At 68.5% G+C, this 112,462-nt stretch carries 112 protein-coding genes and 1 pseudogene; 59 read left to right on the forward strand and 54 right to left on the reverse strand.

Features of this window, described 5'->3' with window-relative positions; translation table 11 throughout:
• Positions 1-188: 188 nt before the first annotated feature.
• Positions 189-1,835: a DNA repair helicase XPB gene (locus ACZ54P_RS24375; protein ID WP_465464058.1), complete on the reverse strand. Its 1,647-nt coding sequence runs from the start codon at positions 1,833-1,835 to the stop codon at positions 189-191.
• Positions 1,836-1,921: 86 nt separating this feature from the next.
• On the opposite strand from ACZ54P_RS24375, the gene ACZ54P_RS24380 reads away from it, so the two are divergent.
• Positions 1,922-2,560 carry an LppU/SCO3897 family protein gene (locus ACZ54P_RS24380; protein ID WP_465463873.1) on the forward strand — a complete coding sequence of 213 codons (639 nt, stop codon included), beginning with the start codon at positions 1,922-1,924 and terminating at the stop codon, positions 2,558-2,560.
• Between the two features lie 348 nt (positions 2,561-2,908).
• On the opposite strand, the gene ACZ54P_RS24385 is transcribed toward ACZ54P_RS24380, so the two are convergent.
• Positions 2,909-3,865: an ABC transporter substrate-binding protein gene (locus ACZ54P_RS24385; protein WP_465463874.1), complete on the reverse strand. Its 957-nt coding sequence runs from the start codon at positions 3,863-3,865 to the stop codon at positions 2,909-2,911.
• 191 nt (positions 3,866-4,056) lie between these two features.
• Here ACZ54P_RS24385 and ACZ54P_RS24390 point away from each other — a divergent pair, with 191 nt between their 5' ends.
• The 3 genes from ACZ54P_RS24390 to mdlC all read left to right on the forward strand — a co-directional run bounded on the left by ACZ54P_RS24390 (position 4,057) and on the right by mdlC (position 9,121).
• Complete coding sequence (locus ACZ54P_RS24390) at positions 4,057-6,753, forward strand: sensor histidine kinase (protein ID WP_465463875.1); 2,697 nt, start codon at positions 4,057-4,059, stop codon at positions 6,751-6,753.
• A gap of 16 nt (positions 6,754-6,769) precedes the next feature.
• Positions 6,770-7,447: a copper homeostasis protein CutC gene (locus ACZ54P_RS24395; protein WP_465463876.1), complete on the forward strand. Its 678-nt coding sequence runs from the start codon at positions 6,770-6,772 to the stop codon at positions 7,445-7,447.
• A 90-nt stretch (positions 7,448-7,537) separates the two neighbouring features.
• Positions 7,538-9,121, forward strand: a complete 1,584-nt coding sequence (gene mdlC / locus ACZ54P_RS24400; protein ID WP_465463877.1) for a benzoylformate decarboxylase — start codon at positions 7,538-7,540, stop codon at positions 9,119-9,121.
• 271 nt (positions 9,122-9,392) lie between these two features.
• Here the strand turns inward: mdlC and ACZ54P_RS24405 are convergent, their stop codons facing one another.
• From ACZ54P_RS24405 to ACZ54P_RS24425, 5 genes are all read right to left on the reverse strand, one after another.
• Positions 9,393-10,268 carry an ABC transporter ATP-binding protein gene (locus ACZ54P_RS24405; protein ID WP_465463878.1) on the reverse strand — a complete coding sequence of 292 codons (876 nt, stop codon included), beginning with the start codon at positions 10,266-10,268 and terminating at the stop codon, positions 9,393-9,395.
• 21 nt (positions 10,269-10,289) lie between these two features.
• Positions 10,290-11,123 carry an ABC transporter permease gene (locus tag ACZ54P_RS24410; protein WP_465463879.1) on the reverse strand — a complete coding sequence of 278 codons (834 nt, stop codon included), beginning with the start codon at positions 11,121-11,123 and terminating at the stop codon, positions 10,290-10,292.
• Positions 11,120-11,890, reverse strand: coding sequence for an ABC transporter permease (locus ACZ54P_RS24415; RefSeq protein WP_465463880.1), 771 nt, complete (start codon positions 11,888-11,890; stop codon positions 11,120-11,122). The genes ACZ54P_RS24410 and ACZ54P_RS24415 overlap by 4 nt, the downstream gene beginning before the upstream one ends.
• Positions 11,891-11,898: 8 nt before the next feature.
• A complete protein-coding gene (locus ACZ54P_RS24420) occupies positions 11,899-12,843 on the reverse strand; it encodes an ABC transporter substrate-binding protein (RefSeq protein ID WP_465464059.1) in 945 nt (314 codons plus the stop codon).
• A 307-nt stretch (positions 12,844-13,150) separates the two neighbouring features.
• Complete coding sequence (locus ACZ54P_RS24425; protein ID WP_465463881.1) at positions 13,151-14,107, reverse strand: ABC transporter substrate-binding protein; 957 nt, start codon at positions 14,105-14,107, stop codon at positions 13,151-13,153.
• 723 nt (positions 14,108-14,830) lie between these two features.
• Here ACZ54P_RS24425 and ACZ54P_RS24430 point away from each other — a divergent pair.
• The 6 genes from ACZ54P_RS24430 to ACZ54P_RS24455 all read left to right on the forward strand — a co-directional run bounded on the left by ACZ54P_RS24430 (position 14,831) and on the right by ACZ54P_RS24455 (position 21,281).
• Positions 14,831-17,947 carry a sensor histidine kinase gene (locus tag ACZ54P_RS24430; RefSeq protein WP_465464060.1) on the forward strand — a complete coding sequence of 1,039 codons (3,117 nt, stop codon included), beginning with the start codon at positions 14,831-14,833 and terminating at the stop codon, positions 17,945-17,947.
• Between the two features lie 20 nt (positions 17,948-17,967).
• Positions 17,968-18,426, forward strand: a complete 459-nt coding sequence (locus tag ACZ54P_RS24435; protein WP_085939650.1) for a roadblock/LC7 domain-containing protein — start codon at positions 17,968-17,970, stop codon at positions 18,424-18,426.
• 25 nt (positions 18,427-18,451) lie between these two features.
• Entirely contained in the window at positions 18,452-19,231 is a 780-nt protein-coding gene (locus tag ACZ54P_RS24440) for a DUF742 domain-containing protein (RefSeq protein WP_465463882.1), read from the forward strand.
• Positions 19,212-19,820 (forward strand): GTP-binding protein, encoded by a 609-nt coding sequence (locus ACZ54P_RS24445; protein WP_061985000.1) that lies wholly within the window; start codon positions 19,212-19,214, stop codon positions 19,818-19,820. The genes ACZ54P_RS24440 and ACZ54P_RS24445 overlap by 20 nt, the downstream gene beginning before the upstream one ends.
• 426 nt (positions 19,821-20,246) lie before the next feature.
• Positions 20,247-20,669: a roadblock/LC7 domain-containing protein gene (locus tag ACZ54P_RS24450; protein ID WP_465463883.1), complete on the forward strand. Its 423-nt coding sequence runs from the start codon at positions 20,247-20,249 to the stop codon at positions 20,667-20,669.
• Between the two features lie 6 nt (positions 20,670-20,675).
• A complete protein-coding gene (locus ACZ54P_RS24455; protein WP_465463884.1) occupies positions 20,676-21,281 on the forward strand; it encodes a DUF742 domain-containing protein in 606 nt (201 codons plus the stop codon).
• A 92-nt stretch (positions 21,282-21,373) separates the two neighbouring features.
• Here the strand turns inward: ACZ54P_RS24455 and ACZ54P_RS24460 are convergent, their stop codons facing one another.
• On the reverse strand, positions 21,374-23,617 hold the full coding sequence (locus tag ACZ54P_RS24460; RefSeq protein ID WP_465463885.1) for a helicase-associated domain-containing protein: 2,244 nt from the start codon (positions 23,615-23,617) through the stop codon (positions 21,374-21,376).
• Positions 23,618-23,710: 93 nt separating this feature from the next.
• Here ACZ54P_RS24460 and ACZ54P_RS24465 point away from each other — a divergent pair, with 93 nt between their 5' ends.
• The 5 genes and pseudogenes from ACZ54P_RS24465 to ACZ54P_RS24485 all read left to right on the forward strand — a co-directional run bounded on the left by ACZ54P_RS24465 (position 23,711) and on the right by ACZ54P_RS24485 (position 28,584).
• A complete protein-coding gene (locus ACZ54P_RS24465; protein WP_037318042.1) occupies positions 23,711-23,893 on the forward strand; it encodes a hypothetical protein in 183 nt (60 codons plus the stop codon).
• 192 nt (positions 23,894-24,085) lie between these two features.
• Positions 24,086-25,486 carry an NAD-dependent malic enzyme gene (locus ACZ54P_RS24470; protein WP_465463886.1) on the forward strand — a complete coding sequence of 467 codons (1,401 nt, stop codon included), beginning with the start codon at positions 24,086-24,088 and terminating at the stop codon, positions 25,484-25,486.
• 149 nt (positions 25,487-25,635) lie between these two features.
• Complete coding sequence (locus tag ACZ54P_RS24475) at positions 25,636-27,183, forward strand: alpha/beta hydrolase (RefSeq protein WP_465463887.1); 1,548 nt, start codon at positions 25,636-25,638, stop codon at positions 27,181-27,183.
• 17 nt (positions 27,184-27,200) lie between these two features.
• Positions 27,201-27,671, forward strand: a complete 471-nt coding sequence (moaC, locus tag ACZ54P_RS24480; protein WP_465463888.1) for a cyclic pyranopterin monophosphate synthase MoaC — start codon at positions 27,201-27,203, stop codon at positions 27,669-27,671.
• A pseudogene (locus ACZ54P_RS24485) lies at positions 27,668-28,584 on the forward strand (molybdenum cofactor biosynthesis protein MoaE). The gene moaC and the pseudogene ACZ54P_RS24485 overlap by 4 nt, the downstream one beginning before the upstream one ends.
• A gap of 600 nt (positions 28,585-29,184) precedes the next feature.
• Here the strand turns inward: ACZ54P_RS24485 and ACZ54P_RS24490 are convergent.
• The 4 genes from ACZ54P_RS24490 to moaA all read right to left on the reverse strand — a co-directional run bounded on the left by ACZ54P_RS24490 (position 29,185) and on the right by moaA (position 32,590).
• On the reverse strand, positions 29,185-29,832 hold the full coding sequence (locus ACZ54P_RS24490) for a transglycosylase family protein (protein WP_465463889.1): 648 nt from the start codon (positions 29,830-29,832) through the stop codon (positions 29,185-29,187).
• 455 nt (positions 29,833-30,287) lie between these two features.
• Positions 30,288-31,145 carry a phosphatidylinositol-specific phospholipase C/glycerophosphodiester phosphodiesterase family protein gene (locus ACZ54P_RS24495; RefSeq protein ID WP_465463890.1) on the reverse strand — a complete coding sequence of 286 codons (858 nt, stop codon included), beginning with the start codon at positions 31,143-31,145 and terminating at the stop codon, positions 30,288-30,290.
• 124 nt (positions 31,146-31,269) lie between these two features.
• A complete protein-coding gene (locus ACZ54P_RS24500; RefSeq protein WP_465463891.1) occupies positions 31,270-31,524 on the reverse strand; it encodes a MoaD/ThiS family protein in 255 nt (84 codons plus the stop codon).
• 1 nt (position 31,525) lies between these two features.
• Positions 31,526-32,590: a GTP 3',8-cyclase MoaA gene (moaA, locus tag ACZ54P_RS24505; protein WP_465463892.1), complete on the reverse strand. Its 1,065-nt coding sequence runs from the start codon at positions 32,588-32,590 to the stop codon at positions 31,526-31,528.
• Between the two features lie 247 nt (positions 32,591-32,837).
• On the opposite strand from moaA, the gene ACZ54P_RS24510 reads away from it, so the two are divergent.
• The 6 genes from ACZ54P_RS24510 to ACZ54P_RS24535 are packed head-to-tail and all read left to right on the forward strand — an operon-like array spanning position 32,838 to position 37,533.
• Positions 32,838-33,242, forward strand: coding sequence for a TOBE domain-containing protein (locus ACZ54P_RS24510; protein WP_465463893.1), 405 nt, complete (start codon positions 32,838-32,840; stop codon positions 33,240-33,242).
• Complete coding sequence (gene modA, locus ACZ54P_RS24515) at positions 33,239-33,991, forward strand: molybdate ABC transporter substrate-binding protein (protein ID WP_465463894.1); 753 nt, start codon at positions 33,239-33,241, stop codon at positions 33,989-33,991. Before ACZ54P_RS24510 ends, modA begins: the two co-directional genes overlap by 4 nt.
• A gap of 43 nt (positions 33,992-34,034) precedes the next feature.
• Positions 34,035-34,811 carry an ABC transporter permease gene (locus ACZ54P_RS24520; protein ID WP_465463895.1) on the forward strand — a complete coding sequence of 259 codons (777 nt, stop codon included), beginning with the start codon at positions 34,035-34,037 and terminating at the stop codon, positions 34,809-34,811.
• Positions 34,808-35,875, forward strand: a complete 1,068-nt coding sequence (locus ACZ54P_RS24525; RefSeq protein WP_465463896.1) for a sulfate/molybdate ABC transporter ATP-binding protein — start codon at positions 34,808-34,810, stop codon at positions 35,873-35,875. The genes ACZ54P_RS24520 and ACZ54P_RS24525 overlap by 4 nt, the downstream gene beginning before the upstream one ends.
• A 10-nt stretch (positions 35,876-35,885) precedes the next feature.
• A complete protein-coding gene (locus tag ACZ54P_RS24530; protein ID WP_037318851.1) occupies positions 35,886-36,680 on the forward strand; it encodes an HAD-IIA family hydrolase in 795 nt (264 codons plus the stop codon).
• Positions 36,681-36,717: 37 nt separating this feature from the next.
• The gene (locus ACZ54P_RS24535) at positions 36,718-37,533 is read left to right on the forward strand and encodes a metallophosphoesterase family protein (RefSeq protein WP_465463897.1); all 816 of its coding nucleotides are present in this window, start codon (positions 36,718-36,720) and stop codon (positions 37,531-37,533) included.
• Between the two features lie 87 nt (positions 37,534-37,620).
• On the opposite strand, the gene ACZ54P_RS24540 is transcribed toward ACZ54P_RS24535, so the two are convergent.
• The 3 genes from ACZ54P_RS24540 to ACZ54P_RS24550 all read right to left on the reverse strand — a co-directional run bounded on the left by ACZ54P_RS24540 (position 37,621) and on the right by ACZ54P_RS24550 (position 39,101).
• Entirely contained in the window at positions 37,621-37,995 is a 375-nt protein-coding gene (locus ACZ54P_RS24540; RefSeq protein ID WP_465463898.1) for a YccF domain-containing protein, read from the reverse strand.
• Complete coding sequence (locus ACZ54P_RS24545; RefSeq protein WP_465463899.1) at positions 37,995-38,756, reverse strand: PhzF family phenazine biosynthesis protein; 762 nt, start codon at positions 38,754-38,756, stop codon at positions 37,995-37,997. Before ACZ54P_RS24545 ends, ACZ54P_RS24540 begins: the two co-directional genes overlap by 1 nt.
• Before the next feature lie 84 nt (positions 38,757-38,840).
• The gene (locus ACZ54P_RS24550; protein WP_465463900.1) at positions 38,841-39,101 is read right to left on the reverse strand and encodes a hypothetical protein; all 261 of its coding nucleotides are present in this window, start codon (positions 39,099-39,101) and stop codon (positions 38,841-38,843) included.
• A gap of 167 nt (positions 39,102-39,268) precedes the next feature.
• Between ACZ54P_RS24550 and ACZ54P_RS24555 the strand changes: the two genes are divergently transcribed.
• Complete coding sequence (locus ACZ54P_RS24555) at positions 39,269-40,966, forward strand: AMP-binding protein (protein ID WP_465463901.1); 1,698 nt, start codon at positions 39,269-39,271, stop codon at positions 40,964-40,966.
• A gap of 104 nt (positions 40,967-41,070) precedes the next feature.
• Positions 41,071-42,228, forward strand: a complete 1,158-nt coding sequence (locus ACZ54P_RS24560; RefSeq protein ID WP_465463902.1) for a hypothetical protein — start codon at positions 41,071-41,073, stop codon at positions 42,226-42,228.
• A 77-nt stretch (positions 42,229-42,305) separates the two neighbouring features.
• Here the strand turns inward: ACZ54P_RS24560 and ACZ54P_RS24565 are convergent, their stop codons facing one another.
• Positions 42,306-43,277, reverse strand: coding sequence for a R2-like ligand-binding oxidase (locus tag ACZ54P_RS24565; protein ID WP_465463903.1), 972 nt, complete (start codon positions 43,275-43,277; stop codon positions 42,306-42,308).
• A gap of 16 nt (positions 43,278-43,293) precedes the next feature.
• Positions 43,294-43,905 (reverse strand): TetR/AcrR family transcriptional regulator, encoded by a 612-nt coding sequence (locus ACZ54P_RS24570; RefSeq protein WP_465463904.1) that lies wholly within the window; start codon positions 43,903-43,905, stop codon positions 43,294-43,296.
• 94 nt (positions 43,906-43,999) lie between these two features.
• On the opposite strand from ACZ54P_RS24570, the gene ACZ54P_RS24575 reads away from it, so the two are divergent.
• Complete coding sequence (locus ACZ54P_RS24575) at positions 44,000-44,653, forward strand: HAD family hydrolase (protein WP_465463905.1); 654 nt, start codon at positions 44,000-44,002, stop codon at positions 44,651-44,653.
• Here the strand turns inward: ACZ54P_RS24575 and ACZ54P_RS24580 are convergent.
• On the reverse strand, positions 44,589-44,834 hold the full coding sequence (locus ACZ54P_RS24580) for a hypothetical protein (protein ID WP_465463906.1): 246 nt from the start codon (positions 44,832-44,834) through the stop codon (positions 44,589-44,591). The genes ACZ54P_RS24575 and ACZ54P_RS24580 overlap by 65 nt on opposite strands.
• A 133-nt stretch (positions 44,835-44,967) precedes the next feature.
• Here ACZ54P_RS24580 and ACZ54P_RS24585 point away from each other — a divergent pair, with 133 nt between their 5' ends.
• Entirely contained in the window at positions 44,968-45,354 is a 387-nt protein-coding gene (locus tag ACZ54P_RS24585; protein WP_101610878.1) for a cold-shock protein, read from the forward strand.
• Between the two features lie 103 nt (positions 45,355-45,457).
• On the opposite strand, the gene ACZ54P_RS24590 is transcribed toward ACZ54P_RS24585, so the two are convergent.
• The 3 genes from ACZ54P_RS24590 to ACZ54P_RS24600 are packed head-to-tail and all read right to left on the reverse strand — an operon-like array spanning position 45,458 to position 48,713.
• Positions 45,458-45,922 carry a DUF2771 family protein gene (locus ACZ54P_RS24590; RefSeq protein ID WP_465464061.1) on the reverse strand — a complete coding sequence of 155 codons (465 nt, stop codon included), beginning with the start codon at positions 45,920-45,922 and terminating at the stop codon, positions 45,458-45,460.
• 28 nt (positions 45,923-45,950) lie between these two features.
• Positions 45,951-47,891: an MFS transporter gene (locus ACZ54P_RS24595; protein ID WP_465463907.1), complete on the reverse strand. Its 1,941-nt coding sequence runs from the start codon at positions 47,889-47,891 to the stop codon at positions 45,951-45,953.
• Positions 47,892-47,942: 51 nt separating this feature from the next.
• A complete protein-coding gene (locus ACZ54P_RS24600; protein WP_465463908.1) occupies positions 47,943-48,713 on the reverse strand; it encodes a glutaminyl-peptide cyclotransferase in 771 nt (256 codons plus the stop codon).
• Positions 48,714-48,762: 49 nt separating this feature from the next.
• On the opposite strand from ACZ54P_RS24600, the gene ACZ54P_RS24605 reads away from it, so the two are divergent.
• Entirely contained in the window at positions 48,763-49,719 is a 957-nt protein-coding gene (locus ACZ54P_RS24605; RefSeq protein ID WP_465463909.1) for a DUF3027 domain-containing protein, read from the forward strand.
• On the forward strand, positions 49,709-52,522 hold the full coding sequence (locus ACZ54P_RS24610; RefSeq protein ID WP_465463910.1) for a sacsin N-terminal ATP-binding-like domain-containing protein: 2,814 nt from the start codon (positions 49,709-49,711) through the stop codon (positions 52,520-52,522). Before ACZ54P_RS24605 ends, ACZ54P_RS24610 begins: the two co-directional genes overlap by 11 nt.
• 77 nt (positions 52,523-52,599) lie before the next feature.
• On the opposite strand, the gene ACZ54P_RS24615 is transcribed toward ACZ54P_RS24610, so the two are convergent.
• A complete protein-coding gene (locus tag ACZ54P_RS24615) occupies positions 52,600-52,827 on the reverse strand; it encodes a DUF2530 domain-containing protein (RefSeq protein ID WP_465464062.1) in 228 nt (75 codons plus the stop codon).
• An 80-nt stretch (positions 52,828-52,907) separates the two neighbouring features.
• Here ACZ54P_RS24615 and ACZ54P_RS24620 point away from each other — a divergent pair, with 80 nt between their 5' ends.
• The 4 genes from ACZ54P_RS24620 to ACZ54P_RS24635 all read left to right on the forward strand — a co-directional run bounded on the left by ACZ54P_RS24620 (position 52,908) and on the right by ACZ54P_RS24635 (position 56,668).
• Positions 52,908-54,365, forward strand: coding sequence for an NCS2 family permease (locus tag ACZ54P_RS24620; RefSeq protein ID WP_465463911.1), 1,458 nt, complete (start codon positions 52,908-52,910; stop codon positions 54,363-54,365).
• 67 nt (positions 54,366-54,432) lie between these two features.
• Complete coding sequence (locus ACZ54P_RS24625) at positions 54,433-54,864, forward strand: MarR family winged helix-turn-helix transcriptional regulator (protein WP_061984941.1); 432 nt, start codon at positions 54,433-54,435, stop codon at positions 54,862-54,864.
• 110 nt (positions 54,865-54,974) lie between these two features.
• Positions 54,975-56,234 (forward strand): MFS transporter, encoded by a 1,260-nt coding sequence (locus ACZ54P_RS24630; RefSeq protein ID WP_465464063.1) that lies wholly within the window; start codon positions 54,975-54,977, stop codon positions 56,232-56,234.
• The gene (locus tag ACZ54P_RS24635; RefSeq protein WP_465463912.1) at positions 56,231-56,668 is read left to right on the forward strand and encodes a hypothetical protein; all 438 of its coding nucleotides are present in this window, start codon (positions 56,231-56,233) and stop codon (positions 56,666-56,668) included. The genes ACZ54P_RS24630 and ACZ54P_RS24635 overlap by 4 nt, the downstream gene beginning before the upstream one ends.
• Here the strand turns inward: ACZ54P_RS24635 and ACZ54P_RS24640 are convergent.
• The 8 genes from ACZ54P_RS24640 to ACZ54P_RS24675 all read right to left on the reverse strand — a co-directional run bounded on the left by ACZ54P_RS24640 (position 56,665) and on the right by ACZ54P_RS24675 (position 64,424).
• The gene (locus ACZ54P_RS24640; protein ID WP_465463913.1) at positions 56,665-57,678 is read right to left on the reverse strand and encodes a hypothetical protein; all 1,014 of its coding nucleotides are present in this window, start codon (positions 57,676-57,678) and stop codon (positions 56,665-56,667) included. The genes ACZ54P_RS24635 and ACZ54P_RS24640 overlap by 4 nt on opposite strands.
• An 89-nt stretch (positions 57,679-57,767) precedes the next feature.
• Complete coding sequence (locus tag ACZ54P_RS24645; protein ID WP_465463914.1) at positions 57,768-58,757, reverse strand: hypothetical protein; 990 nt, start codon at positions 58,755-58,757, stop codon at positions 57,768-57,770.
• A gap of 44 nt (positions 58,758-58,801) precedes the next feature.
• Complete coding sequence (locus ACZ54P_RS24650) at positions 58,802-59,641, reverse strand: SDR family NAD(P)-dependent oxidoreductase (protein ID WP_465463915.1); 840 nt, start codon at positions 59,639-59,641, stop codon at positions 58,802-58,804.
• A 216-nt stretch (positions 59,642-59,857) separates the two neighbouring features.
• Positions 59,858-60,616: an arylamine N-acetyltransferase family protein gene (locus ACZ54P_RS24655; RefSeq protein WP_465463916.1), complete on the reverse strand. Its 759-nt coding sequence runs from the start codon at positions 60,614-60,616 to the stop codon at positions 59,858-59,860.
• Between the two features lie 101 nt (positions 60,617-60,717).
• A complete protein-coding gene (locus tag ACZ54P_RS24660) occupies positions 60,718-61,341 on the reverse strand; it encodes a superoxide dismutase (RefSeq protein ID WP_061984929.1) in 624 nt (207 codons plus the stop codon).
• A 213-nt stretch (positions 61,342-61,554) separates the two neighbouring features.
• Complete coding sequence (locus tag ACZ54P_RS24665; protein WP_465463917.1) at positions 61,555-62,223, reverse strand: biliverdin-producing heme oxygenase; 669 nt, start codon at positions 62,221-62,223, stop codon at positions 61,555-61,557.
• A gap of 95 nt (positions 62,224-62,318) precedes the next feature.
• Complete coding sequence (locus ACZ54P_RS24670; protein WP_465463918.1) at positions 62,319-62,900, reverse strand: TetR/AcrR family transcriptional regulator; 582 nt, start codon at positions 62,898-62,900, stop codon at positions 62,319-62,321.
• A gap of 24 nt (positions 62,901-62,924) precedes the next feature.
• A complete protein-coding gene (locus ACZ54P_RS24675; RefSeq protein WP_061984923.1) occupies positions 62,925-64,424 on the reverse strand; it encodes a glutamate-cysteine ligase family protein in 1,500 nt (499 codons plus the stop codon).
• A gap of 217 nt (positions 64,425-64,641) precedes the next feature.
• On the opposite strand from ACZ54P_RS24675, the gene ACZ54P_RS24680 reads away from it, so the two are divergent.
• Positions 64,642-65,457, forward strand: coding sequence for a TrmH family RNA methyltransferase (locus tag ACZ54P_RS24680; RefSeq protein WP_465463919.1), 816 nt, complete (start codon positions 64,642-64,644; stop codon positions 65,455-65,457).
• Positions 65,458-65,484: 27 nt separating this feature from the next.
• Positions 65,485-66,105: a DUF2537 domain-containing protein gene (locus ACZ54P_RS24685; RefSeq protein WP_465463920.1), complete on the forward strand. Its 621-nt coding sequence runs from the start codon at positions 65,485-65,487 to the stop codon at positions 66,103-66,105.
• Positions 66,106-66,172: 67 nt separating this feature from the next.
• Here ACZ54P_RS24685 and ACZ54P_RS24690 read toward each other — a convergent pair whose 3' ends face one another.
• A complete protein-coding gene (locus ACZ54P_RS24690; protein ID WP_465463921.1) occupies positions 66,173-66,994 on the reverse strand; it encodes a hypothetical protein in 822 nt (273 codons plus the stop codon).
• Positions 66,995-67,025: 31 nt separating this feature from the next.
• On the opposite strand from ACZ54P_RS24690, the gene ACZ54P_RS24695 reads away from it, so the two are divergent.
• A complete protein-coding gene (locus tag ACZ54P_RS24695) occupies positions 67,026-67,238 on the forward strand; it encodes a hypothetical protein (RefSeq protein ID WP_465463922.1) in 213 nt (70 codons plus the stop codon).
• Positions 67,239-67,325: 87 nt separating this feature from the next.
• Here ACZ54P_RS24695 and sepH read toward each other — a convergent pair whose 3' ends face one another.
• From sepH to ACZ54P_RS24710, 3 genes are all read right to left on the reverse strand, one after another.
• Entirely contained in the window at positions 67,326-68,171 is an 846-nt protein-coding gene (gene sepH, locus ACZ54P_RS24700) for a septation protein SepH (protein ID WP_465463923.1), read from the reverse strand.
• Positions 68,172-68,360: 189 nt separating this feature from the next.
• On the reverse strand, positions 68,361-69,518 hold the full coding sequence (locus tag ACZ54P_RS24705) for an ATP-binding protein (RefSeq protein WP_465463924.1): 1,158 nt from the start codon (positions 69,516-69,518) through the stop codon (positions 68,361-68,363).
• A complete protein-coding gene (locus ACZ54P_RS24710) occupies positions 69,515-70,174 on the reverse strand; it encodes a response regulator transcription factor (protein WP_465463925.1) in 660 nt (219 codons plus the stop codon). Before ACZ54P_RS24710 ends, ACZ54P_RS24705 begins: the two co-directional genes overlap by 4 nt.
• A 289-nt stretch (positions 70,175-70,463) precedes the next feature.
• On the opposite strand from ACZ54P_RS24710, the gene ACZ54P_RS24715 reads away from it, so the two are divergent.
• From ACZ54P_RS24715 to ACZ54P_RS24735, 5 genes are all read left to right on the forward strand, one after another.
• Positions 70,464-71,012: a hypothetical protein gene (locus ACZ54P_RS24715; RefSeq protein WP_465463926.1), complete on the forward strand. Its 549-nt coding sequence runs from the start codon at positions 70,464-70,466 to the stop codon at positions 71,010-71,012.
• Positions 71,009-72,109 (forward strand): peptidoglycan-binding protein, encoded by a 1,101-nt coding sequence (locus ACZ54P_RS24720; protein ID WP_465463927.1) that lies wholly within the window; start codon positions 71,009-71,011, stop codon positions 72,107-72,109. Before ACZ54P_RS24715 ends, ACZ54P_RS24720 begins: the two co-directional genes overlap by 4 nt.
• Complete coding sequence (locus ACZ54P_RS24725; RefSeq protein ID WP_465463928.1) at positions 72,106-72,792, forward strand: ABC transporter ATP-binding protein; 687 nt, start codon at positions 72,106-72,108, stop codon at positions 72,790-72,792. The genes ACZ54P_RS24720 and ACZ54P_RS24725 overlap by 4 nt, the downstream gene beginning before the upstream one ends.
• On the forward strand, positions 72,789-74,003 hold the full coding sequence (locus ACZ54P_RS24730) for an ABC transporter permease (RefSeq protein ID WP_465463929.1): 1,215 nt from the start codon (positions 72,789-72,791) through the stop codon (positions 74,001-74,003). The genes ACZ54P_RS24725 and ACZ54P_RS24730 overlap by 4 nt, the downstream gene beginning before the upstream one ends.
• Positions 74,004-74,095: 92 nt before the next feature.
• Complete coding sequence (locus ACZ54P_RS24735) at positions 74,096-75,265, forward strand: glycosyltransferase 87 family protein (protein WP_465463930.1); 1,170 nt, start codon at positions 74,096-74,098, stop codon at positions 75,263-75,265.
• Between the two features lie 52 nt (positions 75,266-75,317).
• Here ACZ54P_RS24735 and serC read toward each other — a convergent pair whose 3' ends face one another.
• A complete protein-coding gene (gene serC / locus ACZ54P_RS24740) occupies positions 75,318-76,445 on the reverse strand; it encodes a phosphoserine transaminase (protein WP_061984594.1) in 1,128 nt (375 codons plus the stop codon).
• A 115-nt stretch (positions 76,446-76,560) separates the two neighbouring features.
• Between serC and ACZ54P_RS24745 the strand changes: the two genes are divergently transcribed.
• Together ACZ54P_RS24745 and ACZ54P_RS24750 are read left to right on the forward strand one after the other, a co-directional pair.
• Positions 76,561-76,878 (forward strand): hypothetical protein, encoded by a 318-nt coding sequence (locus ACZ54P_RS24745; RefSeq protein WP_465463931.1) that lies wholly within the window; start codon positions 76,561-76,563, stop codon positions 76,876-76,878.
• On the forward strand, positions 76,878-77,387 hold the full coding sequence (locus ACZ54P_RS24750) for a hypothetical protein (protein ID WP_465463932.1): 510 nt from the start codon (positions 76,878-76,880) through the stop codon (positions 77,385-77,387). Before ACZ54P_RS24745 ends, ACZ54P_RS24750 begins: the two co-directional genes overlap by 1 nt.
• On the opposite strand, the gene ACZ54P_RS24755 is transcribed toward ACZ54P_RS24750, so the two are convergent.
• From ACZ54P_RS24755 to ACZ54P_RS24775, 5 genes are read right to left on the reverse strand one after another with little or no spacing between them, the layout of a single operon-like run.
• A complete protein-coding gene (locus ACZ54P_RS24755) occupies positions 77,384-78,730 on the reverse strand; it encodes a serine hydrolase domain-containing protein (protein ID WP_465463933.1) in 1,347 nt (448 codons plus the stop codon). The two genes, ACZ54P_RS24750 and ACZ54P_RS24755, sit on opposite strands and share 4 nt — an antisense overlap.
• Before the next feature lie 14 nt (positions 78,731-78,744).
• Positions 78,745-79,365, reverse strand: coding sequence for a response regulator (locus tag ACZ54P_RS24760; RefSeq protein ID WP_465463934.1), 621 nt, complete (start codon positions 79,363-79,365; stop codon positions 78,745-78,747).
• Positions 79,362-80,522, reverse strand: a complete 1,161-nt coding sequence (locus tag ACZ54P_RS24765) for a sensor histidine kinase (RefSeq protein ID WP_465463935.1) — start codon at positions 80,520-80,522, stop codon at positions 79,362-79,364. The genes ACZ54P_RS24760 and ACZ54P_RS24765 overlap by 4 nt, the downstream gene beginning before the upstream one ends.
• On the reverse strand, positions 80,519-81,343 hold the full coding sequence (locus ACZ54P_RS24770; protein ID WP_465463936.1) for an ABC transporter permease: 825 nt from the start codon (positions 81,341-81,343) through the stop codon (positions 80,519-80,521). The genes ACZ54P_RS24765 and ACZ54P_RS24770 overlap by 4 nt, the downstream gene beginning before the upstream one ends.
• Positions 81,340-82,179: an ABC transporter ATP-binding protein gene (locus ACZ54P_RS24775; RefSeq protein ID WP_465463937.1), complete on the reverse strand. Its 840-nt coding sequence runs from the start codon at positions 82,177-82,179 to the stop codon at positions 81,340-81,342. The genes ACZ54P_RS24770 and ACZ54P_RS24775 overlap by 4 nt, the downstream gene beginning before the upstream one ends.
• 263 nt (positions 82,180-82,442) lie before the next feature.
• Between ACZ54P_RS24775 and ACZ54P_RS24780 the strand changes: the two genes are divergently transcribed.
• Both ACZ54P_RS24780 and ACZ54P_RS24785 read left to right on the forward strand, forming a co-directional pair.
• Positions 82,443-83,228 carry a hypothetical protein gene (locus ACZ54P_RS24780; RefSeq protein WP_465464073.1) on the forward strand — a complete coding sequence of 262 codons (786 nt, stop codon included), beginning with the start codon at positions 82,443-82,445 and terminating at the stop codon, positions 83,226-83,228.
• Complete coding sequence (locus ACZ54P_RS24785) at positions 83,159-83,335, forward strand: hypothetical protein (protein WP_465464064.1); 177 nt, start codon at positions 83,159-83,161, stop codon at positions 83,333-83,335. The genes ACZ54P_RS24780 and ACZ54P_RS24785 overlap by 70 nt, the downstream gene beginning before the upstream one ends.
• 46 nt (positions 83,336-83,381) lie before the next feature.
• Here ACZ54P_RS24785 and ACZ54P_RS24790 read toward each other — a convergent pair whose 3' ends face one another.
• Complete coding sequence (locus ACZ54P_RS24790) at positions 83,382-83,981, reverse strand: TetR/AcrR family transcriptional regulator (protein ID WP_465463938.1); 600 nt, start codon at positions 83,979-83,981, stop codon at positions 83,382-83,384.
• Between the two features lie 81 nt (positions 83,982-84,062).
• Here ACZ54P_RS24790 and ACZ54P_RS24795 point away from each other — a divergent pair, with 81 nt between their 5' ends.
• From ACZ54P_RS24795 to ACZ54P_RS24805, 3 genes are read left to right on the forward strand one after another with little or no spacing between them, the layout of a single operon-like run.
• Complete coding sequence (locus ACZ54P_RS24795) at positions 84,063-85,562, forward strand: MFS transporter (protein ID WP_465463939.1); 1,500 nt, start codon at positions 84,063-84,065, stop codon at positions 85,560-85,562.
• A gap of 36 nt (positions 85,563-85,598) precedes the next feature.
• On the forward strand, positions 85,599-87,290 hold the full coding sequence (locus tag ACZ54P_RS24800) for an SDR family oxidoreductase (RefSeq protein WP_465463940.1): 1,692 nt from the start codon (positions 85,599-85,601) through the stop codon (positions 87,288-87,290).
• 23 nt (positions 87,291-87,313) lie between these two features.
• Complete coding sequence (locus tag ACZ54P_RS24805; RefSeq protein ID WP_465463941.1) at positions 87,314-87,904, forward strand: TetR/AcrR family transcriptional regulator; 591 nt, start codon at positions 87,314-87,316, stop codon at positions 87,902-87,904.
• A 54-nt stretch (positions 87,905-87,958) separates the two neighbouring features.
• On the opposite strand, the gene ACZ54P_RS24810 is transcribed toward ACZ54P_RS24805, so the two are convergent.
• Positions 87,959-89,110, reverse strand: a complete 1,152-nt coding sequence (locus ACZ54P_RS24810) for a citrate synthase 2 (protein ID WP_465463942.1) — start codon at positions 89,108-89,110, stop codon at positions 87,959-87,961.
• A 291-nt stretch (positions 89,111-89,401) separates the two neighbouring features.
• On the opposite strand from ACZ54P_RS24810, the gene ACZ54P_RS24815 reads away from it, so the two are divergent.
• The 6 genes from ACZ54P_RS24815 to ACZ54P_RS24840 are packed head-to-tail and all read left to right on the forward strand — an operon-like array spanning position 89,402 to position 93,802.
• On the forward strand, positions 89,402-89,704 hold the full coding sequence (locus ACZ54P_RS24815) for an urease subunit gamma (protein ID WP_465463943.1): 303 nt from the start codon (positions 89,402-89,404) through the stop codon (positions 89,702-89,704).
• A gap of 11 nt (positions 89,705-89,715) precedes the next feature.
• A complete protein-coding gene (locus ACZ54P_RS24820; protein ID WP_465463944.1) occupies positions 89,716-90,009 on the forward strand; it encodes an urease subunit beta in 294 nt (97 codons plus the stop codon).
• On the forward strand, positions 90,009-91,730 hold the full coding sequence (locus ACZ54P_RS24825; protein ID WP_465463945.1) for an urease subunit alpha: 1,722 nt from the start codon (positions 90,009-90,011) through the stop codon (positions 91,728-91,730). The genes ACZ54P_RS24820 and ACZ54P_RS24825 overlap by 1 nt, the downstream gene beginning before the upstream one ends.
• Positions 91,730-92,404, forward strand: a complete 675-nt coding sequence (locus tag ACZ54P_RS24830) for an urease accessory protein UreF (RefSeq protein ID WP_465463946.1) — start codon at positions 91,730-91,732, stop codon at positions 92,402-92,404. Before ACZ54P_RS24825 ends, ACZ54P_RS24830 begins: the two co-directional genes overlap by 1 nt.
• Positions 92,394-93,101 carry an urease accessory protein UreG gene (gene ureG, locus ACZ54P_RS24835; RefSeq protein WP_465463947.1) on the forward strand — a complete coding sequence of 236 codons (708 nt, stop codon included), beginning with the start codon at positions 92,394-92,396 and terminating at the stop codon, positions 93,099-93,101. Before ACZ54P_RS24830 ends, ureG begins: the two co-directional genes overlap by 11 nt.
• The gene (locus ACZ54P_RS24840) at positions 93,098-93,802 is read left to right on the forward strand and encodes an urease accessory protein UreD (protein WP_465463948.1); all 705 of its coding nucleotides are present in this window, start codon (positions 93,098-93,100) and stop codon (positions 93,800-93,802) included. The genes ureG and ACZ54P_RS24840 overlap by 4 nt, the downstream gene beginning before the upstream one ends.
• Before the next feature lie 53 nt (positions 93,803-93,855).
• Here ACZ54P_RS24840 and ACZ54P_RS24845 read toward each other — a convergent pair whose 3' ends face one another.
• Positions 93,856-94,947, reverse strand: a complete 1,092-nt coding sequence (locus ACZ54P_RS24845) for a lipase family protein (protein WP_465463949.1) — start codon at positions 94,945-94,947, stop codon at positions 93,856-93,858.
• Positions 94,948-95,038: 91 nt separating this feature from the next.
• Between ACZ54P_RS24845 and ACZ54P_RS24850 the strand changes: the two genes are divergently transcribed.
• Positions 95,039-95,659 carry a TetR/AcrR family transcriptional regulator gene (locus ACZ54P_RS24850; protein ID WP_465463950.1) on the forward strand — a complete coding sequence of 207 codons (621 nt, stop codon included), beginning with the start codon at positions 95,039-95,041 and terminating at the stop codon, positions 95,657-95,659.
• Between the two features lie 73 nt (positions 95,660-95,732).
• Here ACZ54P_RS24850 and ACZ54P_RS24855 read toward each other — a convergent pair whose 3' ends face one another.
• From ACZ54P_RS24855 to ACZ54P_RS24885, 7 genes are read right to left on the reverse strand one after another with little or no spacing between them, the layout of a single operon-like run.
• Positions 95,733-96,326, reverse strand: a complete 594-nt coding sequence (locus ACZ54P_RS24855; protein WP_465463951.1) for a GTP-binding protein — start codon at positions 96,324-96,326, stop codon at positions 95,733-95,735.
• The gene (locus ACZ54P_RS24860) at positions 96,304-96,684 is read right to left on the reverse strand and encodes a DUF742 domain-containing protein (RefSeq protein ID WP_465463952.1); all 381 of its coding nucleotides are present in this window, start codon (positions 96,682-96,684) and stop codon (positions 96,304-96,306) included. The genes ACZ54P_RS24855 and ACZ54P_RS24860 overlap by 23 nt, the downstream gene beginning before the upstream one ends.
• A gap of 20 nt (positions 96,685-96,704) precedes the next feature.
• Positions 96,705-97,130 (reverse strand): roadblock/LC7 domain-containing protein, encoded by a 426-nt coding sequence (locus ACZ54P_RS24865; protein ID WP_005156032.1) that lies wholly within the window; start codon positions 97,128-97,130, stop codon positions 96,705-96,707.
• Positions 97,127-99,793, reverse strand: a complete 2,667-nt coding sequence (locus ACZ54P_RS24870) for a sensor histidine kinase (RefSeq protein WP_465463953.1) — start codon at positions 99,791-99,793, stop codon at positions 97,127-97,129. Before ACZ54P_RS24870 ends, ACZ54P_RS24865 begins: the two co-directional genes overlap by 4 nt.
• A 2-nt stretch (positions 99,794-99,795) precedes the next feature.
• Entirely contained in the window at positions 99,796-100,584 is a 789-nt protein-coding gene (locus ACZ54P_RS24875) for an ABC transporter ATP-binding protein (RefSeq protein ID WP_465463954.1), read from the reverse strand.
• Positions 100,581-101,540 (reverse strand): ABC transporter permease, encoded by a 960-nt coding sequence (locus ACZ54P_RS24880; protein ID WP_465463955.1) that lies wholly within the window; start codon positions 101,538-101,540, stop codon positions 100,581-100,583. The genes ACZ54P_RS24875 and ACZ54P_RS24880 overlap by 4 nt, the downstream gene beginning before the upstream one ends.
• A complete protein-coding gene (locus ACZ54P_RS24885; protein WP_465463956.1) occupies positions 101,537-102,544 on the reverse strand; it encodes an ABC transporter substrate-binding protein in 1,008 nt (335 codons plus the stop codon). Before ACZ54P_RS24885 ends, ACZ54P_RS24880 begins: the two co-directional genes overlap by 4 nt.
• Positions 102,545-102,938: 394 nt before the next feature.
• Between ACZ54P_RS24885 and ACZ54P_RS24890 the strand changes: the two genes are divergently transcribed.
• The gene (locus ACZ54P_RS24890; RefSeq protein ID WP_465463957.1) at positions 102,939-103,310 is read left to right on the forward strand and encodes a hypothetical protein; all 372 of its coding nucleotides are present in this window, start codon (positions 102,939-102,941) and stop codon (positions 103,308-103,310) included.
• Between the two features lie 62 nt (positions 103,311-103,372).
• On the opposite strand, the gene ACZ54P_RS24895 is transcribed toward ACZ54P_RS24890, so the two are convergent.
• Positions 103,373-105,046, reverse strand: coding sequence for a purine-cytosine permease family protein (locus ACZ54P_RS24895; protein WP_465463958.1), 1,674 nt, complete (start codon positions 105,044-105,046; stop codon positions 103,373-103,375).
• 241 nt (positions 105,047-105,287) lie between these two features.
• Between ACZ54P_RS24895 and pdxH the strand changes: the two genes are divergently transcribed.
• From pdxH to ACZ54P_RS24915, 4 genes are all read left to right on the forward strand, one after another.
• Positions 105,288-105,968 (forward strand): pyridoxamine 5'-phosphate oxidase, encoded by a 681-nt coding sequence (pdxH, locus tag ACZ54P_RS24900; protein ID WP_465463959.1) that lies wholly within the window; start codon positions 105,288-105,290, stop codon positions 105,966-105,968.
• Positions 105,969-106,125: 157 nt separating this feature from the next.
• On the forward strand, positions 106,126-107,409 hold the full coding sequence (locus ACZ54P_RS24905; protein WP_465463960.1) for an MFS transporter: 1,284 nt from the start codon (positions 106,126-106,128) through the stop codon (positions 107,407-107,409).
• Positions 107,410-107,433: 24 nt separating this feature from the next.
• Positions 107,434-108,024, forward strand: coding sequence for a DUF3558 domain-containing protein (locus tag ACZ54P_RS24910; RefSeq protein WP_465463961.1), 591 nt, complete (start codon positions 107,434-107,436; stop codon positions 108,022-108,024).
• A gap of 95 nt (positions 108,025-108,119) precedes the next feature.
• Positions 108,120-109,502 (forward strand): APC family permease, encoded by a 1,383-nt coding sequence (locus ACZ54P_RS24915; protein WP_465463962.1) that lies wholly within the window; start codon positions 108,120-108,122, stop codon positions 109,500-109,502.
• A gap of 248 nt (positions 109,503-109,750) precedes the next feature.
• Here the strand turns inward: ACZ54P_RS24915 and ACZ54P_RS24920 are convergent, their stop codons facing one another.
• The 3 genes from ACZ54P_RS24920 to ACZ54P_RS24930 are packed head-to-tail and all read right to left on the reverse strand — an operon-like array spanning position 109,751 to position 111,971.
• Positions 109,751-110,581, reverse strand: a complete 831-nt coding sequence (locus ACZ54P_RS24920; RefSeq protein ID WP_465463963.1) for an MBL fold metallo-hydrolase — start codon at positions 110,579-110,581, stop codon at positions 109,751-109,753.
• Positions 110,578-111,408, reverse strand: a complete 831-nt coding sequence (locus tag ACZ54P_RS24925; RefSeq protein WP_465463964.1) for an MBL fold metallo-hydrolase — start codon at positions 111,406-111,408, stop codon at positions 110,578-110,580. The genes ACZ54P_RS24920 and ACZ54P_RS24925 overlap by 4 nt, the downstream gene beginning before the upstream one ends.
• Positions 111,408-111,971, reverse strand: coding sequence for a TetR/AcrR family transcriptional regulator (locus ACZ54P_RS24930; protein ID WP_465463965.1), 564 nt, complete (start codon positions 111,969-111,971; stop codon positions 111,408-111,410). Before ACZ54P_RS24930 ends, ACZ54P_RS24925 begins: the two co-directional genes overlap by 1 nt.
• 78 nt (positions 111,972-112,049) lie before the next feature.
• On the opposite strand from ACZ54P_RS24930, the gene ACZ54P_RS24935 reads away from it, so the two are divergent.
• On the forward strand, positions 112,050-112,268 hold the full coding sequence (locus ACZ54P_RS24935; protein ID WP_465463966.1) for a hypothetical protein: 219 nt from the start codon (positions 112,050-112,052) through the stop codon (positions 112,266-112,268).
• Positions 112,269-112,462: the final 194 nt, after the last annotated feature.

Here is a 112,462-nt window from a genome sequence, read left to right on the forward strand (position 1 = left end):
GTCCTTCCGTGGGGGGGTGGGGGGGGGTGTTTGGGGGTGTTGTTTTGGTTCCCAACCCGACTCCCCACTCACGACCACCTGTACCGAACGGCCGCCGCCGCCCTCTCGTTCAGTACATGATGGCCCCCTTCCTTGCGCCTGGCGCAAGGAAGGGGGCCATCATGTACTAGGGAAGCTAGTAAAGGTTCCTACATCGGGCGCAGCAGGTCGTCGGCGTCCATGATGCGGTACGCGTAGCCCTGTTCGGCCAGGAATCGCTGTCGGTGCGCCGCGTACTCCGTGTCCACGGTGTCCCGCGAGACGACCGAGTAGAAGTGCGCCTGCCGTCCGTCGCCCTTCGGCCGCAGCAGCCGTCCGAGGCGCTGCGCCTCTTCCTGCCGCGAGCCGAACGTGCCGGAGATCTGGATCGCCACCGAAGCCTCCGGCAAGTCGATCGAGAAGTTCGCGACCTTCGAAACGACCAGTGTCTTGATCTCCCCGCGCCGGAACGCGTCGAACAGCTCCTCGCGCTCCTTGTTTCGCGTCGCGCCCTGGATCACCGGCGCGTCCAGTTCGTCGCCGATCATCTCCAGCTGGTCGAGGTAGGCGCCGATGACCAGCGTCGGCTCGCCTGGATGCCGGTCGACCAGGGTCTTGATCACCTTGGTCTTGGTGTCCGCGGTCGCCGCCAGCTTGTACCGCTCTTCGGCCTCGGCCGTCGCGTACGCGAGCCTCTCGGCGTCGGTCAGCGTCACCCGGACCTCGGTGCATTCCGCCGGCGCGATCCAGCCTTGCGCCTCGATGTCGCGCCAGGGGACGTCGTACCGCTTCGGGCCGATCAGGGAGAACACGTCGCCTTCGCGTCCGTCTTCGCGCACCAGGGTCGCGGTCAGCCCGAGCCGTCGCCGCGACTGCAGATCCGCGGTCATCCGGAAGACCGGCGCGGGCAGCAGGTGGACCTCGTCGTAGACCACCAGGCCCCAGTCGCGGGAGTCGAACAGGTCGAGATGCCGGTACTCGCCCTTGGTCTTGCGCGTGACCACCTGGTACGTCGCGATGGTGACCGGCCGGATCTCCTTCTTCTCGCCGGAGTACTCGCCGATCTCCTCCTCGGTCAGCGAGGTCCGCGCGATCAGTTCCCGCTTCCATTGCCGCCCGGCGACGGTGTTCGTCACCAGGATCAGCGTCGTCGCCTTCGCGTGCGCCATGGCCGCGGCGCCGACCAGCGTCTTGCCCGCGCCGCAGGGCAGCACCACGACGCCCGACCCACCGGCCCAGAACGCCTCGGCGGCCTTGCGCTGGTAGTCCCGCAGCTCCCAGTCGGCCTCGTCGAGTTCGATCGGGTGGGCCTCACCGTCGACGTAACCGGCGAGGTCCTCCGCGGGCCAGCCGACCTTCAGCAGCGCCTGCTTGAGCCGTCCGCGTTCGGACGGATGCACGATGACGGTGTCCTCGTCGATCCGCGCGCCCAGCATCGGGCTGATCTTCTTGTGCCGGAGGATCTCCTCCAGCACCGCGCGGTCGATGGTCGACATGACCAGGCCGTGCGCCGGGTGGTTGGCGATCTGCAGCCGCCCGAACCGGCCCATCGTGTCCACGATGTCGATGAGCAGGGGCTGCGGCACGGGGAACCGCGAGTACGTCGTCAGCGCGTCGACGACCTGCTCGGCGTCGTGGCCGGCCGCACGGGCGTTCCACAACGCCAGCGGCGTGATCCGGTAGGTGTGGACGTGCTCGGGCGCGCGTTCCAGTTCGGCAAACGGCGCGATGGCGATCCGCGCGTCGTCGGCCTGGCTGTTGTCGACCTCGAGGAGCACGGTCTTGTCGGACTGGACGATCAGCGGGCCATCGGTCACCTCCCCTTTATACGTTCCGGCCACACCGGCTCCCGTCGCGGCACCGCTGGTGTAAGGATGTACCGCAGGTGACTGGGGAGGGGACCTTGACGACTACACCGACCGGCGGCGCGCCCGAATACGACCCGTTCAGCGCGCCGGCCCTGCCGCAGGCGCCCTCGATGCCGGAGGTGGGGCCGCCGACGCCGTTCCCCAAGCCGCCGCCGATCAGCGTCCTGGCCAAGGTCTCGATCGTGCTGGGCGTCGTCGCCGCGCTGGGCCTGGGGAGCCTGGCCGCATGGGGGATCTCACAGGTGGGCAGGAACTCCTCGGTGGAGGCGGGCAAATGCCTGTACCTGACCGACGAGGCCGGCGGCGCCCAGAGCTACACGACGGCCAGCTGTTCGTCGAGCCGCGCGACCTTCCGCATCGACGATGTCCGCACCGGCTCGTCCGATTGCCGCGACGAGGACTACATCCAGTTCGAGCTATACCGGAGTTCGTCCGGCAAGAAGGCCGAGAAGACCCTCTGCCTCGCGCTGAACGTCGAGACCGGGGACTGCCTGCGTGACGTCGTGCACGAGACGCGGATCGCGAAGGTCCGCTGCACGGACATCGGTGCGGAGGTGCGAGCGACCGTGATCATGGGATCGTCGGGCGTCTGCCAGTCGGAGGACACCGAGCTGCGCTACACCGGGCCGCCCGTACGCACCATCTGCTTGCGGCCCACCGGGGAGAACATCTAGCACCGGACCGCTCGCCGGTCGTGAGTGACAAAGAGGGTTAGAACGGGGTAAGGCAAGCATGGCGTGACGCTCACCGGGGGATTCAGCGGCGTCCCCAGTACATGATGGCCCCCTTCCTTGCGCCTAGCGCAAGGAAGGGGGCCATCATGTACTTCGAGGGTTCGCGCCGGGCATGGCTCGCTGCCGTGGCGGCTGGCGCGGGGAGTAGCTGACTGCAACCAGTAGCGAAGGCCTCCTTCGCTACCTTCAGGGTAAGCAAGGGGACCTTCACGGCACCGAGCCGATCACGCCATATTTGCCTTGCCTCAGGGTTAGAACGACCCGAATCACTCACGACCGCCAGGACGTTCAGCGCGGCACCATCGCCTGGACGTCGAGCCGCGCTCCGATCATCCCGGAGTTGTGCATCAGGTCGGCGACGCGTTGCAGCCGGATGCCGTTGAGGGAGACCGGGTACGACCCGAGTGAGATCAGTGACGCCGTGGTCCGGTCGATGTCGGAGAACGTCGGCAGCGCGTCGCGGACGACGGCCGGGTCGGCCGCCCGTACCTGCGCTTCGCCGAGCACCTTCCGGAAGGCCGCGAGCGTGCGGGCGTTGCCCTGGCCGAAGGTGCCGGTCGAGACGTAGGACGACATCGGGAAGTCCAGCGTCGCGCCGCGTGCGCCGTCGGCGAGGATGCTCGCCCCGAGTTCCTTCTCGGCCCTGGTGATGTACGGCTCGACCATCCACGCGGCGTCCACGTCGCCGCTTTGCAACGCCTGCGGCATCCGGTCGAACGCGTGCTGCTTGAACTGAATCCTGTTCACGTCTATCCCCGCGGTGCCGAGTATCGCGCGGGCGGCGAGCACGCCGACGTCGTCGAGCATGTTCACCGCGATCTTCGGTGACTTCTTTTGCGTCGGTTCGGTGTACTGGGAGCCGGGGAGTGTGACGAGCGCCATGGTGTTGCGGCCCGCGGTGTAGGCCTCGCCCTGCACTTGCAGTGCCGTCCCGGCCGCGGCGGCGCGGAAGATGGAGACGTCGCTGGCGAACGCGATGTCGATCTCGCCCGCGGAAAGTTTGGTGATCGCCTGGTCGGCGGGGGTGTCGACGAGGGTCACGGAAAGGCCGGCGGCGGTGAATTTCCCGCCGGCGACGGCGACCCTCAACGGCGCCGTGTCGATGGGGCTTCCGACGCCGACACGCAGTTCGGTCCGTTCGAGCGGGACGTTCGAATTCGGGTCACCACCGGAAAACACTCCGCAACCGGCAGCCGCCAGCAGAGCCCCTACCAGCGGAATCGCCAAGACGCGCATCATCGTCACCGCTCACCTACCGAGAGAATGTGCTCCTCCTTCTGGATCGTATGGTCCGGGCCCCATACGATCGCGTGCGGGAGACGCCGGATTGCGCGGCTTTCGATCGTTCTCGAACCTTGTTACTCTACAGTAGGTTCGGGCTCTCGTCCCCGATGTCAGCCATGGGAAAGGGTCCCGTGGTGGGAAAAGGAAACCAGGTGGCCCGTCGCGACAAGCGTCCCCGTGGGGGCGACGCGGCGGAACGGCATCCCCGTGTCGGAGGACGCTGGCGGCTGCGGAACTGGCACCTGCGTACCAAACTCTTCGTGGTGCTGCTGATCCCCGCGCTCGCGGTGGTCGCCCTCGTCGGGCTCCGGGTCAACTCGGATCTGCGCGATGCCCGGCAGCTGGCCGAATTCGCCACCCGCGGCCGGGTCGACAGCACCGTCGCCGAAGCGGTGCATCAGCTTCAGCGCGAACGTGACCTCACCGTCCGGTTCGTCGCGGGCGATCGCAAGGGCGACGTCTCCGAACTGACCGAGCAGCGCAAGCGCGTCGACGACGCCATCGGCACGTTCGATCGCACGCTCGGCGAGAGCAAGAGCAGGCTCGGCGACAAGGCCGCGACCAGTCTGCAGCTCACCAGCGACCGGCTGCGTGTGCTCACCGGACTGCGGTTTTCCGCGGAACACTCCGCTTTTCCCGCCGACGCGGTCCTGCGCTCCTACAGTGAGCTGATCTCCGGCCTGCTGGACATCAGCGATTCCACCGCCGCCGACGTGTCCGATCCGGACCTCGGGAAGTCGCGCCTCGCGGGCAACGCGCTCGCGCGGATCAAAGACCAGATGTCGGTCAAACGCGCGATCATGGCGGCCGCGCTCGCACAGGGCAGCCTCAACCGGGACCGGACGCGCGCACTGCTCGGCGCGGAGGCCGAACTCGCCGCCGCGCGCAACGACTACCGCACCTTCGCGACCCCCGAGCAGCAACGGATGTACGACGACACGGTGATCGGCCTCATCGTCGACATCGGCAACGGCATGGTGGAATCGGCGCTCATCCGCGCCGAGAACGACCAGGGGCTCGGCGGGCTGGACCCGAACCAGTGGGACACCGCCGCCACGTACACGGTCAATCTGGCCCACCAGGTGCAGCAGGCGGTGCTCGTCCAGTTGCAGGAACGCACGGACACCCTTGCCGCCCAAGCGAGAACGTCCGCGATCTGGGACGGCGGCATCGTGCTCGCGGTGCTACTCGTCGCCGGGGTGCTCTCGGTGATCATCGCGCGTTCGCTGTTGCGGCCGCTGAGGATCCTGCGCCGCAGCGCGCTCCAGGTCGCCGAACATCAGTTGCCGGCCGCCGTCGAAGGTCTGCTCAGCGATCCCGAGCCGCAGCCGGAGAACCTGCGGCGACGACTGGCCGTCGCGCCGGTCCCGGTGTTCAGCCGCGAGGAACTCGGCCAGGTGGCGCGGGCGTTCGACGCGGTGCACGGCGAGGCCGTCCGGCTCGCCGGGGAACAGGCCATGCTGCGGGAGAACATCAACGCGATGTTCGTGAACCTGTCGCAGCGGAGCCAGGATCTCGTCGAGCGGCAGCTTTCCGTGCTGGACCGCATGGAGGCCGACGAACAGGATCCCGACACCCTCGCCGGTCTCTTCGAACTCGACCACCTCGCGACGCGGATGCGGCGCAACAGCGAGAACCTGCTGGTGCTTTCCGGAACCGACGTCGTCCGCGAGGACAGCGGCGCGGTCGTCGCCGACGAGATCATCGGTGCCGCGCTGTCGGAGGTCGAGCACTACCAGCGCATCGAACTCGGTGCGGCACCCCGGATCGCGGTACGCGGCGAGGCCGTCAACGACCTCGTGCACGTGGTCTCCGAGCTGCTGGAGAACGCGACCCGCTACTCGGATCAGAGCACGATGGTGCAGGTCGAGGGGCACATCACCGAACGCGGTGAATGGCAGATCGAGATCACCGACCACGGCGCCGGGATGCCGCAGGCGGAGATCGACCGGACCAACGCGCGGCTGGCGAATCCGCCGGACGTCGACGTCGAGGTTTCGCGGCGGATGGGCCTGTTCGTGGTCGCGACGCTGGCCGTCCGGCACCGCATCGACGTCCGGCTGCGGTCGGCGGAAGGCGGCGGGATCACCGCGGTGGTCGTCGTGCCGTCCGGGCTCATCGTCGACGCGCCGCAGCCCGCTCCGATGCCGGAACCACCGCCCGCCGCCGTGGTGCCCGAGCCGGAACCCGAACCGCCGCTGGAAGTCCCGCCGCTGCCCGAGCCGGAGGAAAGCGCCGAGGAGTCACGGTTCGCACCCGTGCTGGACTCCGGGCCGCCGCGGCGCGCGCCCGTCGTCGAACGCGAGACCGCGCCGGAGTGGCCTTCGTCCGACGACGACGCGGGCAACCACCTCGAACTGGACTCGCCGACCGAGCGGATGCCGAAGTACCAGAGCGTGCTTTCGCAGTGGTTCGACCACGGAGGCCCGCGCGAAGGGCCTTCGCCCGCCGAACCAGGCCCGCCGTCCGTGCCTTCGTTCGAGCCGGTGAAGGCGCCTGAGGAGGGCGCCGCCGTCGATGAACCCGCCCAGGATCCGGACGAGCCGACCGAGCCGACGCTGAAACCGGTGACACCGAAGGAAAAGGCGCCTGAGCCCGCTCCGGAGCCCGAGCCCGCTTGGCCGACATCCGCTGAGCTGGAGCAGGAGGACGGCGCGGAGGACACCTGGCCAGTGCTGCCCGCCGTCGTTCCCGAAGCGCGGACGCGGGACGACAGGCCGGAGAAGCCGCGAGGGGAGAGGCCGATACTCTCACTTTCCCCTGAAGCGGTCCGCGAACGGATGACCAGCCTGCAAGGCGGGTTCCGGCGCGGTCGCCACGCCCGGGGTGAAGACAACCCCTCGGCTTAAGCGAATTGGAAGGTCCATGAGTTCGAAAACCGGCCTGCTGGAAGTGATCGCGCTGACCGCGGCGGACGCGGAGCGCGCACAGGATGGCGGGGCCGATCGCCTCGAACTGGTCAGCGACATGGCCAGCGACGGACTTTCGCCGTCGGTCGAGACGCTGCGTGACGTACTCGCCGCCACCGATCTCCCGGTGCGGGTCATGCTGCGCGACAACCTGTCCTTCGCCGCCGGTGACCTCGACGGGCTGCGCGCGGACACCGGACGGCTGATCGACGCGGGCGCGCGGGAGTTCGTCTTCGGTTTCCTGGACATGGACAGCGAAATCGACGTCGACGCCTGCGAGACCCTGGCCAAGGAGCTCGACGGTCTGCCGTGGACGTTCCACCGGGCCATCGACCGCGCACGGGATCCGCTGCGCGCCTACGACCAGCTGGCCGCGCTCGGCTGCGACACGGTGCTCGCGGCCGGGCATCCGCACGGGGTCGCGCACGGCCTTTCGGTACTGCAGCGGCTCGCCCGCCGGTCGGACGGCCCGCGGCTGCTGGTCGGTGGCGGCTTGCGGGCCCAGCAGGTGCATCTGCTGCGGGCGGGCGGGGTGCGTGAGTTCCACGTCGGCAGCGCGGTCCGGCCGGGCGGCTGGGAGTCCGATGTGGACGTGGCGGCTGTTCGCGAATGGGCGGCGCTGGTCAAGGACTAGGCCGGACGCCGGGGGGTCAGGTCCAGACCACATACGGTGACTTGAGGTTGCATCTTCAACTAACGGGATCGGACCGGCTAGCGTGGGGGCATGGCTATCCGCACCGTACGTGACGCGACCAGGGAACTGTTGCGTGAACTGGGCCTGACCACGGTCTTCGGCAATCCCGGGACGACAGAGATCGCCTTCCTCACGGATTGGCCGGACGACTTCACCTACGTCCTCGCGCTCCATGAGGCGTCCGTCGTCGCGATGGCCGACGGATACGCGCGCGCGTCACGACGGCCGGTGCTGGTGAACCTGCATTCGGCGGGCGGGGTCGGCCACGCGCTGGGTCACGTCTTCACCGCCTACCGCAACAACGCCCCGCTGATCATCGTCGCCGGTCAGCAGACCCGGTCACTGCTGCCGGACGAACCGTTCCTCGGTGCCGTCGAGGCGACGAACTTCCCCAAGCCGTACGTCAAGTGGAGCTGCGAACCGGCCAGGGCCGAGGACGTCCCGGCGGCGCTGGCGCGGGCGTATCACCTGGCGACGCAGGCACCCATGGGTCCGGTGTTCGTCTCGGTGCCTGTCGACGACTGGGACGTCGAGACCACGAAGCCGATCATCTCCCGGCCGCGGATCCCCGGCTTCGCGCCCGATCCGTCCGCTTTGGACGAATTGGTGTCCGCTTTGGACGCCGCCGAACGGCCGGCGATCGTGGTGGGCGCGGGCGTCGACGACGACGCCGCTGTGCCGGACGTCGTCGAACTGGCCGAGAAGGTGGGCGCCGGGGTCTGGGCGTCGCCGATGGCCGCGCGCTGCTCCTTCCCCGAGAACCACCCGCAGTTCTTCGGTTTCCTGCAGCCGGAACGGAAAGCGGTCGCGAGCGCGCTGACCGAGCACGACCTCGTGGTCGTCATCGGCGCCCCGGCGTTCACCTATCACGTGTACCGGGGCGAGTCGGAGGTTTCACTGCCGCCGCTGTTCCTGGTCAGCGACGACGACCAGATCCTGGCCAGGGCCGCGGTGGGCAACGGGATCCGCGCGACGCCGAAGCTCGCGATCCGCGCGCTGCTGGACCGCGCCACGCCGCGGGAAGCACCGAAACCCCGTACCCGGTTGGAAAAGCCCGCCGCGGTCACGCCGATCGCGCCGGACTTCGCCTACGCCACGATCGCGGAAGTCCTGCCGGACAACGCGCTCGTCGTCGAAGAGACGCCGAGCCACCGCAACGAACTGCACGACCACCTGCCGATCACGGCCACCGACACGGGCTTCCTCACCGTCGCCAGCGGCACCCTGGGCTACGGTCTCCCGGCCGCCGTCGGCGCGGCACTGGCCCGCCCGGACCGCAAGGTCGTCGCCATCCTCGGTGACGGATCGAGCATGTACTGCGTCCAGGCACTGTGGACGGCGGCGCAGCACAACCTGCCGATCACGTTCGTGATCTTCGACAACTCGCAGTACGCCGCCGTGCGCATCCTCGGCGAGGCGGCGGGCGGGGAGAAGGTGCCGGGCGTCGACCTCGGCGGCATCGATTTCCCCGCGCTGGCGCAGAGTCTGGGCCTGCGGACGTCGGTCGTCGAGCGCGCCGAGGACCTCAAGTCGACGCTGGAAGCCGCGCTGCCGGATGAGCGGCCGCATCTGGTGCACGTCCGCATCGACGCGAACCCGCGCAAGCTGTACTGAGCGCGCTCGAACATGCTGTGAAGGCCTCCTTCGCTCGCGTGAAGTACATGATGGCCCCCTTCCTTGCGCCTAGCGCAAAGAAGGGGGCCATCATGTACTCGCGAAGGTGTGAAGGTCGAGTTTCCTCGGCTCCGGCAGTGTCCCGTGTGGACGCTCAGGGCATGACCGGCTCGCGCGTCAACCACGCGAGAACGCCGTGAAGGCCTCCTTCCTACTCTCAAGGTAGGGAAGGAGGCCTACACGGACCAGCGACCAGCGACTGGCGGGGGTTTCAGCTCTTCGTACGGGCCTCGGCATCGACGTCGGCCGAGTCGGCGGCGGCGTCCTGCTGCGCCAGTTCGTACTCGGCGGCGTCGGCGGCGGCCGTGACCGCCTCGGGAGCGCCACCGTGCAGCAGCCGCGCCACCTCACCGCGCAGCGTCACGAACTCGGCGGACTCGCGGGTGGTGATCTGGTTCCGTTCCGCGGGCAGACCGACCGGCAGGTCCGCGACGATCGTGGCGGGCGACTTCGACAGCACCAGCACCCGGTCCGACAGGTAGACGCTCTCGTCGATGTCGTGCGTGACCACGAGAACCGTGCTCCCGTTCTCGCGCTGCACGCGCCGGGTCAGGTCCTCGAGTTCGAACCGCGTCTGCGCGTCGACCGACGCGAACGGCTCGTCCATCAGCAGCAGAGCGGGACGGCTCGCGAGTGCCCGAGCGATCGACACGCGCTGCTGCATACCGCCCGAGAGCTGCCACGGGAACTTCGAGCCGACGCCGGCCAGGCCGACCGACTCCAGTGCCTCCTGCGCCCGCGTGCGGCGCTCCGAGCGGCTCAAGTTACGCCACCGCAAGGGGAACTCGACGTTCTTCGCGACCGAGAGCCAGGGAAACAGCGAGCGGCTGTAGTCCTGGAACACCACGGCCAGATCCTCCGGCACGCCGGAGACGTCGTCGCCGTGCAGGCTGACCCGGCCGGACGTCGGCTTGATCAGCCCGGCGATGCAGCGCAGCAGCGTCGACTTGCCGCAGCCCGACGGGCCCACGATGCTCGCGAGCTGACCGGTTTCCACGGTGAACGACAGGTCGTTGACCGCGACGTGCGCCTTTTCTCCCGCGCCGTACCGGTGGTTCAGCCCGGAGACTTCGAGCATGGTTGACATCTTGCTGACCCTTCGAAAGAGCTAGATACGGCCGTTGCGGGTGGGCTGCCAGCGAAGCACTCTCTGCTCCACCGCGAGGAAGGCCGTGTTGAACCCGAAGCCGAGCAGGCCCAGCAGGACCAGCCACGACCACATGAGCGGGAAGTCGAACGCCTGCTGGGCGTCCATCAGTGACCGGCCGATGCCGTTGTAGGAACCGACCAGCTCCGAGATGACCATCAGCAGCAGGGAAATGGAGAGGCTCAGCCGCAGCCCCGCGAAGATCTTCGGCCCCGCGGCCGGCAGGACGATCGAGCGCACCCAGTACGACCGAGGGGTCCGGAACGACTTCGCGGTGTCGACCTTCACCTGATCCACCGACCGGACGCCGTCCACGGTGTTGAGCAGCACCGGCCAGATCGCGCCGAAGATGATCGACCCGGTCTGCATGCCCGGCCCGAGTCCGAAAAGGACGATGAACACCGGGATCAACGCGGGCGGCGGCACCGAGCGGAAGAACGCGAAAAGCGGGCCGACGTAGTCCATCCCGGTCTTGGACCGTCCTAACGCGACACCCAGCGCGACGCCGACGACGCCCGCGAGCAGCCAGCCGCCGAGCGTCCGGCCGAGACTCGGCAGGACGTTGTCGAACACGGTGTCGGTCAGGAACAGCTGGGACACCGGACCGCTGAACCACAGCTTCACCGAGGTCGCCACGATTTCGGACGGCGGCGGGAAGAACGGGCTTTCCGCGAGCCGGGTCGACAGCTCCCAGATCCCGAGCAGGGCGAAGAACAGCAGCCAGTTGCGGAGCAGGATGCCGATGCCCCGGCCAACGCGCCTGCCGACGCGACTGGACAGCGTGAGGGTCGTCACGAGACAGCCTCCCGATCGACCGTGCTCCAGCGGAAGACCCGCCTGCCGATCATTTCCAGCCCGCCGTTGATGAGGAAGCCGAGTACGCCGACCACCACGGTGCCGGCGAGCACGAGGTCGAACCTGGTCGAGCCGGTACTGGCCTGCATGATGAAGTTGCCGATGCCGAGTTTGGCGCCTGCCAGGAACTCGGTGCTGACCACCGCGATCAGCGCGATGTTGGCGGACAGCCGGACCCCGGTGAACACGAAGGGCGCGGTGTGCGGCAACGCTACCGACGTCATCGTCCGGAACTTGCCGGTTCCACAGGCTTTCGCGGTTTCCATCAGCACGGGGTCGATCTCGCCGAGCGCGTAGATCGTGTTGAACATGATCGGCCACAACGAGGCGTACACGGCCAGCGTGATCTTCGCTTCGGGTCCGCCGCCGATCAGCAGGAGCACCAGCGGGATCAGCGCGACGGCGGGGATCGGCCGCAGGAACTCGATGATCACCGCGGTCGCGGTGCGCAGCCCGGGGACGCTGCCCAGCAACAGCCCGGCGGGTACGGCGACGGCGACCGCGATGAGCAGGGCGATCGCCCACGCGAGGAACGTGGCGATCAGGTCGCGGATGAACTGCACCTCGCCGAACTGGTCGAAGATCGTCACGAGGACGACGGACGGCGGGGGGAGGAACTCTTTACGGACCAGGCCGGCCTGGACGATCACTTCCCAGATGAGGAAGAAACCGGCCAGACCGGCCAGGGCACGGAGAAGTCGTGGCACCTTGACCTTTATCCAGCTTGAGGGGCGAGCATCGGAGCGGCGTCGAGCTTCGCGGTCAGCACACCGGTCTGCAGCAGCAGGTCCGGCACGCGCTGCAGGCGACGGGGGTCCAGGGTGGCCCCGAACGTCGGCAGCGTGAGCAGTGACGCGGTCTCGGCGTCGACCTTGGCGTACTTCACGATCAGCGGTTCGATCTTGGAACGGTCTGCCGAATCACGCACGGCCTTGGCCAGCGCGCGTTGGAAGGCCGCGAGGGTCTTCGGGTTCTTGTCCACAAAGGAGCCGAGCGCGCCGAAGCCCGCCAGGGGGAAGTCCTGGGTGGCACCGGTCGCGATGTCGACGACCGGGGTCGCGCCCGCGACCTTGGAGGCCTGGGTCAGGAACGGCTCGGGCAGGTAACCCGCGTCGACCTGGCCCGACATGAGCGCGGCGGCGATGTTGGGCAGCGCCATCGGCACCCACTGGACCTTGCTGGTGTCGACGCCGTGGTCCTTCATCACCGAGACGGTGAGCAGGTGGGAGGCGGTGTTCTTGTCGGTGATCGCGATCTTCTTGCCGGCCAGGTCGTTGATCGTCTTGACCGGCGACGTCGGCACGGTGACCACCGCGTTGCTCTTCGGGCTGGCCGACACGGAGTCGGCGACGAGCCGGATGTCGGCCGCGCCCTTGCTCTTCGCGACGAAGAACGGCATGTAGGTGGAGAAGGCGATGTCGACCTCGCCACCGATCATCTTGGTCATCGAGGCCTGGCCGCTGGGGGCGTCGACGGCTTCGACCTCGAGGCCCTCGGCCTTGAAGTAGCCGCCTTCCTGCGCCAGCCGCAGCGGGGCGAGGTCGACGACCGGCAGCAGGGCCACCTTGATCTTCGGCTTCTCCAGTGCGCCGTCCCCACCGGACGCTTTGGACGAGTCATCGCCTCCGAGGGCACCGCAGGCGCCCAACGTGGCCAGCATGAGCGCGCTCAGGGCGACACCGATGGCGCCCCGTCCTCCGCGTGCACCACTTCTGCTCATGGCGTTTCGAAACAAAGCCAGCTCCTCGGAAACAATGAATCACCGTTTGGGGTTTTCATCCGTGTCTTGGCTTTATTTCGCCAGGCACGCGGTCACCTTAGAGATTTGCCCACCCGCTCACAATGGGTGTCGTGAGCGGGTGATCATTTTAGGCCATTCGCCCTATTGCCGGATCACCCGCTTGGACATCGCTACTTTTAGTGATCGAATTCCGGGTGGAGCGACAATTCGAGGTAACCGCGTGTCATCAACTGGTGGTCTGCGGCGCGATCATCGGTCCGACGTCGATCTTGGTCTGGATGGCACCCATCTGCAGCAGCAGGTCCGGGACCCGCTGGATACGGCGGGGGTCCAGGGTGGACTGGAAGGTCAGCAGCGTGGTCAGCGAGGCGGTGTCCTGGTCGATCTTGGCGTACTTGACCAGCAGCGGCTCGATCTTGGAGCGGTCAGCCGCGTCGCGGGTGGCCTTCTGCATGGCGCGCTGGAAGGCGGCCACGGTCTTCGGGTTCTCCGAGGCGAACTTGCCGAGTGAGCCGTAGCCCGCGGTGGGGAAGTCCTGGGTGGCGCCGGTGGCGGTGTCCACGACCGGGACGGTGCCCGCCTGCTTCGCGGTCTGGGTGATGAACGGCTCGGTCAGGAAGCCGGCGTCGATGTCGCCGTTCTTGAGCGCGGTGCCGATGTTCGGCAGCGGGATCGGCACCCACTGCACCTTGCTGGCGTCGACGCCGTGGTCCTTCATGACCGATTTGGACAGTGTGTCGGACACGGTGTTCGGCGCGGTGATGCCGATCTTCTTGCCCGCCAGGTCGCTGACGCTCTTCACCGACGACGTCGGCAGGGTGACCAGCATCGTGCTCTTCGGGCCCGCGGAGGAGGCGTCCGCGACCAGCTTGATGTCCGCGGTGCCCTTGCTCGCCGCGATGAAGAACGGCGTGTAGCTCGCGTACGCGATGTCGACCTCGCCGCCGATCAGCTTGGTCAGCGAGACCTGTCCGGTCGCCGCTTCGATGGCCTCGACGTCCAGGCCCTCGTTCTTGAAGTAGCCGCCGTCCTGGGCGAGGCGCAGCGGGGCCAGGTCGATGGTCGACATCACGGCGACCTTGATCTTCGACTTCTCGAGGTTTCCCGAGCCGCCGGAAGAGGACGAATCGTCTCCGCCGAGCAGGCCGCAGCCGCTGATCGATACCGAAACGACGGCCGCCATCGCGAAGGCGAGGGCTCCACGCCTACTCCGGCTGACGCTCAAGGCTTTCTTCGAGCTTGCAGAGCCAAGCAAGTGGTGCTCCTGATCAAGGGAGGGACACGTGACGACGTGGCCTGATGTGGAATTCGGAAGTGACTCTTTGTCGAGTCACGCGCCCACTGTAGAGAACCGACAACGTGCTCACAATGGGTGGTCATCCTATGATCCCCAGTGGTAACCATCACCCGAACAGGTTGTTTGTCAAAAGTGAACACAACTGGGCGTGTTCATGCCGGGGACTTGTTGACAACTGAGCGCCTACCGGTCAAGACCCGTCCGGTGCCTTCTTGCGCGTCTTGACCGAAGGGTTACATCTGGGCCGCCCGTTCGCTACCCTCATGCACCGGTAGTGAGGTGTGGACCACTGATGTAGTGAAAGAGAGTGCCTTGGATGGCCGAACGCTCTGGACCTTTTTCGAGGTGCAAGGCACTCTGTGTCGAACAAGGTGAACACGTCCGTGCTTCACTGGTGCGTGTCCGCGCACTGGCGGGTTAGGCCGAATAGACCAATGACGCCAGGCGGGATTTCGGCCAAGTGCACCTGACAGACTGCGTCAAAGACGACTCCCTCATTCGGAGGAGTGAGCACTCGCGTCACGGACATCCCTGCCAGGCGGCGGGAGTGTGCGGGTAATGGTCTCCGACAACCGACGCAGACAGCAGAACAGCCAGTTCGAGAACGGCATGTCCAAAATGGGCTTTCCCGGCCCGGATGAAGATGATGGTGGTGCGGCGGTGCCGAACGAAGACACCGCGGGGGTGGGAGGGGCCCCTGCGCGGGATACCGGAGACGGTCCTGGCGGGAAGGTCGGGTCGTTCCTGGGCCTGCGTAACTGGCGTCTGCGATCCAAGCTCGCGGCCGTCCTGATCATTCCGACGCTGACCGCGCTCGCGCTCGGCACGCTGCGCGTGATCGACGACAGCGGTGAGGCCACGCGGTTCCAGGACACGGCCGATCAGGTCGCGTTCGCCGACAAGATCACGCTCGTGGTGCACGAGCTGCAGAGCGAGCGCGCGCTGGCCGTCGCACTGAAGGCCTCCAACGACCCATCCCGTCAGAACGGTTTCGAGGCGCAGATCGCCAAGGTCGACCGCGCGGTCGACGACCTCCGTGCTTCGGCGAACCAAATCAACCCGGACGATCAGGACACGAGGGACCGCTACTCGCGTGGTCTGCAGCGGCTCGACGCCCTGCGCCCGCTGCGCGGCGCGATGAACACCTCGCAGCTGGGCGACACCCCGGTCCTCATCGCCTACTCCGGCATCCTCGACTCGCTGGTCCAGCTCGGCCGTGAGGTGACGACCGCGGTGGCCAACCGCGACGTGCTCCGGCTCGGCACCACGGTGCAGGCCATCAGTGAGAGCAAGGAGTACATCGCCCGCGGTGACGCGGCACTGCTGATCGCCTCCTTCCGCTCCTCGTTCCCCGGCGACCTGTTCGACCAGGCCCGGTCGGCGGTGGCCAGTGGCGACGCCTCGACCGCGGCCTTCCTCGCGAACGCCAGCCCCGAACAGCGGCAGCTCTATTCGGACACCTTCTCCGGTCCCGAGGTCGACGACCGCCGGCGGATCACCACGATGGCGTTCTCGCTGCACCAGCAGAACGAGCCGCCTGCCATCGACAACGTCGCGCTCGGCAACGACAGCCGCGTCGCGCTGGACAAGCTGCGCGCGGTCGAGACCAATCTGCTCGGCCAGCTGCGGGCGCAGGCCGACGACCTGGCCTCCTCGGCGATCACCTCCGCCTGGGTCGGCGGCGCGATCGTGCTGCTGGCCCTGCTCGCGGCGCTCGCTCTGATGCTCGTCATCGCCCGCCTGATGCTGCGCCCGCTGCGGATCCTGCGGAAGACCGCGCTCGACGTCGCCTACACACGGTTGCCGGAAACCGTGCAAGCGATCCTGGACGACCCGGATCCGGTCAATGCCTCGAAGCGGTCGGTCGAACCGGTGCCGGTCACTTCGCGTGACGAGATCGGTGAAGTGGCGCGTTCGTTCGACGTCGTCCACGCGCAGGCCGTCAAGATGGCCGCCGAGCAGGCCCTCCTGCGCGAGAACGTCAACGGCATCTTCGTGAACCTGTCCCGCCGGTCGCAGCGCCTGGTGGAACGCCAGCTCGGCGTGATCGACCGGCTCGAAGCCGACGAGCAGGACCCGGACCACTTGGCCAGCCTGTTCGAGCTCGACCACCTCGCCACGCGGCTGCGCCGCAACGGTGAAAGCCTCCTGGTGCTCTCGGGCGCCGGTCTCGCGAAGTCGGTGCCCAAGCCGGTGCCCGCCGCCGACGTCATCGGCGCCGCGGTTTCGGAGATCGAGCAGTACGCCCGGATCGAGATCGGCATCGTCCCCGACGTCGCCGTCCAGGGCCTCACGATCCACGACCTCGTGCACGTGCTCGCGGAACTGCTGGACAACGCCACCTACTTCTCCGAGCCGGAGACGAAGGTGACCGTCCGCGCGGTGATCACCCGCAAGAAGGCGCTCGCCATCCAGGTCACCGACCACGGTGTCGGCATGACCGAGGAGCGGCTCGCCGAGGTCAACCAGCGCCTGGCGGACCCGCCGGACCTGGACGTCTCGGTGACCAGGCGGATGGGCCTGTACGTGGTCGCGCGCCTGGCGCGCCGCCACGGCATCGAGGTCCGGCTCCGGGAGAACGAGGACATCGAAGGCGGCGTGATCGCGCGGGTCGTCGTGCCAGCCGAGCTGCTCACGCAGATGCGGCCCGGCTCCTCGCGGAACACCCCGCCGCCGTCGAACCGCTCGGAAACGTCGATGCCGTCGATGTCCGAGATGTCGACCTCGCTGCCCAGCATCCCGGCGTCCGACCGCGGTCTGGAGATGACTCCGCCTCCGCCGTCGAAGCCGCCGTCCCACCAGCCGGTCGCGCAGCAGGGCGGGCTCGTCCCGCTCGACCAGCCGATCAGCCTCGACGACCTGGTCGCGGGCAAGAACGCGGCCGGACCGTTCCTCAGCCCGGCGATCCCCGCCGAGGAGGCTCCGGCGTGGCCGACGGCCGAGGACATTTCGCCGGCGAACGGCGACGGGGCCTCCAGCGGTACGGAGACCCAGTTCGCGTCGCTCGTGCTGCCGAAGCGGGAGCCGAGGTACGTGCCGGTGAACCCGGTCGAGTCGCCGCGGCAGCCCGAGGAGTCTCAGGACTCGGGTAAGTCGGCGCTGGACGACGACGTCCCCACCAGGCGGCTCCCGATCTACCAGTCGGTGCTCTCGCGCTGGTTCAGCGAAGGCGACGAAGCCGGTGAGCCCGCGGGCTCGTCCTACGCCGAAGGCACCGAGACCGCCGAGTCGGACGTGCCCGAGCAGGGCCGCCACAGCACCGACGAGGCCGCCGAGCCCGCCGCGGAGACCGCCGGAGAGGCATTGCCCACTCGGACCCCGCAGAGTGTTCCGCCGGAGACGGTGCTCCAGGACAATGGCTGGCGGAGCGCGTCCGACGACGGCTGGCAGGCGGCGCAGGTCCTGTACGAAGACCGGAACGAGGAGATCACCCCGGCGGGCTTGCCCAAGCGGGTGCCGAATCAGTACCTCGTCCCCGGCTCGATCGGCGGGGACGAGCCGAAGAAGGAAGACTCGTTCGCCGACAAGACCTCCGGAATGCCGGGGACGGGCGCTATCGCCCGCTCGGCGACGGCGGCGAGGAGCCGGATGGCAAGCTTCCAACAGGGCTACAAGTCGGGACGGCACGCGTTGAAGGAACGCCCGCTCGATGCGCTGGATGACAACGGCGTTCCGGTGACTGGCAGGGGTGCGGGTTCCCCTGCCGATGACAGCAGTAAGGAGTGAAAGTGACACGGGCGGGTGCGATGCAGCCGGGGGGACCGGCGCAGCCTGGCGGCCAGGCGCAGGGTAAAGGACACACGAGCAGCTTTGCCTGGCTGATCACGGATTTCGTGCACCGGGTCCCGGGCGCGGCGCATGCCGTGGTGGTGTCGGCGGACGGTTTGCTGCTGGCTTCTTCGAAGGGACTTCCCAAGGACAGGGCCGATCAACTCGCCGCTGTCGCGTCGGGGCTCACCAGCCTCGCGCGTGGCGCGGCCAAGGTGTTCGAAGGCGGCACGGTCGCGCAGACGGTGGTCGAGATGGCCAACGGCTTCCTCTTCCTGATGTCGGTGTCCGACGGTTCCTGTCTGGCGGTCCTCGGATCGCCGGAGAGTGACATCGGCCTGGTCGTCTACGAGATGACCCTGCTGGTGGAACGGGTGGGGCAACAGCTGACACCGGAGATGCGCGCGCAGCTGCAGGGCGCGTCGGTCCGCCGCTGAGCGACCGGGAACCGAGGAGAATGCCGTGGACGACGGGCGCTTGAGGGGCGATGGCCGGCTCGGTGACGACTTCTCCGGCGGGTGGTCGGAACGAGACGACGGCCGGGAGGACTGGACGTCCTTCCGGGACCGGGTCGATCGCGAATGGCGATCGCGGCGGGCACAGGGGTCCGACGAGGACCCCGTGTCCCCGGAGGAGGCCTCCCGCTGGCTGACCGATTCGAACGCGGGAACGGGACCCGCCGATTTCAGTGTCACGGACTACCGGGAACGCCTGCTTGGCGGTCCCGGGGCCGAACTGTTCGGTGGTGGCAGCGGTCCGCTGTACGACTCGGGCGAGTTCGCCAAGTTCTCCTTCGACAAGGAGGAGGAGCGCCGGTCGGCGGCCGCCGACCCGCTTGCCGCGGCCTTGCCGCAGCAGGCGCAGAACGAGTACGTCGACGAGCCGTACACCACCGACGTCGAATCCTCCGGCCTGGTCCGGCCGTACTTCCGCACGCGGGGACGGACCAAGCCGACGTACGACCTTGCCATCGAGGCGTTGATCTCGACCAGTGAACAGGGACGCGTGCTCGACCGGGTGCGCGTACCCGAACACCGGTCGATCTGCGACCTTTGCCTGGACACCCGGTCCGTCGCCGAAGTCGCGGCGCTGTTGCGCCTGCCGCTCGGCGTGGTCCGGGTGCTGATCGGAGACGTGGCCGGTCTCGGCCTGGTCCTGGTGCACAGCGCCAGCCAGAACGTGGGTGACCGGCCCAGTATCGAGTTCATGGAGAGGGTGCTCAGTGGGCTTCGGAGAATTTGACTCCGACGCGAATGCGCCGCAGGTGGCCGGGCCGACTTCGTCGGCCAAGATCGTGGTCGCTGGCGGATTCGGATCGGGGAAGACCACGCTGGTCGGGGCGGTTTCGGAGATCGATCCGCTGACCACCGAGGCCATGATGACCGAGGCCAGTACCGGCGTCGACGACAATTCGGCCACCCCGAACAAGTCGACGACGACCGTGGCCATGGACTTCGGCCGGATTTCGCTGGACTCGGATCTGGTGCTTTACGTGTTCGGTACGCCGGGCCAGCACCGGTTCTGGTTCATGTGGGACGACCTGGCGGTCGGTGCCATCGGCGCCGTCGTGCTGGTCGACACGCGGAGGCTTGCCGACGCGTTCCCGTCGATCGACTTCTTCGAGAACCGGAAGCTGCCGTACGTCGTGGCGATCAACTGCTTCGACCGGCTGCTGCACCACCAGATCGAGGACGTCCGGCACGCGCTGACGATCTCGCCGTCCGTGCCGATCATGGCCTGTGACGCTCGGGAGCGTGAGTCCGCCAAGCAGGTGTTGATCTCGGTCGTGCAACACGCCATCGCTTACGATTCGGCGTTGCGCGCCGGATAGGCAGGACCAAAACAGACGAAAGCCCGGAGCGGATGCGGCCGTTGGAGTGAACTCCGCAGGCTTCACCCGCTTCGGGGATCGGCGCCACCCGCCGGATCGGACCCGGGGCGATCCCTCCGCCCGATCCGGTGGCGGCATCACCCGGGCGGGTGATTTGGACATCGCTGACCTGCGTGGACATCGATTCACGCCCGGTCGCGCGACGCCACCACGGGGTGACCCACGAATGCGTGGTTCGCGATGAGTCGACGCGGTGAGCTTCCGGACGCCTACGTTCGGTGAACCCCTGCGGCCGGGTGGCGGGCTCGACACGATCGACGGGACGAATACGCTGGGTGGAGGCGTCTTTCGACTTGTCGGTGCTGGTCAGCGAGAGACGTCCGGACCACGCCGCCCAGGTGGTCTTGACGCAGCGAGGAGGGACTTGTGACGGCATCCGGGCAGCAGCAGAGCTCGTTCGGCTGGCTCATCACGGATTTCGCGCGCCGGGTTCCCGGTGCCGCGCACGCCGTGCTGGTCTCCGCGGACGGTCTTCTCCTCGCGCCGTCGGAAGGGCTGCCGCAGGAGCGGGCCGAACAGCTGTCCGCGGTCGCCTCCGGACTGATCAGCCTCACCGCCGGCGCGGCGCGCTGCTTCGAGGCGGGTGGGGTCAACCAGACCGTCGTCGAGATGGAACGCGGATACCTCTTCCTCATGTCGGTCGCCGACGGATCATCGCTCGCCGTACTGGCCGCGCCGACCTGCGACATCGGCACCGTGGCCTACGAGATGACCCTGCTCGTCGAGCGGGTCGGCCAGCAGATCACCCCCGAGCTGCGGGCGCAGCTGCAGGGCGGCGTCCGTGGGTAGCCGCCGATGAAGATCACCGGATTCACCGAGCCGGAACCGTCCGGCTGGGACTCCCTTTACCAAGGCACCGAGCGCGAGGCCTTCGACTCCCCGAGCCGGTTCGAGCTGAGCTCGATCAGCACGGTCATGCCGCGGCGTCCGCCCGCGCCGCCGGAACCGGTCTCCACGGTCCCTTCGCCGATCCGCCAGTCGCCGCCGCCGCGTCCCGCTTCGACGGGTGGCAGCGGTCAAGGCCATGCGGGCAGCGCGCCCGCTTCGGTCTATCTGCCGTCCTCTGGCTCTCGTGTCCGGCCCTACACGCGCACCGGCGGGCGCACCCGCACCGCGCACGACCTCGCGCTGGAGGCGCTGGTCTCGACCAGTGACGACGGACGGCGGTATCGCGGCGTGCGGACCCCCGAGCACCGGCAGATCTGCGACATCTGCCTGGACACCCGTTCGATCGCGGAGATCGCCGCACATCTGCGGCTGCCGCTGGGCGTGGTGAAGGTGCTCGTCGGCGACATGGCGGACGCGGGGCTGGTGCTGATCCACCAGACCGAGCTGATCCTCGGGGACTCGTCTTCGCGCGCTTTCATGGAACGCGTCCTTCAAGGCCTTCGCGCCCTTTAACCCCTCTTCCCGCATTTCGTCCTCTGAATGCGGTCCTTGCGCGTGCAACGACCGCATTCAGAGGACTAAATGCGTAGGTATGAGGGCGGGGGTCAGTCTTCGACGAGGGCGGCCGACGTGATCCGGTGCAAGGGGTAGCGTTCGTTGTCGGTCCCTTCGAGGACTCCGCCGCCGACACGCATCGGCCGCACCACGCGCTGGCTCGACGTCCCGCGTGAGTCGACGAACCCGATCCACACCTCACGACGCTCCATGGTCGCCTGGGACAGCAGCGCCAGCGTCGCGGACGTGTCCCCGGCGCCGCCGCCCTGCGGCGCGCGTACCGTCTCGCCGCGACGACGCGCCGAAGCGGCGTCACCGGCCCGGACGTGCGCGACGATCTTGCCGACCTGATCGTCGGTCAGTCCAGCCTGCTCCCCAGGGGCACGACGCGCGGCGCGCGCCTTCGCGGGCAGTCGACGTCCAGACGGCCTGATGTCCATGACGCGCCCATCCGGCCCTTCGGCGGCCGGAGCGAACCCGGCGGCCCGAAGAGCGTCGAGTACCTCGGCGAGCGGGTACGCACTGATGAGCACCGTCGGCGCGATCATGCGCAGGCCGTACTCCGCCGCGACCGGGCTGCCCATGACCTCCGCGAGCAGCGAAGCGTCGTCACAGCGCAGGAACGACTCGGCGGCACCACCGCGCAGTCGCCCGTGCCGCCGGGCGACGTCGTCGATCAGGTAGCTCAGCGACTGCGGAACCGGCGTCGCCGACCGCGACGCGAACAACTGGTGCAGCTCGCCCGCGGTCCGCCCGGTGTCGAGCGCGCGCCGCACGGAGGTCTCGGTGATCCGGTAGACGGTCGCGTGCCCGGCCGATTCGATGTCGGCCACGGCGGTCATCTCGCCCGCGAGTTCGGCTTCCAGCGGTCCCGGCGCGACGACGGTCAAGTCGGCCTGGACCAGGACGTGGTCCACCGGTCGCGGGAGCGCGTCGAGCATCGCCTCGACCGCGCCGGGCCGGTCCTCGGCCAGCAGAGCCCGCGTCGCCGTCGTGAGCCCGCCGAGGCCGATCAGGCCGAGGGTGGCCCCTTCGGCCATCGTCCAGCGGACGGTCTCGTCCCGCAGCCGCCCGCCCCGCCGCGGCGCGCGCCAGGCGAGCGCGGCGACCAGTTCGTCGGTGCTTTTCACCCCGGAGCCCTCGGGCAGCGCGGCCAGGGCGAGGAGGATCCGTCGCCGCGAGACCGGCGCCAGCGGCCGTCGCAGGTCTTCCGACAGCGGCGCGATCGGCTTGTCCTTCGCGTCCCTCCCACCGGCGAGCCCGGGCAGCCGGGGCAGTTCGAGCCAGGCTTGCGCGAGCGTCATCCAGCGCTGCGCCGTCGGCGACGCGAGCCACGTGTCCGTGAGCGTCGTCGGAACCCATTCCGGTGAGGTCGCTTCGCTGTCGGCGACCAGTCCGGCCCCGACCGCGATCTCCGCCAGCAGGGTCACCCGGGTCTCGTCGACGTCGAGATCCTTGGCGAGCTTCTTGATCTCCCGGACGCCGAGGCCGCCGGACTTCAGTACCGGCGGCGGCGTCGACGACCACGCGCGAAGCAGGTTTTCGGTCTGGCGCAAGAACTCCATCGCCTCGCCTGCCGCCGCCTCGTCCACTGTGGACCGATTGTGCGGATGCACGGGGAGTTCCGGTTCGCGCAGCGACGCCGGGTCGAACACCGAGCCGCCGCGCAAGGCGATCCCGAGCTCGCGCGGCAGCTCGACGGTCTGGTCGTCCCGGCGCAGCAGCAGCCCGCGAGCGAGCAATCGCTGGACCGGATTCTGCGCACGCTCCAGCGGGACGTCGGCCGACGCGTCACGGGTGCGGCCGATCGGCGGCCCGGCGGCCAGCGTCGTCAGCAGGGCGCGCTCATCCTCGCCGATCTCCGCCAGCGCGGCCTCGATGTCCGTTCCGGCGAGCGTGGGCGACGACGCGCCCAGCCCGGCGGGGAACGGCCCGAGCGCGTCGCGGGCCGACGGCGGAACACGCAGCCCGTCGTCCTCGCCCCAGACGAGCGCCCGGGTGCGCAGCAGGGTCAGCGCCGCACCGATCTCGGTGCCCACGAGCCGGGCGACCTCGGCGGAGGTGGCCGGATCGGTGTCCGCTCCGGCCAGCAGCAGGGCGTCGAGCACGGCGAGGGTGAAGGTGTCGAGGTCTTCGCAGGCGCGCGCGACGGAGCCCGGCGTGCCGGCCCGGGTGGCGAGCACGATGGTGTCGGACGGTGGTGGCGTGGACAGGTCGCGACGCGTGCGCAGCAGTGCGGCGAGTGCGTCGTCGGACTCCTGGCGCAGCCAGTCCGCCAGGGAGGGCGCAGGCATAGAAGACCAGGATACCGGGCGGGTGGTGGACCGGCAGCCGCGTTCGGGCAGACTGTGCGTCGAGAACGGCTTGACCATGCTCGGGAGGACGTTGTGGCGAAGGGCGAGAACAAGAAGCGCGCGGGGATCGACCCGACGTGGCCCGGTGAAGACGGGGAGCACCCTGTCACCGAGCTGGCTTCGGACCGGCAGGGTGCGCTGTCCCCGTTCGGTGACGTGACCTTCCCGCTCGAAAGCGTGCCTTACGTGCACCCGGAGACCGAGATCAACAAGTAGGAAGTTACTGGCCGGTCCCGTGAGGGCGCCCTTTCCGCATGGCATGAGGTCGAGTGCGGCTCGCGCCCCTGCAGCGGGTTTCCGTCAGCGCGCGAGTTACTGGTCAGTCACCCCCTGCGGGGCTTCGTGGCGGTCGTCACGGGAGTAGGTTTTCGATCGACCTATTCGAGCGTTCCCAGCGGGGGTAGTGCCATGCCGGTTCCCGGTCCCGGATATTCGATCACCGTCCGGGTGGAGGCCCCCGCGTCGTCCACCGCGGCGGGTGATCTGACGACCGCCGTCGGCCGGGTCGGCGGCGTGCTGACCGCGTTCGACGTCGTCGAGTCGCACCCCGAGTCGATCGTCGTCGACATCAGCGCCAACGCCCTGTCGGAGAATCACGCGCAGGACATCACGCAGACCCTGGACTCACTCCCGGGTGTGCGGGTCCGCAAGGTCTCCGACCGGACGTTCCTGATCCACCTCGGTGGCAAGATCGAGGTCACCCCCAAGGTTGCGCTCCGTAACCGTGATGACCTCTCCCGCGCGTACACGCCCGGCGTCGCCCGCGTGTGCCAGGCGATCGCCGCGAACCCCGAGGACGCGCGCCGCCTGACCATCAAGCGGAACACCGTCGCCGTCGTCACCGACGGTTCGGCCGTGCTGGGCCTCGGCAACATCGGCCCGGCCGCCGCGCTCCCGGTGATGGAGGGCAAGGCGGCGCTGTTCAAGAAGTTCGCCGACGTGGACGCGTGGCCGGTGTGCCTGGACACCCAGGACACCGAAGAGATCATCAAGATCGTCAAGGCGATCGCCCCGGTCTACGCGGGCATCAACCTCGAGGACATCGCGGCGCCTCGCTGCTTCGAGATCGAGAAGCGCCTGCGTGACCAGCTCGACATCCCGGTGTTCCACGACGACCAGCACGGCACCGCCATCGTCGTGGTCGCCGCGCTGCGCAACGCGCTGCGCGTGGTCGGGAAGAACATCGAGGACTGCAGGATCGTGGTCAGCGGCGTCGGCGCGGCCGGTTCGGCGATCATCCGCCTGCTGCTCGGCAAGAACCCCGGCGATGTCGTGGCCGCCGACATCGACGGCATCGTGCACTCCGCGCGCGGCAACCTCGACGAAAACCTCACCTGGATCGCCGAGCACACCAACAAGGAGCAGCAGGCCGGCACCCTGCACGAAGCGCTCGTCGGCGCCGACGTGTTCATCGGGGTCTCCGCGCCGAACCTGTTCGGTGCCGAGCAGGTCGCGACCATGAAGTCCGACGCCGTCGTGTTCGCGCTGGCCAACCCGGACCCGGAGATCGACCCGCTGGAGGCGCAGAAGCACGCCGCCGTCGTCGCCACCGGCCGCAGCGACTTCCCGAACCAGATCAACAACGTGCTCGCGTTCCCCGGCGTGTTCCGCGGCCTGCTCGACGCGCACGCGCACCACATCGACGACTCGATGCTGCTCGCGGCGGCCGACGCCATCGCGGACGTCGTGGACAACGGCAAGCTCAACGCGTCGTTCATCGTGCCGAGCGTCTTCGACAACGCCGTCGCCCCGGCGGTGGCGGAAGCCGTCAAGAAGGCCGCGAAAGCAGGATCTGCTGCCGAGCGCTGACGAGGCGATACCAAAGGTCCCTTGCTCCGTTCAGGGTCCGCGTCATCACTGAGGCCGACCCCGTGGCCGACTTCAGAGTGACGACTCCGCCCCCGGCCCGCTCATAGGCTCGATTTCGACCACGAAGTCGATCTTGACGGGGGTTGGGCATGAAGCGCTCTGTCCTGAGCAGAATCGGGACACTCACGGCCGCGGCGGTGACCGTGGCGGTACTCGTACCGGCCACGGCGTCCGCCGCGGTTTCGCCGTTGAACTGGGGGCCGTGTCCGGAGGACGTGGCCGCGCCGGGCGTCGAATGCGGCACCTTGAAGGTCCCGCTCGACTACCGGAAGCCCGGCGGCGCCACCATCGACATCGCCGTTTCGAAGCTCGCCAGCACCAAACCGGCGAAGCGGCGCGGAATCATGCTGACGAACCCGGGCGGGCCCGGCGGTCCGGGGCTGACCATGCCTGCCGAGCTGCGGGCGGCGGGTATGCCGTCGAGTGTGCTCGACGCGTACGACGTCATCGGGTTCGACCCGCGCGGGATCGGGCGCAGCACGCCGGTCACCTGCGACCTGAAGCCCGAGCAACAGACCAGCAACGTCCCGCCGTACGCGCGTGACGCGGCGGCGGTGGCCGAGCGGGCGACGTACGTGGCCGGGATCGCGAAGCAGTGCGGTGAGTCGAAGACCGCGGCGAACCTGCCGTACATCACCACGGCCAACACCGCCCGCGACATGGAGCGCATCCGGGAGGCGCTCGGCGAGAAGAAGCTCTCGTACTACGGCGTCTCGTACGGCAGCTACCTCGGTGCCGTGTACTCGACGCTGTTTCCGCAGCAGACCGATCGCGTCGTGATCGACAGCGTGACCGGCCCGGGCGGTCTCGACCCGGCGACCTCGCGTCGCCTGGCGGAGGGGTTCGAGGACCGCTTCCCGGACTTCGCGAAATGGGCGGCGGCTCGGCACGCCAGCTACGGGCTGGGCCGTACCCCGCAGCAGGTGACGGCGAAGTTCCACGAACTGGCCGCCGAACTCGACACCGGCGCGGTACCGGGAATCGACGGCGCGACGTTCCGGGCCATCACCTTCGGCGCGCTGTACTCGTCGAGGTCGTTCCCCATGCTCGCGCAGCAGTGGCAGGGGCTCGATGGCGAAGGTGTCTTGAAGCAGAGCGCCGAGACGGCGCAGCTCGACGTGGCGCAGCTGCTGTCGGGGCAACTGCACGTGGTCTGCAACGACGGGAACTGGCCGGAGGATGTCGCGACCTATCAGCGCAATGTCGCGAAGGACCGGGTGAAGTACCCGAAGTTCGGCGCGGCCGGAGCGAACATCTGGGCGTGTGCCTTCTGGCCGTCCGAGTCGATCGAGCCGCCGGTGCGGATCGGTGACCGGGGCCCGTCGAACATCCTGATGGTGCAGAACCTGCGGGACCCGGCGACTCCGCTGAGCGGTGCCAGGGAGATGCGCCGCGCGCTGGGTGACCGGGCGCGGATCGTGACCGTGGACGAGGGCGGGCACGGGGTCTGGCTGAGCGACGAAAACGCTTGCGGCAACAACGCCGTCAACCGGTTCTTCGTGGAAGGCAAGCGCCCCGCTCGCGACACGGCCTGCGGCGCGGACAAGGGCGGGCTGTTCGACTCAATGACCCCTGAACAGCGGCAAGACCGGGAGAAGGCGCTCGACGAGGTTCGCTCGAAGCAGCGGATGTTCTGAAGGCTAACCTGCTGGGCGTGAGTGAACTCAGCCACGTCGACCATACGGGCGCCGCTCGTATGGTCGACGTTTCCGGCAAGACGCCCACCGCCCGCACCGCGCTGGCCGGTGGCACCGTGCACACCACGGCCGAGGTGCTCGGCCTGCTGGCCACGGACGGCCTGCCCAAGGGCGACGCCCTCGCCACCGCGCGGATCGCGGGCATCATGGGCGCGAAGAAGGTGCCCGAACTGATCCCGCTGTGCCATCAGATCGCGTTGTCCGGGGTGAAGGTCGAATTCGCCCTCGGCGAGACGACCGTGCACATCACCGCGACCGCGAAGACGAACGACCGGACCGGCGTCGAAATGGAGGCGCTGACCGCCGTCGCCGTCGCCGGGCTGACCCTGCACGACATGATCAAGGCCGTCGATCCCGCGGCGACCCTCGACGACGTCCGCCTGATCCGCAAGGACGGCGGCAAGACCGGGACCTGGGAGCGGCCATGAGCCGGGCCGCGAGGGTGATCGTGGCGTCCAACCGCGCCGCGAAGGGCGTCTACGAGGACAAGACCGGCCCGGTGATCACGGCCTGGCTCGCCGAGCGAGGCTGGGACGTGCCGGACCCCGTCGTCGTCGAGGACGGCGATCCCGTCGGCGAGGCTCTCCGCGAGGCAGTCGCGGCGGGGGTCCAGGTGATCGTGACCACCGGTGGCACCGGCATCTCGCCGACGGACCGCACCCCGGATGTCACGCGCGCGATCCTCGACTACGAGCTCCCCGGCGTCGCGGACGCGATCCGGGCCGCCGGATTGCCCGCTGTGCCCACGGCCGTGCTTTCGCGCGGGGTCGCCGGCGTGGCCGGGCGGACGCTGGTGGTGAACCTCCCAGGCTCACGTGGCGGCGTGAAGGACGGCCTGGGCGTACTGGACGGGATCCTCGACCACGCCGTCGACCAGTTGGCGGGCGGCGACCATCCACGGGAGGCACCACAGTGAGCGTTCGGGTCGCACGGGTCGCGGTGGTCGACGAGCCGCTTTCGGTCGAGGAACACGCCCGGCTGGTCGACGACGCGGCCGCGGGCGCCGTCGTCACCTTCGGCGGGGTCGTGCGGGACCACGACGGCGGGCGGTCGGTGGAGCGGCTCGCCTACGAGGGGCACCCCACCGCTTCCGAGGTGCTCGCGGAGGTCGTCGCGGACCTCTCGGCGAAGTGGACCGGCGTGCGGGCCGTCGCGGTCAGCCACCGGCTGGGCGCGCTGGCCATCGGGGACGTCGCGCTGGCTTGCGCCGTGGCCGCCGAGCATCGCGGCCAGGCCTTCGCGGCGTGCTCGGAGCTGGTGGACGAGGTCAAGGCCCGGCTGCCGGTGTGGAAGCACCAGCACTTCACCGATGGCAGCGACGAGTGGGTCAACTCGCCGTAGGACGGTCGTGAGTGAATGCAATGAAGGGGCCTTTCATCGCAAAAATCGCGATGAAAGGCCCCTTCATTGAGCCTTTTCCATCCTGAGGTTCCGAGGGTGTGGGGGTCGTGAGTGGTGATGACGGTTCTGGCGGACCGGTACTTGCTGACCTGCTGGAACCTGACCTCCCCACTCGGCTGTGTCAGCCGCGGGGCCCGAGCGGCACGACGTCGATCGTTGATCAACATCGGGCCGGGGCAACCTCGCCACGATGTGGGAATCGGGACACTCACTGTCCCGATCCCCACATCGCCACCCCGACCCGACCGGGTCAAACCCTCCAGCCGCCTTACGGAAGGGCGAAGGACACCCCGGCCAGGTCTTACCTCACAGTCGACTACCTGCGAGGTAAGACCTGCTCGTGAATGGCGCCACTCACGCCCCCACACCCTCTGAACCTCAGGATGGAAAAGGCTCATTGCACGCGGGCGGGCCTGAGGTGCCACCTCTGGACGCGACAGAGCCCCACCGCCGGGGGAATAGCGCGGTGGGGCTCTGTCAGTCGCGACCTGGCCACGCGGGGAGTCCCGCGGGCATCACGACTTACTGGTGCTCATGAGCTCACTTGGTGGCGAGCTTCTGACCGACGACGATGAAGTCGGCGTTCGGCACGTATTCCTTGTTCAGCTCCTGCAGCTTCTGGAAGCCGCCCTGGACGTTAAACTTGGAAGCGATCTTGGACAGCGTGTCGCCGGCCACGACGGTGTAGTCACCCGCCGGGTTGGAGTTCGCGACATTGGTCACGGCCGCGACCGGGGCCGGGGCCGAGGCCTGCTGCTTGGTGACCGGGGCGGTCGACTTCTTCGGGGTCACCTTCTTGGTGGCCTTCGGGGCGGTCGACTTGGCCTTGGCGGGGCTGGCGGAGCCGCCCTTCTTGCCACAGTGCGGCCACGCGCCGATGCCCTGGCCCTGCAGGACCCGCTCGGCGACGGCGATCTGCTGCTCACGCGACGCGTTGTGGGCGCTGCCGGTGCCACCGTAGGCACGCCAGGTGCTCTGCGAGAACTGCAGACCGCCGTAGTAGCCGTTTCCGGTGTTGGTGTTCCAGTTGCCGCTGCTCTCGCACTGCGCGATGGCGTCCCAGTTGGTCGCCGACGCGGGGGTCGCGGCGATGGCGAGGGGGGCGCCGACCGCGACGCCCGCGATGGCGACGCGAGCGATGTGGCGGGTGGCGGCGGACATCTTGCGGTGCTTGCCTCGGTACGACATGTGAAGGAATCTCGCTCCCTGCGCCTACGAGTCTGTGCTGAGGGAAAGACCCGTGGGTCCTGGCCGGCCGTCTCAGGCCGGCTGACTTCGCTGACGCACGCCGCGTCGGCTCGGTCCCCTCGTCCCTGTCCGGAAATGCTTTCGCTCGGGGTTGGGTCCGGGAATCCGTTGGACAGGGCTCGGCGCTACGGGTTCCCGGTGTTGCGTGGTCGGTCGGGGCCAACCGAAAAGCGACGGTACGTAACGAACGGCCCGAGCGGAAATTATTCGAGGCGTGACCTACGTCACAGTAACAGCACGCAACCCATGACGATTCGGCTGTTTCCGCAGGTCAGCGGGCCGTTATCTGGCCGTTTCCTAGTCGAGATAATTCACGGATCGTGAGGCTTGCATCACGTGGATTAAGGGATGACTGGACCATTCGTGCGCCTTCGCGCGCTAAAGGGCGGCGCACTTTAGCGAGCCCTCAAGAAGTTCGCCAGTCCAGCCAGATCGTCCGTATTCAGGTGGTCGACCCCGGCGGCGACCAGCTCTTTCCACAACGCCTCGCGGGCGGGACCGGCGGCGTCCGGCGTCGCCCAGAAGCGCACCCGCTGGCCCGCCGCGTGCGCCCGGTTAACCAGGTCGTGCAGTTTTGCGCGCTCTTCGGCGGGGAAGGGGCCGTCGCCGGTCCAGGTGAACAGCCCGGTCCAGGAATCGGAGACCAGAGGGGCCACCCGGGGGTCCGAGCCGATGTTCAGGTCGTTCGCGTCCTTGATCCGGCCGTCGTAGAAGGCGAGCCTGACCCGCTGCCCGAGCATGACGTCCTTGGGTCGTCCGCCGGAGATGACCGCGGTGACCGCCCGCTTCCGAACGTGTCCGAACGCGTACAGAGAGAAGAGGAAGGAGTAGCGCGGGTTGTACAGCCGCTTCTCCAGGGCCGCGTAGGTGCTGTTCGCTTCACCCTTGACGTCGATCAGCAGCTGGAATTCGGCCCGCTGGCGGTAGACGCCGACACCGTGGTTGGCCAGGACGCGTTCGCGCAAAGGCTCCAGGTAGAGCGACTCCAGGGTCCGCTCAGGGCGCGTGTCCGCGAGATCGTGCGCGACCAGCAGCTGCCCGTCCACGAGGAAGATGTCGGCCTCGACGCTGGTGAAGCCCTGAGCGAGCGCGTCGTGCAGCGGACGGGCGTGCTCGTAGTCGTTGTGGCTGTGCGCCTGCGTCAGTGGCCGGACGCCGGGCCCGTGTCCGTGGGCGGAAGCGGGGGCGGTCGCCAGACTCGTGGCGGCGACGGCCACGAGCAGCGCGGCGAGGACACGGCGGGGAGTGATCACTGGCGCATCCTCGGCGGCTTCGGCGTCCAACCGGTGAATTCGGAACGGACTGCAGGTCAAAGGCCCTGGAACGACTCGCGGGGAGCAAGGGACCTTTGCTCTCACTTTCCCGCGTTTCCGCAGGTCAGCCGCCCGCGAACGGGGGTAGGACGTCCAGTTCGGCGCCCTCGGTGAGCGGCCGCGTGAGATCCCGCACGGCGACGCCGTCCAGCAGGTACGAGACGGCTTCGAGCAGCTTCGGCAGCTTTTCGGGGTGAAGTTCACGAAGACGGGTGACGGCGTCGGCGACGCGAGCGCCGTCCGGCAGGGCGACCTTCTCCTCGTCGATGCCGACGGCCGCGCGAGCCGAGGCGAAGTACCGCACCACGATGGTCACCATGTCAGCCGCCGATCGCGCTCATCGGCCGAATCGGCTGCGCGAAGCCTGCCTCGTTGATCTCGTGCCCGGCGAGCTTGCCCCACATGGTCGCCCGCCACGCGTCCGCCACCTCTTCTTCGCGCGCGCCCGCGCGCACGAGGGCGCGTAGGTCGGTTTCGTCGTTGCTGAACAGGCACGAGCGCACCGCGCCGTCGGCGGTCAGTCTCGTCCGTTCGCAGGCGCCGCAGAACGGCCTCGTCACCGACGCGATCACGCCGACGTCGCCCGGTCCGCCGTCGACCAGCCAGCGTTCGGCGGGCGCCCCACCGCGGGCGGCGGGGTACGGCGACAGCGAGAACTCCTCGCCGAGCATGCCGAGGATCTCCTCGGCGGTGATCATGTCGCGCCTGCTCCAGCCGTGCTGCGCGTCCAGTGGCATCTGCTCGATGAACCGCAGGTGGTAGCCCTCGGCGAGGCAGAACCGCAACAGCGGCACGGCCTGGTCCTCGTTCAGGCCGCGCATCAGCACCGCGTTGACCTTCACCGGATCCAGCCCGGCCTCGCGTGCGGCGGCCATGCCGGCGAGTACGTGCGACAGCCTGTCGCGCCGGGTGATCGTCTCGAACAGCGCGCGATCGACGGTGTCGAGCGAGACGTTGATCCGGTCCAGTCCGGCGGCGGCGAGGGATTTCGCGCGCTTCGCGAGCCCGATCCCGTTGGTGGTCATGGAAAGGCGTGGCCGTGGCTCGAGTGCCGCGACCCGCTCGACGATGTGCTCCAGGCCCTGGCGCAGCAGCGGCTCACCGCCGGTGAGCCGGATGTCGGTGACGCCGAGCCGCTCGACGGCGATCCGCAGCAGGAACACGAGTTCGTCGTCGGAGAGCACGTCCGCGCTCGGCATCCACTCGAGCCCCTCGGCGGGCATGCAGTAGGTGCAGCGCAGATTGCACTTGTCGGTGAGCGACACCCGCAGATCGGTCGCCACCCGGCCGAAGGTGTCGATCAGGGCGGGATTGTCCGGCCTGGGCACGGTGGGGCCACCGCGTGTACCGGGGACACGGGGAAACCCGAGATCGACTGCTGTCATTGCCACCAGACTAACCCTGTAGTGGGGGAAACCGACTGTCTGGAATGCATTTCGTATCGGATCGCCGCTTGGCCTGGTTTCTTGCCCAAGGGGTTGCCGGATGGCGAATGTTCGCTTTCGACGGAGAAAATGGCCAGGTTCGCCCACCTCGCCGCTCGAATCCGCGCTTGACGAGCTCCGCGATGAACCGCTCGGCGATTCCTGAAGCCCATAGCTTTTCCGCATCTGCGGAAGTAGCCTCCCAGGCATGCCGCAATTCCGGTTGTCCGAGGCCGCTCGCCTGCTCGGCGTCAGCGATGACACCGTCCGCCGCTGGGTCCGCGCGGGCCAGTTGACCGCGTTCGACGACTCGGCGGGCCGCAAGGTCGTCGACGGTGCCGAACTCGCCGCGTTCGCCAAGGCGCAGGCCGAACAGCCAGAGGATCCCTCCGGCGTCGGCCGTTCCGCGCGCAACCGGTTCGTCGGCCTGGTCACCGAGGTCGTCACGGACAAGGTGATGGCACAGGTCGAGCTCCAGTGCGGCTCGCATCGCGTGGTCTCTCTGATGAGCACCGAAGCCGTCCGCGAACTCGGGCTGCGGCCGGGGGTGCTCGCGGTCGCCGTCGTCAAGGCGACCACCGTCGTGGTCGAAACCCCGGAGGGAAGCCGATGAGGAGACTCGTCCCGGCCCTGCTCACGCTGGTTTTGGTCGCGACGGCCTGTGGTTCGGAGCAGCCGGGGGCCGGGGCCAAGCCGCTCACCGTGTTCGCGGCGGCGTCGCTGACCGAGTCGTTCGGGGCGCTGGGCAGGCGGTTCGAAGAGCGGAACTCCGGCGTGTCCGTGAAGTTCAGCTTCGAGGGTTCCTCGGCGCTGGTCCAGAAGCTGACCCAAGGCGCCAAAGCCGACGTCTTCGCGGCCGCCGACCAGGCCAATATGGACAAGGCCACCAAGGGCGAGGTGATCGACGGGCAGCCGTCGGTGTTCGCCACCAACCGGCTCGCCATCGCCGTCGGCAAGGGCAACCCCAAGGGCATCAAGGGCTTGGCGGACCTCGCGAAGGACGGGCTGACCGTGGTCGTCTGCGCGCCGCAGGTGCCGTGCGGGGCGGCGGCGAAGAAGGTCCAGCAGACCTCCGGGGCCACGCTCAGGCCCGCGAGCGAGGAGCAGGACGTCAAGTCGGTGCTCGCGAAGGTGCGATCCGGCGACGCGGACGCCGGACTCGTCTACGTCACCGACGCGACGTCGGCCGCCGCGCAGGTCGACAAGGTGGACTTCCCGGAGTCGGCGGGCGCGGTCAACAGCTATCCGATCGCGGTGGTGAAGGATGCTCCCCAGGCCGATCTCGCCAGGCGATTCAGGGAGTTCGTCCTCAGCGCGGAGGGCGAGCAGGAACTGGCGAAGGCCGGTTTTGGCGCGCCCTGACCCCGCAAGTACCGCATTTAGAGGACGAAATGCGGGAACCGGGGTGCCGTGGGTGCTCTGGCCGCCGGCGGTCTGCGCGCTGGCGCTGGTGGTGCTGCCGGTCATCGGGCTGCTGGTGCGCTCGGACCTCGCGCGCTTCCCGGGTCTCATCGCCTCGCCGTCGTCGCTGAACGCGCTCAAGCTCTCGCTCACCACCGCCGGACTGTCCACTGTGGCCTGTGTGCTGTTCGGCGTCCCGCTCGCCGTGGTGCTCGCGCGTTCGGGGGCGCGCGGTGTCCGCGTGTTGCGCGCGGTGGTGCTGCTGCCGCTGGTCCTGCCGCCGGTGGTCGGTGGGCTCGCGCTGCTGTACCTCCTGGGCCGCAGGGGTTTCTTGGGCATCCTGGTGACCACCCTGACCGGCGAGCAGGTGCCGTTCACCACGGCCGCGGTGGTCATCGCGCAGACGTTCGTCGCGATGCCCTTCCTCGTGGTCAGCCTCGAAGGCGCACTGCGCGGCGCCGGTGACCGCTACGAGCGGGTCGCCTCGACGCTCGGAGCGAAGCCATGGACGGTGTTCCGCCGGGTCACGCTGCCACTGCTGATGCCCGCGCTGGGTTCGGGGATCGTGCTCAGCTTCGCGCGGGCCTTGGGCGAGTTCGGTGCCACGATCACCTTCGCCGGCAGCCTGGAAGGCGTCACCCGGACGCTGCCGCTGGAGGTCTACACCCAGGCCGAGGTCGACGTCGACAGCGCCGTCGCGCTGGCGCTGCTGCTCATCCTGGTGGCCGTCGCGGTGATCGCGCTCGCCCGGCCGCGCGCGCTCGAAGGAGTCCGGTCGTGACCCTTTCGGCCGAGATCGGCCTCCGGCGCGGCGAGTTCGAACTGTCCGTCGAGTTCGAAATATCCGACGGCGGCGTGCTCGCGCTGCTCGGGCCGAACGGTTCGGGAAAGTCCAGTGTGCTCGGTTGCCTCGCCGGGCTGCTCCGGCCCGATCGGGCGCGGATCACCTTGGCCGGACGCGGTCTGGTGCATCTGCCGCCGCACGCGCGCGGCATCGGCCTGCTCTCCCAGGACGCCCTGCTCTTCCCGCATCTGTCCGCTTTGGACAATGTCGCTTTCGCGCCCCGGTCCACCGGCGCGGGCCGCGCCGAGTCGAGAAGGCGCGCGCGGGAGTGGCTGACCGAAGTGGACGCACTCGAACTCGCGGATCGCAAGCCCGCGCAGCTCTCCGGCGGCCAGGCACAGCGCGTCGCGATCGCGCGGGCGCTGGCGGCCGAGCCGGGACTTCTGCTGCTCGACGAGCCTTTCGCCGCTCTCGACGTCGACGCGGCGCCCGCCATCCGAGGCCTGCTTCGGCGGGTGCTGCGCGCCGGGCCGCCGACCGTGCTGGTCACCCATGATCCGCTCGACGCGCTCGCGCTGGCCGATCACGTCGCCGTCCTCGACGACGGCCGGATCGTCGAACGCGGTGAGACCCGCAAGGTCCTCTCCGCGCCGCGGACGGCGTTCACCGCGCGGATCGCCGGGCTGAACCTGGTGCCCGGCGTCGCCGTCGAAGGCGGTTTGCGCACGTCAGGCGGATCGTCGCTGGCCGGGATCCCGGCGGAGGACGTCGACGGCGGTCAACCGGCGGTCGCGGTGTTCGCGCCCAGCGCCGTCGCCGTGTACCTGAAGGACGGTGAGTACCGCGGCAGCCCGCGCAACACCGTCGAGGGAGTCGTCGACGCGCTCGAACCACACGGACCGGTGATCCGCGTCCGGACCCGCGGTGCCGACTGGGCGGCGGGGCTGGCCGCCGATCTGACCCCCGCCGCGGTGGCCGAACTGGCGCTCGAGCCCGGTACACCGGTCGATCTTTCGGTCAAGGCGGCGTCCGTGGCTGTCCACGCGGCCCCCGATCATTAGGGTGGGGGACATGAACGAGCGCCGTTGGACGTATCTCAGCGACATGGATGGCGTGCTGGTCAAGGAGGAGCACCTCGTGCCCGGCGCGGACGAGTTCCTCAAGGAGCTGCGCGCCAACGACATCGGGTTCCTGGTGCTGACCAACAACTCGATCTACACCCCGCGTGACCTGCGGGCGCGGCTCGAGCGGACCGGTCTGGACATTCCCGAGGAGGCCATCTGGACCTCCGCGCTGGCGACCGCGAAGTTCCTCGCGTCGCAGCGGCCGAACGGCTCGGCGTTCGTGATCGGCGAGGCCGGGCTCACCACCGCGCTGCACGAAGTCGGCTACGTGCTGACCGAACGCGACCCGGACTACGTCGTCCTCGGCGAGACGCGCACCTACAGTTTCAGCGCGATCACCCGCGCGATCCGGCTGATCGAGGGCGGCGCGAAGTTCATCGCCACCAACCCGGACGCCACCGGCCCCAGCGTGGAGGGCTCCATGCCGGCCACCGGCTCGGTCGCCGCGCTGATCGAAAAGGCGACCGGCCGTTCGCCGTACTACGTCGGCAAGCCGAACCCGCTGATGATGCGCTCGGCGCTGCGGCGGCTCGGCGCGCATTCGGAGTCGACGCTGATGATCGGCGACCGGATGGACACCGACGTCCACTCGGGAATCGAGGCCGGGTTGCAGACGATCCTGGTGTTGACCGGCATCTCCAGCCGGGAGAGCGCCGAGCACTATCCGTACCGGCCGACCATGATCATCGACTCGATCGCCGATCTCGTCGGCCGTACCGGCGACCCGTTCGGCGAAGGCTGAGGGGCGCGGTGGCGGGCGGAGGGCTTATCGTCACAAGATGCACGACGATCAGCCCGCGCCCCCGACCTACGTGGTCGGTGACGTCCACGGACATCGGGACGAGCTGGCCGAAGCGCTCCGGGAGAAGGGGCTGCTCGACGCCGACGACGATTGGGCCGGCGGTGAAGCCACCTTGTGGTTCCTCGGCGACTTCGTCGACCGGGGGCCGGACGGCGTCGGCGTCATCGACCTGGTGATGCGGCTGGAACGCCAGGCGGCCAAAGCCGGCGGGCACTGCGGGACGCTGCTCGGCAACCACGAGATCCTGCTGCTCGGGATGTACCACTTCGGCGACACGGAGGTGCCGTCCGACTTCGGGCCGCGCAGCTTCGCCCGCAGCTGGGAGATCAACGGCGGGCTGCTCGGTGACCAAGACAGACTCACACCGCAACACATCGAATGGCTGACTTCACGCCCGATGCTCACGCTGGCCGCGAACCACCTGCTGATGCACTCGGACACACTCGAGTACCTCGGCTGGGGCGACGGCATCGAAGAGATCAACACGCGCGGCCGCGAGATCCTCGAAGGCAGCGACATCCAGGCGTGGTGGGACGTGTGGCGGCGGATGACCACGCGGTACGCCTTCCGCGGCCCGGAAGGCGCCGACGTCGCGCGACATCTGATGGACCGGCTCGGCGGCGAGCGGATCGTGCACGGGCACAGCGTCATCGCCGATCAGCTCGGCATCCACCCGGCGCAGATCGAGGGGCCGTACCTCTACGCGGGCGGGAAGGCGCTGGGGATCGACGGCGGGTTGTTCGTCGGCGGCCCGTGCCTCATCGTTTCGCTGCCGTGGGAGCCCGAGGACTGAGCCTCACACGCCCCCGAGCGTGCTATGAAAGGTCCTTTCCTTGCAAAATTTGCAAGGAAAGGACCTTTCATAGCGTTGGTGGAGGGCCTACGGAAGCTCCACGATCTCCTTGCCGAGCGGCATCAGCGAAACCGGGATCATCTTGAAGTTGGCCACGCCCAGCGGGATCCCGATGATCGTGACGCACAGCGCGACCCCGGTCAGCACATGTCCGATGGCGAGCCACACCCCGGCGAAGATGAACCAGATGACGTTGCCGATCGTGGAGGGCGCGCCGGCGTCGTGCCGGTCGACCACCGTCCGGCCGAACGGCCACAGCGCGTAGGCCGCGATCCGGAACGACGCCAGCCCGAACGGGATGGTGACGATCAGGATGCAGCAGATGATGCCGGCGACGACGTAACCGAGTGCCATCCACAGGCCGCACAGCACGAGCCAGATGACGTTCAGGATCAGGCGCATCAGACGTGCAACTCCCCGCTGGCCACGGTGACCGCTTGCCCTGAAAGCAGGACGCGATCGCCTTCGAGGGCCATCCGCACGATGCCGCCACGTGCCGAAGCCTGCTCGCCGACGAGCTTGTCCCGGCCGAGGCGAGCCGCCCAGTACGGCGCGAGGACGCAGTGCGCGGAACCGGTGACGGGGTCTTCGTCGATGCCGACTCCCGGCGCGAAGAACCGGGTGACGAAGTCGATCCCGTCCACGTCGCCCGGCGCGGTGACCATCAGCCGCCCGTTCCAGTGCGTGCGCAGCGCGGCCAGCTCCGGTGCGAGCGAGCGCACCACGGACGCGTCGCCCACCACCGCGAACAGGTTGTGTTTGCTGCGCCCGACGTAGTCGAAAGAGACGCCCGGAAGGATCGACGACAGGTCGTCGTCGGACTCCTGGGGTGGATCCGACGGGAAGTCCATCGACACCCAGCCGTCTTCGGCCCGGCAGCGCAATTCGCCGCTTCTCGTCGTGAAGACCTGCTCGCCGCCGAGGACGTGCGTGGTCGCCAGCGTCGCGTGCCCGCACAGGTCGACCTCGGTCTCCGGCGTGAACCAGCGAAGCGACTTCGGGCCTTCGCCGCCGACCTCGACGAAGGCCGTCTCGGCGTGCTTCAACTCGGCCGCGACGGACTGCATCCAGCCCTCGTCACCCGGTGAGTCCAACAGCACGACGCCGGCGGAATTGCCGGCGAAGGCCTCGGAGGTGAAGGCGTCGACGATGTAGAGGCGCATATCCCGACGATATCGGTCTGCCGATCACCCGGCCTCCGGGTTTCCCCTGAGGTGATGAGACGCCGGACGCACCCTCGGCCGGCTTCAGGGCCGCTGAACCCAGAGTTGCCACATGTCGCCGTTCCAGGGCGAGCAGCTGTACCCCAGCGCGCCGTTTTGATTGACCTCGGCTTTACCCCTGCCCTGACACCAGGACAGGCGTGAGTACCAGTCGACGTACTCCCAGCCGGACATCATGTTCACGTCCGCGGCAGGAGTGGTTTCCGTCGCCGCGGCGACAGGCCCGCTGGCGAGCATCGCGGCTCCCGCGATCATCCCGCTGATCAGGATCCTCTTCATCGCCATCTGTCCTCCAGTTTCCCGCTGGCCTTCGTGCCCGGAAGCGCACGCTAGCGTCGAGCACTGTCACGGGGCTGTCATCTTCCGATTCGCGGGTCTCCACTTGCAGGTGGCCGCCGTCACGCCGCGTTCCTAGACTCGACGCGTCGCTGCCACCGAACGCAGGAGTCTCCATGCCTGACGCCCCCGCCTTGCCGGCTTCGAGGCATGCTTTCCCGCCGAGAACCCATCAGCGCAGCTACGCATCGGGAATCTCGGACGCCCCGCTGCTCGGGGACACCATCGGCGACAACTTCGACCGGACCGTCGCCGCCTTCGGTGATCGTGCCGCGCTGGTCGACCGGGCGGCGGGGAAACGCTGGACCTACACCGAATTCGCCGCCGAAGTGAACGCGCTCGCGCTCGGCCTGCTGGACCTCGGCATCGGCAAGGGCGACCGCGTCGGCATCTGGTCGCCGAACCGCTGGGAATGGACCTGTGTCCAGTACGCGACCGCGAAGATCGGCGCGATCCTGGTCAACATCAACCCGGCGTACCGCTCGCACGAACTCGAGTACGTGCTGAACCAGGCCGGGATCAAGCTCATCGTGGCCGCGAATTCGTTCAAGACCTCGGATTACGCGGGCATGATCGCCGAAGCGGGGCCGAAATGCCCGGCGCTGGAACACGTCGTGCTGCTCGACAGTCCCGCGTGGTCGTCGCTGCTGGAGATCGGCGCCCAAGCCGATCACGCGCCGCTGGCCGAGCGCCAGGGCGAGCTTTCCGCGGACGACCCCATCAACATCCAGTACACCTCCGGCACCACGGGCTTCCCCAAGGGCGCCACGCTGAGCCATCACAACATCCTCAACAACGGCTACTTCGTCGGCGAACTCTGCCACTACACCGAAGCCGACAAGATCTGCATTCCCGTTCCCTTCTATCACTGCTTCGGCATGGTGATGGGCAATCTCGCGGCGACGAGCCACGGCGCGTGCATGGTGATCCCGGCGCCGTCGTTCGAGCCGAAGGCCACTCTCGAAGCCGTCGCGGCCGAGAACTGCACGTCCCTGTACGGCGTTCCGACGATGTTCATCGCCGAACTGGCCGACCCGGACTTCGACTCGTACGACCTTTCCTCGCTGCGGACCGGGATCATGGCGGGTTCGCCTTGTCCGGTCGAGGTGATGAAGCAGGTCATCGACCGGATGGGCATGACGGAGGTGTCGATCTGCTACGGCATGACCGAGACCTCGCCGGTGTCCACGCAGACCCGCGCCGATGATTCGGTGGAGCGGCGGGTGTCGACGGTCGGCCGGGTCGGGCCGCATCTGGAGGTCAAGGTCGTCGACCCGGAGACCGGGCTGACCGTGCCGCGCGGCGAGCCGGGTGAATTCTGTACCCGCGGCTACTCGGTGATGCTCGGTTACTGGGAGCAGCCGGACAAGACGGCCGAGGTGATCGACGCGGCGCGGTGGATGCACACCGGCGACCTCGCGGTGATGGACGCCGACGGGTACGTCAACATCACCGGCCGTATCAAGGACATGGTCATCCGCGGCGGGGAGAACCTGTACCCGCGGGAGATCGAGGAGTTCCTCTACACCCACCCGGACATCCTCGACGCGCAGGTCATCGGCGTCCCGGACGAGAAGTACGGTGAGGAACTGATGGCGTGGGTGCGCATGCGCGAGGGTGCGACGCCGCTGACGGCCGAGGCAGTGCGCGAGTTCTGCGAAGGGAAGTTGGCGCGCTTCAAGATCCCGCGCTACGTCCACGTCGTCGAGGAGTTCCCGATGACGGTGACCGGGAAGGTGCGCAAGGTCGAGATGCGGGAGCAGTCGATCAGCCTCCTGGGCCTGGAGGGGGCGGCCACCGCGAAACACGCCTGACAAGTTGACACATAAGGGCAACCTGTCACATTTCCCCGGCGTGTCCCCAGTGCGGCAGTAGGTCTCGCAGAGCGCGGGGCCATGGGGAGCCGCCTAGGGGAACCATGAACATCCAACGAGGCAAACGCCTGCTCACCTCGGTCTTGGCGGCGGTGGCACTGCCGCTGTCCGTCCCCGCGGTGGCGGCCGCGGCGGCCGGACCGATCGACCTCGGCCTCCTGCCCGGCGACGAACGGACCGGCGTGACCGCGGTCGGGGACCGGGGGCAGCTCGTCGGGGAGTCCTGCGACACCGAGCCGCACACGCATTGGTGCACGGCGGTGAAATGGGACCGGAGCGGCAAGATCTCCGTGCTGTCGTCCCTGGGTGGCAGCGGCCTCGGGTCGCCGAAGGCGATCAACGGCAGCGGGGTGGCCGTCGGCAACTCACTCGACCACGGGCTGAGCAACCGGGCCGTGCGCTGGACCCCGGACGGCGCGGTCACGGAACTCCCCGCGTTGCCGGGTGGCCGGACCTGGGAAGCCCGCGGGATCAGCAACCTCGGCGTCATCGTCGGATCGGGGACGGACGCCACGGGCAAGGAGCGCGGACTGCGCTGGGACTCGTCCGGAAACGTCACGATGCTCGCCGCCCCGCCGGTGTCGGGAAGTTACTCCGCGTCCGCGATCAGCCGCGACGGCCGGTTCATCGGCGGGCAGCTTCGCGGGGACGACGGCAGCACGCGGGTCCTGCGCTGGGACGCGTCCGGGGCGGTGACCATGCTCGGTCCGGCGACCGAGTACAACTCGTTCGGCGGCCTGAACGGCTCCGGCGAGATCGTCGGCCGCACCACGATCGACGACCGGTACGCGGCCGTGAAGTGGGCCACCGACGGCCGCATGATCGAACTCGGCTGGACGAACCCGTATGCCACGGACGTCTACAAGGTCAATGGTTCCGGGGTCTCGGTCGGGATGGGCTACGTCGACTCCCCGAACGGATCCCTCTCCACTCCGGTGCGGTGGGCCGCCGACGGCACGATGACCCTGCTCTCCACGGTCGGCACCGGCGGCAACGCCATGGACATCGACGGGCGTGGACGCGTCGTCGGCATCGCGGGCAACGCCGCGCTCTGGGACGCGAACGGTGTGCGGACCGACCTCGGCACGCTGCCGGGTGGCGGCTACAGCCGGGCGGAACTGATCGGTCTCGACGGGACGATCGCGGGCGGCGCGGTCGCCGCGGACGGCAACTGGCACGCCGTCTACTGGCCGGCCAGGTAGGTCCGTGAACGCGTGTGAGGCCCCTTCCCTCGGCTGGTCACTCAAAAGCAGGGCCGAGGGAAGGGAGTCTTCGCGCGCTAAGCCGTCACAGCGGCAGCGGCCTCAGCGATCGCCTTCGCGTCTTCTTCCCCGAAGGTCTCTTCGAGGTTTTCCGGCGAGTAGTCGAGGTCGATCTGCTCCACCGGCATCCCGCGCGCGGACTCGATCGCGCCGAGGCGTCGCTGCGCGCGGTCGGCGGCGTACTGGATGATCTCCTGCGGATCGTTGTCGAACGGGATCTCCTCGAACTGGTCCTGCACCCACTGGATCATGTTGAGCGCGTGGGGAAGCAGCTCACCCATCCGCTGCTGCACCGCGTCCCACAGCGAGTCGTCCGCGGCCACGTGGCGGCGGCAGGTGAAGGTGCCCCAAGCCATGTGACGGCGTTCGTCGTCGCCGATGCGGCGCACCAGTTCCTGCATGCCGGGCAGGATGTCGTGCTGGGTGCAGATCAGCTGCCACGAGTAGTACCCGGTCAGCGCGAGGCTGCCTTCGATGACGTGGTTGTAGGTGACGCTCGCGCGGATCTGGTTGAGCGGACTGGGATCGTCCTCCAGCGCACGCAGCGATCGCGGCAGCTCTTCGTAGAAAAGCTTGCGGTAGTGCGGATTCTCCGCGACGTACGGGTGCAGGTCTTCGGTCAGTCCGACCGCGTCCATCCAGCGGCGGAACACTTCGGTGTGCTTGGCCTCTTCGAAACAGAACTGCGTCAGGTACATCTCGTCGCCGAAGCGCCCGGTCGCGGACATCGCCCGCATGAACGGCTGGATGTCTTCGGTGACAGCCTCTTCGCCCGCGATGAACTGTGCCACCAGGTACGTCGTCGATCGCTGCTGTTCCGGGTTGAGGCTGTCCCAGCCTTCGCGTTCACGGGAGAAGTCGATGTCGGCGGGGTTCCAGAACTTCTTGTTGCCCTTGGTGAACAGTCGCAGCGGGAACGAGTCCCAGTTCAGTCCGCCCTTGCGCAGGGAGGAAAAACCGGTTCGCAGCTCGGAAAGCGTATCGGTCATGACGTACCCCTTCGTGTCACTCCATTGTGGACGAATCGGTGGTCAGCGCCCGGATGGACGGTGCCAGCACGGCGACGACCGCGGCCGCCGCCTCGTCGGCCGGATGCGTCGGCATGACGAGATGGGACAGGGAGAGCCGCACGACGGTCTCCGCCAGCAGCGCGGCGGATTCCGGCGAGAGCGACGGCTCGAACTCGCGGTACTGCCCGGCCGTGACCTCGGTGGCCGCGGTCAGGATCGGTTCGCCCTTGGTGGTGAGGAACGGAAGGAGGTCTTCACCCGCTTCGGTGCCCAGCGTGGTCGCGACGAGCCGGTTCTCCCGGGCGTGTTCGATCGTGTAGACGACGGCCTCGCGGATCCCGGCGAGGAGGTCTTCCGCGTGCTCGACCCGCAGCCGGATGCCTTCCAGGAACTCCGATGTCGTCCGGAGCACGACGGCCTGGGCGAGCGCGGCCTTGTTGCCGAACTCGTTGTAGACGGTCTGCCTGCTCACCCCGGCGTGCGCGGCGACGTCCGCCATGCGCAGCGCCGTATAGCCGCGCTCCGGGAGCAGTTCGGTGGCGGCGTCGAGCAGCGCCTCCCGCAGAGAGGCCTTGGTTCGATCGGAGAAGCTCGTGATCTCGCCCACATCTCCAGCTTGACACAGATCATGTCCATGTCAAAGGAGTTGACGGCTGCCTATCCGGTGTAAATCAGTCGGTGGTGGCGGCTACCGTGGCGGCGTGGGCATCACCGTGGGGTTCGACCTCGACATGACACTGATCGATCCGCGGCCGGGCATGGTCGCGGTGATGAACGCGCTCGGCGTGGAATCCGGCCTGCCGCTGGACGGCGAGTACTTCGCGGCCAACCTCGGCCCGCCACTCGACGACAGCCTGCGGGGGTTCGGGGCGCCGGAGGAGCGCATCCCGGAACTGGTGACGCGGTTCCGCGCGATGTACCCGGAGGTCGTCGTGCCGGTGACGGTCGCGCTGCCCGGCGCGGCCGAAGCACTTCACGCCGTCCGCGCGGCCGGCGGCCGCACGGTCGTCGTCACCGGCAAGTTCGCGCCCAACGCGAAACTCCACCTCGACGCGCTCGGCCTCGAGGTCGACGTTCTGGTCGGGGAGCTGTGGTCGACCGAGAAGGCCGCCGCGCTCACCGAACACGGCGCCCGCGTCTACGTCGGAGACCACCTCGGTGACGTCCGTGGCGCGCTGGCGGCCGGCGCGGTGCCCGTCGGGGTCACGACCGGCCCGTGCAGCAAAGCCGAACTGCTCGCGGAAGGCGCCGAAGTGGTGCTCGACTCGCTGACCGAGTTCCCCGGCTGGTTCAGCTCTTTCGGCGAGCCTCGCGAACCAGGGCGATCAGACCGAGCGCCAGACCCAGTGGGGTGACCACGCCGGCCGCGGCGGAAAGCCACACCGGCAGGTTCTCCAGCCCGGCGGCGAAGAGGATGAACACGGCTGTGACGGCGATCATGCCGATCGCGAACAGGCCGATGCCCACGCGCATGAGGATCGGTTTACCCGGCTTTTCGGGCACGGCCACAGCGGCCTCCTTTACTGCGGTCTCCATGATGGGAGAGGGTATCCGCCGGTATCCGCTTCTCCACAGGGCAGGTGGCGAGATAGGCTTATGGGACGCGCGCCCTGGGTACGCCCCCGGGCGCGTTCGTTGTGAGCGGGACAGCAAAGGACTGGTGAGGGAAGTGCCGACCGGCAAGGTCAAGTGGTACGACGCGGAGAAGGGTTTCGGTTTCGTCACCCAGGATGGGGGCGCCGACGTCTACATCCGCAAAGCCGCGCTGCCGCAGGGCGTCGAAGGGCTCAAGGCGGGTCAGCGCCTCGAGTTCGGTGTCGCCGACGGTCGCCGCGGCCCGCAAGCGCTCTCCGTCCGGCTGTTGGATCCGCCGCCCTCGGTCGCCGAGGCGCGCCGTCGTCCCGCCGAAGAGCTGCACGGGCTCATCGAGGACATGATCAAGCTACTCGAGCTCAAGGCGCAGCCGGACCTGCGGCGCAACCGCTACCCGGACCGCAAGAACACCAAGCAGATCGCCGAGATCATGCGCGCCGTCGCCCGGGACCTCGATCCCTGATCGGCAGCGCTTCGGCTCTCAAGCGCTATGAAAGGTCCTTTCCTTGCAAATTTTGCAAGGAAAGGACCTTTCATAGCGCGTGTGGGGCACGAAACCCGGCGGCTCAGGCGGCAGGCGGTTCCACCTGCAGTGACCAGATCGCCGTCGTGACCGCTTCGGCGTCCTCCGGGCGGCCGGTCTGGCTGATCACCGAAGCCTGCGCGACCTCGACGACGAGGATCTGGTCGTCGGGCTTGGGCGTCGTCACGGTGTAGGCGAACCGGTCCAGCGACGTGATGATGTCCTGCTTCAGTTCCTGCGGCTCGCCCTGGCCGTTCACGTACTGCACCGTGACCTTCCACGGCGTTTCCGCGATCCCGCTCGGCACCGAGATCTGCACCGGCTTCCCCGGCCGGACGCGCAGCTTGCCGGCGGCGTCGGGCCGGGTCGTGCACTGGGCGCTCTTGATGTCGCAGGACGCCAGCGGCGTGACGTTCACCGTCTTCCCGTCGGCGAAGAAGGTCACCTCTTCGGGGCCGGGGGCCGAGCAACCGGCCACCACGAAACCACCCGCCGCGAGCAGGGCCAAGATACGAAGTCGCCGCATACGGTGAAGATTACGAGCCCGGCCGCCACCGGGAGTCACCGGCCTCCGACGGGACCGGTGTTTCGCTGGTCGGCTGCGGGCGCAGCGGCCGGTCGCCGCCGAGCCCCGGGATCAGCGAAGTCCCGCGCCGGACCATGAGCGTCTGCGTGAACCCGAAGGCCAGCAGGATCGACAGCACGAGGAAGCCGATCCAATACGTCGGCGGCAGCAACAGGCCGACGGCACCGCCGAAGCACCAGGACATCTGCAGCACGGTCTCCGACCGGCCGAACGCCGACGCTCGCGACTCTTCCGGCAGGTCTTCCTGGATGACGGCGTCGAGGCTGATCTTCGCCAGCGCGCTCGCGGTGGCGCCGACGAGCGCGACGATCGCCGCCGTCGCCAGTCCGGCCGCCACGGTGGCGATGATCGCGATGCCCAGACAGGCCCCGAGACAGGCCAGGACCACCTGATCCGGTTTGCCGAAGTGCAACCGGGAGCCGAGCGCGTTCCCCAGGAAACCACCGGCCCCGGCCGCGGCGCCGATGATGCCGAGCAGCAGCAACTGGTCGAACGGGCTCTGTCCGCTGCCTTCGGCCTGCGCCTTCACCGCGAACGCGGAGAACATCATCAGGAACCCGGTCAGTACGCGGACGGTGCCGTTGCCCCACAGCGAGACCACGATCTGCCGCCCCATCGGCTGCCGCTGCTTCTTGACCCGCCGTTCGGGGTGGGCCGACAGCGAAGCGGGCACCTCGCCCTCGGTCTTCTCCACCCACGAGGGGATACGCATCGACTGCACGGCGGCGGCAACGCAGATCAACATCGTGAACCACAGCGCGCCCTGCGAACCCCAGATCGCGTTGACCCCGCTCGCCAGCGCGCCGAACGCGCCGGCGGCGACGAGGCCGAACACGGTGAGCCGGGCATTTGTCTTCGAGAGGGTGATCTCGGGTGGCAGCACCCGCGGTGTCATCGCCGCTTTGAGCACGGTGAACGACTTCGAAAGCACCATCATGCCCAGCGCCGCCGGGTACAGGAGCCAGTCGTCGAAGTGCAGTGCCATCACGATGGCCATCAGCGCCTGACCGGCCGAAGACACGCACATCGCGAGCCGCCTGCCGCGCTGGATCTTGTCCAGTGCCGGGCCGATCACCGGCGCGACCAGCGCGAACGGGGCGATCGTGATGAGCAGGTAGAGCGCGACCTTGCCCTTGCTCTCCCCGCTGGTGGCGGCGAAGAACAGCGTGTTGGCCAGCGCGATCGCCATCGCGGCGTCGCTGGCGTAGTTCAGCATCACCGCGTATGTCAGCGAAGTCAGGCCCGATTTGTCGGCGCCGTCCGCCTTCGTCGCTCGCTGGAACGCGCCGACGGCCTGCCCGGTGAGCTGACGGCTGCGCATCGCCGCGACCCGGGTGACCGTGATCTTCTTCGGCATCTTCGGCAGGGAGCCCGCCCGCGGCGGGACCGCGGTGGTCGGGTGCTCCTGCGGGAATTCCTCGGCGACCCGCGGTTCACCCGCGTAGCCCCCGGTGTCGTAGTGCTCGTATTCGCCGCTGCCGGGCGGGTGCTCGTCGTAGAACCCGCCCGGACGACGCCGGACGGGTTCGGTCTGCCGCTGCGAAGGATCGGGATACGGCCGCGCGCCGCGGGGAGGCGTCCGCGGTGGTGGCGGCGGTGTCCGAGGCGGTGGCGGCTGGTGGTGCCCCATCGGGATCGCGCTGGTGCGGGCCTCGTCGGCGGTCGGCCCGGCGGGATGCGGCTGGTACTGGGGCTGGGGCCGGCCCGCGCGCGGGGGAGCGGGCGGAACCGGCTGTTGCTCGACGCGGGTCGGTGGCGGCGTCGACCAGTCGCGCGCTTGGGCGGCGCCGGGCTCCGGCGTCCACTTGCGCTTGCTCTTGCGGCCGCGCTCCTTGCCCGACCGGCCGGAACGCGTGCCGTCGGGTCCAGAGTTCGCGCCGAAGATTCCCACCCTTCAATCCTGCCCTACGCAGGGACCGCTTCGCGCGTTCACCACTGCTTTCTAGGGGACAGGGACGAACTTCACCCGGAACATCTTGGGCCAGAGCTTGCCGGTGATCAGGAATTCGTCGGTCCCCGGCACCGCCGCGATGCCGTTGAGGACGTCGGCGGAACTCCGCTCGCCCGGTTCCAGCAATCCCGACGCGTCGATTTCACCGGTGACCCGCCCGGACGCGGCGTCGATCCGCAGGATCCGGTCCGTCTGCCAGACATTCGCGTACACGGAGTCGCCGACGCACTCCAGCTCGTTCAGCTGGTCGCGCCCGACATCGACGCTGCCCGTCGGCGCGAACGACACCGAGTCGCGGAAAGTCAGTTTCGACGAGCCGTCGCTCATCACCAGCTGCCCGGTGCCCTCGCGGTGACAGAGGCCCCAGCCCTCACCGGTGTAGGGCACGCGACGGCGTTCGGCCAGCGTCTTGGCGTCGCGCTCGATCGCGACGCCGTCCTTCCAGGTGATCTGCCAGGCCGTCGGCCCGAGCACGGTGATGCCCTCGCCGAACAGCCCGGGCAGTTCCTGCCGGACCGACGGCGCCGCACCCGCGGGTCCGGCTCGCATCGACGACTTCCCGACCAGCCCGGTCCCCTCGTACAGCGTCTCGCCGGAGAACTCGAGGCCCTGGGTGAAGGCGGCCGGGTCGTGCGGCAGTGCCGAGAGCACCGCCACCTTGAGCTTTTCGGGTGCGGGCGGGCGCGCCTCGCTCACCGGCGCGGCGGCGCAACCACCGAGAACGGCGGCGAGGAGTAGCGATGTGGTCAGCAGCGTGCGCACGCGGACAGCCTGACATGGACGGCGAGACGGCGTGCGGCAGAATGGGGGCATGACCCTGCTGTTGACCCTGGACGACGGCTCTATCCAGCGCAAACTCGCCGAGGCGGTCGATCTCGCCCGCGAGGCGGTGCTGGCGGACGCCGGTCCCGATCAGGTCGGCGCGCACGTCGGCGTCGAACGTGAGGACGCGGTTTCCGCCAGTCACCTGTTCGAGGCGACCGTGTCGGGTTATCGGGGTTGGCGCTGGTCGGTGACCGTCGCGCTGGCCGGTGAGGACCACCCGATCACGATCAGCGAGGTCGTCCTCATCCCCGGTCCGGAGGCACGGGTCGCCCCGGCGTGGGTGCCGTGGGACCGCCGGGTGCAGGCAGGCGATCTCGGCGTCGGCGACATCTTCCCGACGGAGAAGGACGACCCCCGGCTCGCTCCGGCGTACCTGGCGTCCGACGACCCCGCGGTCGAAGAGGTCGCCATGGAGACCGGCCTCGGCCGGGTCCACGTGCTCTCCCGGTACGGCAGGCTCGACGCCGCCGCCCGTTGGCACGGCGGTGAATTCGGCCCCCGGTCGGACATGGCGCGTAGCGCGCCGGACGTCTGCGGGAGCTGCGGGTTCTTCGTGCCGCTCGGGGGGTCGCTCAGCGCGGCCTTCGGCGCGTGCACCAACGACATCTCCCCGGCGGACGGTCACGTCGTCGACGTCGAGTACGGCTGCGGCGCGCATTCCGAGATCGAGGTCGAGGTGACCTCGTCGGTTCCGGTGGCGGAACTGGTCTACGACGACTCGCTGATCGACTACGAGGCCCCGGCCGAGCCCGAGCCCGAGGCCGCGGAAGCCCTGGAGCCGGAGCCCGCCGAGGCGTCCGTGGTCGACGAGGCCGAGGCCCCGGTCGCCGAGGTGCCCGAGACCGCCGAGGTCCAGCCCGAAGTCGAGCCTGAGACCACTGAGACCACTGAGACCACTGCCGACGAGGCGCAGGTCGAAGCCGAAAGCGCCAGTGAGCACTGACCCGTTCGGCACCGAGCGGTTACGCGCGGCCGTCCTGCGCGCGTGGGCGGATTCGCCGACGCGGTTCACCGAGGACACCAACACCGAGAACGATCTCCGTGTCGGCGGCTATCGTGACCGGCTGTTCGTCGAACTCGCGCAGAACGCCGCCGACGCCGCCTTGGCCGCCGGCGAGCCCGGCAGGCTTCGAGTGTCCGTTGTGGACGGTGAGCTGAGGTTCGCCAACACGGGGGCGTCGCTGGACAGCCGCGGTGTCGAATCCCTCGCCTCGCTTCGTGCTTCGGGTAAAGGCGACGACACGGTCGGCCGTTTCGGCGTCGGTTTCGCCGCCGTGCTCACGGTTTCCGACGAACCCCGGATCGTTTCGACGACCGGCGGTGTCGCGTTCTCCGCAGCCCGCACGCGAACCGAGGCGTCCCGCGCCGGTGACGTTCCCGTCCTTCGGCTGCCATGGCCGGTCGCGGACGACGAACCGCCCGTGCCGGAAGGTTTCACCACCGAAGTCCGGCTGCCGGTGCACGACGGCGTCGATCTCCCCGCACTGCTGGCGGAGCTGGCGAGCGACATCGGCGATCTCTTGCTCACCTTGTCCTGGCTGGAAAGCATCGAGGTCGAAGGCGGTGTCTGGCGCCGGTCCGAGCTTGGCGACGGCGTCGTCGAACTCTCGTCGCCGGACGGCTCCGCCGACCGCTGGCAGGTCCACCGCGGCGAGGTCGTGTGGGCGGTCCCGCTGGACGGATCCGGTTCGCCCCGCCCGCTCGGTGACGACGTCCTGCACGCGCCGACTCCTACCGACGACGAACTTTCCCTGCCCGCGCGGCTGATCGCGACGCTGCCGATCGAGCCGTCGCGCCGGCGCGCGCTGCCGGGGCCGGAGCTGACGACGGCACTGAAGAACGCCGCGCGGGAGTACGTCGATCTCGTGCGTTCCTTGCCTGCCGAGGAACGGCTGGTGCTCGTGCCCGGCGGCGGCTTCCCACGTTCGACTGTGGACGGAACGCTGCGCGAAGCCATCCTGGAGAACCTCACCGACTCGCCCTGGCTCCCCGCGCAACAGGGTGACGATCTGCCAGGTCGCCAGGCGCGCGTCCTGTCGGTCGACGTCCCGGGATTGGCGCCGCTGCTGGCCGATCTCGTGCCGGGACTGGTTTCGCTGTCCGGTGTGGACCTTCGCGCCGTCGGTGCGCGCTCGCTTTCGCCTGCCGAGGCCATCGAACTGCTGACCGGGATCCAGCGCGAGCCCTCGTGGTGGCACTCGCTCTATGACGTGCTGCTCCCGGCGCTCGAAGCACACGACCTCACCAAGGACGACCTCGGCGGCTTGCCGGTGCCGATGTCGGACGGCCGCACGTTGCCCGGAGTGCGTGACGCGCTGCTCGTCGGCGGTTCGGCGGAGCTACTCGAACTGCTGTCCGATGTGGACATCCTCGGGCTGCGGCTCGTGCACCCGGTCGCCGCGCATCCGTTGCTGGAACGGTTGGGCGCCAAGCATGCCGGGGCGGGCGACCTGCTCGAAGCCGACGCACTCAGCGCCGCCGTCGAGCGCAGCGTCGAGGACGTCCAGTCCGGTTTGGACGGTATGGCGCTCGCGGGTGCGGTGCTCCGCCTGATCGCCGAGGTCGGCGACGACGCCCCCGAATGGGCGAGCGCCTTGGCCTTGCCCGGTGAAGACGGCTGGCGGCGCGCGGACGAACTCGTCCTGCCGACTTCGCCGCTGGGCGACGTCTTCGACCCCGAAGTCTTCGAAGAAGACGGACCTCTGTCCATTCTGGACGAGGAATTCGCCGAGGATTGGCCGGTGGCCACGCTCGTCGCGGTCGGCGTCCTCGATTCGTTCGCGATCGTCGCCGACGACGATCCGCTGGAACCCGAACACGGCCTGCCAGACGAACACGACTGGTGGGACTCGCGGGAGCAGCCGCCGTCGCGAGTGCTCGCCGTACGCGATCTAGACCTCGTCGCCGACGACGCCTGGCCCGAGGCCTTGCGGTTGCTCGCGGCCTGCCCGGAAACCTGGCGTGCCCTCACCGAACCCGGTGGGCACACCGGCTGGTGGCTCGCGCGGTACGCGCTGGTGGCCGGGCACGCGCCGCTCGACTGGCGGATGCCCGAGGCGGCCGCGCTGGCCGGACTTTACGACGTCGTCCCGGATTCGGGGCTGAGCAAGGAGATCCTGCTCGCCGCCGGAGTACGGACCGCGCTGACGGTCGACACCGCCGAAGACGTCGAGGATCTCCTTGAGCGGCTGGGAGATCCCGAGCGCACGGTGAGCCCCGGCCTCGCGTCCCGAGCGCACGCGGCGCTCGCCGAGTCCGAAGTGGACATCGACGCGCCGGATCGCGTCCGGGCCGCGGACGGTTCGGCCGTCGACGCCCGGAACGCCGTCGTACTCGACGTCCCGTGGTTCGCCGCCGTCCTGACGCCGGACCGGATGGTCGTCACGGCGAGTGGTGCCGGGGCGCTGGCGGAGTTGCTGGATCTGCCGGTGGCGAGCGGCCTCGGCGCCAAGGTCACCGACGACGGCGAATATGTGCCGTGGACCGAGCTTTCCGCGTTGCGGCTGGCCGCCGATCAGCTGGGCGTCGAACTTCCCGACGGCGGGGTGCTGGTGCACGAGACACTGACGGTGGCCTTCGAAGACGCCGAACACGACGTCGCCTGGTGGTCGGACGGCAGGCTGCACGCCGCCGACACCCCGGAAGGCCTCGCGCGGGCGTTCGCCTGGGCCACGGACCGCTGGGCCGACCGGCACGTCCTCACCGCGCTACTGGACGACCCCTCGCCCGCCTCACTCCTGAACTAACCCCCTCGAACGACGCATTTCGTCCTCTAAATGCGGTACTTGCACCCGCAACTACCGCATGTAGAGGACGAAATGCGTCAGAAGCGTTGCGCGCCTTTCGAACCGCGACGGGCGGCGGCGCGCTGCCAGGCGATGATCGCGAGCCCGATGAAGCCGAGCGCGACGCCGGAGAGCGACGTCTGCACCCAGATGCCGTCGGTCACAAAGAACAGGACCACCGTCGCGAGGGCCCAGAGCGAGGTACCTACGATCACGACCGGCGTCAGGTCGGTCAGCCGCTTCGGCAGCTCCGGCGTGTGCCGCAATGAACCGTTTACTTCCCCGGAATTGATCGATTCGCCCACGTGGGGAAGGGTACCCGGGAACGGGCGAAGGGTGGTACGCGATGGCGGAGCAGCGCACCCGGTCCACACTGGACCGGTACTTCAAGATCAGCGAGCGCGGCTCGACACCGGGGCGTGAGATCCGCGGCGGGATCGTCACCTTCTTCACCATGGCCTACATCGTGGTCCTCAACCCGCTGATCATCGGCAGCTTCTCCGCTTCCGACGCCGGCGCGCACAAGGACGTCGTCGGCAACATCCTTCCCGTGCCGCAGGTCGCCGCGGTGACCGCGCTCGTCGCCGGCGTGCTGACCATCATCATGGGGCTGGTCGCGAACTACCCGTTCGCCATCGCCACCGGCCTCGGCATCAACAGCCTGGTCGCGGTCAGCCTCGCCTCGCAGATGACCTGGCCCGAGGCGATGGGCCTGGTGGTGATCGAGGGCCTGGTCATCGTCCTCCTGGTCTTCGCCGGGATCCGCACGGCGGTGTTCAACGCCGTGCCGCCGCAGCTCAAATCCGCGATCGCCGTCGGGATCGGCCTGTTCATCACGCTGATCGGCCTGGTCGACGCCGGCTTCGTCCGCCGCGTCCCGGACGACGCGAAGACGACCGTGCCGGTCGGGCTCGGCATCAACGGCTCGATCGCCTCGTGGCCGACGCTGGTGTTCGTCGTCGGCCTGCTGGTCACCGGCATCCTGGTCGCGAAGCGGGTCAAGGGCGCGATCCTGATCGGTGTCCTCGCCTCGACCGTGCTGGCGATCGTCGTCGAGTCGATCACGAAGGTCGGCCCGTCCAAGGGCGTCAACCCGCAGGGCTGGAACCTCGGCTACCCGGCGCTGCCCGATCAGGTCCTCGGTCTGCCGGATCTCTCGCTGGTCGGCGACATCTCCTTCGGTGCCTGGACGCGGCTGCCGATCATCACCGTCGTACTGCTGGTGTTCACCCTGGTGCTGGCGGACTTCTTCGACACCATGGGCTCGATGACGGGACTGGCCAAGGAGGCCGCCCTCCTGCCGCCGGACGGCAAACTGCCGAACGTCGGCAAGGCCCTGTTCGTCGACGGCCTCGCGGGCGCGGCGGGCGGCTTCGCGTCGTCGAGCTCGAACACCGTCTACGTCGAGTCCGCGTCCGGTATCGCCGAGGGGGCCAGGACCGGCCTCGCGAACGTCGTCACCGGCGTGCTTTTCATCGCGGCGATGTTCCTGACCCCGCTCTACCAGGTCGTCCCGGTCGAGGCCGCGGCTCCCGCGCTGGTCGTAGTCGGCGCGCTGATGATGAGCCAGGTCAAGGAGATCGATTTCGCCGACTTCACCATCGCGCTGCCCGCGTTCCTGACCATCGTGGTCATGCCGTTCACCTACTCGATCGCGAACGGCATCGGCGCGGGCTTCGTCAGTTACGTCGTCATCCGCGCGGTCACCGGGAAGGCGAAGGGCGTGCACCCGCTGATGTGGGCTATCGCGGTGATGTTCATCGCCTACTTCGCCGTCGGCCCGATCCAGGCCGCGTTCAACTGACCTGCGCTTTTGTCACCCGTGGTCGATCTCACGGGCCGGGAACCCGATCGTGAGGTAAGCTAACTATATGTCCGGAGACACGCACGAGCGCTCACTGGCGAGCCGCCTGCGTCTCGCGGTGGTACGGCTCAATCGCCGGCTACGGGCACAGCGCGCCGGTGACGGCATCTCGCTGACACAGGTTTCCGCGCTGTCCACGCTGCACAAATGCGGTGCGCTGACCCCTGGCCAGCTCGCCGCGAAGGAAGGCGTTCAGCCCCCGTCGATGACGAGGGTGATCGCCGCGCTCGAGGAGATGGATTACGTCGAGCGCAGGCCGCATCCGACGGACGGCCGCCAGGCCATCGTCGAGTTGTCGGACCGCGGCCGGGCCTACGTGATCGAGCAGATCACCGCGCGGGAGATCTGGCTGGACAAACAACTGGCGGAGTTGAGCGCGGGGGAACGCGAAGTGCTCTCTCGCGCCGCCGAGATCATCGACAGGATGGCGGGGAACTAACAGCGGTGACGACCACGGGTAGCGAAACACAGTGTCCTTCGAAGACCACCGCTACCCGCGAACCCGTTCCACCGCCACCTCCGTCCGGCAAGGACAAGCCGCGCGAGAGCATGTTCTCTTCGCTGAAGGTGCGTAACTACCGGCTCTTCTTCACCGGCCAGGTCATCTCGAACATCGGTACCTGGATGCAGCGCATCGCGCAGGACTGGCTGGTGTTCACCCTCAGCGGCAACAACCCGATCGCGCTCGGTATCGCGGTGGCGCTGCAGTTCCTGCCGACACTGTTCCTCTCGCTGTGGGCGGGGGTGCTGGCCGACCGCGTCGACAAGCGGCGGTTGCTGATCGGCATCCAGATCGCCGTGCTGGCGCAGGCGGTCGTCCTCGGTGCCCTCGACCTGAGCGGGATCGCCGTGCTCTGGCACGTGTACGTCCTGTGTTTCACGCTGGGTTGTACGGCGTCACTGGAAGTGCCCGCGCGGCAGTCGTTCGTCGCCGAGATGGTCGGCCGGGACAAGATCACCAACGCCGTCGCCCTCAACTCCTCGATCTTCAACATGGCCCGCATCGTCGGCCCGGCCATCGCGGGTTTCGCGATCACCTGGGTCGGCACCGGCTGGCTGTTCATCGCGAACGCGGCGAGCACGGGGGCCGTCATCGTCGCGCTGGCGATGATGAACCCCGACAAGCTCTTCCGCGGCCCGGTCATCCCGCGTGAGAAGGGGCAACTGGTCGAAGGGCTGCGGTACGTCCGGCGGCGCAGTGACCTGATGACCGTGATGGTGCTGGTGTTCTTCGTGAGCACGTTCGGCATCACCTACTTCACCTCGTTGCCGATCGTCGCCGCGAACGTGTTCCACACCAACGCCGACGGCTACGGCCTCCTGTCGACGCTGGTCGCCGTCGGCACCTTCACCGGCGCGCTGATGTCCGCGCGCCGCAACACCCGCGGCGGTCCGCGCGTGCGGCTGCTGCTGATCTCGGCGTTTCTGCTCGGCGCGTTCGAGGTGGTCACCGCGTTCATGCCGACGTACCTGAGCTTCGGTCTCGCGCTGATCCCACTCGGCTTCGCCACGATCACGTTCCTGAACACGGCGAACGCGCTGGTGCAGACCGCGGTCAGCCCGGAGATGCGCGGCCGCGTGATGGGCCTGTACGTGCTGGTGCTGATCGGTGGCAACCCCGTCGGAGGGCCGATGACCGGCTGGATGGCCGACGCCTTCGGCGGCCGCTCGCCGTTCTACATCGGCGGTGCGATCTCGGCGCTCGCCGCGATAGTGTGCGCCGTCGTGCTGATCCGGCGCGGTGGGGTGAGGCCGCCGGTGCGGCGGTTCGGCAACGGGCTGCGCGTGCTGAAAAGGGAGCGAGTGTGAACAAGCTCGGGGTCACCCCGGCGGTGACGAGCTGGAACGACGGCGAGGCCCGGTTCCTCGACTGGACGATCGACGGCGTCGAGCTGCGCACGCTGGTTCCCGCGCAGCAGCGGACGCCGTTGTTCCTGGACGACGATCGGTGGCGTGAGTCGGCTGTCGAGAACCTGTCGCGTTTGCTGGGCCGCCTGCCCGGTGACTTCGACGACGGGCGGGTCGCGCTGCTCTTCTGTCCGCTGTGCGGCGACCTCGGCTGCGGCGGGTACAGCGTCGAGGTCGTCTTCGGTGACGACGAGGTCGAGTGGCGCGCTTTCGGCTGGCAGTACGACTACGAGCCGTTCGACGACCCGGAGGAGCACCGGTTCACCGGGGCCCGGTTCGAGCGGAAGGCGTACGAGACCTTCCTCGGCGATCTCTTGTCGCGCTACCGGCCCTAACGGCCGAGCAGCGGCGGAACGATCTTCTCGGCGAAGGCACTCAAATCGCCGGTGCCCTTGAACTTCAGCGTCTCCCCGACCGGATCGGCGGTGAGTTGCACGACGACGGTCTTGTCGGTGACCTGCGCGGGCAGTCCCGCGATGACGGTGGTCGGCTTGACGGTCGAGGACGACGCGCTGTACTGCGCGGTCACGCCGTTCAACTCGCAGCCGGCGAAAAAGGTGGGTTTCGCCCCGTCCGCCGGGACCCCGAGCGCGCGGCCGAGTTCGCCGCACAGCAGCCAGGAGATCACCGGCCGGGGCTTGTCCTTGATCGGGCCCGGCGCGACCGTTTGCATCGGGATCTCGCCGTCTTCGCCGATTTTCGGCAACTTCGGTCCCGGCGGCATCGCGCCCGCGATCAGGGCCTCGGCGAGCGCTGTCGCCTTGTTCGCGGTCTCGGGGTGCCCGGTGATCCTGGCGCGGACAGTAACGTTCAGCACCGGCGAGGCGCCGTTGTGCGGGGCGACCTCGACCAGTTCGACACTCAGGCTGGTGCCGTCCTCGTCGGTGGCGACGACCGCCGTCTTACCGGCGACAGTGGTCTTCGTGGGCATCCCTCGGCTGGTGTCCTCGGGCAGCGCGGCGATCATTTGGGTGGTGACGTCGAGTTCCGCGGTCACCGCGTGACAGGCCGTGGAGACTTCGCGCAGCGTGCGGCCGCCTAGGAGCTCCTCCCAGCGCTGTTCCGCGATCGCCTGGCACAGCACCTGCGCCCCCGTCTCGTCCGTCAGCGCCGCCACCATCTCGCCCGTCGGCATCTCGACGGGGCGGAGCGCCTTCCCGGACTTCGACGGCCAAGTCTGGGGAAGCGTGGCTTCGGGCTTGTCGTCTTCGTTCAGGACGGTGATCGCGACGAAGGTCCCCACGCCGAACAGCAAGAGGACACTCGTCAGCGCACAGCCCGCCCAGATCCACATCGGACGGTCGGTCTTGCGCGCGATGGCGCGGTAGTCGTTCGGGGTGGCCACGGGGTGAAGCTAGCTCTTCGCGGCGCGCCTGTCCTGCGAAACGCCAACCTCTCGTGAGTGGTAATGACGGTTAGAACCGTCATTACCACTCACGAGACCAAAAGCGGCGCCACCACTTTCTCCGCCAAATCCCGCAGCTTCGTCGTCGAACCACCGAGCCACGAGAACCGCAGCCCCTGCCGCGAACCGTTGTCCGTCAACAGAACGCTCAACTGCCCGGGGCCCTCCGACGCGGGACGGCCCGCCACCGGCCCGCCTCGGAGCTCCGAAAGGACAGCGGTCTGCTCGACCCGGACCGACGTGTCGTCCGCGGCGGTCGCCGTGCACTTCCCGTCGATGTACGGTTCCGTGGCCTCGGCGGGAACTCCCAGCGCACGCTGGAGTTGCGTGCACAGCTTCCACGAGATTTCGGGCAGCGGAGCGTCGAGGATGCCCGCGCCCGGCTCGACGGTCTTCCGTTCGATGACGTCTCGCGCGTCGGTGGCGGGCAGCTTCGGACCAGGGGCGAAGGCCCCGGCGAGGACCGACTCGGCCAGTCCGAGCAGCCGGGTTTCGCTCTGGCCGTCCTGTCGCGGAACGCGCGTCCAGCTGGTTTCGATCCGGAGCACACGCACGTCCGTGTCGGACAGTTTGACCTCCACAAGGGACGGCGAGCCGCCCACGACGACCGCCGCCGGGCGTCCGGCGACGGTCACCTGCTTGCGCGTGCCCAGCCCGGTCGAGTCGGCCACGGGGGTCCGGTTCAGGGAGATCCGCACCCAGTCGTCCAGTCCGACCGCGTGGCAGGACTCGCCGTGTTCCACCTCGCGCAGGACTTCGCCGCCCATCAGCTGCGCCCAGCGTTCCGGCGGAACCGACTGGCACAGCACCTGCGCCGTGGTCTCCTTCGGCAGCGCCATCAGCATCTCGCCCGACGGCAGCGGAACCGGCCGCAGCGGTCGGCCGTTCTCCGACGGCCAGGACTTGGGCAGCTCCCGCGGCCCGAGTCCTTCTTCGTAGGTGTCGACCTTCGCCACGCACCCCGCGCAGAGTCCGGCGAGCACGATCGCCAGGAAACTCTTGACAGCCCATGTGGTCACGCGCGCACGCTAGCGGATCGCCGCCGGTCAGCGGCGCGAAACGGTCACTTCCACCTGACCGAGGGAGGCGGCTCCAACGCCTCCCTCAGATCGCCGCCGATGGCTTCGGCGATGTCTTCGGCCGTCCAGGCATCGCGTTCGAGGACCGGCTCCTTGATCGCGGTCTGACGCAGAACGCACAGGATGTCGCCGCGGAACCGGAGGATCTGCCCGGTGACACCAGCGGAAAGGTCGCTGAGCAGGTAGGTCACGAGCGGTGCCACCCGATCCGGGGTGTGCTGTGGGGTCTGGACGACGCTCGGGTCGTTCTGGGCCATCCGCGTCCAGGCCACCGGCGCGACGGCGTTGACCCGGATGCCGTGCGCGGTCAGGTCGGCCGCCCACGATGCGGTCATGGAGGCGACGGCGCCCTTCGAAGCCGAGTACGCGGCCGCGCGGCGTTGGCCGATCATCGACCCGGAGCCCACGTTCACGATCACGCCACCGCCCTGGACGCGCATGACCTTCGCCGCCGCGGTGCCGCAGTACAGCGGGCCCAGCACGTTGACCTCGACCACCTCCCGTATCCGGGCGGGGTCGTCGTCCCACGGGTCCGCGCGGTAGTTGACGCCGGCGTTGTTGACCAGGCCGTCGAGCGCGCCGAACTCGGCGACGCACTGGTCGATCAGCCCGGCGGCTTGTCCGGCATCGGCGACCGAGCCGCCGTGGGGCACGGCGCGCCCGCCCAGGGCGCGGATCTCGCCCGCGACTTCGCGTGCGAGGTCGGCGTCCACGTCATTCACCACGACCGCGGCACCCTGTGCGGCGGCGTGGTGCGCGAAAGCCCTGCCTAAGCCCTGTCCGGAGCCGGTGAGCACGACGGCCTTGCCGCTCAAAAGACTCATGGGCACAGTTTGCCGTCACTCGGACGGGTGAGATCGGCGTCTCTCCGCTGAACCCCTTGCCGGGGCAGATGAGGTTAGGCTAACCTCAGACACGTCCGCTTCGTGGTGGGAGCGGCAGTCAGTTCGGGAACGGACGAAGCCCCGCAGCCGGGTTACCCCCGGAGGCGGGGCTTCGTTCATGCCTGAGGTTCATGGTCGATGACCTCACCGGTCTGGTCAAGGCCGTACCGGCACGCGGGCGAGTTCGATCCCGAACTCCTTCCGGTAGACGTCCAGGATCTCCCGATCACTCGGCAGCCTGGTCTCCTCGCGGACGCCGTGGGTCGTGACGATGAGCTTGTCACCCGCCAGCGTGATCCGGCCGTGTTTGCCCGGCAGCGAACAGGTCGGCCCCTGGGTGAAATGCGAATCCGGCGACGTCGCCTGCCAAAACGCCGTCGGGACGAACTCGTCCAGCGCCCGTGGCCGCTGTTCGAGGCGGTACTGGGGCTCGCCGTCCCGGAGGACGTCGATGTCGCCGTACGGCGCGTCGAGCACCAGGAATTCGCCCTCCGGGTCGGCCTGCGCCTCGGTGGCGGTCAGCCGCAGCGGGAACCGGCTGAACCGGCCGAAGCCGACGTCGGCCAGCCATGGCTCGTCCAGCTCGACGCTGATCGTCGCGTGGTCGAACGGCGGCCCCAAGGTGCCGTCCGGCCGGAACACCTTCGCCGACTTCAGGGTGGCGTCGAAACCCAGCTCCCGCAGCAATGCGGCGAAGAGGCCGTTCAGCTCGTAACAGAAACCGCCACGACGCCGCCGGACGATCTTGTCGAACAGCGCGTCGGGGTCCAGGACGATCGGCTCGCCGAGGTGGATGCTCAGGTTCTCGAAGGGCACCACCGCGAGGTGGCGTTCCTGCAGCATGCGCAGGGTGGCGACGTCCGCGGTAGCGGGCCGGTCGAGACCTAGGCGATCGAGGTATGCGGCGACGTCCATGTGGTCACCCTCGCACCTCGACTTCGCTGGAGGTCAAGTTTCGCCGAGCGACGAAAAACGGGGCCCTCCCGGAAGGGAGAGCCCCGTTTCGTGGTGCGTGCTCAGCCGAGCAGCAGGCCGTTGCCGCCGGCGACGGCGTTGTCGAACCGCTTGGAGATCTCGGCCCAGTTGAAGATGTTCCAGAGGGCCTCGACGTACTTCGGCTTCACGTTCTTGTAGTCCAGGTAGAACGCGTGCTCCCAGACGTCGACCAGCAGGATCGGCGTGGTCGGCAGGACCAGGTTGTTGTGGTGGTCGCGCAGCTGCTGGGTGATCAGCGTCTTGCCGATCGGGTCCCAGGAGAGCGCGGCCCAGCCGTTGCCCTGGATCGTGGTGGCGACCGCGGTGAACTGCGCCTTGAACTTGTCGAAGGAACCGAACGCCTCGTCGATCGCCGCGGCCAGCTCGCCGGTCGGCTTGTCGCCGCCTTCCGGGGACAGGATCTTCCACCACACGACGTGGTTGGCGTGTCCGGCGAGGTGGAACGCCAGCGTGGTCTGCAGGCCGACGATGTCGCCGAAGTTACCGGCGTCACGGGCTTCGGCGATCTTGTCGAGCGTGTCGTTCGCGCCCTTGACGTAGGTCGCGTGGTGCTTGCTGTGGTGCAGCTCGTTGATCTCACCCGAGATGTGCGGCGCGAGGGCCGCGTAGTCGTAGTCGAGTTCGGGCAGCTCGTAGCGGGCCATTGGCCCTCCTTCTGTCTTCGACACAAGTTTCCATTGACGAACTTAGTCGTCTTCACCCGTGTGCGGCGACCGGGGCGCCGCGTTTCTCCCCAGGTGGAACGACTCGTCCTCAGCGGCTGTACCCAGTGTGCCAGCCGCTTGAAACCCACCTTGCTAGCTCCAGTTAGGTGGAGGTCAATGAGGTGTGACGGCGATCATCGAAGGAAAATTCGCTCAGGAAGCCCGATAAGCGTCCAGTTCGCTCGCCAGTTCGTCGAACACCGCGATGTTGCACTCGAAGGCCACGATCGCCTCCTCGATCAGCCGCGCGCGCTCGTCCTCGCTCCATGGCGCCGAGTTCAGCTGTTCACGGTAGTTGTCCCGGAACTTGGGCGCGCTGCCCAGCTGGTCGAAGTGGTAGAACAGCGAACCCGCCTCGCTCACCCCGTACTTGCGCTCCAGCAGCCGACGGATGACCTGGCCGCCGGCGATGTCGCCGAGGTAGCGGGTGTAGTGGTGGGCCACGAACCCGCCGGACCAGTGCGACGCCTCGGCCACGCGCCGCGCGTACCGCTCGGTCGAAGCCAGCGGGCGGACGGTCTCCCGCCAGTCCGGGCCGACGAGGTGTTCGAGGTCGCGTTCGAGGCTCGGCAGCCGCCGCAGCTCCTCGAAGACGAACTTGCCCGCCACCGGATCCTTCGCCAGCTTGTCGGCGGCCTGCTCGATGGCCTGATAGATGAAGTAGTACTGGATGGCCAGCCGGGTGTATCCCGCCAGCGACAGTTCGCCGCCGAGCAACGCGTTCATGTACACGGAGTGGTTGGCCCGCTCGTGGGCGGGCAAGGTGGAGGCGCGCAGGGTCGCGGAGAACGGCCCGGATTCGACGTCGGTGGTCACCGGCATGGACAGAGCCTCCAAGCATCGATCTGACATGCTGTCAGAAAGAGCGTAAGGCACAACGGCGGGTTAGGCTACCCTAATTTTCGGGTTTTTCCCGGTCACTCCCGCATTCCCACCGCTCTGAGCACGAAGCGAACGGCTCCTTCGATGGCGTCGTCCAGCCGTTCGGGTGGTACATCGACGACCTGACGGCTGCCCAACGCGGCGGTGATCATCGGGATCAAGAGCTCGGGGTCCTCCTCCGGCACCCCCTCGGCGAGGATCTCGCGCAACTGGCCGGTGATGGGGTCGGCGTGCGCGCTGATCCGCCGGTACGCGGCGGGCGCCAGCGCCGAAGCGAGCGCCGTCCCCGGCGGCAGGTGGTACTCGGCCAGCACCCGCAGCTGAAGCCGGACGAACGTCGAGAGCTTCTCGACCGGGGTGTCGGCGGTCGCGACGGCCGCCTTCAGCCTTTCGACGTACCGTGTCGCCTCATCCTCGACGAAGGCGACCAGCAGGCTTTCCTTGTCGGGGAAGTGGTTGTACATCGCCGTGCGGCCGAGGCCCGCTTCGGCGGCGACACCCGCGAGGGTGATCGCGTCGAATCCGCGCTCGTACAGCTGTCCGCGCAGGACGTCGAACACCCTGCTGCGGACCTCGCGCCGGTGTTCCTCCAGCGACCGGCCGATGATCTTGGGCAAGAGCCACCTCCCTGGGAGATGACTCTAAGCCTCGAGCGACCAGGTGTGCACCGGCGTCTCGGTCGCCGACAGCTCCAGGTATCGGCCCAGCATCCGGTGCAACGCGGTCTCCCGCTCGGCGCCGCGCTCCTCCGCGCGCAGGACGTACTCCCGCTGCCAAGCCGCGCCGGTCCGCCTGGTCAGGCATCGCTGCTCGATGACACCCAGATAGCGCTCTCTTGCCTCGTCGGAAACATCCGATCGGCGTAATCCCTCGTGTGCCAGCGGAAGCAGGACCCGCAGCACCAGCTCGTCCGGCGGGATCCAGCCGATACCCGGCCAGTACAACTGCGCGTCGAAGCCTCGACGCGCCCCGGCGTACATGTTCTCCTCCGCCGCCTGGAACGACATCTGTGTCCACACTGGACGGTCGGCTTCGGCCAGTGCCCGCTGCGCGCCGTAGAAGAAGGCGGCGTTCGCGACCATGTCGATGACGGTCGGGCCGGACGGCAGCACCCGGTTCTCGACCCGCAGATGCGGCAGACCGTCGACGACGTCGTAGACCGGCCGGTTCCAGCGCCAAACGGTGCCGTTGTGCATCCGCAGTTCGGTGAGTTTCGGGGCCTGCCCGGAGTCGAGCGCTTCGACCGGGTCCTCGCTGTCGGTCTCGGGCAGCAGGCCGGGGAAGTACCGGACGTTCTCCTCGAACAGGTCGAAGATCGACGTGATCCACCGTTCGCCGAACCACACCCTCGGCCGCACGCCCTGGTTCTTCAGCTCCTCCGGCCGGGTGTCCGTCGCCTGCAGGAACAGCGGGATCCGCGTCTCGTGCCAGAGGGTCTTCCCGAGGAGGAACGGCGAATTCGCGCCGACCGCGATCTGCACGCCTGCCAGTGCCTGCGCCGCGTTCCAATGCGCCGCGAACTCCTCCGGCGCGACCTGCAGATGCAGCTGAACCGAGGTGCAGGCGGCCTCGGGCAGGATCGACTCGGAGTAACTGCGCAGGCGCTCCGGCTGCCTGCCCGGCAGCGGCGCCCCCTCCATCGAGAGCACGGTCCGCTCGCCGCGCGCGGCGAAGATCCGGTCGTTGAGCAGCGAATACCTGGCATTGTTGGTGAGCCACTTCTGGTCGAAGTGCTCATGCCGAAGGGTGGGGAGGATGCCGATCATCGCCAGCGAGGCACCGGACTCCTCGGCCTTGCGCGCGGCGGCGCCCAGATACGCGCGGAGATCGTCCTCCAGCTGCAGCGCGGACTCGCCGGCCAGCGGCCGGGGCGGCACGTTGAGTTCCAGGTTGTGCTGGCCGAGTTCGGTGGTGAAGGAGGGATCGTTCAGCGCTTCGAGCACCGTCGTGTTCGTCATCGACGGGCGCAGTTCGGCATCGACGAGATTGAGCTCCACTTCGAGCCCGATGTTCTTGCGCGGGAACGAAAAGCTCCCGTCGGTGAGCATGCGGGCGAGTGTGTCGAGGCAGCGCTGGACTTTCCGGCGGTACCGTCCGCGGTCCTGCGGTTTGAACGGGTCCGCCGAAAGATCCTTACCCATGTTCGTCGAACTCCTCTTGGCCAAGATCCGCGGGGTTCCAGGCGGGACTGCCAGGCGGGCCAACGGTTTCACGGCTCGTAGTCGCCCGGCTAGCGGCCAAACTGGTGCTCTCTGTCACTAGGGGTTAACTTACAGCAAAAAGCAGCCGTTCGTACCAGCGAACGGTGGACGATCGGACCAGTTCGGCTCGCAGAGGGTGCGATGACACACTCTCCCGGTGGCTGAACTGATCACCATCGACGACCCCGGTGACCCCCGGCTCGACGATTTCCGCGACTTGTCCACAGCCGATCGGCGGCCCGATAGGCCAGGTGGGCGTGGCTTCGTAATCGCCGAAGGCACCGTCGTGGTGGAGCGGCTGCTCAACTCCTGGTATCCGGTACGGGCCTTGCTCGGTGTGGAGCGGCGGTTCCGGGAATTGGGCGCCGAACTCGACGGTGCCGGCGCTCCCGGCTACGTGACGTCGGCGGAGACGATGGCCGACGTCGTCGGCTTCCATCTGAACCGGGGGATCCTGGCCGTCGCGGACCGGCCCGTTCCGCCGCCGACCGTCGAGGACGTCCTCGACGGCGCACGCGTGCTCGCGGTGCTGGAAGGCGTTGGTGACCACGAGAATCTGGGGTCGCTGTTCCGCAACGCGGCCGCGCTGGGCGTCGACGGGGTGCTGCTCGGGGCCGGCTGCTCGGACCCGCTGTACCGGCGCAGCGTCCGCGTTTCGATGGGGCACGTCCTGCGCGTCCCCTTCGCCACGTTCGGATCTTGGCCGGATGACCTGAATCTGCTGCGGGAACGCGGGTTCCGTATCGCGGCCCTCACTCCTCGTGCGGATTCCGTTTCGCTGCGCCGGTTACGGGAGCAAACGCCGGAGAAGGTCGCGCTGATGCTGGGCGCGGAAGGACCAGGCCTGACCGACGCGGCCATCGCCGCCGCCGACGTCGCGGTGCGGATCCCGATGCCGGAGGGCGTGGATTCGCTGAATGTCGCCACGGCGGGCGCGATCGCGTTCTACGAGACGCGTCCACCGCTATCGTGAGCACCCGAGCGATCACGAGGAGAACCCATGGAATTGCGGATCCGTGAGGGACGCGCGGTGCTGGCCGGGCCGGGCGGCGAAAGCGCGCGTGAGGTGGACCCGCACTCCCTCGCGATCGGTTCGGACCTCGCTCAGGCACTGCACGAATGGGCGCGCGTCGCGTCCGCCGTCAGCACCGCCGCCCGCCCCGGCGACACCGGCGCCGAAGCCGCCTCCGTGGTCTCCCAGCGAGGGCGCCAGCTCGCCCAGCGGCTCGCCGCCGCGATGGGCACCTCGGTCCGCTTCGTCGACCCCGTCTCCGGCGACGGCGTCATCGTCGACCCGCCCGCCCCCGCGCCTCGCAGCGAACTCGCGCGACGGCTTTTCGGCACCCCGGACCCCGCCGGGGAGCCGACACCGTGGTTGACCGGCCTGACCGTTTCCGCGTTCGTCGCGGCCGTGGTCGTGGTGGCGATGCTGGCGCTGGCGAACACCCTCGCGCGGGAGACCAACGGCTGGCTCGCGCTGATCGCCTCCGCCGTCGTGACCGGCGGGATCACGCCTTCGCTGTGGCTCGCGCGGCGGGTGCCGATCGTGCGGTGGGCGTCCTTCGGTGCCGCCGCGGGGATCGTGATCGCTTGGATCGGCGTGTTGATCGTCGTCTTCTAGGGGCGGCGAGCGGGGTAGTGAAGGCCTCCTTGCCTAGCTTGAGGGCAGGGAAGGAGACCTTCACGGCTCAGGCACGCTTGTAGAACTTGAGTATCGGACCGTTCGCCTGCGTAGCAGTCTGTCCGTAGAGCACATAACCGTGGAACCCGGCGACTTGCGTGATCAGCTCCACGGACATCTGGTACGCGCGCATAGGGAATTGCACGTGGAGGCTGCCGTTGAATTCGCGGGCGAGCCAGCCTGCCTTGGTGGTGCGCGGGAACAGGTTGGTGATGAAAGCCGCCGGAACAGCGCCGACGAAGGCGGCCAAGAACAGCAGGGTGGCCATCGGGCTTTCGAATTCCACGGGCGCGCCGACGACCACGCCCGCGATGACGAGCAGGACGATGACGACGGCGGGCGCGAGGTAGTTCAGCCAGTGGTAGCGGAAGTGCCGGAATCCGGTGGGTGGCGCCAAGGGGAGCCGTGGTGGCGCGGGATTCCGGCTGAACAGAAGGAGCCGATCGGTCGGATCGGCGAAGTCGGCCGCGACGCGCAAACCTTCCGTCGCGGCGACTTGGGCGGCGCGACGGGCGGAGAGTTTCGCGTGTTTGAGGCTGATCCAGACGTGGTCCGAGTCGCTGAGGTGGTTGAGCAGCCGGCGTTCCCGGTCCGCGTCCGGCTGGTCGGGCCAGTCGAAGACGGGCGTCGGCGGGCAGTGCTGCGGGGAGAACTGGAAGCTCAGGCAACCCTGGAACATCGACGGGATCTCCAGGTAGCCGCGGCTTCCGGCGATCCCGCGGAGGCCGTCGGGGTCGACTTGCCATTCCAGCGGCGACACGTGGACGTACGGGGTCCCGACGAACACTTCGGAACGTAACCGGTTGGTGCGGATCAGCCAATCCTGCATCAAAATCCCCTGACCAGAGGGTACTGATTCCATGGCCGGTGATCCACTCAGTTCACTCAGGCGGCTGTGTCTCGCGCTGCCGGAGACTTCCGAACGGCTCAGTCACGGCGAGCCGACGTGGTTCATGCGCGGCAAGAAGACGTTCGTCATGTACGCCGACCGCCATCACCACGTGGGCATCGGAGTACGGCTGGACGTCGACGTCGACTGGGCCGAGATCGAGCGGATCGTCACCGACGCGTAGTGCCTCGTGGCGCCGAAATCGCTGATCGCGCAGGTCCCCGGACGCACGTAATGGCCCCTCCGCCGGAAGGGGCCATTACGTGCGAAGTCAACCTCGTTGGGATCGGACGCCCAGTAAGACGTCCTCCCAGGATGGAACGATGGGGTGGTTCTTCTTCCCCTTCGCCCGTGGGGCGGGTTCGGCCACTTCCTCCGGCTCGTCAGCCGGAAGTGGTGACTCGACATCTTCTTCGGGTTCCGCGATGGGCGCGTCGATCACTTTCGCGACCGGCTCGTCCGGTACCGAATCCAAGGTGGGCTGGATGACCGCGTCCCGGCCGGGATCCAGCGCCCGCACCGTGCGCGGGGCACGGTAGGCGTTGGGGTTGAGCAGGACTTCGGCGTTCTCGTCGAGCGCCTGCACGGTGCCGCCGTGCGCGCCGGGGGAGAACGACCAGTGCGCGCGGTTGTCCGAGCGGCCTGCCTTCCAGCTCAGCACGACGACCCACTTGCCGTCGTCGCCGCGCCAGGAGTCCCAGGTCGCCTGGCTGTAGTCGTGGCCGCGGAGACCGAACGAGTGCGCCATGACCTCGCCAAGCGTCTGCACGTCGGGGCCGTCTTCGCGGATCGGGTGCGCGCGCTGGGCCAGCTCCGCCGTGCGCGAGCGTTCGAGCAGGACCGGGTACGCGAACCGCTCGACACGCTGCACGGAGACGCCGGCGCTGCTCGCGACCTGCTCCACGGACTCACCGGCCCGGATTCGTGCCTGGATCTCGCGTGGCCGCATTTGGCTCTCCAACTCGATCTCGATCTGGCCGAGGCGGGTGATGTCACCCCTCGCCGCCGCTCGCAGCCTTTCGTCCGCGGGGAGCAGGAAACGCGTGCGGCTCGCCGGGTCCTCGCACACGATGGACTTACCGTCCTCGTGTAGCCCGACCACCCGTAGCGCTCGCATTCTCGCCTCCCCTGCTCTTCACCTTTGTGGGTGTCCACGGTAATCCGGCGCGTCGGCTTGACGTGTGAGGCGCGCCGATGTCATGTGTCCTGCTCACTATTTTGTTCGTGGCAGCAAGTGCATTCTGCTGGAGCAGGACGCGGTCCGCCGTGTGACGCGCTGGACACGCACAGTCACGATCGGGGGAATCTACGGCAGGCGCGTCCGGACCACCAGTCCGCCGCCCCGGCCGCCGGGTTCCGCGCTCGCGGTCCCGCCGTGCGCCTGGGCGATGGACCGGACGATCGACAGCCCCAGCCCGGCGTTGCGCGAGTCGCCGGTCCGGTCGCCCGAAAGCCGCCGGAACGGCTCGAACAGCGCGGGCACGGCGTCCAGCGGCACTTGCGGGCCGGTGTTGCGCACCACCAGCGCCGGATCGCCGCCGAGGTCGACGTGGACCCAGCCGCCCTCGTGGTTGTAGGTGATGGCGTTGTGCACGAGGTTCGTGACCAGCCGTTCCAGTAACACGGGGTCACCGGACACCGTCCGCGGCCGCAGCCGCGACTCCACGGTGACGCCCGCCTCTTCGGCCATGTTCGAAGCCGAGCGGATGACCGTCGCCGCGACCTCGTCCAGCCGGACGGGGCCGCGCGTGGTCAGGCCGCGATCACTGCGCGCGAGAACGAGCAGGCCCTCGATCATCCGTTCGCTGCGTTCGTTGGTGTAGATCAGGTGCTCGCCGAGTCTCCGGACCTCCGGGCTGACGTCGGGATCGGCCATCGCGACCTCGACCAGCGTGCGCTGCACCGCGAGCGGGGTGCGCAGTTCGTGGGAGGCGTTGGCGACGAAGCGTTTCTGGCTGTCGAACGACACGGCGAGCCGGTCGAGCATGCCGTCGAAGGTGTCGGCGAGTTCCTTGAGTTCGTCGTCGGGGCCGTCGAGGTCGATCCGCCGGTCGAGGTTCTCCGCCTCGAGTTTCCGCGCGGTCGAGGTGATCGCGTGCAGCGGCCGCAGCACGCGGCTCGCCATCAGCCAGCCGAGCAGCACCGCGAGCGCACCGGCGATCGCCAGAGCCACCAGTGACTGCCACAGCAGGGCGGAAAGGACGTCCGAGCGGTACTCGGTGATCGAGGTCGCGACCAGTTGCGTCGCCTCCGCGCGCTCCACGGGCAGGATGGTCGTCGTGTCCAGGGGGTACGCCCGCTGGACCGCGATGCCCGTGGCGTCGGTCGCGAACGCCGCGGTGTCCGGCAGTGACGAACTCACCAGCAGGTAGTTCACGATCAGCAGCGCGAGTCCGACGAGCAGGAAGGCGCCACCGTAGAGCGCCGTCAGCTTGGTGCGGACCGACAGCCGGAGCGGTTTCACGACCCGAACCGGTAACCGGCGCCGGGTACGGTCTCGATCAGCGTCGGCTCACCGAGTTTGCGCCGCAACGTCATCATCGCCACCCGGACGGCGTTCGTGAACGGATCCGCGTGTTCGTCCCACGCCTTCTCCAGCAGGTCCTCCGCGCTGACCACGGCTCCTTCGGCGCGCATGAGCACCTCCAGTACCGCGAATTCTTTGGGGGACAAGGGAAGGAACCGGCCGTCGCGCGACGCCTGGTGCCGGGGCAGGTCGAGGACGACGCCGCCGCGTTCGAGCACCGGCGGCAGTGCCGGCCGCGCCCGTCGCGACAGCGCCTGCACCCGCGCGACGAGTTCGGCGAACGCGAACGGTTTCGTCAGGTAGTCGTCGGCGCCGAGGCCCAGCCCGGCGACCCGGTCGTTGACGTCGGCGGCGGCCGTCAACATGAGGACCCGCGCCTCGCCGCCGGTTTTGAGCACCGCGGCGCAGACCTCGTCGCCGTGCACGACCGGGAGGTCCCTGTCGAGCACGACCACGTCGTAACCGTGCACCCCCACCCGGTCCAGGGCCTGTTCGCCGTCGTAGCAGACGTCGACGGCCATGGAGAACCGTCGCAGGCCCTCGGCGATCGTGTCCGCCAGAAGCCGCTCGTCTTCCACCACCAGCACTCTCACCAGGTCAGTCTGCCCCGGGTGGGGGTAAGCACGGGATAAGCGTGACTCAGCCGAGCATCGGTAACCTCGCATTTCGTCCTCTAAATGCGGTAGTTGCACGCGCAAGGAACGCATTCAGAGGACGAAATGCGGTCGGCCAGCGTGCTGGTTCACCCGTAAAGACGGCAAAAAGATCCGACCTCTGTACCGCTGAGTGGGACGGTAAGCGCGACATAAGCGACTTCGCTTACCGCTCCGGAATCGCTTCCTCCGTAGAAATCGGCTCGTCAAGACGACCGAAGGAGCAGCGATGCGGAAACGACCGATGGCGGCACTGATCGCCGGAGCGGTCCTCGCGCTGGTGGCCGGCTGCGGTGGGGGCGGGGAGGGCGGCGACAAGGTCGCCTCGATCTCGACTCCGCCGAGTGCCGGTGCCGGAGACGGGAAGCAGCAGGCCGACAACGTGTCCGACGAGGACAAGATGCGCAACTTCGCGAAGTGCATGCGGGAGCACGGCATCGACATGCCGGATCCCCAGACCAACGGCGGCGAGCAGGGCACCATCTCCATCGAGGCGGGCGCAGGCAGGCCCGACGAGAACAAGATGAAGGCCGCGAGCGACGCGTGCCGGAAGTTGTTGCCGAACGGCGGTGAGATCAAGCCGCCCACGCCGGAAGAGCTCGACAAGATGCGCAAGGAAGCCAAGTGCATGCGCGAGCACGGCATCGACTTCCCGGATCCCGATCCCAGCGGCAAGGGCGCCGCCATGACGATGGACGCCGGTGACCCCAAGAAGTTCGAAGAAGCGGCGAAGGCCTGCGGTCTCGGCATGACCATGAGGGCGGCCCCGGCGAAATGAGCGAACACGAAGGACCCGGCGGCGTGCGGCGGTCGCGCCGGGCACGCTGGTACGTCGTCGCGGCGGCTCTCGTCGTCGTGGTCGGGACGGCCTCGGTGGTCGTGATGACCAGGGTGACGTCGGAAGCAGGGCAGGTCGGGCAGGCGCCGCCGCCGGTGGAGACCGCGAAGGTCGAGAAGACCGATCTGCGGGAGGAGGAAGAGGCGAACGGAACCCTGGGCTACGGCGCGGAAAACTCGCTCTCCGGCCGGAAACAGGGCACCATCACGTCCCTTCCGGCCGCGGGCGAGGTGCTTTCCCGGGGCAAGGCGGCGTACGGCGTCGACGCGAAACCGGTGCCGCTGTTCTACGGCACGTTGCCGTTCTTCCGCGATCTCGCGGACGGCGCGACGGACGGCCCGGACGTCAAGCAGCTGGAAGAGAATCTGAAGGCGCTCGGGTTCGGCGGCTTCGGCACGCCCGACAAGAAGTTCACTTCGGCCACGGCCGCCGCGCTCAAGAAATGGCAGAAGTCGCTGGGTGCCGAGCAGACCGGAACGTTCGGCCAGGGCGACGCCGTCCTCGCGCCGGGCGAGATCCGGGTTTCGCAGGTCGCCGCGCAGCTCGGCGGCCCGAGCGGCGGCGAGCTGCTGAAGTACACCGGCACCGAGCGTGTCATCGAGGTCAAGCTCGACGCCGACAAACAGGCGATCGCCAAGGAAGGGGACAAGGTCGGGATCGACATCACCGGCGGCAAGACCACGACGGGTGTGGTCACCGAGGTCGGGAAGGTAGCGGAGTCCGGCAAGGATGCCGCCGGACAGGACGACGGCAAGCCGAAGATCAAGGTGAAGGTCAAACTGGACGACCCGGCCGCGGCGGGGTCGCTCGATTCGACGCCGGTCTTGGTGCGCTTCACCAAGGAAGTCCACAGTGGAGTGTTGGCGGTCCCGGTCGGGGCGCTGCTCGCGCTCGCCGAGGGCGGATACGCCGTCGAGGTCGACGAAGGCGGCAAACGGCGCCTTGTCGCGGTGAAGACCGGACTGTTCTCCGGCGGCCGCGTCGAGATCACCGGAACCGGTCTCGCCGCCGGGACGCGGGTGGTGACGACGTCATGACCCCGGTGCTGGCCGTGCGCAACGCCTCGCGCACCTATCCCGGCGAGGTGCGCGCGCTGCACGAGGTGACATTGTCCATTGAGGACAGAGAGATGGTCGCGATCGTCGGGCCGTCCGGTTCGGGCAAGTCGACGTTGCTGCAGCTGATGGGCACGCTCGACCGGCCGACCAGCGGTGTCATCGAGCTACGCGGGCACGACATCGCGAAACTGCCGGACCGCAAGCTTTCCGCGTTGCGGTCGCGGTGGATCGGGTTCGTGTTCCAGCAGTTCTTCCTCAGTGAGGGAGTGAGCGCTGTCGACAACGTCGCGACGGGACTGCTGTACGCGGGCGTGCCGCGGCGGAAACGGCACGAGCGGGCGCTGGCGGCGCTCGACCGGGTCGGCCTCGCGCACCGGGCGGGCCATTTCCCGAACGAGCTCTCGGGCGGTGAGCGGCAGCGGGTGGCGATCGCGCGGGCGGTCGTCAACTCGCCGTCGATCCTGCTGGCCGACGAGCCGACCGGGAACCTCGACACGGGCAACGGCGCGGCGATCCTCAACCTGCTCGCCACGTTGAGTTCACAGGGAACGACCGTCGTGATCATCACGCACGACCGGGAGATCGCGGCGGGTGTCCCGCGGCGGATCGAATTGCGGGACGGCCGGATCCGGCTCGACACCGGAACGGGGGTGCTGGTGTGAGCGCACCCGTTCTCGACAAGACGCCGGATCCGGCCCGGCTCGGTCCGCGTGACGTGCTGACCCTCGGCGCGCACGGGATGCGGACGCGGCCGATGCGCGCGGTGCTGTCCGCGCTCGGCATCGGCATCGGGATCGCCGCGATGGTGGCGGTGCTCGCGATCCCGGCATCGGGCGCGAAGGCGTTGCAAGACCAGTTGGCCGCGCTCGGCACCAATCTGCTCTCGGCCGGGCCGGGCAAGACGATGTTCGGCGGCGACGCGACCCTGCCGGACAGCGCGGTGCCGATGGCGAAACGGATCGCGCCGGTGACGGCGGCGTCCGCGACCGGGACCACCGGCGGAACGGTGCGGCGGACGGACAAGATTCCCAAGGACGAGACCTCCGGCCTCGGCGTCTACGCGGCGACACCGGATCTCCTGGACGTCGTCGGCGGAGCGGTCCGCACCGGGCAGTTCCTCCGGGACGCCACCCGCGACTATCCGGTCGTCGTCCTCGGTTCAGTCGCCGCCGCGCGGCTCGGGATCGACCACATCGACCAGGCGAAGCCGCCGCAGGTGTTCATCAACGGGCACTGGTTCACCGTCGGCGGGATCCTGGGCCCGATGCCGCTCGCGCCCGAGATCGAGCGGTCGGCTTTGGTCGGCTGGGACGTCGCGAAGCGGCTCCTCGGTTTCCAGGGGCACCCGAGCACGGTCTACGTCCGCGCGAAGGACTCGCAGGTCGAGAACGTCCGCTCGGTGCTCGCGCAGACGATGAACCCGCAGGCGCCCAACGAGGTCGAGGTGCGTCGTCCGTCGGAGGCGCTGGAGGCGCAGAAGCTGACGGAGAACACCTACAGCGCCCTGTTCCTCGGGCTCGGCGGGGTGGCGCTGCTGGTCGGCGGCGTCGGGGTCGCCAACACGATGGTGATCTCGGTGCTGGAACGGCGCCGGGAGATCGGCCTCCGCCGTGCGCTCGGCGCGACGAAACGTCAGGTCAGAGGCCAGTTCCTGGCCGAGTCGGTGCTGTTGTCCGGCTTCGGCGGGATCGCCGGGGTACTGGTCGGTGTGCTGGTGACCTCCGCGTACGCGTTGAGCCAGGGCTGGCCGGCGGTGCTGCCCGTCGGCGCCCTGCTCGGCGGTGTCGGGGTCTCGGCACTGGTCGGTGCGGTCGCCGGTGCCTATCCGGCGATGCGCGCGGCCCGGCTCCCGCCCACCCAGGCCCTCGCCTAGAACGCGTTTCGTCCTCTGGATGCGGTAGTTCGCGGTGCCAACTACCGCATCCAGAGGACTACTTGCACGGAAGTGGTGGGTAATCTCGCCAGGTGCTGGTGGGATTGTCGGGGCGAAGGCTCGCGGGGGCGCTGATCGCGCTGGAAGTCGTCGTGGTCGCAGTTCTGTTCACCCTGAAGGTGTTCGACGGCCAGGACCTCGAGGTCTACATCGGCGGCGCGCGGCTCCTCGTCGACTCGGGCGACCCGTACGGCACCTGGGTGCAGACCCACGGCGGCTGGCTGCCCTTCACCTACACGCCGTTCGCGGCAGCCGTGTTCCTGCCCGGCACGCTGCTGTCCGCCGCGGTGGCGACGAGGCTGGTCGGCCTCGCGTCGATCGTCGCGGGCGGCATCGTCGTGTACCTCTTCGTCGCGACGCTCAACGGCTCGCTCAGCGACCGCGCCGATGTCCGCGGTCGCGCCATCGCCGTACTGGCGGCGATCGGGGCGCAGGCGGCGGGCGGATTCATGGAGCCGGTCCGCTCGACGCTCGGGTTCGGCCAGATCAACACCTTGCTGATGCTGATGGTCGTGCTCGACGCCCTGCTGCCGGGACGCGCCCGCACCAAGGGATTGCTCGTCGGTGTCGCCGCCGCGATCAAGCTGACCCCGGCCGTGTTCATCCTGTTCTTCTTGTTCCGCAAGGACTTCCGCTCGGCGGCGCGGGTCGCCGCCGGATTCGCCGGCGCCGGGTTGCTGATGTGGCTGATCGCGCCGGGCGCGTCGGCGAAGTTCTGGACGAACATCCTCTTCGACACCAGCCGCATCGGCGATCGCGGTTATGTCGGGAACCAGTCGCTGCGCGGAATGCTCGCGCGGTTCGGGCTCGGCTCGGCGGAAGACGTCGTCTGGGTACTGGCCGCGTTGGTGGTGGTCGCGCTGACCGCGTTCGTGATCGCGCGAGTCGCGGAACCGGTATTCGCGCTGACCGCCTGCGCTATCGGCGGGCTACTGGTCTCGCCCGTGTCCTGGACGCACCACTGGGTCTGGTGCGTGCCGATCCTCGTGCTGCTGATCTGGCCGCGATCGATCGTTTCCTACGCGCTCGCCGTCGTGACGGTGGCGCTGTTCGTCGTCGCGCCGATGTGGCTCGCGCCGCGGCCGGCCGGGAACTTCGGCTGGTGGCTGGCGACGGAATCCTTCGTGCTGTACGGCCTTGTGCTGCTGGTGCTGGCCGCGGTCTTCCCCCGGCGCGCGAAGTGTCATGAGGGGTCCCCATAGGACAAACTTCGTCCTATGGGGACCCCTCATGACATGCGCACGGACGGCTAGCTCAGCCCAGGCGCTCGACGACGTACTCGATGCTCTGGGTCAGCTTCGTGATGTCGTCGGGGTCGATGGCCGGGAACAGGCCGACGCGCAGCTGGTTGCGGCCCAGCTTCCGGTACGGCTCGGTGTCGACGATCCCGTTGGCGCGCAGCACCTTCGCCACCGCGGCGGCGTCCACCTCGTCGGTGAAGTCGATGGTGCCGACGACCTGCGAACGCAGCGACGGGTCGCTGACGAACGGCGTCGTGTAGCTGGTCTTCTCGGCCCATTCGTACAGCCGGGTCGACGAGTCGCGGGTGCGCGCGGTCGTCCACTCGAGACCACCGTTCGAGTTCATCCACTCGATCTGGTCGGCCAGCAGGAACAGCGTCGACACCGCCGGGGTGTTGTACGTCTGATCCTTGCGGGAGTTGTCGAGCGCGGTGGTCAGCGACAGGAACTCCGGGATCCAGCGGTCGCTCGCGCCGATCTCGCCGATGCGCTCGACCGCCGCGGGCGAGGCCAGCGCGATCCAGAGGCCACCGTCGGAGGCGAAGGACTTCTGGGGCGCGAAGTAGTAGACGTCGAAGTCCTCGGCCTTGACCGGCAGGCCGCCCGCGCCGGAGGTGGCGTCGATCGCGACGAGCGCGCCTTCGCTGCCCTCGGGGCGGCGGACCGGCACCGCGACCCCCGTGGAAGTCTCGTTGTGGGCCCAGCCGACCAGGTCGGCACCGGCTTCGTAGGCGATCTCGGGCGCGCTGCCCGGGTCGGCCTTGACGACGATCGGGTCGGCGAGGAACGGGGCGCCCTTGGTCACCGTGGCGAACTTCGAGGAGAACTCGCCGTAGGTGAAGTGCTGCGCACGCTCGCGCACGAGCCCGAACGCGGCGGCGTCCCAGAATGCGGTCGTCCCGCCGTTGCCGAGGACCACTTCGTAGCCTTCGGGCAGGGAGAACAATTCGGACAGACCCGCACGCACGCGGCCGACGAGGGACTTCACCGGCTTCTGGCGGTGAGAGGTGCCGAGGTAGGTGGCACCGGATTTCGCCAGGTTGGCCAGCTGCTCGTCGCGGACCTTGGACGGTCCGCAGCCGAAGCGGCCATCGGCCGGCTTGAGGTCCGCAGGGAGGGTCAACTCAGGTGCGTCGGTCATGTGCCCAGTCTCTCAGGTCGGGATGGGCCTGCTGACAGTTGGTCTCGTGTGTCCGGCATGTGGGAATCGGGAACGCGCTCCCGCGCTCGCCGACCGGCGGGTAGCTTCTCCGCTCATGGCGACAGTGCACGAGCGTTTCCCCCTGCCTCCCGAAGCGTTGTGGCAGGCCCTTCCGAACGGGGTCACGGCGGTCAAGGGTCAGAACCCGTTCTACGACGCGGCCGCCGGCTACGTCACCTTCTCGACCAAGCTCGGCTTCTTCAGCTACGGGCAGACGGTGACCGTGAAGGTCGAACGGACGACCGAGGGCTCCGGGCTGGCGATCCAGACGAGCTTGAAGTTCGGTTTCGTCGACTGGGGTGAGGGCAAGCGCATCGCCCGCAAGTTCATCGCCGCCGTCGGGACCGCGGTCGGGCATACCCCCGCGGCCTGATGCCCGATCCGTGGGGCCCGCGGTGGGGCTTCCTGTTCCTGTACTCCCTGGTGTTCGTCATCCACGCGGTCTTCGCCGACTGGGACGAAACGACCGTCATCGGCGCGGCGGTCGGTTTCGTGGGGACGCTCGTGCTCGTGTTCGTTCCCGGCCTGCCGCATTGGGTGTACGGCGACTTGCCGGGGGAGATCTCCGCACCGAGGTTCCGCCAGTGGCGGACGGCGCTGCGCTTCACGATCCAGCGCCATGAAGGCGTCTTCGACGTCGTGTTCGGGCCTTGGACACGCGTCACCGCCGCGATGGCGCCGGACGCGGACGACGTACGCGGCTGGGCGGTCCTCGACGGCCACCCGGCGAAGTTCGTCATCGAGCACTGCCCTGACGAACTCGCCGAGTCGCTGCGCGAGCACCGCCGGATGTGGGTCGTCGGCGACGCCCACTACGGCGATGTCCTGGTGTGCGGTGACGGCGGTCGTGAGTTCACGACCGCCGCCGTCCGGTTTCGTTAGCGCCAGCCTTCGGGGTCGACACCGCCCGGGATGGGCGCGGCCGGGTCGAACGGTGTGCGCGAGAAGATGAACGTCACGAGGTCGAGGTGGTTCGGCTTGCCCGCCGAATCCCGGCCGACCTTCAGCGTTTCGCCGGCGTAGTACCCGTCGAGGCCGATCCAGACGTCGTCACCGAGCGGGGTGAACCGCGACGCGCGGCCGGGGCCGTCGGTCGGTGCGAGCGAGAACAGGCCGCCCGGGAGCAGCCGCAGGTGGTACGGCGTCGGTCCCCAGTGCCACAGCCCGGTCAGCTCCAGCAGCTTCGGGTCCACAGTGGATGGTTGCCATTCCGCGGGCATCGCCGGTTCGTGCTGTTCGGTCAACGTCATCAGGTCGAGGCACAGCTGCGTGATGCCGACCCCGGCCGTCGAGTTCGTCAGCACCAGCGCGCCGATACCGGCGTCGGCGTCGATCAGCGAGCAGGCGAGGAAGCCCGGCATCGACCCGGTGTGCCCGGCCAGCCGCCTGCCCTGCGTGCGGATCAGCATGACGCCGAGCCCGAAGCCGGTCGTCCAGGTGTCGGCGTCGTCCACGGTGACCATTTCGCGCATCTCCGCGACGGTCTCTGCGCTCAGCACACCGCCGGTGTGACCGCCGAGGAACGCCGTCCAGCGGGCGAGGTCGGTGACCGTCGACCACAGCTGGCCGGCGGGGGCCATCGCGCCCGCGTCCGGCGACGGCTCCGGCATCAGGACGTCGGCGAAGGGGTGCACGGCGAACCCGCTCGCGTGCGCGCCTTCGGGGTGCGGAGTGGTCCGGTTCATGCCGAGCGGGCCGAGGATCTCGGCGCGGACGACGTCGAGCCACGACTTCCCGCGGTGCCGGGCGACCAACTCGCCGAGCACGCCGTAACCGACGTTGCTGTAGTGGAACCGGCTGCCGGGACGGTGCCGTGTCGCGCCGTCTTCGAGGCTCGAGACGAGCGCGTTCCAATCGGCGCCCACCGTGCGCTCCCACCAGGAACCGGGCGATTCCGCGGTCAGGCCCGAGGTGTGCGAGAGCAGCTGCGCGATGGTCGCCGCACCGAACGCGGTGCCGGGGAGGTGCTGTTCGAGCGGGTCGTTGAGGTCGAGCTTGCCCTCGTCACGCAGCCGCATGACGGCCGTCGCGACGAGTGTCTTCGTGATCGACCCGAGCCGGTACTGCGTGTCGTTGTCCGGTGTCTCGCCGTCGACGCGGCCACGCGCTCCTGACCAGGCGATTTCACCGTCGCGGACGACGGCGGCGACGAGGGAAGGGGCGCGGCACGAGGATTGCTCGTGCGCGAGGCGGCGAAGCAGCGCCAGTTCGGTCGTGGCAAGCATGGGCTGCATTCTGCCTACCCGAGCAGGCCCAGCCGCATGGCGGTGGTCACGGCGGCCGTCCGGTCCGAAACGTCCAGTTTCCCGAACACCCGCAACAGGTGGGTCTTGACCGTCGCCTCGCTGATGTGGAGCGCCCGCCCGATGCCGGCGTTCGTGTCGCCCTGCGCGACCAGCCGCAGGACCTCGATCTCGCGCGCCGACAACGGTGACGACGTCGGGTTGCGCACCCGGTTCACCAGCTTTCCGGCGACCGAAGGCGCCAAGACCGTCTCGCCGCGTGACGCCGCCCGGATCGCTCCGGCGAGCTCCGTGCGCGAGGCGTCCTTCAGCAGGTAGCCGGAGGCGCCCGCTTCGACCGCGCGCAGGATGTCCGCGTCCGTCTCGTACGTGGTGAGCACGACGACCCGTTGGCCCGGCCGGTCGGCGAGGATCTTCCGGGTCGCGCCGACGCCGTCGAGACCGGGCATGCGCAGGTCCATCAGGATCACGTCCGGCTGCTTGATCCGGCTCAGCGCGACGGCTTCGTCGCCAGAGCCCGCTTCACCGATGACGCTCAGGTCCGGCTCGGCCTCCAGCATGCCGCGCAGGCCTTCTCGCACCACCGGGTGATCGTCGACCAGCATGATCGTGATCACGCGGGCACCTCCAGTTCCAGCGTCGTCCCCGCACCGGGTCCGCTCTCGACCTTCACCCTGCCACCGACCTGATCCGCCCGCGTCCGCATCCCCGTCAGGCCGAAGCCTCCGGTGGGCTCGGCGGGGTCGAACCCCGTGCCGTCATCGGTCACGCCGAGCCGGACTCTTCCGTCCATAACGGACAGACGAAGCGAAACCCTGGTGGCGCGGGAATGTTTTCGGATATTGCTCAACGCCTCCTGCGCCCCTCGTAGCAGGACGACTTCGGTGGCCATCGGCAGCGGCGGCAACGGACCCTCGATCGCTATCGCCGCTTCGATCCCGGCCTCCTCGGTCAGCCGCTCGACCTGTCGGCGCAAGGCTTCCTCCAGCGAAGCGGCGGCGAGCGCAGACGGCATCTGCGCCGCGACCATCGCCCGCGCCTCCGCCAGGTTCTCCCGCGCCGTCCGCGCGGCCAGCTCCAGATGACGCCGGGCCGCCTTCGGATCGGTGTCCATTTCGGACTCGATGGCCTGGGTGAGCGTGACGATACTGGTGAAGCCCTGTGCGAGCGTGTCGTGGATCTCGCGGGCCATCCGCTCGCGCTCGGCGGCCATACCCGCCTCCCGCGAAAGCCGGGAAACCTCCGCCTGGCTGGCTTCCAGCTGTTCGATCAGCGCGGCGCGGGCCTTGCTCTGGTCGATGATCTGGCTCGTGTAGCGCCCGGCCAGCAGACTGAAGACGATCAGGATCGCGGTCATCGGCAGCAGGATGCGCAAGGACGGCTGATCGAGCCCGCCCCGGACGATCGAGGCCGCCGGGCCCATCAGCACCGCGGCCGTGGTGAGGATCGACGCCGTCTTCGTCGACAACGTCATGTACAGCACCGGGCAGACGAGGAACAGGATGAAACTCGAGGTGGTACTGGCGAAGCTGGCGCCCGCCAGGAAAAGCATCGTGACCCCGACGAACAGCCACGGCGTGTGCTCGTAGTCCGGGCCTTTGATGAGACGGCGTCCCCGGACCAGGTAGGTCACGCCGACCCCGGTCAGGCACAGGATCGCGACCACTTTGTCCGGGGCCGCCCCGTCTTCCAGGAGTACCAGGGCCGTCGTCGCCGCGAAGGTGATCCCGAAAAGGACCTCCCAGAGCCAGAAGAACCGCTCCCAGGCGTTCATTTGCCTTCGTTCGACCAGCGGAACGTCAGTTTCGCCAGCAGCAGACCCGCCACGCACCACGCCCCCAGCACCAGAGCCACCATCGGAAGTTCCCATGTCCCCGCCATCTCCTGTGTCGCCGCCTCGGCCGGCAGGAACACCGAGCGGAAGCCCTGGCAGATCCACTTCACCGGGAAGAAGGAGGCGATGGTGACCATAACCTTCGGCAAGGCGGTGATCGGCGTGACGAACACCCCGGAGACGAACTGCAACGCGAGGTAGATCAGGTTGGTCACCGCCACCGCGCCGCTGACCGATTTGGTCACCGAGCTGAGCGCGATGCCCAGCAGCGTGCAGCTGGTGATGCCGAACAGGAAGACCCACAGCGCGGTCAGCAGCTTCACCGGATCGGTCGGCAGTTCCAGACCGAACAGCAGGCCGCCGACGATCGACATCAGCACGACCTGCGCGACACTCGAAACACCGACGAGAATGATCTTGCCGATGAAGTAGGACGCGGCGGGCATCGGCGTACCGCGCAGCCGCTTGAGCGTTCCGGCTTCGCGGTCGGAGGCGAGCCCGATGCCGATGCTGGTGAACGACGTCGAGACGATGCCCGAACCGATCATGCCCGCCGCCAGCACCTGGCCGGTGGTGATCGCCATGCCCGGCATCGAGGTGTCGAGCATCGAGCCGAGCAGGACCATCAACAGGGACGGGAAGGCGAAAGTGAAGATCACCTGTTCCCGGATGCGGAAGAACTGACGGAGTTCGGCGGCGCCCCGGATGAGGCCGAGCGAGAGGGTGCCGGGGAGTTTGCCCGGGTGGGTCAGCGTGGTCATCGGGCTTCTCCGATCAGGCCGAGGTAGGTCTCTTCGAGGGTGGGCCGGTGGACGGTCAGCTCGGCGGGCTCGCGGCCGTCGGCGGAGAGTTCGCGGATGAGCTTCGCCGGAAAGTGGGTCCGCTCCAGGTGACTGCCGTGTTCGTCGGCCCAGCGGACGGTGGCCTCCGCGGTCGCGCGGCCGCCCAGCGTCTGCGGTGTCCCCTCCGCGACGATCCGGCCGCGCGCGATCACCGCGACCCGGTCGGCGAGTGCCTCGGCCTCGTCGAGGTAGTGGGTGGTGAGCAGGATCGTGGTGCCTTCCCTGGCGAGACTCTGGATCAGCCCCCAGAACCGGCGCCGGGCTTCGGGATCGAACCCGGTCGTCGGCTCGTCGAGGAACAGCAGCTCAGGGCGCCCGATGATCCCCAGCGCGACGTCCACGCGGCGCCGCTGTCCGCCGGAAAGGCTTTTGACGCGGGCGCCCGCCTTCTCGGCGAGCCCGACCTTCTCGATGACTTCGTCGGTGTCGCGGGGATTCGGGTAGTAACGGGCGAAGTGCCGGATGGTCTCGGCGACGGTGAGCTCGGCGGCGTCGTTGGCCGTCTGCAGCACGATCCCCAGCTTCGCTCGCCAAGCCCGGCCTGCCTTGCCGGGGTCCTCGCCGAGGACCTCGACCTCGCCGGAGGTCCGCTTGCGGTGTCCCTCGAGGATTTCGACCGTCGTCGTCTTGCCTGCGCCGTTGGGGCCGAGCAGTGCGAACACCTCGCCCTGCTCGATGTCGAGGTCGACGCCTTCGACGGCCAGATGGCCCGGGTACTCCTTGCGCAACCCGCGCACCTTCACTGCGGCTTTCATCCGTTGATCGTGCTTCGGTGACCCCTTTCTCCGGGACGTCCGCAGGACTGAACCCGGCTGTCAACCGTTCGATGGACACCGGCGTCACCGCCAGCCTCTGTCGTCCTTGCATTTCGTCCTCTAAACGCGGTAGTTGCGTGTGCAAGTACCGCATTTAGAGGACGAAATGCGATTTGTACACAGGCGTGGGGCGTTGTGGACAGGTGCCGAGAAGATGATCTTGGAGGCGGGATGGCGATGGTGGCGGATGTCATCGTCGGAGCGTGTCAAGAAACCACTACGCCACAGCCTGCGAGTTCTCCGGCCCCTTTCGCGGCAGCCATGCCGTCAGCGAAGGAGACCTCACCCGTGCCCAGCTCCGTTCAGGGCCGTACAACCGGCTCTTCCAGGACGTCTATGTCCCGATAGGGATCCCTTCGGATCACGAACTGCGGTGCAAGGGCGCGATGCTCATCGTGCCCGAAGGCGCGGTGCTGACCGGATGTTCGGCCGCAACGGTGCGCGGATTCCCGTTCTCGCTCGAAAGCGATCCCGTCGAGTTCGTCGTGCCCGAGCGGAAGGGCTTCCACAGTCTGAGTGGAACGCGTCTCCGCCGGACCAGGCTTCTCGGCCAGGATTTCGAGCCGTGGCGGGACGGCCTGATCGCCACCCCGCTCCGTATGACGCTGGACATCCTCGCCGACACCCGGCTCCGCCGGTCGTTTCCTCGCGTCGTCGGGTTGCTGGATGTGCTGCTCCACGCGGGATTCGTCGATCGCGACACGCTGGAGGCGTACCTGGCACCTCGTCGTGACAACGGCATCGTCCGGGCCCGTGAGGCCTTGGCGTTCTCGGATGGGCGGGCTGAATCCATCCCCGAGTCGGAGGTCAGGGTGTGGCTGAGGCGCTACGACATTGCGGCGGAGCCCCAGGTGGAGGTCTATCGCGGAACACGGTTCTCGGCAGGCTCGATCTCGCGATCCGTGAGGCCAAACTCGCCATCGAGTACGACGGTGCGTGGCATCTCGAAGGCGAACAGCCGCGTCTCGACGCGTACCGGAGGGCGTTGATCGAGGCGGAGGGTTGGGAGTTCATCGTCATCACCAAGGAGGAGCTCTACGCCGATCCGCGGGCGATGGTGCGCCGAGTGCAGGCGGCCCTCAACTCCCGCGTTTAGTCCTCTGAATGCGGTACTTGCACACGCACCTACCGCATTTAGAGGACTAAACGCGGGAGGGGGCGGGGGTGAGGAGGGTGCGGATGGCGGTTTCGAGGGACGGGAGCAAGGCGGCCGGATCGGTGGACGTGAGCATCCGGTTCGCGAAGCCGTCCGTCAGGGCCAGCACGGCATCGGCCAGGTCGCTCGCCGAGAGATCATCGCGGACATCGCCGGCTGACTGAGCCTCCGAGATGTACTGCGTCGTGATCTCCTGTAGTTCGTCGTAGCCGGTGCGGATGAATTCGGCCCACGACGGCAGGACGGCGGCGCGGGCGGTGAAGGCGTTGACCACGATCACCTCGGCTCGGCGCGGCTCGTCGAGGGGCATCGCCTCGGTCAGCAGCCGCAGCAACAAGTCCAGCAGATTCCCGGACTGGTCCAGGGTCTTCCAGCGCTGTTCCAGGAATTCGCTCGTCAAGTCGAGGGCGAAGCGGAACAGTTCCTCCTTGGTGGAGAAGTACTTCTGCACCGCACCCGCGGAGACGCCTGCTTCCGTGGCGACTGAGCGAACGCTGACGGCCTCGACGCCGTCGCGCGCGACGATGCGCAGGAGGGCACTGGCGATCTCCCGGCGGCGCTCGGCTCGGTCGACGATCTTCGGCACTCGCGCATCCTACTTTCGGAGGACTCCTTGCCTGGCTGACATCTTTAGAATACGTTTGTATCTGAACAAGGGGGAGCCGGGGTGGACGAAGTAGTACGTAAACGGCGCGCGGAGGAGAATCAGCTCGCGGCCGCGTTGACCAAGGGGCCGGCGGAGGTTCTCGATTTCCTCCTGCCGTTGTGGGTGGGGAGCCAGCTGGGCGCGTCGGCCGCCGAGGTCGGCGCACTCACCGCGTTGGAGACGCTGGTGTCGTTCGTGGTCCGGCCGATCGCGGGCTCGCTCGCGGACCGGTACGACCGCGGCCGGATCGCGGCGGCTGGTGCTGTCCTCTATGGACTGTCCTTTGTGGTCTACGCCGTAACGCCGGGCATCGGGCTCGCCTATCTCGCGGCGGTTCTCGGTGGCGCGGGTGGCGCGTTGTTCTGGGTCGCGTTGCGAGCCCGCGTGGGGGAAGGGCTCGCCGGGGACGACGGCGCGTTCAGCAAGCTGTTCGCGGCCGAGGGCGGCGGCACGTGGATCGCGTTCGTGGTCGCCCTGTCCGCGATCGCCTGGATCGACTACCGGGGCGTCTTCTGGCTCGGCGCTGCGGCCTGCGTGGTGGCGGCGGTGGTGCTGCTGAACGCGAAGTCCGCGTCGGTGCGCGAGGAGGGCGCGCCCCGGTTTCTGCAACTGGGCAAGCGGATGCGCCCGATGCTCGCGCTCGTCGCGGTGACCGCGATGGCCGAGGCCGGGGTCGCCCTGCTGCTCCTGATGCACCTGCAACGCGGACATCAGCTGAAGCTCGGCGAGATCGCGGCCGTGTTCATCCCGGGGTTCATCGTGTACAGCTTCCTGCCGGACTATCTGCACGGCTTCGTCCGCAAGGTCGGCCGGACCAGGGTGCTCTCGCTGGCGATGGTGGCTAGCGCGGTCTTCGCCGCCGGGTTGTCCTTCGCGCCCAGTCCGGCGGTACTGGCGGTCATGTGGATCCTGTCCGCGGCGGCGTTCGCGGCGGCCATCCCGGTCGAGCAGGCGGTGGTCGCCGAGGCGGCGGGGCTCAGTCTCGGCCGCGCGATGGGGATCTACGAGAGCGCGGCACTACTCGGAGCGACGATCGGGACGTTCCTGGCGGGCCAGCTCTACGGCTCGGACGCCGGCTGGCGTATCGCGTGCTTCGGCGCGGCGGCGCTTTTGCTCTTCGGATCGCTGGTGGTCCGTCGCGCGGTCCGCCGGGTCGGAGTCACGGAGTTTCCCGTGGAACCAGCGAAAACGCCGTCACAAAAGGAAGAACCGGCCGCCTGCATGGTCGAGGAGAGCTCGCAAGCGGCCGAATCGGTGAAGGCCGATGCGAACAAGCGCGCGAACCCGCTCCGGAACTGGGCGGCGCACGCGGTGATCTATGTGCTTGCGCAAGCGGCACTGGCGTTGGCCGGGTACAGCTGGCCCGTCGAGGCGGTCTTCGGCGAACCCCATGCCGCCGAGTGGTACTGGAACTCGAGCGGTCACTGGCTGTTCAACTTCGGCCGGATCTGGACTTTCGTCTTCGTGATCGACACCGTGTGGTCGCTGGGCCGCTTGGTGCTGAAGAAGCAGCCTTATTGACATGTTGTCTAACATGACACTATGTCTCATAAGTGGGTGACGGCCAGCGACGGTGTCCGCCTCTCGGTCCGGGTGACCGGTGTCGACGACGCGCCCACCGTGGTGCTGGTCCACGGCTATCCGGATAGCGGCTCCATGTGGGACGGCGTCGCCGCCGTGCTCGAACGCCGCTACCGGGTCGTCGTCTACGACGTCCGCGGCGCGGGCCGGTCGGACAAGCCTTCGGGACGCGCGTCCTATAAATTGGACCAGCTGTCCCGTGACCTCGGTTCGGTCATCGACGAGGTCCAGCCCGAGGGCAAGGTTCACCTGCTCGCGCACGACTGGGGCTCCATCCAGACCTGGCACGCCGTCACCGGAGACCGGTTGCGTGGACGGCTCGCGTCGTTCACGTCCATCTCCGGGCCGAGCCTCGATCACGCCGGTGCGTGGTTCCGCGCACAGGTCCGCCCGAACCCGAAGCGGCTCAAGAACGCGCTCGCGCAAGGGGCGCATTCGACCTACATTCTCGGCTTCCAGATCCCACTGGTGCCGCAGCTGTTATGGCGTACCGGAGTGATGGGCGCGCTCATCGGCCGACTGGACCCCGCCGCCGCCAAACCCTCCACTTCGGACGGCTTGTACGGCCTCAACCTCTATCGCGCCAACATGTTCACCCGGCTCTCCCGCCCGCGGCCGCGCCCGGCCGAGATCCCGGTGCAGGTGCTCGCGCCCACCGGCGACAAGTTCGTCACCACGCCGCTGCAGACCGAGATCGGGCGCTGGGCTCCGGACCTGCGGATCCGCCGGATCGTCGGCACGCACTGGGTGCCGCGCGAGAAGCCGGAGGTGATCGCTTCGGCCACGGCCGAGCTGATCGACCATGTCGAAGGCGGCGAGGAGAGCCGCGCGCTCAAGCAGGCTCGCTCGACCGGGTTCGCGCACAAGCTCGTCGTGGTCACCGGCGCGGGCAGCGGGATCGGCCGCGCGACGGCGCTCGCGTTCGCGGACAGGGGCGCCGACGTCATCATCACCGACATCAACGGCTCGGCCGCCGCGGACACCGCGAAACTCCTGCGGGACAAGGGCGTCAGCGTCGGCGAATACACGGTGGACTCCTCGGACGCCGATGCGGTCGAGAAATTCGCCCAGCGGGTGAAAGAAGAGTTCGGGGTTCCGGACATCGTCGTGAACAACGCGGGCATCGGCCTGTCCGGCCCGTTCCTCGACACGACGGTCAAGGACTGGGAACGCCTCATCGACGTGAACCTCTGGGGCGTCATCCACGGCTGCCGCGTCTTCGCTGAGCAGATGCGGGATCGCGCCGAAGGCGGCCAGATCGTCAACGTCGCGTCGGCCGCGGCGTACTTGCCCTCGAAGATCCTTTCCGCTTACGCCACCACGAAATCCGCCGTGCTGACGTTGAGCGTGTGCCTGCGCGCGGAACTCGCCGCCGAGAACATCGGTGTCACCGCGATCTGCCCCGGCATCGTGAACACCAACATCACCAGCACCACGCGGTTCGTGGGGGTCGACGACATCGAACAGAAGCGGCGCCAGAAGTCGAGCAGCAAGCTGTACGCGAAACGCGGGTTCGGCCCGGAGAAGGTCGCGCGCGACATCCTGCGCGCGGTCGAAAAAGACAAGGCGATCCAGCCGTCGACCCCGGAGGCCAAGGCCGCGCTCGTCCTCTCCCGGCTCACCCCCGGACTGCTGCGGGCCGCGGCGAAACTGGACGTCACCCCGTGACCTCGGCCAAACGTCCTCGCCGGATGTCGCCGCAAGCGCGCCGCGAGGACCTGATCCGCGCCGCGCTGGACCTGTTCGGCTCGCGCGCGCCCGAACTCGTCGCGGTCGACGACATCATCGCCCGCGCCGAGGTCTCGCGGCCGTTGTTCTACCGGTACTTCTCGAGTCTGCGGGAACTGCAGGTCCAGGCGCTGAAGACGGTCACCGAAGGGCTCATCGACGGTCTCGCCGGACTGGAGGAAGGCCCGCCCGAGGCGCGGCTGCGTGCCGCGGTCCGCGGACTGATCGACGTCGCCGACCACTACCGCGCCGGCTATGTCGCCCTGCTGCGAAGTGGGTCGGTGATCGCTACGTCGGAGACGGACGCGGCGATCGACGAGGTCCGCAACCGCGCCGTCGAGCTGATCCTCGACGCGCTGGGTGTGTCGGATCCCTCGCCTATGCTGCTGCTGACTTTGCGCTGCTGGACCGCCGTGGTCGAGGGGGCGCTGCTGAGCTGGCTGCAGGAACGCGCCTTGCCCCGGGAAGTGCTCGACGGCTGGCTGGTCGATCAACTCACGGCCATGCTCGCGACGACCGCGAACCACGATCCCTCGGTCCCGCAGATGCGATGAAGGGGCCTTGCATAGCAAAATTTGCTATGCAAGGCCCCTTCATTGCACGCGCTACTAGGAGTGCTTCGTGACCAGGCCCCAGCCTTCGACGTCTTCCGGCCGACGCGGTTCCGGACCGACGTACTTGGCCGAGGGGCGCACGAGGCGGCCGGTCTTCTTCTGCTCCAGGATGTGCGCGGCCCACCCAGCGGTACGGGCCGAGCTGAACATCGCCGGCATCATGTGCGGCGGCACCTGGGCGAAGTCCAGGATGACGGCGGCCCAGAACTCGACGTTGGTCTCGATCGGGTGATCCGGGCGGCGTTCGCGCAGTTCCTTCAGCGCGACCTGCTCCAGCTCCGCGGCCGCCTCGTAGCGCGACGCGCCGAGCTCCTGGCAGGTGCGGCGCAGCACGCGCGCCCGCGGGTCCTCGGCGCGGTACACGCGGTGCCCGAAGCCCATCATGCGTTCCTTGCGGTCCAGGATGCCCTTGACCAGACCGACCGCGTCACCGGTCTTCTCGACCTCTTCGATCATCGGCAGCACTCGCGCCGGAGCGCCACCGTGCAGCGGGCCCGACATGGCGCCGATCGCGCCGGACAGGGCCGCGGCGACGTCGGCGCCGGTGGAGGCGATGACGCGGGCGGTGAAGGTCGAAGCGTTGAGGCCGTGCTCGGCGGCCGAGACCCAGTAGGCGTCGATGGCCTTGACGTGGGCCGGGTCGGGTTCGCCGCGCCAGCGGACCATGAACCGCTCGGTGATCGACTCCGCTTCGTCGACCCGAGTCTGCGGGACGGCGGGCTGTCCGATGCCGCGGGCGGACTGGGCGACGTAGGAAAGCGCCATCACGGACGCGCGGGCCAGCTGGTCACGCGCCTCTTCGTCGCTGATGTCCAGCAGCGGCCGGTAGCCCCAGATGGGGGCGAGCATGGCGAGTGCGGCCTGGACGTCGACCCGGACGTCGCCGGTGTGCACCGGCAGCGGGAACGGCTCGGCGGGCGGTAGCCCGTGGCCGAACTGACCGTCGACGAGAAGGCCCCAGACGTCACCGAAGGTCACCTTGCCGGCGAGATCCTCGATGTCGACACCGCGATAGCGCAGCGCGCCACCGTCACGGTCGGGCTCGGCGATTTCGGTCCGGAAGGCGACCACGCCTTCGAGACCCGGTCGGAAACCGTCGTCGACCTGGTCGGACGGCTGTTTGGTGCTGATCGTGGAGGCACTCACTGTGGTGAAACCTTTCGATGCGCATTCCCCGGCTTTGTGTTTCACGCGTGGACGGGATACACGCAGCGAAGGCGCGCCTCATCGCACGGATGGACAAACCTTGCTCCACGCCGGGGCCCGGGGCAATCGAAAGATGTGGTGGTTTCGGTCACGATTACGAGAACGATTCAGTGCAAATCGCCTTCGTACGCGAAGAGTTACGGCTCCGTTCACTTTGCGTGTACCGGTGCGCAGGTAAATCCTGTGTTTCGAGAACCGGCGCCACCCGGTTTCCGGTGATAGACCTTTGTCATGCACTTGAGCCCCCAGGAGCGGGACAAACTGCTCATCCACGTCGCGGCGGACGTCGCTCGCAAACGACTGGAACGCGGGGTCCTCCTCAACTACCCCGAGGCGGTGGCGCTGATCACCGACCACGTCCTGGAAGGTGCCCGCGACGGCCGGACGGTGAGCGAACTGGTCGCCAGTGGACGGTCGGTGCTCGGCCGGGCCCAAGTACTCGGCGGCGTGCCGGAAATGGTGGATTCGGTGCAGGTCGAAGCCACTTTCCCGGACGGCACGAAACTCGTCACCGTGCACGACCCGATCGTCTAAAAGGGGGACGGGTGCGCCCAGGGGAGATCATCACCGGTGCCGAGCCGGTCGAGCTGAATCCAGGCAGGCCGCGGGTCCGGCTGCTCGTGCGGAACCTCGGCGACCGGCCCGTCCAGGTCGGCTCGCACTTTCATTTCGCGGCGGTGAATCCGGGACTCGAATTCGATCGCGAAGCCGCGCGCGGGCATCGTCTCGACGTCCCCGCGGGGACGTCCGTGCGGTTCGAACCGGGCGTCGAACGCGAAGTCGACCTCGTCCCGCTGGCCGGGAACCGCCGGGTGCCTGGATTGCGCAAGGAGTCCTGATGCCGTCGATCGATCGCGGGCGCTACGCCGAACTCTTCGGCCCGACGGCCGGTGATCGGATCCGCCTCGCGGACACCGATCTGCTCATCGAGGTCACCGAGGACCGCAGCATGGGGCCGTCGGGCAGCGGCGACGAGGTGCTGTTCGGCGGCGGCAAGGTCATCCGCGAATCGATGGGCCAGGGCATGGCGACCCGGGCCGAAGGCGCGCCGGACCTGATCATCACCGGCGCGGTGATCCTCGACCACTGGGGAATCGTCAAGGCCGACGTCGGCGTCCGCGACGGCCGGATCGTCGGGATCGGGAAGGCGGGCAACCCGGACACGATGGACGGCGTCGACCCGGCGCTGGTCATCGGCCCGTCGACGGAAGTACTGGCAGGCAACGGGAAGATTCTCACCGCGGGCGGGATCGACTGCCACGTCCACTTCATCTGCCCGCAGCTGACCGACACCGCGCTCGCCTCCGGGCTGACCACGCTCGTCGGCGGCGGGACCGGTCCGGTCGAAGGCAGCAAGGCGACCACCGTGACACCCGGCGCGTGGAACCTCGGCCGGATGCTGCAGGCGATGGACGGTCAGCCGGTCAACGTCCTGTTGCTGGGCAAGGGGAACACCGTCCGCCACGACGCGCTGCGCGAACAACTCGCGGCGGGCGCGGGCGGATTCAAACTGCACGAAGACTGGGGCACCACCCCGGCCGCGATCGACGCCTGCCTCACCGTCGCCGACGAATCCGGTGTCCAGGTGGCGATCCACACCGACACACTGAACGAGGCCGGCTTCCTGGAGTCCACTGTGGATGCTATCCGGGGAAGGTCGATCAACGCCTACCACACCGAAGGCGCGGGCGGCGGGCACGCGCCGGACATCATCCAGGTCGCCGGGCTGGCCAACATCCTTCCGTCGTCGACGAACCCGACGCGTCCGCACACCGCCAACACCCTCGACGAGCACCTCGACATGCTCGTCGTCTGTCACCATCTGAACCCGTCCGTGCCCGAGGATCTGGCGTTCGCCGAGAGCCGGATCCGGCCGACGACCATCGCGGCGGAGGACGTGCTGCACGACCTCGGCGCGATTTCCATGATGAGTTCGGATTCGCAGGCGATGGGCCGGATCGGCGAGGTGATCATCCGGACGTGGCAGACCGCGCACGTGATGAAACGACGTCGTGGAGCACTGCCGGGCGACGGCGCGGCCGACAACCTCCGCGCTCGTCGCTATGTCGCCAAATACACCATCAATCCCGCGATCGCCCACGGGATGGAGCGCGAGATCGGCTCGGTCGAGGTCGGTAAACTCGCGGATCTCGTGTTGTGGGAACCGAAGTTCTTCGGTGTCCGGCCGCATGTCGTGCTCAAAGGCGGATTCCCGGCATGGGCGGCCATGGGTGACGCGAACGCGTCCATCCCCACTCCGCAGCCGGTACTCGCGCGGCCGATGTTCGGCGCGGCGCCTTCGGTGGCCGCCGCGAGCAGTTTCCATTTCGTGGCTCCGGAAGCTCTGGAAGGCGGGGTCGCCGAACGGTTCGGCATCGCGCGGAAGCTCGTGCCGATCTCGAACACCCGCTCACGCGGCAAGGCCGACATGGTGCTCAACGACGCGACGCCCGACATCCGGGTCGAGCCGGACAGTTTCGCCGTGCACGTCGACGGCGAACTGATCGAACCCCGGCCGGTGACGGAACTGCCGATGGCGCAAAGGTACTTCCTCTTCTGATGGACCTCTCCGCACTCATCCTCGCCGACTCCCGGTTTCCCGGGGGCGGCCACGTCCATTCGGGCGGCCTGGAAGAAGCCGTCGCCCGGAAGCTGATCACCCACGAACGTGATCTGCCCCCATTCCTTTCCGGGCGGCTGCGCACCGCGGGTTCGCTCGCCGCCGTGTTCGCCGCGGCGTCGGCGCACGCCGCCGCTCGGGGTGTCCGAAATGGACACTGGCGACGGCTCGATCTCGAACTCGACGCCCGGACGCCGTCCCTCGCGCAGCGGGAGGCGTCCCGCGCGCAAGGGCGAGGGACGGCGCGGGCGGGTAAGGCGGCGTGGCCGTCTCCGGTGCTTTCTCAGCTGTTGAAGGAAACTCCGCGGCCACATCATCCGGTGATCGTCGGTGCGCTGGTCGGGGTGCCGTTCGACGCGGCGATGGCGGTGGCCTATCTCGCGATCAGCGGACCGGCGAGCGCGGCCGTCCGACTGCTGGGCCTCGATCCTTTCGCTGTCAACGCCGTCGTGGCAAGGCTTTCCTCCGAGGTCCGGAAAGTTTCCCTGCGTGCCACCGAAGTCGCGGGAACCGATCCGGCCGATCTCCCGGCGCCCGGGTCCCCGGCGCTCGATCTGTTCGCCGAGGCACACGCCCGGCATCACCAGGAAGAGGTGCGTCTCTTTGCCAGTTGAGCATGGCCACGGACACGGTCACGTCCACCCGGTCAACTTCGACCCGACGGCGGCGGAACCCGACCATTACGAGCAGGCGCCGACCGCGGGCCGCGCGTACCGGATCGGCATCGGCGGGCCGGTGGGCAGCGGGAAGACCGCGCTCACCGCGGCGCTGTGCCGGGCACTCGGCGACGAGGTGAACCTGGCCGTCGTCACCAACGACATCTACACCACCGAGGACGCGGACTTCCTGCGCAAGGCGGGCGTGCTCGATCCGGAGCGGATCGAAGCCGTGCAGACCGGCGCGTGCCCGCACACCGCGATCCGCGACGACATCACCGCGAACCTCGACGCCGTCGAGCGCCTGGAGGAGCGTTTTCCCGGGCTGGACCTGGTGATCATCGAAAGCGGTGGGGACAATCTGACGGCGGTGTTCAGCCGTGGGCTCGCCGACAGCCAGGTCTTCGTGGTCGACGTCGCCGGTGGCGACAAGGTGCCGCGCAAGGGCGGGCCGGGCGTCACCACCGCCGATCTGCTCGTCATCAACAAGATCGACATCGCGCATCTGGTCGGTGCGGACATGGACGTGATGACCTCGGACGCGCACCGGATGCGCGGCGAACTGCCGGTGATCACTCAGTCCCTTGTGGACACTCCGGACGCACCGGACGTCGCCGCCTGGGTCCGTTCGCTGCTCCCGGTCCGCGCGGGGTGAAGGCACACGCACGGTTGGTCGCCCGCTTCGAGGGTGGCCGGACCGTCCTGCGTGAGCTGCGCTCGATGGCGCCGCTCACGCTCCTTCCCAAACGGGGCACCGGTGCGACGGCGATCGTGCACCTGGTCAACTCGGCGACGTCACCCTTGGGTGGTGACGAGTTGAAGCTGACCATCCGCGTCGGCACCGGCGCTTCGCTACGGGTTTCCGGGGTCGCCGCGACGATCGCGCTCCCCGGGCTGCACGGCGAGGGAAGTTCGTCCGTCGTGGACATCGAGGTGGACGACGGCGGATCGCTGGAGTACTTGCCTGAGCCGACCGTCGTCACCGCCCGGGCCCGGCACTCGGCGGTGTTCAAAGCGTCGCTGGCCGCCGGTGCTTACCTGCACACGCGGGAGGTGCTCGTCCTCGGCCGGGCAGGGGAGCGGCCGGGTTCACTGGTGACCACGCAACACGTGACGCGGGGCGAGGCTCCAGTGCTGCGGCAGACACTGGAGATCGGCAATTCCACTTTGGACTCCAGTCTCGCGCATCTGGCCGGGCGGCGGGTGCTGGCGACCGACCTGGTCGTCGGTGGTCCGGAGTCGCCCCCGGCTTCCGGTGACTGGTGGTCCCGCACGCCGCTCGCCGCGGGCGGCACCCTGACGACGTCACTGGCCCCGGACGCCGTGACCGCGCTCAAAGTGTTCGAAGGTACGTGAAGGCCCCCTTCATGTACCCAGGCGCAATGAAGGGGGCCTTCACGTACTTGTGACTAGAACTTCGTGCCCAGCCAGGCCATCGCGACCGGGCCACCCGCCGAGACGCCGCCGATGTGCTCCAGCAGTGGGAATTCCTGCCAGGTGACGTCGGCGCCGAGCGCGCGGTAGCGGTCACGCAGCCCCTTGCCGACCGACAGCGGGATCAGCTCGTCGAGCGACGCGTGGTACAGGTAGACCGGCGCGCCAGGCTTGGTCTTGCCTGCCAGGTTCTCGCCGAGCCGGGCCTGCCAGCGCGGGTCGGACGAAACGTTCGGCACGGTCGTGAAGTCGTTGAGCCGCGCGAAAGGCGCCGCCGCGCCGAGTTCGACGGTGCACGCTTCCTTGACCTTCGCGACCGTCCGCTCGCCCTTCGCGTTGAGCACGTCGTTGAACGGCAGTTCCGGGTACGCCGTCGCGTAGCCGACAGCGGCGCCGAGGACCAGGCCGAACGCCGGACCGCCGTCGTTGAACTTCAGTACCGCGTTCAAATCCGCCGGGACCCCGCCTTCCGCGACCCCGACCAGATTGACCTCGGGTGCGTAGGACGGCTGCAGTTCACCCGCGAACGCCGCGGCCTGGCCGCCTTGCGAGTAGCCGAAAACGCCGACCGGACCGGTCTTCGACAGTCCCGCGTCGGGAACCCTGGCGGCGGCGCGGGCGGCGTCGAGAACGGCCCGGCCTTCGGACTGACCGACGGCGTAGGTGTGCGTGCCCGGGGTGCCGAGGCCTTCGTAGTCGGTCACGACGACCGCCCAGCCGCGCGAAAGTGCTTGGCTCATCAGGAGGACTTCGTTCTCGGACCCGTTCGTCAGCCGCGTCGACGGCGCACAGCGGTCGCCGAGACCGTGGGTGCCGACGGCGTAGGTGACCAGCGGGCGCGGCCCGTTCGTCCACGGGGTGTGCGGGACCAGCAGGATGCCCGACACCGTGTTCGGCTGCCCTGTCGCCGAGGTGGAGCGGTAGAGGAGTTTCCAGGCCTTCGCCGGGGCGGTGGCGATGACCGACTTGTATTCGACGAGGTCCCCCGGCGCGCTCGGCGCGGCTTGCGCGGCCGGGGCGCCGATCAGGGCGGCGGTGAGAGCTGCGACCAGAACTGTCCGAAGCACCGTTGCCTCCAGTTTGGTAATTGAGATTTTCGCAATGTAGGCGGTGTTGGTAGCATCTGGCAATCCCTATTACCGAATCGGGGGAGGTCGAGTGGCCCGCACGTACGGCGGGGTCGCACCCGAACAGCGGCGCGCCGAACGGCGTGAACGCCTGCTTTCCGCGGCCCTGGACCTGTTCACCTCGACGGGCTACCAGCAGGCGAAGATCACCGAGTTGTGCACGCGTGCCGGCGTCTCGACGCGGAACTTCTACGAGGAGTTCGAAAGCAAGGAGCAGGTGCTGCTGACCCTGCACGAACGCATCAACGCCCTCGCGCTGGAGCACGTCACCGACATTCTGGACCGGCTGAAGGACGCCGACGCGGTCACCCGGATCGGGACGCTGCTCGACGTCTTCGTCAGCACGGTGACGTCGGATCCGCGCATGCCGCGGCTGAACTACGTCGAAGCGGTCGGTGTCAGCGCCGCTTTGGAGGCGCAGCACCAGGAATGGGTCGACCGGTGGGCCGCGTTCATCGAAGCCGAAGCCCGGCACGCCGCCCTGCACGGCGTCGCGCCGGACCGCGATTACCACCTGACGGCCATCGCGCTCGTCGGCGCGGCGACGGGTCTCCTGCGTGAGTGGCAGGCGCACACCCCGCCGTTACCCGTCGCCGACGTCGCCGCCGAACTCCGGGCCCTGATGCTCGCCGCCATCACCCGGCCGGCCTGACGACGCCCGCGTTTCGTCCTCTGAACGCGGTACATGCACGCGCAACTACCGCATTCAGAGGACGAAACGCGGGTCAGGAGGCGGCGGAAGCCCGGCGGAAGGTGTTGTGCAGGACGGCGAGCAGCGCGTCACGGACCGACAGCCGCTGCCGCGCGTCGAAGGTGATCAACGGGACGTCGTCGCCCACCGCGAGCGCCCACCGCACGTCCTCGAGGTCGTGCTTGAGGGAACCGTCGAACACGTTCACCCCGACCACGAACGGCAGCCCGGCCTTCTCGAAGTAGTCGACGGCCGGATAGCAGTCGTCGAGCCGCCGGGTGTCGACGATGACGAGCGCGCCCAGCGCGCCGAGCACGAGGTCGTGCCACATGAACCCGAACCGGTCCTGACCCGGGGTGCCGAAGAGGTACAGCTTCACCTCTTCGTCGATGGTGATGCAGCCGAAGTCCAGCGCCACCGTCGTGGTGGTCTTCGACGGCACGTCTCCGCCCGCGTCGTCGACGGCCGCCCCGGTCGCGGTCATCGCGGCCTCGGTGGTCAGCGGTTTGATCTCCGAGATCGCCCCGACGGTGGTCGTCTTGCCGACCCCGAACCCGCCGGCGATGACGATCTTGACCGGTGTCGGCGGCTTGGCCGACGCCGGTTCAGCGAATTGATTCGAGTCCACGAATGACCCTTTCGATCATGCCGAGGTCCTGGGTGAGGGTGCCGGTCGGCCGTCGGAGTACGACGTAACCGAGCGCGGCGAGATCCGCCACGAGCACCCTGGCCACGCCGATGTGCAGGCCGAGCATCGCCGCCACTTCGGCGACGGATTTCGTTTCCCGGCAAAGGGAAACGATCTCGCGTCGTTCGAAGGTCAGCCTCGCCTGTGAAGCCGCCCCGAGTCTGCTCGTCAGCACCTGAGCCTCGATTTCGAGCGTGCCGTCCACCGGCTGTGCGCGGCCGGCGGTGAGCAGATACGGGCGCAGCAGCGAAATGTCCTGCTCGCCACCCCGGGGGCGAGGTACCTGATCGTCGCTCATTCCCTTGTCCCCTCGTCCTTTCAGCTGCCGACGCTCTTCTTGAGTTCCTCGATCAGCGCGGGGGTGAGCACCTCGGTGGCGCGGTTGGCGAACATCGCCATCTCGTAGGCGATCGTGCCGAGGCTGGCCTGTTTGGTGGCGAGCACGCCGAGCGAGCAGCCGATGCTGATCGTGCAGACCAGCAGGTAACCCTGCTCCAGCTCGATGATGATCTTGTCGGGTGAACCGAGCGGGTGGCTCTCGGAGACACCGTGCGCCAGGCCGAGCATCGCCGAGCAGATCGCGGCCAGCCGGTCGGCGTTGGCGCGCTCCAGTTCGGACGACATCGCGATCAGCAGGCCGTCGGCCGAGACGGCGATCGCGCCCATCGCGCTCGCCGTGTTCTGCGCGAAGCGCGTCACCAACCAGTTGAAGTTCCGGGCTTCGACGCTGACTCCGGTCGTCATTTCTTGCTCTTCTCTCTCTGTTCCATCGCCGGGTTGACGGCTTTCTCCAACCCGTCACTGAAGGCGTCGAACGCGGCACGCTCGGCCTCGGGGTCACGCATGCCCTTGGGCTTGGTGGTGTTCAGTGCCGCCCGCGCGGTCTGGTGGCGCGCGGCCGGTCCCTTCGCCAGGCCCGGCGCCAGCTGGGCACCGGGGACCCGCCGGGTGAGACCGCCGCGCGAGGCGGCGGGCACCGGTGTCGGGGTCGGCATCGGCATCGGGTTGCCCGCCGGTGGACTCACCGGTGGCGGCGAAGCCTGGGGCGGCATGGTGTCAGTAGTGGTCCCAGTGGCCTTCGCGAGTCCTGCCTCGAAACCGTCGAAGGCCGCTTTGGCCGCCTCAGGATCATGCCTGGACTTCTGCCGCGACGGTACTTCGGGGGTACCAGGCAGCTGCGCGCCCTTGACCCGCCGCCGCAGTCCGCCGCGGGTCTCCCCGGAATCGGCGGTGAGTGTCGGCGCGGGAGCCTGGTACACGGGCGCGGGGGCGGGAATCGGCGTGGGTTCCGGCATCGGCTCCGCGATCTCCCCGTCTGTCTTACGGAACCACCGGAAGTCCTTGGGGGGCTGGCCGTCGCGCGGGATCATCCCGGCGATCGCCAGCGTCGGCAGTTCCCGCGCGGACGTCTTCTTCCGCGGCTGGGACTGAGGTTGAGGCTGGACGGGCTCGTCGAGCGGTTCCGCCGTCGGCCAGACCGGTGGCGGGACGCTCTTCTGCACCGGTGCCCGGTAGGTCAGCAGATTCGGCGGGACGGTGATCCGCGCCGTGATGCCCTCGCCGGCCGCGGTCTCGGTCAGCTCGACCTTGAGCCCGTGCCGCCGCGCGAGGCGGCCGACCACGAACAGGCCGAGCACACTGGTCGGCGCCAGTTCGAGCCGCTCGCGTTCGACCAGCCGCCGGTTTTCCTCGGCGAGCCGTTCTTCGGTCATGCCGATGCCCTGGTCCACGATCACGATCAGGCAGGAGCCGTCGGGAAGGACCTTCGTGCCGACGTCCACAAAGGACTCCGGCGGGGAGAACGACGTCGCGTTCTCCAGCAGTTCGGCGAAGATCAGCACCAGGTCGGAACCGAACGGCGACGACAGCAGGACATCGCCCATCGAGCCGAGCCGGACCCGCTGGTAGTCCTCGATCTCCGCGAGCGCCGATCGCAGCGCCGTCGACAGCTCGATCGGACCGGAGATCCGTGCCTCGTCGCGGTTTCCCGAAACGACGAGGAGGTTGTCCGCGTTGCGGCGCAGGCGGGTGGAGAGGTGGTCGAGCCGGTAGAGGCTCGCCAGCAGGGCGACGTCCTGCTCGTTGCGCTCCAGCTCGTCGACGAGCGCCAGCTGCCTGCCTACGAGGTTCTGCGTTCGCTTCGCGACGTTAGCGAACATGAGACCGACGTTGCGCCGCGTGACGGCCTGCCGTTCCACCAGTTCGGCCGCGGTGGCCTGCACCCGGTTGAACGCCGCGGCGAGCTTCCCGAGTTCGTCCTGAGAGGACACATCGATGGTGGCCAGCCGCGGCGCGAGTTCTTCGTCCTGCTCGGTGTCGGAGACGCGGACCAGTTCGGTACTCGCGAGGTCGGCGACCGAAGTCGCCGCCGTGGTCAGCCTCCGCAGCGGATCCGCGATCGACCGGCTGACCGCGATCGCGAGCCCGCCGACCAGCAGGAACAGCACACCCGCGCCGATACCGATCGTCCACGCCAGGTTCTGCGCGGCGTCGGCTCGCGCGGTCGCGGCGTCGGCGATGCCGGCGGTGACCTCGTCCTGGACGAGCCGTCGCTGGTTCGACTGCGCTTCGACGGCGCCGAGGATGTCCGGCAACATCCCCTGTACGGCCTGCGGCGTCCTGGCCTGTGGGAGCTTGGCTTCCAGCGCGTCGACCCGGCGGCCCGTCTCGCCCTGGTCGACCGCGACGACGTCGGTGGACTGCGTGACGTCGGCCTGCTGCACGAACCGTTCGAGGAACAGCGACGCCTGTTGTTTCGCGTCGTCCAGCACCGGCTCCCCGGATTCGGGGGTGACCAGCACGATGATCAACGCCATACCGCGCAACGAGTTCTCCTCGTTCGCGCGCAGCAGCGCGTCGAGCGCCGTCAGCTGACGGGTGCCCTCCGCGTCACTGGTCTGCTGTGGCACCAGGCGAAGCGCGTTGATGACCGCGTCGATCACCGCGTGGTACGTCCGCGCCACGCTGTCCAGTGACGCGCCGCGCCGGAGCGCGTTCGCGCGGATCTCGTCCAGCGAACCGATCCGGACCAGCGCGGCCGCGAGCTCTTCCGGCGCGTCGGAACTCAGCTGCGCACGCACCTGATTCACCGTGTCGGCGACGACGCCCTGCTGCCGCACCATCGCCGCACTGCCCGCCGACGTCGACGCGATGTAGTGCGCCGTCAACAACCGTTCCCGCTGCAGCTCCCACGCCAGCGCGCCCAGTGCGCGGGCCTGCGCCGCGACGTCGGCCGTGGTGCGGGCGGACCGGGCGTCATCGACTTCCCCGGCGACGTAAGGCACCGACACCAGGACCACCGCGGTCAGCGGCAACATCAGGAGCAGGTTGAGCTTGCCCCGAATGCCGAGGTGGGCGAGAAACCCGGAGCGCGGCTTGCGCTCCGGCCGCGTTTTCCCGTGTCTCATGGTCACCTTTCTCCTCGACTCCGTCCGAGATGCCCGCGGTGCTGCTCCCGGACGAGGTCTTCGATGGACGCGCGCAGCGCGAGGAACTCCGGTGCGCGTTTGACCGAGAGGTCACGCTCACCCGGTAGATCGACCACGATATCGGCGGCTACCCGGCCCGGATCCGACGCCAGCACCACGACCCGCCTGCCGAGGAACACGGCCTCTTCGACATCGTGGGTCACCATCAGCACCGTCGTTCCGGTGTCGGTCCAGATCCGGCGGATCAGGACCTGCATGTCCTCTTTGGTCTGGACGTCCAGCGCACCGAAAGGTTCGTCGAGCAGCAGTACTTCCGGCTCGCACGCCAGCGCCCGCGCGATCGCGACCCGCTGCTGCTGCCCACCGGAAAGCTCTTTGGGCAACGATTTCCGCAGCCCGGCGAGCCCGGTCTCCTCGAGATACCAGTCCACCCGGCGGGTGCGTTCGGCCTTGTCGAGACTCAGCAGTTCGAGTCCGAACGCGACGTTGCTCTCCACCGTGCGCCACGGGTACAGCGCCCCGTGCTGGAACACCAGTCCGCGGTCCGGGCCCGGCCCGGTCACCGCGTCGCCGTCGAGGGTGATCAGCCCCTCGGACGGCTCGGTCAGCCCGGCGATCAGCGACAGCAGGGTCGACTTGCCGGATCCGCTCGCGCCGACGACACAGACGAAGTCGCCGCGCGCGATGTCGAGATCGATCCCGTCTAGTGCCCGGTTGGTCTTGCCTCCGGCGACGTAGTCCTTGGCGACGCCCTTGAGTTCCAGCGTCACGCCGCCCACTTCCCGACCCGCGCCCGTAGTTGCCGGAGCGCGATGTCGATGATCAGGCCGAGCAGGCCGATCACGATCAACAGCGCGAAGATCCGGTCGGTCTGGGTGAATCGTTGTGCCCGCATGATCCGCAGGCCCAGTCCGGCGGTGGCGTTGATCAGCTCGGCGACCACCACGAAGTTCCACGCGGCCGCGGCGTTGACGCGGGTCGCGTCGATCATGCCGGGCAGCGCGTGCGGGACGATCACCTTGCGCAGCACCTCACCGCGCCGTGCCCCGAGCGTGTAGGACACGTCGATCAGCGAACGCGGCACCCCGCGGACGGCGTCGGCGGTCATCAGCGTGTTGAAGAAGACCGTGCCGAGGAACAGGACGGCGACCTTCGACGGCTCACCGAGGCCCAGCCAGATCATCAGCAGCGGGATGAACGCGCTCGCCGGCAGGTAGCGCAGCATCGCGATGACCGGTTCGAACAGCGCCAGTCCGGCGTTGAAGGTCCCCATCACGATGCCGAGCGGCACCGACACGAGCACAGCGAGCCCGAAGCCGAGCAGCACCCGCTGGGTGGTCGCCCAAAGGTCGGTGAACAGCTCGCCCGACTCGATCATCTTCAGCCCGGCTTCGAGCACCGCGACCGGCGTCGGCAGGAACGTCGGGTTGACGACGCCCAGCGCGTTCAGCGTCACCCAGATCAGCAGCGGGATCGCGAACGACAGCACCGCCAGCGTCCACCGCCACCCCGAGGGGATCGGGGTCCGGAGGGAGAACAGCGGGGAGGCGTTCGGTTTGAGGCCCGCCCGGCGGGGCAGCGGCGACCAATCCGGCCGCGCGCCGCCTCGCCGTCGATCCTCCTGCGCTTCGGCGAGCCGCTGCTCGTCGTCGAGGCGACGCGCTTCGGCCTCTTCGGCGGTGTCCGTCCGCTGAACGGACGAACGCGCCGAGTCCGTGGTGCTCACGGCACCGACTTGACGTACTGGTCGTCGAACAGCCCGTCGATGTTCGGCCGGGCCGGGGCCAGCCCGGTGGAGACCATGAAGTCGGCGATCCTGCCCGCCTGGAAGTTCAGATGCGCGGGCGTGACGCCCGGCGTGAACGCGTCGAGGTTCTGCTGCTTGGTGAAGATCGTGGTGCCGGCGTCGTAGGACTTGTACTCGTCCGTCGACACGGCGCCGCGCTTCGCCATGATTTGGACGGCCTCCGCCCTGTTCTGTTTGATCCAGTCGATCGTCTGGAACCAGGTGGTCACCAGCGCCTGGACCTCCTTCTTGCGCTCCTTCGACATCTTCTCGGAGACGACAAGGTGGTCCGGGATGGCACCGGGGAACTCGGCGGACGTCGCGATCGCGCGGCTGCCGGGGCGTTCGAGCGCCTTCGAGGTGAACGGGGCGAACGCGGCGACGGCGTCGACCTGCCCGCCGACGAACGCGGCCGCGGCGGCGTCGGTCAGCAGCGGGACCAGCTCGACGTCCTTCTCGGTCAGCTTCGCCTCCTGCAGGGCGAGCAGCAGGAGGTAGTGGTCGACGGTGCCCTGCTCGACGGCGACCTTCTTGCCCTTGAGGTCGGCGACGCCGGTGATCCCTTCACGGGCGATGATCTTGTCGTTGCCCGTGGAGTTGTCGTTGACCAGGACGACCGACAGCTTCGCGCCACCGCTCACCGAGGCGAGGGTGTCGTTGAGGGTCTGGCTGTTGGCGTCGATCGCGCCGGAGGAAAGTGCGTTGATGCTTTCGGTGTAACTGTCGAACCACTTCAGGTCGACGTTCACGCCGTTCTTCTCGAAAAGACCTTTTTCCTGGGCCACCGCCCACGGGAACCAGCCCGGCCAAGCGCTGTAACCGATGGTGACCTTGGTGCCGGAAGCGGCCGTGCTGGTGTCCGAACAAGCCGAAAGGGCTGTTACGCCTGCCAGCGAAATGGCGCACAGCAACGCCGTCATGAGACGGCGGGAACGGGAAATCACAACGCACTCCTGGGGAAGGGGAGTAACACGGGCGTAGAAAGTTCCGGTGGCTCGAGCGCAGGAGTGATCGACCGGCGTCGAACTCCCTGGCGGAAGTACGGCCGGCAATAAGCGGACGGAGCAGCCGCACACCCGGCCGTCCCACCCTGAACCTCTAAACACTCTGTATAGAGGTGATCACCCCGTTGCCCTCGGCGGCGATCCTATCGAGCGGCGCAAGGTCTACCTAGTGTGATCATCGGCTCTTTGCTCGATTTGCTGTCACATTCTGCTAAATCCGGCCCGTTTCGCCCCAAGGGGCGAGGTTTCGGCCACCGGGCAACCCGGGGCACGGCGGCGCGCGTCCACCAGGTGGCCGGTGAATCCCAGCCGGCCGATCGGGAGGGAGTGGAAGATGAAATTTCGTTCGGCCGCGTTGTGCGTCGCGGTGGCCGCGCTCGTGTCCACGATGGTCGGAGCGGGACCGGCGAACGCGACCAGACCGTCCAGTCTCGTCCTCGGTCCGGGCAGCGTCGTCGCAGGTGGGACGGTGACCGCGGAGATCTACTGCCTGCGCCCTTCGGGTGCCGGGGAGCTCGCGACGACCCTCGTCGCGGACGGGCTCGCGGCGCCGATTCCCTTGCGGGTAGTAGGAGATGGCGGCACCGGCGGAATCGGGGTCGCGTTGCGGGGAGACGGTCCCGTGGGGACGGTGCCAGGTCGGTACACGGCGACCTACGACTGCTGGGGCTGGATTGTTCGCGCGGAGTTCACTGTCACGAACTGACAACGCGACCTTGGAGAAGCGAAGGCCGCCGCCCGGTTTCCGGCGGCGGCCTTCGCCGCGTGTCACGGGCGGACCGTCGGCATCGTGGGCATCGGCAGGTCGACCGGTCCCGCTGTCTGGCACAGATCGTGGCAGGTCGCGTCGAGCGTGCAGCACAGTGAGCAGATGGCTCCGGACTGCTTCGCGCAGTCGGCGATGTCGGGCAGTTCGAACTCGTCCTGGCACACCGTGCAGATATGTGTCGCGCGGAGTTCCGCCGAGGATAATTTCTGTCGAATGACAGAATTAGGATGGGCCAGATAGGTCTTGCCCTTCGTGGCGATGGCGATGGCCGGGACGAGCACCATCGCGACGACCAAGGCGAGCAGCGGACTGAATGCGGAAAGGAATTGCCCGAAAGCGCCGAAATAGGCGATGATCGAAAGGGTGGAAGCGACGATCATCGAGCCGAATCCGACCGGATTGATCTTCGGGAGATAAGCCCGTTTGAATTCGATGTACCTCGGCGAGAGGCCGAGCGGTTTCACGATGACGAGATCCGCGCAGACCGCGCCTATCCAGGCGATTGCCACGTTGGAGTAGAACCCGAGAATCTTGTTCAGGAAAGCGAACGCGCCGAATTCCATCAAGGCGAGTGCGATCCCGCAGTTCACCAGGACGTACCAGGCCCGGCCCGGGTGGCGGTGCAATACCCGGGAAAAGAAGTTGGCGAACGACAGCGATCCGGAATAGGCGTTCGTCGTGTTGATCTTGATCTGGCTGACCACGACGAACAGGGCGGCGAAGGTCAGCGCCGCCGGGCCGAGCGCCGGCTTGACCGCCTCCAGGTAGGGCGCGATCGGCTCCAGCGCGTGTGCCTTCCCGACCACGCCGAGGGCGAGGAAGGCCAGCAGCGCGCCGCCGATCTGCTTGGCGGCGCCGAGCACGACCCAGCCGGGACCCGCCGCGAGGACGGCGCCCCACCAGGCCCGTTTGTTCGAGTCCGTCTTCTCCGGCATGAACCGGAGGTAGTCGGCCTGCTCGCCGATCTGCCCGATCAGCGACAGCGCGACCCCCATGCCGAAGCCGAACCCGATCGCCGAGAAGCCGGAGCCCGCGCCGTCGGTGCCGCCGAACGAGGCGAACTCCGCGAGCTTGCCCGGCTCCCGGATCGCGACCACCACGAACGGGAGGACGAGTCCGGCGATCCACAGCGGCTGGGTCCAGGCCTGCATCTTCGCGACCGCGCCCATCCCGTACAGCGCGAACGGCAGGACGATCAGCGTCGAGAGCAGGTAGCCGATCGGCAGCGGGATGCTCAAGGCCAGCTCCAACGCCTGCGCCATGATCGAGCCTTCGAGCGAGAAGAAGATGACGGTGAAGCTCGCGTACACGAGCGACGTCAGCGTCGAGCCGAAGTAGCCGAAGCCCGCTCCGCGCGTCAGCAGGTCCATGTCGACGCCGTACTTCGCGCACGCGTGCGCGATGGGGACACCGGTCACGAAAATGACCAGAGCCGCCGCGAGGATCGCGAGCACGCCGGAGGTGAACCCGTAGGAGAGGACGATGGTGGCGCCGATCGCGAAGTCGGCGAGGTAGGCGATTCCGCCCAGCGCCGTCGTCGCGACGGCGAACGGCGACCAGCGGCGGAACGAGTGCGGGGCGAAGCGCAGCGAGTAGTCCTCGCGATTCTCGTTGGCGGGGAGCTTGGCGTAAGTGCGCTTCGGAGTGCCGGTGATGGGCAGCGTGCCGGTCATGAACCTGCCTCCGTGGTGGTGGGGGAAGGAGAGCACGCCGAAAGTAGGTCCGGCCTTTATCGATCAGGGTCCAGCAGGTAACCGAGGGGTTACGGCTTGCGGTACAGCGGTTACACACTGATGACCGCGCCCGGGTGGCGGGAGTCACCGTTCAGTGGGTTTCGCCGCCGCGTCCGAGGCAATACCGTCGGCGGCAAAGCCGAAGTCACAGATGCCCTGACCTGGTACGGAGGTTTGGCGGATGATGCCGGAGATCAAGGATGGCGTGGACGACGACGCCGTCGTGCGCCTGCCCGGAATGCGAGTGGCCTACGAAGGAGGCGCCTTCGACGAGTCCGCGCTGGCGGAAACATGGTTCGCGCAGCTGCAGGACTGGCTGAACCAGGCCGTCTCCGCGGGAGTCGCCGAACCGAACGCGATGGTGCTCGCCACGGCCGACCCGGAAGGCAGGCCGTCCTCCCGGACAGTCCTGTGCAAGGGCCTCGACGAACGCGGCGTCGTGTTCTACACGAACTACACGTCGACGAAGAGCCATGACCTGACCGCGACGCGCTACGCGTCGGTCACCTTCCCGTGGTACCCCCTGCAGCGTCAGGTCCACGTGCGCGGCGAGGTGGAGAAGGTCAACGTCGCCGAGACCGCCGAGTACTGGAAGTCGCGGCCGCGAGGTTCGCAGCTCGGGGCCTGGGCTTCGCCGCAGTCCCGCGTCGTCGACGGCCGCCGTGCCCTCGAGACCGCGCTGCACGGCATCGAGCGCCGCTTCGCCGACGTCGAGAACATCCCGTTCCCGCCGCACTGGGGCGGGTGGCGCATCCGGCCCGACGTCGTCGAGTTCTGGCAGGGCCGCGAGGACCGCATGCACGACAGGCTCCGCTACGTCCGGACCGACGACGGCTGGCAGATCGAGCGCGTCGCGCCGTAATTTTGGTCAGGGCGCTTATCCCGAAGCGTCATGAGGGGTCCCCATAGGGCAAATTTCGTCCTATGGGGACCCCTCATGACATACGGCGGCGCGCCGCGTGACGCGGTGACTCAAATCGCGTGCGGTTGGTTAGTTAGCGCGGCTAAGCTGTCGGGTTGTGAGTGACGACGTGGGGGTTGACCAGCGCAAGGGCGTCCGCAAGCTGTTCGGTTCGATCGTCGTCGACACCCGGCCGCTCAAGATCCCCGCGTTCCGTCGCCTGTGGCTGTCCACCGCGGTCACCGCCATCGGCTCCCAGCTCACCGCGGTCGCGGTCCCCAAACAGGTCTTCGATCTCACCGGTTCGTCGGCGTATGTCGGCCTGACCGGTCTGGTCGCCCTGGTCCCGCTCCTCGTGTTCGGCCTCTGGGGCGGCGCCATCGCGGACGCCGTCGACCGGCGCAAACTCCTTATCGTCACCAACGTCGGGGTCACCGTCACCTCGGCGGTCCTGTGGCTCCAGGCGTTCCTGAACATCGGCTCGGTCTGGCTGGTGCTCGTCCTGCTGGCGGTCAATCAGGCGTTCTTCGCGGTCAACATGCCGACCCGCAGTGCAGTGGTCGCCCGGCTGGTGCCGGACAACCTGATCGCCCCCGCGACCGCGCTGAGCAGCACGATGGCCACCTTCGGCGCGGTCTTCGGCCCGCTGCTCGCCGGTTCGCTGATCCCGGTCCTCGGCCTCTCGACGCTCTACCTGATCGACGTCATCGCACTGACCTTGACCCTCATCGCAGTCTGGAAGCTGCCCCCGATCCCGCCGCTCGGCGAGATCGCGCGCCGCGCCGGGATCCGCGACATCATCGACGGATTCCGCTATCTGGCGAAGCAGAAGATCCTGCTGGCCTCGTTCCTCGTCGACATCATCGCGATGGTGGCCGGGATGCCGCGCGCACTGATCCCGGAGATGGCCGAACGCACCTTCGGCGACCCGCCGGGTGGCGGCCCGGCACTGGGCTGGCTGTACGCCGCGCTCCCGGCGGGCGCGATGCTGATCGGTCTCTTCTCCGGCTGGCTGACCAGGATTCGCAAGCAGGGGCTCGGCGTCATCATCGCCATCTGTGTCTGGGGCGCCGCCATCGTCGGCTTCGGCCTCGCGAAGTCGCTTTGGCTGGCCGTCTTCTTCATGGCGCTCGCCGGCGCGGCCGACATGGTCAGCGCGATCTACCGCATGGCGATCCTGCAGGTCGCCACCACCGATGAGATGCGCGGACGGCTGCAGGGTGTGTTCACCGTCGTCGTCGCGGGCGGGCCGCGGATCGCCGACCTCACCCACGGCTGGGCCGCGGCCGGTGTCGGCACGGCCGCGGCGGCTTCGGGCGGTGGGATACTGGTCATCGTGCTGGTCATCGCGGCGGCGTTGCTGATCCCGTCGTTCTGGCGGTACCGGGCCCCGGCTGACTGAGCCGTCCGGGCTATCGTCGGGCCCATGCGTATTTCACGGGCGATCATCCTGTTCGCCGCTGTCATCGCGACCGTCACCGCCTGTTCGTCCGGGGACCAGAAGTCGGACAACGCGGCCAAGCCGTCGAGCCAGGCTCCCGCTCCGCCGCCCTCCGCCGCGCCGAGTTCCTCGGCCGCCCCCACCGGTGGTGCCGGTTCGAAGGAGCCGTGCGCGCTGCTGCCCGCCGAGGCCGTCGGTAAGGCCGTCTCGCTCGAGGGCGTCACTTCGGCGCCGGGACCGGTGCAGGACAACGCCGCCAACGGCGGCAAGGCCAAGAGTTGCGTCTATTCCGCCGCCGGCAAGCAGATCGGCGCGCTCGCGGTGACCCGCTTCGAGGGCAACAAGATCAAACCCGCCGAGATGGTCGCCGCGCTGAAGAAGGCGAAGCCGGGCGCGAAGGACGTCACAGGTGTCGGTGAGGGCGCCGTTTACTACACCGACGAGAACAAGACCGCGACGCTGGCGGCCGCCGAACTCGTGAACGACGTGCCGGTGCTGCTCAACTACACCGGGCCGATGAAGATGACGCAGGAGATGATGGTCCCGCTGGTGAAAACCGCGGTCGACGCCAACTGAGCGATTTACCCCAAAGCGCGTTCCGCCAACCCGTGACGAAGAACTGACCAAACCGGACTGTCGGCCACAGACGTGATACGGCACACTCTTGCCGCATGGCGGACACGACAACAGAACAGACCGGGCCAACCGGTCAGCCGAGCCTCAAACGGGTCATGGGTTCCAAGCTCCTGCTGTTCTTCGTGGTGGGGGACATCATCGGGACGGGCATCTACGCCCTCACCGGGCAGGTCGCCGGTCGGGTCGGCGGCGCTTTGTGGCTGCCGTTCCTGATCGCGTTCATCATCGCGATCATGACCGCCTTCAGCTACCTGGAGCTGGTCGGGAAGTACCCGCAGGCGGCGGGGGCGGCGCTCTACACGCACAAGGCGTTCAAGATCCGCTTCCTCACCTTCATGGTCGCGTTCACGGTGATGTGCTCGGGGATCACGTCCGCCTCATCCGCCGCGAAGGCCTTCGGAGAGACCTATCTCGACGAATTCATCCCCGCGCCGATGCCGCTGGTGGCGATCCTGTTCGTGCTCGGTCTCGCGCTGATCAACTTCCGCGGGGTCTCCGAATCGGTGAAGACCAACCTGGTGCTGACCTGCATCGAGATCAGCGGTCTGCTGATCATCATCGGGGTCGGCGTGTGGGCGGTGCTGAACGGCAACGGGGACGCGTCGCGGCTGGTCGAGTTCGACACCGAGAACCAGACGATGCTGGTGGCGATCACGTCGGCGACGTCGCTGGCGTTCTTCGCGATGGTCGGTTTCGAGGACTCGGTGAACATGGCCGAGGAGTGCAAGGACCCCGTCCGGATCTTCCCGAAGGCGATGCTGTGGGGCATGGTCATCGCCGCGACCATCTACATCATGGTGTCGGTGACCTCGTCGCTGCTGGTGCCCGCCGATGATCTGGAGGCGGCCAAGAGCGGCGCGCTGTTGAAGGTGCTTGACGTCGGCGCTCCCGGTTTCCCCCGGGAAATCTTCTCCGCGATCGGTCTCTTCGCGGTGATCAACTCGGCGTTGATCAACATGCTGATGGCCAGCCGCCTGCTGTACGGCATGGCGAACCAGCGGATCATCCCGAAGCAGCTGGGCACGGTGCACCCGTTCCGCCGCAGCCCGTGGGTGGCGATCGTGTTCACCAGCCTCATCGCCATCGGCCTGGTGTCCACGGTGGACATCGGCGTCCTCGGCGGGACCACGGCGTTGCTGCTGCTGGCGGTGTTCGCCATCGTCAACGTGGCGGTCCTGGTGCTGCGCAAGGAAAAGGCGGCGCACAAGCATTTCCGTGCGCCGACGATCATCCCGGTGCTGGCCACGATCTTCTGCGTCTACCTGGTGACGCCGCTGTCCGGACGGCCTGCCCGCGACTACAAGGTCGCCGCGATCCTGCTGGGCGTGGGCATCGTGCTGTGGGGTGTCAACTGGCTGATCATGCGGGCCACGCACAAGGAAGAGGACCGGCAGCCCGTCGAGCCGCCGGTCGGCTGACCGGTACCTGGTCGTGAGTGATTCGGGTCGTTCTAGCGAACCGTCTCTTAGGTACCTACTCGTGGCGTGCGGCCTTGCGTGAAAGTACGTGATGGCCCCCTTCCTTGCGCCTGGCGCAAGGAAGGGGGCCATCACGTCCTGGGGAAGGTGTGAAGGTCGAGTTTCCTCGGCTGAGCGTGAAGGGAACTGTGAGGGACTCACCCGCCGTAGGCACCTAAAACACCCTTGGCTCTAACGACCCGAATCACTCACGACACGCGGCTGAGCGACTGGTACTCCACCGGACTGTGTGCCGAGAACACGGTGACCTCGTCGGCGTGTTCTCGGCTCAGCTCGCGCAGCCGCTCGACGTTCTCCAGCCGGGGTTTGCGCAGGGTCTGCACCATGTTCTGGAACGCGGTCATCCCCGGCGGGCAGTGCGGCTTCACCGGGTCCATTTGACCGTGGAAGAAGTACGCGTCACCCGCGTGCAGCAGCCAGCCGTCACCGGTGTCGACCGCGACTCCCGTGTGGCCCTTGGTGTGCCCCGCGAGCGGTACCAGCAGGATCTCCGGCGGCAGGCCCTTGAGTTCGCGGACGGCCTGGAAACCGAACCACTCGTCACCGGCTTCGTCGTACTTGCTCCATAGTGGACGGTGGGCGAACTGGTTGGCGCGGAACCGGAGCTTCTCGCTCTGATTGGCCGGTGACGTCGCCGCGTCGTGCTCTGCGGCGCGGACGTGCACGACGGCGTTCGGGAAGTCCGCGAGCCCGCCCGCGTGGTCGACGTCGAGGTGGGTGCAGATGATGTGCCGCACGTCCTCCAGTGCGTGACCGAGCGCTTCGACGTGATGGGCGGCCGTCTCCTCCTCCACCGGCTTCGCGCCGACCATCAGGGTGAACGGCGTGCCGAGCCAGTCACCCGGCCGGGCGACGCCCTGACGGCCGAATCCGGTGTCCACTAGCACGAGCCCGTCGCCGGTCTCGATGAGCAGGCAATGCGCCACCATCTCCGAGCGGCGCAGCAGTCCCGGCTGGCCGTCGAGCAATTTCCCTCCTGGCGCGCGCATCGTGCCGCAGTTCAGGTGGTGGACCTTCATATCCTGCTCCTCTGGCTGAGCCGCTCGAATGCGGTGGCGTCGTGCGCGGCGAAGACCGTCACCTCGTCACCGTTGTTACTCACAAGTTCGCGCAGCCGGCGCTGGTTGTCCAGTCGTGCCGTCTTCTCCGTCTGCATGTACGACTCGAAAAACCCCAACGCGAAGGGAAGGTGAGGCTTTTGCTCGAGTTCGCCGTTGTGGAAGACGGCGTCCCCGGCGTTGAGCAGCCAGCCGTCGCCGGTGTCGACCGCGACCCCGGCGTGTCCGCGGGTGTGCCCGGCGAGCGGGATGATCAGGACGTCCGGGACACCCTCGAGTTCACGAACGGCGTCGAAGCCGAACCATGGCTCGCCGTCGGCGCGGTAGGACTTCCAGTTCGGACCATGGCTGAACTGGACCTTCCGGTAGCGGCTCGCCTCCTTCCGGTCGATCGGCTTCTCCAGCGCCTGGAGTTCGCGGGCGTGGACGTGGACCCGCGCTTGCGGGAAGTCGACGAGTCCGCCCGCGTGATCGAGGTCGAGGTGGGTGAGCACGATGTCGCGCACGTCGGCCGGGTCGAAGCCGAGCTTGCGGATCTGCGTGGTGGCACTGAGGTCGTCGTCGCCGACCGGGTTCACCATGCGGACGAAACCGGCGCCGAGCCATTCCGCCGGGCGGGTGACGGTCGGCGTGCCGACGCCGGTCTCGACCAGGACGAGCCCGGTTTCGGTCTCCAGCAGAAGGCAGTGGCAGATCAGTTCCGCGCGGCGGAAAAGCCCCGGCCTGCCGTCGACGAGTTTGCCGCCGAGGGGTCGCAGGGTTCCGCAGTTGAGGTGGTGGACGCGCATCAGGGCAGCTCCCGTTCGAGGGTGGTGCGGAGGTGGGGGGCGATCGCGCGCAGCGGCGCGGTGTCGTGCAACGTCTTGGCCAGCAGCAGGCCGCCCTCGATGGTGGCGAGGACGACGGTCGCCAGGTGCTCCGCCTTGTCGGTCTTCAGCGCTCCGGCGATGACCGTGTGCCAGGAGGTGTAGCCGTCGGCGCAGGCCTGGCGGATCGTTTCGCTCTCACCCGACGCGTCGAGCGCGACCGTCGCGAGCGGACACCCGCGCTGGAAATCCGACTCCTCCAGCGAAGTCGCCAGCGCGTCGACGACGTTCTCGACAGCGGTGACGACGTCGGGGGAGTTCGCGACGATCGTGCGCAAGGTGTCGCAGAGGCGTTCGGCGGACTGGCTGATCGCCTCGGCGGCGAGTTGCTCCTTGCCGCCGGGGAAGTGGAAGTAGAGCGATCCCTTGGGCGCGCCGCCGGCGGCGACGAGCTGGTTGAGGCCGGTGGCGTGGTAACCCTGCTGGTGGAAGAGCTCGGCGGCGGAATCGAGCATGCGCTGCCGGGTGTCGGTGCGGCGGACCATGCGACCGACTGTAGCTCAAACTATGACGACCGGTCTAGTAAGTGAGATGGCAAGTCGACCGTCCCCGAGGGAGTGGCCATGGCGAACTCGGCCGATCGGCTCCCGGTGGCGCGGGTTCCGGACATTTCGCGAGAGCGCGTGCGTGAACTCGTGCACGCCGGCGGGTTGGATGCGACCCGCATCGGCCGCGAACTGCTGGTCGACGCGCGGTCGATCGAGCACCGCAGGAGAGTGGTGAATCCGTCCGCCGGCCGTCCGCTGTCCGCGTGGATGGCCTGGGGGTGTTGTGGTCGCTGAGTGGCCACGAGCCCGCGTGGGTGTCACCGCCGGGATCGGACGGCCATGCGATTCCCGCAGTCGTCGCCGCGGATCTCCTTGATTCCGGCGATGAGCATTTGGGCGCGGTCGTGGGGGGGGGGTTGGGGTGGGAAACGAAAGACCACCCCCAACCACCCCCGAACCCAAGACAACCAAACCCCGCCGCCAAGCCC

The organism is Amycolatopsis sp. NPDC034160, assembly GCF_055575355.1.

What these genes read in the sequence shown, in the direction of transcription:
- ACZ54P_RS24395 (WP_465463876.1), top strand. Translation starts at nt 6,770, where the DNA reads ATGAGTTCGAAAACCGGCCTGCTGGAAGTGATCGCGCTGACCGCGGCG.
- mdlC (WP_465463877.1), top strand. Translation starts at nt 7,538, where the DNA reads ATGGCTATCCGCACCGTACGTGACGCGACCAGGGAACTGTTGCGTGAA.
- ACZ54P_RS24405 (WP_465463878.1), bottom strand. Translation starts at nt 10,268, where the DNA reads ATGTCAACCATGCTCGAAGTCTCCGGGCTGAACCACCGGTACGGCGCG.
- ACZ54P_RS24420 (WP_465464059.1), bottom strand. Translation starts at nt 12,843, where the DNA reads ATGCTGGCCACGTTGGGCGCCTGCGGTGCCCTCGGAGGCGATGACTCG.
- ACZ54P_RS24425 (WP_465463881.1), bottom strand. Translation starts at nt 14,107, where the DNA reads ATGGCGGCCGTCGTTTCGGTATCGATCAGCGGCTGCGGCCTGCTCGGC.
- ACZ54P_RS24430 (WP_465464060.1), top strand. Translation starts at nt 14,831, where the DNA reads ATGTCCAAAATGGGCTTTCCCGGCCCGGATGAAGATGATGGTGGTGCG.
- ACZ54P_RS24435 (WP_085939650.1), top strand. Translation starts at nt 17,968, where the DNA reads ATGCAGCCGGGGGGACCGGCGCAGCCTGGCGGCCAGGCGCAGGGTAAA.
- ACZ54P_RS24455 (WP_465463884.1), top strand. Translation starts at nt 20,676, where the DNA reads ATGAAGATCACCGGATTCACCGAGCCGGAACCGTCCGGCTGGGACTCC.
- ACZ54P_RS24460 (WP_465463885.1), bottom strand. Translation starts at nt 23,617, where the DNA reads ATGCCTGCGCCCTCCCTGGCGGACTGGCTGCGCCAGGAGTCCGACGAC.
- ACZ54P_RS24470 (WP_465463886.1), top strand. Translation starts at nt 24,086, where the DNA reads ATGCCGGTTCCCGGTCCCGGATATTCGATCACCGTCCGGGTGGAGGCC.
- ACZ54P_RS24475 (WP_465463887.1), top strand. Translation starts at nt 25,636, where the DNA reads ATGAAGCGCTCTGTCCTGAGCAGAATCGGGACACTCACGGCCGCGGCG.
- ACZ54P_RS24490 (WP_465463889.1), bottom strand. Translation starts at nt 29,832, where the DNA reads ATGTCGTACCGAGGCAAGCACCGCAAGATGTCCGCCGCCACCCGCCAC.
- ACZ54P_RS24500 (WP_465463891.1), bottom strand. Translation starts at nt 31,524, where the DNA reads ATGGTGACCATCGTGGTGCGGTACTTCGCCTCGGCTCGCGCGGCCGTC.
- moaA (WP_465463892.1), bottom strand. Translation starts at nt 32,590, where the DNA reads ATGACAGCAGTCGATCTCGGGTTTCCCCGTGTCCCCGGTACACGCGGT.
- ACZ54P_RS24510 (WP_465463893.1), top strand. Translation starts at nt 32,838, where the DNA reads ATGCCGCAATTCCGGTTGTCCGAGGCCGCTCGCCTGCTCGGCGTCAGC.
- modA (WP_465463894.1), top strand. Translation starts at nt 33,239, where the DNA reads ATGAGGAGACTCGTCCCGGCCCTGCTCACGCTGGTTTTGGTCGCGACG.
- ACZ54P_RS24530 (WP_037318851.1), top strand. Translation starts at nt 35,886, where the DNA reads ATGAACGAGCGCCGTTGGACGTATCTCAGCGACATGGATGGCGTGCTG.
- ACZ54P_RS24535 (WP_465463897.1), top strand. Translation starts at nt 36,718, where the DNA reads ATGCACGACGATCAGCCCGCGCCCCCGACCTACGTGGTCGGTGACGTC.
- ACZ54P_RS24540 (WP_465463898.1), bottom strand. Translation starts at nt 37,995, where the DNA reads ATGCGCCTGATCCTGAACGTCATCTGGCTCGTGCTGTGCGGCCTGTGG.
- ACZ54P_RS24545 (WP_465463899.1), bottom strand. Translation starts at nt 38,756, where the DNA reads ATGCGCCTCTACATCGTCGACGCCTTCACCTCCGAGGCCTTCGCCGGC.
- ACZ54P_RS24550 (WP_465463900.1), bottom strand. Translation starts at nt 39,101, where the DNA reads ATGGCGATGAAGAGGATCCTGATCAGCGGGATGATCGCGGGAGCCGCG.
- ACZ54P_RS24555 (WP_465463901.1), top strand. Translation starts at nt 39,269, where the DNA reads ATGCCTGACGCCCCCGCCTTGCCGGCTTCGAGGCATGCTTTCCCGCCG.
- ACZ54P_RS24560 (WP_465463902.1), top strand. Translation starts at nt 41,071, where the DNA reads ATGAACATCCAACGAGGCAAACGCCTGCTCACCTCGGTCTTGGCGGCG.
- ACZ54P_RS24565 (WP_465463903.1), bottom strand. Translation starts at nt 43,277, where the DNA reads ATGACCGATACGCTTTCCGAGCTGCGAACCGGTTTTTCCTCCCTGCGC.
- ACZ54P_RS24580 (WP_465463906.1), bottom strand. Translation starts at nt 44,834, where the DNA reads ATGGAGACCGCAGTAAAGGAGGCCGCTGTGGCCGTGCCCGAAAAGCCG.
- ACZ54P_RS24605 (WP_465463909.1), top strand. Translation starts at nt 48,763, where the DNA reads ATGACCCTGCTGTTGACCCTGGACGACGGCTCTATCCAGCGCAAACTC.
- ACZ54P_RS24620 (WP_465463911.1), top strand. Translation starts at nt 52,908, where the DNA reads ATGGCGGAGCAGCGCACCCGGTCCACACTGGACCGGTACTTCAAGATC.
- ACZ54P_RS24625 (WP_061984941.1), top strand. Translation starts at nt 54,433, where the DNA reads ATGTCCGGAGACACGCACGAGCGCTCACTGGCGAGCCGCCTGCGTCTC.
- ACZ54P_RS24630 (WP_465464063.1), top strand. Translation starts at nt 54,975, where the DNA reads ATGTTCTCTTCGCTGAAGGTGCGTAACTACCGGCTCTTCTTCACCGGC.
- ACZ54P_RS24650 (WP_465463915.1), bottom strand. Translation starts at nt 59,641, where the DNA reads ATGAGTCTTTTGAGCGGCAAGGCCGTCGTGCTCACCGGCTCCGGACAG.
- ACZ54P_RS24655 (WP_465463916.1), bottom strand. Translation starts at nt 60,616, where the DNA reads ATGGACGTCGCCGCATACCTCGATCGCCTAGGTCTCGACCGGCCCGCT.
- ACZ54P_RS24660 (WP_061984929.1), bottom strand. Translation starts at nt 61,341, where the DNA reads ATGGCCCGCTACGAGCTGCCCGAACTCGACTACGACTACGCGGCCCTC.
- ACZ54P_RS24665 (WP_465463917.1), bottom strand. Translation starts at nt 62,223, where the DNA reads ATGCCGGTGACCACCGACGTCGAATCCGGGCCGTTCTCCGCGACCCTG.
- ACZ54P_RS24675 (WP_061984923.1), bottom strand. Translation starts at nt 64,424, where the DNA reads ATGGGTAAGGATCTTTCGGCGGACCCGTTCAAACCGCAGGACCGCGGA.
- ACZ54P_RS24685 (WP_465463920.1), top strand. Translation starts at nt 65,485, where the DNA reads ATGGAATTGCGGATCCGTGAGGGACGCGCGGTGCTGGCCGGGCCGGGC.
- ACZ54P_RS24690 (WP_465463921.1), bottom strand. Translation starts at nt 66,994, where the DNA reads ATGCAGGATTGGCTGATCCGCACCAACCGGTTACGTTCCGAAGTGTTC.
- ACZ54P_RS24695 (WP_465463922.1), top strand. Translation starts at nt 67,026, where the DNA reads ATGGCCGGTGATCCACTCAGTTCACTCAGGCGGCTGTGTCTCGCGCTG.
- sepH (WP_465463923.1), bottom strand. Translation starts at nt 68,171, where the DNA reads ATGCGAGCGCTACGGGTGGTCGGGCTACACGAGGACGGTAAGTCCATC.
- ACZ54P_RS24715 (WP_465463926.1), top strand. Translation starts at nt 70,464, where the DNA reads ATGCGGAAACGACCGATGGCGGCACTGATCGCCGGAGCGGTCCTCGCG.
- ACZ54P_RS24720 (WP_465463927.1), top strand. Translation starts at nt 71,009, where the DNA reads ATGAGCGAACACGAAGGACCCGGCGGCGTGCGGCGGTCGCGCCGGGCA.
- ACZ54P_RS24725 (WP_465463928.1), top strand. Translation starts at nt 72,106, where the DNA reads ATGACCCCGGTGCTGGCCGTGCGCAACGCCTCGCGCACCTATCCCGGC.
- serC (WP_061984594.1), bottom strand. Translation starts at nt 76,445, where the DNA reads ATGACCGACGCACCTGAGTTGACCCTCCCTGCGGACCTCAAGCCGGCC.
- ACZ54P_RS24745 (WP_465463931.1), top strand. Translation starts at nt 76,561, where the DNA reads ATGGCGACAGTGCACGAGCGTTTCCCCCTGCCTCCCGAAGCGTTGTGG.
- ACZ54P_RS24750 (WP_465463932.1), top strand. Translation starts at nt 76,878, where the DNA reads ATGCCCGATCCGTGGGGCCCGCGGTGGGGCTTCCTGTTCCTGTACTCC.
- ACZ54P_RS24755 (WP_465463933.1), bottom strand. Translation starts at nt 78,730, where the DNA reads ATGCTTGCCACGACCGAACTGGCGCTGCTTCGCCGCCTCGCGCACGAG.
- ACZ54P_RS24765 (WP_465463935.1), bottom strand. Translation starts at nt 80,522, where the DNA reads ATGAACGCCTGGGAGCGGTTCTTCTGGCTCTGGGAGGTCCTTTTCGGG.
- ACZ54P_RS24770 (WP_465463936.1), bottom strand. Translation starts at nt 81,343, where the DNA reads ATGACCACGCTGACCCACCCGGGCAAACTCCCCGGCACCCTCTCGCTC.
- ACZ54P_RS24775 (WP_465463937.1), bottom strand. Translation starts at nt 82,179, where the DNA reads ATGAAAGCCGCAGTGAAGGTGCGCGGGTTGCGCAAGGAGTACCCGGGC.
- ACZ54P_RS24805 (WP_465463941.1), top strand. Translation starts at nt 87,314, where the DNA reads ATGTCGCCGCAAGCGCGCCGCGAGGACCTGATCCGCGCCGCGCTGGAC.
- ACZ54P_RS24815 (WP_465463943.1), top strand. Translation starts at nt 89,402, where the DNA reads ATGCACTTGAGCCCCCAGGAGCGGGACAAACTGCTCATCCACGTCGCG.
- ACZ54P_RS24825 (WP_465463945.1), top strand. Translation starts at nt 90,009, where the DNA reads ATGCCGTCGATCGATCGCGGGCGCTACGCCGAACTCTTCGGCCCGACG.
- ACZ54P_RS24830 (WP_465463946.1), top strand. Translation starts at nt 91,730, where the DNA reads ATGGACCTCTCCGCACTCATCCTCGCCGACTCCCGGTTTCCCGGGGGC.
- ACZ54P_RS24860 (WP_465463952.1), bottom strand. Translation starts at nt 96,684, where the DNA reads ATGAGCGACGATCAGGTACCTCGCCCCCGGGGTGGCGAGCAGGACATT.
- ACZ54P_RS24865 (WP_005156032.1), bottom strand. Translation starts at nt 97,130, where the DNA reads ATGACGACCGGAGTCAGCGTCGAAGCCCGGAACTTCAACTGGTTGGTG.
- ACZ54P_RS24870 (WP_465463953.1), bottom strand. Translation starts at nt 99,793, where the DNA reads ATGAGACACGGGAAAACGCGGCCGGAGCGCAAGCCGCGCTCCGGGTTT.
- ACZ54P_RS24890 (WP_465463957.1), top strand. Translation starts at nt 102,939, where the DNA reads ATGAAATTTCGTTCGGCCGCGTTGTGCGTCGCGGTGGCCGCGCTCGTG.
- ACZ54P_RS24895 (WP_465463958.1), bottom strand. Translation starts at nt 105,046, where the DNA reads ATGACCGGCACGCTGCCCATCACCGGCACTCCGAAGCGCACTTACGCC.
- pdxH (WP_465463959.1), top strand. Translation starts at nt 105,288, where the DNA reads ATGATGCCGGAGATCAAGGATGGCGTGGACGACGACGCCGTCGTGCGC.
- ACZ54P_RS24910 (WP_465463961.1), top strand. Translation starts at nt 107,434, where the DNA reads ATGCGTATTTCACGGGCGATCATCCTGTTCGCCGCTGTCATCGCGACC.
- ACZ54P_RS24915 (WP_465463962.1), top strand. Translation starts at nt 108,120, where the DNA reads ATGGCGGACACGACAACAGAACAGACCGGGCCAACCGGTCAGCCGAGC.
- ACZ54P_RS24920 (WP_465463963.1), bottom strand. Translation starts at nt 110,581, where the DNA reads ATGAAGGTCCACCACCTGAACTGCGGCACGATGCGCGCGCCAGGAGGG.
- ACZ54P_RS24925 (WP_465463964.1), bottom strand. Translation starts at nt 111,408, where the DNA reads ATGCGCGTCCACCACCTCAACTGCGGAACCCTGCGACCCCTCGGCGGC.
- ACZ54P_RS24930 (WP_465463965.1), bottom strand. Translation starts at nt 111,971, where the DNA reads ATGGTCCGCCGCACCGACACCCGGCAGCGCATGCTCGATTCCGCCGCC.
- ACZ54P_RS24935 (WP_465463966.1), top strand. Translation starts at nt 112,050, where the DNA reads ATGGCGAACTCGGCCGATCGGCTCCCGGTGGCGCGGGTTCCGGACATT.